This window comes from Variovorax restrictus, assembly GCF_051216715.1.
In the GTDB taxonomy this organism is placed as follows: domain Bacteria; phylum Pseudomonadota; class Gammaproteobacteria; order Burkholderiales; family Burkholderiaceae_C; genus Variovorax.
In genome coordinates, this window is record NZ_JBPJZH010000008.1 from 1 (window position 1) to 102,906 (window position 102,906).

The following is a 102,906-nucleotide window of genomic DNA, read 5'->3' on the forward strand; positions in this document are numbered from 1 at the left end:
GTGCAGCGGCCTCGGTTGTCAACAGGGACGTGTCCTTGAGGTACTGCCGGTAGGCCCATGCCATGCCGGCGGCAACCATTGCTCTGTTGACGTCCTGACCGCTGGCCAGGACAGTGCTCAAGTGCCGCCCGTAGCGGTCCTCTCCTTGCTCACGGACAACCACTTCACGGCCGAACGTGAGGTCGGCCAGCTCCTGTCGGGACTTGGTCCCGAATGGTTGAGTTTTCTCAGGCGCATCAATCTGCGCCGGGCGCACCCGCACGGGCTTGCGGTCGACCAGGACTTCGAGCGTGTCGCCGTCGAGTATGCGGATCACCTTGCCCGTGAAGTCGGCATGAGCGGCTATCGCCGACATCGTGAGCGCCGCGCCGATCGCGGCGCGCATGAGCGGTGCCAGGCGCACCGCGAGCTTGCATTGCTTCATCCATCACTCCCTGAAGGGCGCGGACGGTAGCACATCGTCTTGCGCAGCTGAAGTCCGCGGGCGCATCGCGTCCCGCCGCGCGGCTGAGCCGTCGCCTCCCTGAGAAATCGGGCAGCCAACCCAGACATCCAACAGCCCTGATTTGTCGCGTCCTGCGGCGCGAGGTGGCGCTCGCCGCGCGGCGGTTCCGTCTGCCATCGGCCCGCTGTCCCGAATACAGCCATTTCCCTCGTCCTTCGCTCTATTCCGGTGAATTTGCGCCCCTGCTGCCGGCGGCCGGCTTCGCCTGCAAGAGGGTGTTCATAACGCTTAGGCGCGTTACGAATGCTTCCCCCTTGCTCCCCCGTCCTCATGGGCGCCGCATCTCACCGGGCGAAGAACTCAGGAAAACGGCGGCCAGCTACGGGTAGGAGGCCGATGCCAACAAAACCCTCTTTTGAAGGGCTCTGAATCTAGGAACCCGGCGTGTAAGTGAAGTCAGTCAATCAACTTTATTCAAGGAACAGTAATGCAAGCATTTGAAGTTTTCTCGGCGATGGGTGGTGTTGAAGCTGTGGCGGATGAGGCCCGCGAACTGGACGTGCGCGGCGGGAATGCGATCCTGGTCCCGGTATCGATGTTGTTCGTGTCGGATGCCAACGTGCGCAAGACCCGCAACCTCCAAAGCATCCCCGAACTCGCTTCGCTCATCGAAGCCGAAGGCCTGCTGAACCCGCTGTGTGTGGTGGCCGAGGAAGGCAAGAAGGGCAGGGCGTCTGGCCGCTATGGTGTCATCGCTGGCGGTCGCCGCCTGATGGCGCTGCAATTCCTGGTGGAGAACAAGCGGGTGCCGGCGAACTGGGCGGTTCCTTGCAAGGAATTCGACTCTGCGCGCGCTGTGGGCGTGAGCTTGACCGAGAATGTGACGCAGGAAGCCATGCACCCGGCCGACGAAGCCGAAGCCTTCCGCGCCCTGGTGAACGAAGGCAAGACCATTGCCCAGATCGCAGGCCGCTTCGGCTGCTCCGAACTGACCGTGGAGCGTCGCCTCAAGATCGCCAACCTCGCGCCGATGTTCCTGGCGCTCTACCGTCAAGGTGACATCGAGCCGAAGCAACTGCATGCGCTCGCGCTGACCTCCGACCATGCCAAGCAGATCGAAGTCTGGGAGTCCCTGCCGTCCTACTCGCGCAGCGAATACCACATCAAGCAAAAGCTGACCGCAAGCGAAGTCCTGCTGTCTGATGACCGGCTCGCCGGATTCGTCGGGCTCAAGGCTTACCAAGAGGCTGGGGGTGCGATCCGCCGCGATATGTTCGGTGACGAAGATGACGTCTACCTTCAAGACGCGGCGCTGCTCCAATCGCTCGCATCGATCCGGCTGGAGAGCTTCGGCCATGAAGTCCGCGAGGCTGGTTGGAAGTGGGTCGAGGTCATGCAAGAGCCCATCGGCTACGAGATTCGCGCTCGCTATGCGCGCGTCTACGCCCAGGACGCCAAGCTGTCCGACGACGAGCGCCAAGGCATCGACGCTATCGAGGAAATGCTGAGCCAACTGCGCGAGGCTCACGACAAGATCACGGCCACCGTCGACGACCGTGACGATCTGTCTGCGACTGAGACGGCTGAAATCGTGGCGCTGTCTGAACAGCTCGAAAGCCTCTATGACTTGCAACGCTCAATGCGTGAAGCGTGCAAGGTTTGGACGAAGAAGCAACTGGCCCAGGCCGGCGCTATCGTGAGCGTCAGCCATCACGGCAAACTTGAAGTGCTGGAGGGGCTTGTGCGTCCCGAGGACAAGAAGGAAGCCGCAGGCGCTGGCGTGCGCCCCGAGGGTGGCCGCAACGTCCAAGAGAAGGCCAAGCCCGCGTTCTCCGAGCGCCTGCTGCACAGCCTCACCGCGCATCGCACGGCGGCTGTCGCTGCGGCCCTCACCGATAACGCCCATGTGGCAATGGTTGCCCTGCTGCATCGCCTGATCCTGGCCGAAGGTCACAGCCACATCGAGTCGCCGGTTCGCATCAACCTGACCGATGCCGGCCATCGGGTCGGAAGCCTCGCCATCGACTACGCCGAGAGCCAAGCAGAGGCCACGCTTGAAGCTGCCCGCGAGCGCTGGGGCGCGAAGCTGCCCGCCGACCCTGCGGCTCTGTTTCGCTACCTGCTGGCCCAGGACGCCGGCACGCTGGGTGAACTGCTCGCGCTGCATGTGGCGCGCTCCTTCGACGTGATCCAAAGCCGTGAGGCCACGCTACGCGGTTTCAACGTGGCCGATGCCATCGTCGACGCGCTCGACCTGGACATGGCCGATTGGTGGACGGCAACGCCTGCGCAGTACCTGGAGAGCGTGCCCAAGGCCAAGATGATCGAAGCCGTGACGGAAGCCTGCGGCGAAGCCGAGGCCCGCGATCTGGCGAAGATGAAGAAGGGCGAGGCCGTGGCCGCTGCTGCCGCCAAGCTCGACGGCAAGCGCTGGTTGCCTGCTCCCCTGCGCCGTGGCGCTTCGGTGGCCCAGGCAGACGACCAAGACGACACCGCTGCTGACGACGAGGAATCCACCGAGGAATGAAATGACTGGCGGCGCCTTTGCACGGCGCCATCCTTGACCGGGCTTAGGCCCGGTTTTTTTGAGCGGAAATTTGAGCCGCTTACGCGGCTTTAAGTTGGAAGCGTCACGCTTCTAGCAAGACCCGTCACTTGAAGATTGCAAAGGCAACCGCAACGCCTACAACCGCTAACATCCATAGCAGAGTGCGATTCACATCTGCTAATTGGCTTTGCAGCTTAGCTAGTTGGGCGCTCAGCTGAGCTTCAAACTTCTCGGCGCGGGCCTTTGTCGCGTCTGTGTGAGCCGTAAAGTCTGCGCGGTCGGGTAGCGAAGCCAGCGCCGACAACATCGCGGCAGGTGCGTCCGCCAGCGTGAGCGTGAATATGCTCAACGCTCCCTGAGCGTTCGCGATGCGACCATCCGCGCCAGGCCGCAAGACATAGATAGTTGGAAACGGTGGATCTCTCTCCTGCAGGTAGAGCCCCTCCAGCCGAAGAACGAGACGCGCGGACGCGATCTGCGCTGTTGACGCCAAACGGAAGGTCTCCTCAAACTGCTCATTGGGCAGATACAGGCTTAAGAAATGAGGCATGTACTGGGTGGGGTCGCCCACCTGAGAAAAGCGCGAGGCGATTTCCTCGCTCGCACCCAGGATGGCTTGTTGTTCCGGCAGCTTGTTTATCCCAGACCCATCGCTGATCGTGACATCAAGTTCCGTACAGAGCCCCATGCCGCCTTCAAATTCAGCCGGCACAAAGCCGGCTGCAACTGATTGCCTCAGCCGTGCACGGGCATAGACGTAGCGCAATGGGTTTCCGAGCTTCCAACGCGACATATCCGACCCGAACTCAGGGACGGAGGTCGCGTGCAGTTCCGCTCTAAATCTCGTTAGCTCTAGGACAAGCTCATCAGTGGGCCTAAAGGTCCGCAGCGGACCGTTGACCGGGGTGATCGTGAACGTCGTCTCTCCCGCTGCTTGCATCTCATTCATCTCCGAGCCCACGGGGCTTGTGGCCCTGGATTCTGTGGCAACTGCACGTTCCGCTGACAACATAAATGTGTTTACGCTATCGACAACCTAAGCGACAATTTAATGTGTGACGCAACCATGTCGGATTGCGCACGTTTTAGGGAGTCTCCATGTCTGCATCTCTCAACGAGGTCAAGCTGATCGGCAACCTCGGCGCCGACGTCGAATTGCGCAAGGTCGGCCAGGAAGGCAACAGCGTTGCCACCATCAGCCTCGCCACCACCTACCGGCGCGGCGAAGTCGAGAAAACCGAGTGGCATCGCGTTGTGCTGTGGAACGAGCTGGCCGAGCGCGCTGCGAAGTACCTCGCTAAGGGCTCGTCGATCTACGTGAGCGGCTACCTCCGCAACCGCAAGTGGACCGACGAAGCGGGCGTCGATCACTACGCAACCGAGGTGATCGCCGACAGCATGCAGATGCTCGGAAGCCGTCGCACTGGGGCCGCGGGCAGCGACGCAGGAACCCCATCGGCGCCGGCATCCAAGGTGCCAGCGATGGCTGAGGGCGACGTCCCTTTTTGAGCGGCGCAGCGGCCCAGGAAACCAGCGGCTTGCTCCAGGAACTTGAGTTCGTGGACGCCGCTGTTTCTCAATCGATTGGCCTCATCACTGGCATCCAGTGGCTGCTGCGCGAAGGCCGAAAGGATCCATCACAGCCGACGTTCACGGCTGCAGATGTCGCAGGGATGCTGGACCTGGTGAAAGACCAGCTCGCCGATGCGATCAACACGAATGCCGAGCCCGCATGAAAGACGCTGTCACACCCGCACAGTTCGCCGCCGCCTCGATGCTGGCGAACCTCTCTCCCGAGCGCCTAGCCGTGGCCCGCGCTGTCCTCATCGAGGGCAAGAGCTACGGCGAAGCTGTCGCCCCCTACGGGTGGACGCGACAGACCGCCTACGGGCCGATCAAGGCCATCCGCGAGCACCTTGCTCGCTACCAAGCTGCTTGCCAAGCCGAAGCAGCTGCAACACACGCTCCGGACACGCCACCAGCGGCACCGGAAGCACCTTAGACCAATCCACAGGGGATTTACGTTGGAACCCATTCACCGCAGGGAGTTTGCACAGCCCGACCGCGCGGCCGTCCAAGACGAAGTGATCCGCGCTGTCGAGGCCGATCCTGAGCCGTTCATCGCGGCATACAGGGCCGACCCTGACAACTTCGGCGGGCGCTACATCTGCGCTGACAACTTCAAGGACACGTTCGAGCAGTTTCGCGCCTCGCCCGACGCGCGCAACCGCTACAACACGCCGGTGCATAACGCCGCGGCCGTGCTGTCGTCGGAGCTGTTCAGCCGCGTCATCCGCGACGACTCGGAGCCGTCGCGCGACCAGGCGATTTTTCTCACCGGCATTCCAGGTGCCGGGAAGACATCGGCGGTTCAATCCGCCGGAATGTCACCACGCACGCGCGTGATCTTCGAGGGCCAGCTCAACCGGCCTGAGCCTTCGATGGAGAAGATCCAGGCCGCGCTGGACCGTGGCGTCCAGCCCGTGATCTACGCGGTGCATGTGACGCCTGAAGTTGCGCTGCGCCGCACGTTCCAACGCTTCGAGGAGTACGGGAGAGGGGCAAGCATCGCCGTCATGGCCGACATTCAGGGCGGCCTGCCCGATGGCCTGCAGCGCATTCGTGATCGCTTCGGCGGCGCGGTCGGGCTGGTCATTCTTGACAAACGCATCGACGGCCAGCATAAGGAACTGCATGGCTGGGACCATCTCAAACAATTAGCCCAAGAAGGAAATCATGCTCGCATCTCCCAACGCCTCCGCGACGAACTCGAACGACACAAAGCTCAAGGTCGAATCTCCGACGACTGCTACCGGCAAGCCAACGGAGACGCCCCTCTCCCAAGACGTTCTGGATTGGGGGAAGAAGGTCGTCGAGACGAGCAATCGCATGTCGACGGACGAGAGCTACCGCAAGGAAATCGCCAAGCGGATCAAGTAGGCCCAAAGCGCCCGGCTCGCGCCGTGGCGTTCGAGCAGCTCACGCAGGCTGAGGGCTTGGCCAAGCATCCCGAGCTGATGGGTGCGTATCGCGAGCTGGCCGCAAAGCGTGCTGCTGGAGCGCAGCAATTTCCCAACGACGAAGCGGACAAGGCAGCACACCTTGACGCTGCGCGAAGCGACATTCAGCGTCGCCTCGACGAAGGTCGAATTCCGCCGCTGCCCCCCATTGCCCCGGTGACGCGGCCACCTGAGCGCGACCGCTGATCTGCTGGTTCGGTGCTCGCCGCCGTGACCCGCGTCCCCTCACCCCACGGGTGAGGTGTCTTCATCTTCCCCCGTCAACCGCGGCCCGAACTTGGCGCTGCCTAGCCTTTCCAGTACGGCCAGGCCGGCGCGTAGCGCCGCTGAATAGGAGTCGTACCTCTGTTCGGACGCCTGCAGCTCCGCCCAGATTGCAGCGTCTTCGGTCGATTCCATCAGAAGCCAGTAGAAGCAACCCGGATCGGGTTCATCGACGCTGAGGGAAATACGGCGGAGGTGATCGGTCATGGGTGCATTCTGCGATTGAGGGGTCCGGTGTCTGCCGGCAGCGACCTACAAGGCATCACAGCAAACTCGCCTCTGGGCCCAGCGCGGCCGGCGGCGCCGTCAGCGATGAAAAGCGATCGGCCGGCAGTTGCATGAGCAGATCCTTGCTGCGTTCGGGTGCGGCGTCCAGCCACGCGTCGTACAGCGATTCAGGGAGCACGACCACTTGGCGCTTTTCCTTGGACTTGTGATAGTGCTTGAAAACCCCATGCGTGCTCGCGTCGATGGTGAGCATCGTGTAGCTGAGCCGTCGTACGCCGGCGGCGTCGGTCCATTGGTCCCACAGGCCCGCGATCCCCATCGGCTCGCCATCGGCGCGCCAGATCCGGGCCGGGCGCGACTTCTTTCCATCGCCGATCCGGTAATCGGGCTCGTAGATCGCCTCTGCAGGGACGATGCAATGCTGGCCTCTGCGCCAGGCATTGCTGAACGTGAACGACTTAGCCACGCGGTCATCGCGCGCGTTGAAGGTGGACAGCTTCAGCGCTTTGTCAAGCCCTGCGCCCTTGGTCAGAGCGGACACCAGGCCCCAGCGTCCAACAACTGCCTCGCGCGCGGGCACAGCCTCATCACCCGACTCGATCTCTGGCGGCCGTCGAATGAACAGGCCTTCGTAGTTCGGCCACATGTCGGGCTTCGGCTCCTGCGCGGGCCAGGTCGCATCGAAGATCTCGCGAAACTTCTCACGCGTTCTGCGAACGGTTTCGTAGTGGGCGCACATTGCTTACTCCTCGACGACCCGCCCCGCGCGGGTCGCCTACTGATCGACTATTGGAACCTGCGAACCGATTGCGGCGGCGACGACGCTCTGGTGCAATCGGTTAGAACCGGGCTCCACGAGAGGCGCCTTCGTCAGGCGGCTCAGTGCTCCGATTCCCGTTTCGAACACGCAAAGGCAATCATGTCTCGGGTGCTGCGCGGACGCGTACAACACACCGTCGACGTCTTGCAGCCGGCAGTTGCGCGCGAAGGCCTGCGACGAGCCATACCTTTGCGATTGCAGAACAGGATAGCGCTCCTCCAATCCGCGGAGGTCGACCAGGCGAAGCCGGCGAGTGGCGCTGAATGCAACCAGGTCGCGCTGCTTCAGTTCGTCAAGCGAGCGGATGATGCTCTCGCGACGAAATAGCGACTCATAGAGCGCGGTGACGGGACTGTCCGCGAGGTAGCCGACGGGTTCGTCCTGCAAATCGAATCGACCTGCCATCGTGCCGACAGGCGGGAGGATCAGGCCGCGCGCGCGAACACTGCCGGTGCGAGCCCTGGTGCGCTGGATGCGGTGCCAGATCTTGTGTGTTGGTAGCTCTACTATGGGTGGGTTGAGGTCGTTGAAGTTCATTGGGCGAGGTCAATGAGCCTCAGCCGTCGCCAGCGCAAGAATGCGCTCCACTGAAATTCCTTGCTCCAGCGCAACGCGCGGTGTCTTCCCGTCCAGCGCTCTTGAGGGCGATTCGAGGAACGACAACATCTGCCAGCCATCATTGGTGCCAAGGCTCTTTGCCAAGGGTTGAAGCACCGGCCAGATCGCTGGCTCGAACTGCCATCGAGGCAGCTTGAATCCGCGGCGAAGATGTGCAACCCCGATGCAGCGACCGGCTTTGATCCAGGCGTTGATCGTGACCCGGCTTGTTCCTGCCAAGTCTGCAGCTTCATCAGTGGTGATCATGTCGGCGGCTTCCATCCGATCGCGCCTGAACTCAGCGCCAGTCCGCAGCAGCGCGGCGGATTGGGCGGCAGAGGCGTATGGGTCAGAAGCGACGTTCCGTTGATCATTGGATTTTTCGGTGGCGAACGGTGAGGTGAGGGAAAGGGTGTTCATGCGCTTACATACGAAAGACATGCACTCAGGGTGCGTTGCGCAGGTTCGGCTTCGCGGCCGAAAAGAAACCCACTCCGACACCACCGCCCAACTGCGATGGCGGGCCAGCGAAACGACGGACTCGATTAACCTGGGATACGAAGGTCCGCTTCAACCACCGTAGTAGGAACCAGCTCGTGGCGACTCGCTCCACGACCCCGTGAGTGCCGATCAGATTGCTCCAAGATGGCGTCCGGTAGACCGCAAGGAGCGCCTTCACCATGGCTTCCGACATGGCACTGGGTTCGAACGGGATCACACCTGCTTGGCGGCAAACGATCTGAAAGTAGCGCTGGAGCGAAGTGCCCCGCGTGACTTCGATACACCAAGCGCCGTAATCGTCGGAGCCAGAAAGCAAGGTGGGGATGTCGCCCGCGTCATCCGGTTCGTTCAGCAGATACCGCTCTCGGTCAAGATAGATCAAAAGAATCTCCTTGGGTCGTCGGCATGCCGCGTGGCATGCATCGATCAGGCTGATCTTACCTCTGGTTCGGTCATTTGGGAAATTTCGTTAAGTTCGACAGGATCCCCCGAGCTTCGCGCTTGAATCGTTCACTTGAAGTCTCGGCTCGAGATGCGCAGGCGGCCGAGTAGCTCGCTGTGGTCGACCAGCTTCTGTGCGACCAGTGAGTTGACGCCTTTCTCACTCTGCCATGTTCCCTGCACCGACAGCAGCTGGGAGCCGCGCAGCGCGGCGCGCTGCGATTCGGCGACCGAGGCCCATACGATGATGTTCACCGTGCCCGTCTCGTCTTCGAGCGTGGCGAAGATCGTGCCGTTGGCCGTGCTGGGTTGCTGCCGGTGCGTGACGATGCCGCTGGCCCGCACGCGCTGGCCGTTGCGGGCATTCACGCGCAGATCCTCTGCCGTGCGAATCCTGTGCCGTGCGAGCTTCGGACGCAGCAAGCTCAGCGGGTGGCGTCCGAGCGTCATGCCTTGCGACGCGTAGTCATCGACGATGTCATCGCCTTCGGTGGGCTCCTCGAATTCGACAGAATCCTCCACCGTGCGCGCCTCGCGCAGCATTTCCGGCGGTCGCGTGTCGACGCCGAGCGCCTCCCACACAGCATCAGGACGTCGACCGGCGAGCTGGCGCAGCGCGTCGGCGCCGGCCAGGCAGCGCAGGTCATGGGCATCCAGCTCGGCCCGGCGCGTCAGGTCTTCGACGCTGGCAAAGGGGCCGGCACGCCGGGCATCAACGATCCGCTGCGCGGCCGCCTGGCGCATGCCCTTCAGGCGCGAGAAACCAAGCCGGACAGCCCGCAAGGGCGTGGCCACCGCCGAGTCCCAGCGAGGAGACGCTTGATCGCCCTGCGCCTCTTCCTCCAGCGTGGTCGACCAGTCGCTCACGGTCACGTCGACCGGGCGCAGCAAAACGCCGTGCTCGCGTGCGTCGCGCGCGAGTTGCGCTGGCCCGTAGAAGCCCATCGGCTGGCTGTTGAGCAAAGCGGCGAGGAACGCGTCGGGGTGATGGCGCTTGAGCCAGCAGCTCACATAGACGAGGAGGGCGAAGCTGGCTGCATGGGATTCCGGGAAGCCGTAGGAGCCGAAACCCTCGATTTGTTTGGCGATGCGTTCCGCAAATTCCTCGGTGTAGCCCTTGCGGCGCATGCGCTCGATCAGCTTGCGCTGATGGGGCTCGAGGCCGCCACGCTTGCGCCAAGCGCCCATGGCGCGACGCAGCTGGTCGGCCTCGCCGGCCGTGAAGTCGGCGGCGAGCATCGCGATCTGCATTACCTGTTCCTGGAACAGGGGAACGCCCAGCGTGCGTTCGGTCGCGGTCTTGATGTCTTCGCTCGGGTACTCGACGGCTTCCTCGCCGGCGCGCCGGCGCAGGTACGGATGCACCATGCCACCCTGAATCGGGCCCGGCCGCACGATCGCGACCTGGACCACCAGGTCATAGAACTCGGTTGGCTGCAGCCGCGGCAGCATGGTCATCTGCGCGCGGCTCTCGATCTGAAAGACGCCGACGGTGTCGGCTTTGCGGATCATGGCGTAGGTCGCCGGATCCTCGGCCGGGATGTCCTGCATGCGAAATTCCCGGCCCGTCTTTACCTGTAGCAGATCCAGCGTCCGGTGGATGGCCGTGAGCATGCCCAGGGCCAACAGGTCGACCTTCAGCAGGCCCAGCGCGTCCAGGTCGTCCTTGTCCCACTGAATGACGCTGCGATCCTCCATGGACGCGTTTTCCACGGGCACAAGCCGGCTTAGCTTGTCGCGCGCGATTACGAACCCGCCGGTGTGCTGGCTTAAGTGCCGCGGGAAGCCGCGCACAGTGCCGGCGATCTCCAGCCAGAGTTTGACCATACGGTCGCCGCTGTCCAAGCCGTTCTCCTGCAGGCAGGCCTCGCTGACCCACTCAAGCTCGGTTCCGTAGGCGTTTTTCGCGAACCGCTCGACCTCGTCGACGGGAAAGCCGAGCGCTTTCCCCACGTCTCGAATGGCGGACTTCGTCCGGTACGTCGTCACCACGCCCGTGATCGCGGCGCGATCGCGGCCGTAGCGCCTGTAGACGTACTGCATCACCTCCTCACGGCGCTGATGCTCGAAGTCGATGTCGATGTCGGGCGGTTCCTTGCGCTCCACGCTGATGAACCGCTCGAACAGCACGTTCATGCGCGCCGGGTCCACTTCGGTGACCCCCAGGCAGTAGCAGACGGCGGAGTTGGCGGCCGAGCCGCGGCCCTGACAAAGGATGCCCTGTGCCCGGGCCCAGTGCACGATGTCTGCCACTGTGAGGAAGTACGCCTCGTACTGCAACTCCGCGATGATCTTCAGCTCGTGCTCGATCTGCAGGCGCACTTTCTCGGCTAGGCCGCCGGGAAAGCGCGTGGTCACGCCGGCATACGCCAGCTTGCGCAGTTGCGAGGTCGGTGTCTCGCCTGCCGGGCAGATCTCCTCCGGGTACTCATAGCGCAGCTCCTCGAGCGAGAACGTGCAGCGGCGCGCGACGTCGACCGTTTCCTCAAGCCATTCGCGCGGAAACTGTTCTGCCAGCTGCGCGCGACCGCGCAGGTACTGCTGCGCATTAGGGAACAGGCTGAAGCCGCATTCCTGCACCGGACGGCCCAGGCGGACCGCGGTGAGCACGTCCTGCACCGGCTTTCTCGCCCGCGTATGCATCAGCGGCGCAGCGCTGGCCACGATGCGCAGATCCGTCTTTTCCGCGACTTGGTCGACGATCCAGCAGCGCAGGTCGTCGTCTTGTTCCATGGGGCGTGGCGCGACAAGCCAGGCGCGATCGGGAAACCAGGTCTTGAGCCACATTGCTTGCGCGAAGAGGCTTTCGACGGTCGCGTGGCGATCGGGCAGGAGGAGGGCGAGGCACCCCGGCATGCCGGCCAGGTGGGGCGCCTTGGCGGCCTTCCCCTCGACGTCCGCGACGAGCGACAGGTAAGTGCCTTTCGGGGCGCGCCGGCGCGCCAGGGTAATCAGCTCGCACAGGTTGCCGTAGCCGCGTCGGTCTTGGGCCAGCAGAACTAGGCGGGCATGAGGATTTCCCCCGGCTGTCGTCAGCAGGATCTCGCTGCCGACAATGAAGTGAATGCCGCATTCCCGCGCCTCGAGGTGTCCACGGACGACGCCGGCGACCGAGCATTCGTCGGTCAAGGCCAGGGCGGTGTACAGCTTGGCCGCCGCGCGCTTCGCCAGTTCCTCAGGCTGCGAGGCGCCCACGAGGAAGGTGAAGTTGGAACGGCAGTGCAGTTCCGCGAAGGGTGGGACGTCGTCCATACTGTATATTTATACAGCCATGAGCCACTCCGGCAGCGACCGCTCAGAAGGTCCACCACCACAATTTCTCGATGAATCGGCCCGCGAATCATTGAAGCCTTTGCACGTCCGGCGCCTACGAGCGGTCCATCGATCGGCGGGCTGGCCGTGCTGCGATCCGGTCGAGGTCGACCTCTTGGCAGCCGGGCTGCTTGAACGGCGCCGATCAGCGCTGGGGCATGAGACGGTGCACGTGACGGCAAAGGGCCTGGTCGTGGTTGCGGCTCCGCCGGCCGAGGCTTACTCGCCCCTGTCGGCCCACGGCACGCTAGTGCACCAAGTCGCGCGGGAGATGACCCGCAATGGCCGGATTGCCTGGTGTGGACTGCGCTTGCGCGTCGAGTTGGCGCAAGAAGAGGGCAGGGCCCGTTGGGGTGTTGCGAAGCCGGATGTCTTTTCCATCCGAAGCACCAGCGTCGAAGGCTACGCGCAGCCGTTGGTGCATCAGGTGATCGTCGATCGCGCTGACTTGGTAACGTGCCTGGCAGAGCCCGACGCCCATACGGTTTACCGCGAGCTAGGCGGCGAGTGTTGGTATGTACTGGGACAAGATGAGCTGGGCAATCTCATCGCCGATCCAGATGAAGTTCCGGACGAGTACGGTGTCCTGGTGTGCGCGGGGGCCCGGTTGATGACGGTTCGCTCCGCGACGCATCGGATGCAGGCTCGAATGCCCTTTGCTGTGTGGATGGCGTTAGCAAAGTCGCAACCCCTTCGCGGCCTGGATGAAGGCGTGCAGGGCGTGCTCGCCGACGCGCTTTGATGCGGCTTCGACCACCATCTGGCTAGGAATCCGGCCTACGTCGTAGGGCGTGGCGGGGGTGCAAGGTACTCGCGAAAGGAGATCCACCATGTCCGACGATCCGAAGAAAACAAGCCTCGACAGGAAGCTCATCTCGCTCGATGAAGAGCACGAGGTGCGCTCGTGGACCCAGTCCCTGGGCTGCACGCCCGAGCAGCTGCGCGAGGCGGTGAAGGCTGTTGGCAACTCAGCCGAGGCCGTGCGCAAGCACCTGGCTTCGAAGCGCTAAGGAGGTCAACGTGCCTAAACGCCGTGGCCCAAGTTCGCCGGGTAGCCCAGCCGACACCAAAATGCCCAAGCCGGGCACGAATCCGGATGGGCAGACGCCAGCCGAACTACCGACTAACACGCGGAAACAAACGCCGGAAAAACGTCCAGTGCCCAAGGCCTAGTTCGGCAGCGTGCGCTACGGCGTGGATTCCGACGTTTGTGACCCCTTGTTGATGGTCGGCGTCTCTGCAGTCTCCTGAAGGGCAGGAAAATTGAGCGCCCATCACTGTCGACTACTGGCATGCAAACTTGGCTTGGAAATCGTGGCGATGCCTATGAAACCGGGAAAGGTCGGCGGCGGCATGAGGGCGCCGTGTTGCTTTGCACCGCGCTCCTTGCCGTAGCTTTTGCATGGTGCTTCGCGGGCGGATAGATTCCAGGTATGGTCGCAGGCGACGGCCATCATTCGACCGGTCCAGTGTCTTCAAAAAAAGCTTCAAGTGTCGAGCAGCGACGGTTCCTTGGCAATCGGGCCAGTACCAATGGAAAGGTGCCTGCACAGAGTTACGGTGCGGTTCTTGCGAGGAGGGACTCACCATGCTTTCGACCAGTCAAAAGGCTCAGATCCTGTCCAAGGCTGGCATCGCCGTCCCGCCTTTTCCTTCCCGACGTCTCCCCGTTCAAGATCGGTATCTCGAACGCGGCGCACAGGTACCGCGGGAGGAGGTGCAAGCAAACGAAGAGCAACGCGCTGCTGCAGTTGCATGGGCTGCGGATATCAATATTCGCTACACAGCGTACGTCACTGAGCGTGCGTTGCGAAGCTTGCAGAGCGCAGACGACGGCGACCCACATGCACCTTTGCCTCGGGCGAAGAGTGATGGGGCAGAGCACTCACGTCCCTAGCCACCCAAGCCTCCACGTGTGCGCTGCCAGGGGCAAAGAAGAACGCCTACGGCTTGAATCCGAGAACTTTCATTGCTGGCCCCAGCGACTGCTTCATCTTCCAATATTCAGCCCATGGGTCCACTGTCTGAAACGACAGGTGCTCCCGTGCGGTTGTGATGGTCCAATGCGCGCCGCTCTTGATCGTTGACAGCTCTTCCCAATGAATAGGGATCGACACGCCAAGCCCAGGCCTGGCACGAGCTGAAAACGCTGCAGCCGTCGTGGCGCCGTGACCGTTGCGCAGGTAGTCGATGAAGAGTTTTCCGATGCGGTTCGACGGCCCGCTCTTGGCGACGAAGCGCGACGGGATCGTGCGCGCCATGTGCTGCACGACGGCCTGCGAGAAGGCCTTGACGGTGTCGTAGTCCAGGCGGGGCGTCAGCGGCACGACCACATGCAGTCCCTTGCCACCGCTGGTCTTGAGCCAGCTCTCGAGCCCGAGTTCAGTCAGGAGCGTGCGGGTAAGGGTTGCCGCCTCCTGAATCTGCTGCCAGGTGGTACCTTCGCCCGGGTCCAGGTCGAAAATCATCCGGTCCGGCTTGTCGATGTTGGTCGCCTTGGAGTTCCAAGTGTGGAGCTCGATCACGTTCATCTGGGCAGAGCCGACCAGCGCCTCCGCGGTGGCCACCTCCAGAAGCGCCGTATGCCCGGGCCACAGGGCGGGATCCAGTTCTTTGATGCCAGGGATGCCGATCTTCTCGCCGTGCTTCTGGAAGAAGAGCTGCTTGTCGACGCCCTGCGGACCGCGAACCAGGGAGCAGGGGCGCCCTTTGAGATGCGGGAGGATCCAGTCCACCACCGACTCGTAGTAGCGCACCAGGTCGAGCTTGGTCAGGCCCGTGCTGGGGTCGATGATGCGATCGGCGTTGCTGACCTTGATGGAGCTGGCCCGCTTCTTGGCAGCGGGCTTCTCCGCTTCGAGGTCCTTCGGTTGCTCACGAACGATGGCCGATGCAGGCTTGTCCGTGCGCAAGCTCACATAGGACGCATGCCGGACCTGGCCGTCGGGCGTCCACTCGGCGAATTCAACCTCTGCCACGAGCTTCGGTTCAACCCAACGCTCACTGGAGGCTGATCGTTTGGACCAGCGGCCGGGTTTCGCCGCGCCGGCAGCAAACGGTGACTTCGGGATCGACAGCTTTTCCAGCTGACGCTTCAGGTCCGAGGCCTCGGTCGTGTCCCAGCCGGTACCGACACTGCCGGCGGAAACCAGCTCGCCGCCGGGCCCGTAGACGCCCAGAAGGAGGCTTCCAACCTGTGCAGCGTTGTCGCTGCGCTCGGTGTAACCGGCGACGACGAATTCCTGCCTTTGCTTGCACTTGAGCTTGAGCCACGCCTCGCTGCGGGCAGAGGTGTAAAGCGCGTCCGCTCGCTTGGCGATCACTCCTTCGAGCTGCATGCGGCAGGCCGAACTCAGGATTGACGCCGGGTCGGCGTCGAAGTCGGCGCTATACCGCACGTGCTCCGTGCCCTTCTCGTCGAAGAGTGCCTTGAGCAGTTGCCGGCGGTGGCGCAGCTCGACGCCGCGCAGGTCATAACCGCCAAAGAACGGAGCGTCGAAGACGAAGTAGACGATGTTGGCGTTGGGTGCGCGCCGGTCGAACGATTTCTGCAGGGCGTTGAAGTCGGGGGCGCCGTTGGCACCGAGCACGACGATCTCGCCATCCAGCCAGCCCGTATCGATGCCCAGCGATTCGACTTCCTTGACCAGGCCGGGCATCTTGGCGGACCAGTCGTGCCCCCCACGCGTGATCAATGTGGCCTTGCCTTTGTCCAGCTTGGCCATGATCCGGTAGCCGTCGAACTTGATTTCGTAGATCCACTCGCCAGCGCCCGGAGTTCCCTTGGCAAGGGTCGCGAGCTGGGGCGACAGCTTGGCAGGGAGGGGGGCCTTTTCTGCCCCGGGAATGGGCGATTCCTTGCTGGCTGCTTTCTTGCGGGCCGCAGCCGGCGCGGTCGTCTTTGCCTTCGAGGCGACTCGGATCGGTTTTGCGATGACGCTGTCGGGGAGGGCAGTGACGACGTCGTATTCCGCCTTCGACCGCGCGAACTCGTCACGCTTCTTGAACAGGATCCAGGGCTCCTGCTTTTCTCCGCCCTTGGCGATCTTCACCAGCTCCCACAGCCCGGATAGCTTCTGCCCATCGAGGCGGAACAGCAGCTTGCCCATGGTCAGGCCTTCGCGCGGGTCACCGACCGGCTCCCAGGTGCCGTTGTCCCAGACGATGACGGTGCCGGCGCCGTATTGCTTGGGCGGGATGATCCCCTCGAAGGTACCGTAGGAGATCGGGTGATCCTCGACGTGGATCGCCATGCGTTTGTCCATCGGGTCGAAGCTGGGGCCCTTCGGCACCGCCCAGGACAGGAGGACACCGTCCAGTTCGAGTCGGAAGTCGTAGTGCAGGCGCGAGGCGGCGTGCTTCTGAACCACGAAGCTCAGGGCCTTGCCGGGCTGGGCGCGCTCACCCCGGGGTTCGGACGTGATGGAGAAATCCCGCTTGGCCCAATAGCGGGCGAGCGGGTCAGCTTCGATATCTTTGGCGGCCATGGCGACAAAATGCGTCGTTGAGATGCTTGGCGCTGACGGCGGGCCGCCCGAAATTTCGTCAGATCGGAGTCTTAGGCCCGCTGTTAGCCACGTCGCCGCGCAGCGCCTACCATAGATCGGAACAAGCGCAGGGGGCATCACTTTCGGTCGTCTCTGACGCGCATGTTGCGCTCCACGCAGCGTAGGTCTAGCCTGCCTCGGCCGCCCTTGTCTGCTGACGCCCTTGCCATTCTCCAACGATCAAGATTAGAAATTGCCTATTCCATCTTTTTTCTCATTGAAGACGATCCCAAACTCCAGCTAACCCTAAAAGACGACATCAGTACGTTTTGCGAGGCGGAAGTAATCGATCGATGCGGCTACACATCACTGTGGGCGAGGCCTGTGGGTGCGATGGCAGCCAAGGCTCACTGAACTACACCATCGAACACTATTTCTTCACGGCCGCCATCTCGCGTGCATGCCCCAGATGGGCCTGCACGACCGGCAGCATCCTGTCCGCCAGCGCCTTGACATCGGCGTCCTTGGCCTCTGCCTGTGTCTTCTGCAGCAGCTTCTCGGTAGCCTCATGGTCGCCCACACCGGCCTGCTTGACGTATCGGCTGTCGAAGGTGTCACCGCGGAGCGCCTTGAACTCCAGCGCTGCGGCTTTATGCATGGCATCGGGCGACTTGGGCAGGTCGACGCCCTTCGCCGCTGCCACAGTCTTGACTTCGTTTAAGCCCTTCGTGTGGTCGGTCACCATCATCTGAGCGAATTTCTTGACGGCGGGACTCTTCGCCTTTTGGGAGGCCAGCTTGCCGCTCTCGATCTCAGCGATGTTGGCGCGTGCGATGTCCTGCAGCAAATCGGCGTCCGCCTTGTCGATCTTCGCGGTCTGTGCGAAGGCCGTGCCAGTGAGGAGCAGACCGCCGAGAGCAAGAGCTGTGAGGGGTCTGAGGGAGCGGTTGAGTTTGATCATGTTTTCTCCTTGAGAGTTTTGATAAATGGGCATCGGCAGCCAGCTCACAACCGACGGCGGAGTGGATAGGTCAGGAAATAGAGCCCCGCCACGCCAACCAGCACGTATACGAGGCGAGTGACTGCAGACATAGAGCCAAAGATCGCAGCAACCAAGTCAAAGCTGAAGATGCCGACTAAGCCCCAGTTGATCGCTCCAACGATCACGAGTACCCACGCGACCCAATCTACGGTGGTGAAGACCGAAGTGGGCGCGGTCGAAGTCGTACTACCGATTTGCATGTTTGCTCCAAAAGAAAGTGTTGAGATCTGGAATCTGGGACTACGCAGAGGAATGCAGCGTCATTGTTTCGCCGTCCTTGTGTAGGGTGCGGCGCATGTGGGAGCGAATGCTCAGCTCTTTCGCCGTACGGCTCAGGAGCCGGACGGCTTCTCGGACGCCGGCGCCGGTGAGCTGGCGGCAGGTTTGTTGTCAACGTTGGCAGGCGGGCGCTTGTACCAAAACACGTTGAAGACGATGGCGCCCACGACCAAGGCACCGATAACAACCGCCAGCCACACACCGACGCGTTTCGCGTCCCGCTCGTTCTCGTCAGTTTTCATCGTGATCTCCTGTGACTGGAAGCTATGAAGGAAGGGGTACCCGCCGCGCGAGCGGTGTCTTCAGTTTGAAGACTTCAGCGAAATGCTTCACCGCCGAGGCGTTGCGTTCGTCTGTCTGTGATGCGACACAGTCACGTGGAACGACGACGTCGATGTTGCGCATCCGCGCATCGGCAACGCTGGACAAGATGCATTGGTCACTCGCCACACCGGTGACGAGTAGCTGATGGACCTTCAAGTCATCCAACAGCAGGCGCAACGGGGTCGCGTAGAACGCCGAATGCTTGGGCTTCAGAACGAAATAGTCGATATCGGACGGCCGAAGGGCACTCGTAACCGCGGCAGCGTTCCCACCACAGTCGAGCGACCTCGCGACAAGCCTCGCGAAGTCGGACCGCCAGCGACCCAGGTTGTCGTTTGCATAAATGACAGGAACGCGCGATCGCCTGCACCGGGCCTTCAGTGCAGCGATGTTCGGCGCGATGGCAACGGCTCCGGGCAGTAGCTTCTCACCGTCCGGAAACGACCAGCAGCTGATCATGTCGACGATCAATAGGGCGACGCCACCAGCTGCGGAATGTTCGCCCAGGCCATTGTCTGCCTTAGCCAAGGAAGTGCCTCCATCGAGCTTTGGGCGTGGACGCTTGTTCGGCGGGCCTCCGTCGCAGCGGTGGCGGGCCAGGCAAGATCGACGCCAACATATCCACGATCCAGTCGATAACTAGACCCACGCGAGGCGCCAGTCTCTGCGGCACGAGTGTGCGCATTAACGTTTGTTCTCATCTTTGCTGGATGCCGGCGTCAAGTCTTCGTGAAGACCGAACGCCGCCGACTCATCGTGCTTGGTGCCCTCAGCGTCGGATTTCTTGTCCTGCATCCGCTCCTGCTGCGCTGGTCCGGAGACGTCATCACCGACCGCATTCTTATGCCCGGTAAATTTCTCACCGGCGCCGATGTTGTCCGCGCCGCCGTCTGTAGTCGGGCGGGTTCCATCGCCGCTGCTCTTCATATTGCTCATGGTGTCTCCAGTGTTTGCGGGACTCGCGGCATGACCATCGGCTCCCGATGCGGTTAGGCTGCTTCCGTCGCGGGACGCCGTATGTCGACTTCCAGACGTTCTCGGTGACCCTTCTCGGTGATGGCAATCACTTGTGCATACGGGATCTCACCGTAGCCATCGCGATCAGCAAAGCGCGCGATGATCAGACCCGCCCTGCTGAGCTCTCGGATGGCTCGTATTTCTGCCGGGCGGTAGGACATCTTGGGGAGCCGTTCAGCGGCAACATCCTTCAAGAAGTGCGAGGTCATGTTTCCCCTGCAGCCTCCATGTTTAAGTGTCCGTACCGAATGGGGCCTGAGGGCTTTAGCCATCGGGCCTCGTAGACAGAGCCACGAGATCAATCGCTGCAGCGGGGCCGACGTAAGTTAATTCTTGTTCAGCTGATCGTTGACGCTGGCGAGCACGGCTTCTTCAGACATGCCCAACTCGGCACCCGTCTGCGGGTCGCTCGTCGGGTCTGACGCCGTACGGACAGCCATGGCTTCGACCACTGCAGCATCGGCCTCGGGCATCCGGACCGTTGCAAGCCCATCGCCCCCGTCGACAGCGACCTGCTCGTCCAGTTCGCTGCGCACCTCCCACGCCGGCCCGCTGTTCCAGGGACCTTCCACGTCATCGCCCTTGGACATGTTGAAGTAGACGCTGGTGAACTCCGGCTTGCCAGGCAGCTTGCCCGGCGGGAAGTTCGGCGTGATCGAATAGAGGGCCTTCTCGAAGGACTTCTGGTGAGCAATCTCCCGAGTCATCAGGAAGCCGAGAGCATCCTTGACGCCCGGGTCGTCGGTCAGGTTGATGAGGCGCTCATAAACGATCTTGGCGCGTGCCTCGGCCGCGATGTTTGAGCGTAGGTCTGCCGTTGGCTCGCCGATGCTGTCGACATACGCCGCCGTCCAGGGCACACCGGCTGAATTGACGAGGGCAGGCCCGCCACCATAGAGGACCTGAGTCAGGTGGCTGTCATTGCCTGCGCCGGTGATGGTGCGGTACATGTCGGCCTCGTTGTCCACGCCCTCGGCAAGGCGTCCCTTGGCACCCTTGTTCAGCATCGCAACCATCGTCCCGATCACTTCCAGGTGGCTCAGCTCTTCGGTGGCGATGTCGAACAGCATGTCCTTGCGGCCTGGATCGTCTTCGCCAATGGCCTGGGTGAAGTAGCGACATGCAGCGGCAAGCTCGCCCTGGGCGCCGCCAAATTGCTCGAGCATGAGGTTGGCGAGGCCGGGATTGGTCTCGCTGACGCGCAGCGTGTATTGCAGGCGCTTATTGTGAGAAAACATTGTGGGTCCTTTTGATTGAGGGCCAATGGGGCCCCTTTCAAATAAGGATGACCGCACCTTTTGCCTTGCTTGTCAGCCAATTGCTATTTCATCTGCGGTCGTTAGTACGACATGAAGATATTCGTTCGGGATATCTCTAAATCTCTGCATGCCAGCTAATTTTTTTGATCGCATTAACTTGGGTTAAAGTGCACCGTAAGCAAATGAAATGATTCTGTCTGCCTAAGACACGCGTGAGATTTGGTGCTCTGAAGGAACCGTTCAAAAGGTCCCCAAGTTGCGTTTTGGACGCTATGACTTCTCCGGCCCCGCAGAAGCGAGGTTGGGGTATGCCACACTGCTGCGCCTTCAAGGCTGGCACAGGCGTAGGCGGATCGCTATGCGAGGTTTCCGCGCACGGACGGCCAGTCTCCAAGGCGCGCTTCGAACGACCTTGCATAGCGCTTCTGTTCGTCGGTCAAAGGTTCGTGAGCGCAGATCGACGCAGCGATGTTGAGTAGACGCAAATCCGACACGCCGTAACAGCCGATCTTCTGGAGCAGCTCTTCCCGCCACTGCGGAGTGTCTTCATCGGTCACTTGTTGCTCCTCGCCTGCGTAAGCGCAAGCTCCGCGGCTGCTTGAAGACTTTTCGCCGTCAGGGCGGCCGCCTCCGGCGTCATCGTGACTGCAACCCCATCGGGCCCGTCCAGAATCACCAAACCGTCTTCTGCCGACGCATGGCCTGCATCAGCACGTGGCTTGCCTCTTTGGGTCTCGCTCATGTCATGACTCCGTTCCTGCGGTCGCACGCGCCGCTGTTTGATCGTTGAGAAAGAGAAACGCTGGGTCGAACAACGAACGCGCTACCAAGTTGTGAAGGTCGAGGATCTCAACCCTGGATCCACGCACGTTGCATAGTTCTGCTTCGCGGAGCTGGCGTAGCACCCGGCTGACGTGAACATTGGTTAACCCGCATACCTCGCCCAAATCGCCCTGGGTCATGGGAAGCGTGAAGGTCGCGCCATCCGAAGCGCCGATCGCCAGGAGGCGAGCGTTCATCTCACATAGAAAATGCCCAACCCTCTGGAGAGCATTGAGACTGGCCAGGCGGTAGATCCACTGACGGTGCCTGGCCGCGTCCAAGAGAGTCAGGAACCACAACCTTCTGGTGAGCCCTGGAGCTCTGGTTTGGATTGCCTCCAGTGCGGTGTGCGGAAAAACTGCAACCTCGACCTCGGTAAGAGCTCCAACGGCATGGTCGAGTTTTTTGAGCGCATAGGCATGCAAGTCGACAAAGTCCCCAGGTACATGCAGTCCCACGATATGGCGGCGTCCGTCCGGAGCGTCGATGTGGCGCGCCATCAGGCCTTTGACGAGCAGCAAAGACACGTCGACATCAGCCCCTTGCCGGACTGCCACATAGCCTGCGGAATACACCTGTGTGCGCATGATCGCCTGCTCGAGCACGTCTCGCTCCGATGAGGAGATTTCGAAAGCGTTATTGCGAAGTACGTTTTGAGTTAGCACACATAGCTCCTTTGTCACCATCCACCAAGATGGCTCTTGTTGCATTAACGCAGGTTAATCCTAATCGTAAATATTGCTTGCGTTACATTTTTGTAGCAAAACTTTTTTTGGATCACGGTCTTTGCCTATGGCAATGCGCCAAAACATCGGCAAGATTTTCACATTGGAGGTTGCGTCGAAAGTAGTTAATGAAAATCGTCTAACCGGGGGCATCCATGCCGAAGATAAATCTCGCTCTACAGGGTGGTGGCGCCCACGGTGCATTCACATGGGGTGCACTCGACCGGCTATTGGATGAGCCAGACATAGAAATCGAGCGCATCAGCGGTACGAGCGCCGGGGCCCTCAACGGAGCGGCACTCGTCTCGGGTTTTGCTGAGGGCGGCAGGGCCGGGGCCAAGCACCGTCTGGCTGCGCTCTGGCGCCAACTGGCACTCGTAGGAATTCCTTTCACCATGCTCTTGCTTCCACTGCGCAAGCCAAGCTTTGGGATGTGGGACGATGGCATTCCGTTGGTCTCACCTTATGCGGTCAACCCGCTCGGGATGGCCCCGTTGCGCATGGTCCTGGGCAGTCTCATCAACGAGAGCGCCCTGGGAAATCCGGCGGCGCCGACACTTTTCGTGAACGCAGTCAGCGCGCAAACGGGCTTGAATCGCGTGTTCAAGCCAGGCGAAGTCACGATCGATGCGCTGCTTGCCTCTGCTTGCGCGCCGCTGGTGTTCCAGGCGATCCCGATCGACGGGGAGTCCTATTGGGACGGCAGCTATGGCGCGAACCCGTCGTTGTGGCCGCTGTTCCAAGGGCGAAAAGACGTTGACGTCTTCTTGATAGAACTCACCCCTTTGCATCGCCCAGAGACGCCGATGAGCGCCAAAAATATCTTGAATCGCATCAATGAGATCGCGTCGATCAACGCCCTGAAGGCGGAGCTGCGCGCGGTGATCGACATCAACGTCCAGAAAGAGCTCGTTCGGATGCACGTGTTGAGCCTGCCGATCGAAGGTTACGAAATGGCTATGGAACCCTCCATCAAGCGCAGTGTGGGCATCGAACTGTTCGAATCCTTAAGGCAGACGGGGTACGCAGCCTGTGATCGATGGCTGCAGTCGAATCAAAAGGATCTTGGCGTGAGCGGCACGATGGACATGACCCCGTATCTGTCCGAGCGGCGATCGATCGACACACTCATGGAGAACCTGAGCGCCGGCATAGCTGCGCGGGGCTCCAAATAGTCAACCAGGAGAGCGACATGATCAAACAGGCCGGTGATAAAGCGTGGCCATTTCCAACTAATGCAAGCCATCCGCCAGTGGACCTATTCAGTGTCGCGCGGGTCGAGGAGCCCACCGAAGATGCGTTGGACCATGGGATCGAGGAATCATTCCCGGCCAGTGATCCTGTTTCGGTGAGCGTCAGCACGATTTCGCCGGCCCTAGCCAGCCCAACACCAGAAGTAGGCGACTCGGTCGTCGGCGAGGAGGACCCTGGAGCATCCCTTGATCTGCCCGATGCTCAACCCGGTGACGAGGCCCCCCCGGGGACAAAGGGCACAGGGGAGGGTGTCTGCCGCCAGTGTGGTGGTAAAGGGCGCACCGAAACTGATAAGCCGTGTCCTGCGTGCAGCGGCACAGGGAAGGTGACGGTGGGAATAGGCGGCGCCTGATGTCCGCCTCTGCAATTGCACTCCCTATCGCCGCTGGGCTGGACCAACGGCCGACGCTCGGCCGCGTCAAGGTCGCGATCGTCGACGATCACGCCGTGCTTCGAACAGCGGTACGGTCGGTGTTATCCTTGGAACCAGATCTGGAAGTGGTAGCCGAGGCTGACGACGGCGCGAAGGTTCTAACCCTTTTGCGTCAGACCCCAGTTGACGTCATCATGTTGGATCTGTCGATGCCAGGGTGGAGTGGTCTTGAAGCGCTGCACGCCGTGCGGGCCAGACGCCTCGCCATTCGAATACTCATATTCACGGCACATCCCGCGAGGGCCTACGCTGAAGTACTCCAAAAGCACGGAGCGGCCGGGTTTCTGAACAAGTCCTGCGAACCTACCGAGATCGCCCATGCTGTGCGGGCCGTCGGATCTGGCAGACGATATTTCCAAGATGCAGCGGTGTATGAGGAGGACGCCGACCCGGACGTAACGCCGCTGCATATTGGCCTGAGCCCAAGGCAGCTACAGCTGCTGACAAGGTTCGCCCAAGGCCAGTCCACCGGCGCGATTGGCCGTTCTTTGGGTATCAGCATCAAGTCCATAACCAAGCACCGGTATGCGCTCTTGCGACAGCTTCGCCTGCGGACGGACGCGCAACTCACTCGCTACGCGCTGCGGCACGAGCTGATGGACTGAACTCCACGATGCTGCGCGCCATGTGGGACAGCTGGTCGTCTTCTTTCTTTCTCCATCGAAGGTGGCTGCCTGGCCCTTGATTGGGCCAAGCCGGTATGAAGCTCGAACGATATGAGGTCGGGCTTGGGCGCGCATTCGCCTTATTCGTCAGCAAACCGGATACTGCCGCATCCAAGCCGTTCGGCTGAGCGGATCCGGACTGGTCGACATGGGGGCTAGCGGCCTACGTTGTTTACGCCTGGCGACGGACGAATGGCACATGTCGCTCGACTCGACGATCTGTTTCCACTCAGAAGGGTCGAACCATGCTTGCCTTGAATTACCGCGGCCCCTACCGCGTCCGTGCGTCCCAGAAACCGGACCCGATGATCGAGCATCCCAACGATGCCATTGTTCAAGTTCTGCGCTCCTGTATTTGCGGATCGGATTTGCATCTGTATCACGGTCTGGTACCAGACACGCGCGTTGGCACCACTTTCGGACACGAGTTCGTCGGCACCGTTGTTGACATCGGCGCGTCCGTGCGGAACCTCAAGCGCGGCGATCGCGTACTGGTTCCCTTCAACGTCTTTTGCGGAAGCTGCTACTTCTGCAAACGCGAGTTGTATGGCAACTGCCACAACACCAATCCGCAGGCCACGGCCGTCGGGGGCATCTATGGGTACTCGCATACCGCTGGTGGATTCGATGGAGGTCAAGCGCAGTTCGTGCGCGTGCCTTTCGCCGATGTCGGACCCACCAAAATCCCGGACGAGCTGCTGCTCGAAGACGCGGTGATGCTGACTGACGCGTTTCCGACAGGCTACCAAGCTGCAGAGATGGGCGGTATCAAAGAGGGCGACACCGTTGTTATCTTTGGTGCGGGCCCGGTCGGCATCTTCGCGGCGAAGTCCGCCTGGTTGCTCGGCGCGGGCCGCGTGATCGTGGTGGATCACTTGGAGTACCGCCTCGAATTTGTCCGAAACTTCGCGCAGTGTGAGACCGTCGACTTCAAGTCGGTCGACGACATGGCCATTCATATCAAGAAGATGACTGACTGGCTGGGTGCAGACGTCTGCATCGACTGCGTCGGCTGCGAAGCCGCCGGCAGCGCATTGCAGCGCCTCACTGGGGTCAAGCTCAAGATGCAAGCCGGTTCCGCGACGGTCCTGCACTGGGCCATCAACTCAGTCCGCAAGGGTGGTACGGTTTCCATCGTTGGGGTTTACGGGCCCACCTTCAACGCCGTGCCGATCGGCAATGCCGTAAATAAGGGCCTGACGCTTCGGATGAACCAGGCCAGCGTCAAGCGCCATCTGCCGCGCCTCATAGAACACATCAGGGCGGGGCACATCGAGCCTCACAAGCTCATCACCCATCGCATACCGCTGGAGGAGGTATCGGACGCTTACCACCTCTTCTCGAGCAAGCTTGATGGCTGCATCAAACCAGTGCTGATTCCGCCCGGCGTCACCGTCTGAACAGGAGCCAATATGAACACGCCCACTAAGTTTGCGCATATTAAGGGTTGGGGGGCCGACCTGGACCATGCCAACCGCCCCGCATATCCTAAAGAGCGCATGCCTCCACGGCTCGATCCCCCTGTGCGTTGGGATGAGCCAGAACCACAGCTCAGGCATGTGGAAGTGCTTCGATCCACCGAGCGGCCGGCCATGACGCCGGTTTTCGGTAGCGGCCAGCCGCCACGCGGGCTCAGTGGTGGGATACGGCGATTCGCCTTCAGCTACAGCGAGAACGATTTGCGTCATTGGTTGCTGCTCCTGTTTGCTGATCGGGTGGACGTTGGCGAAGGGTTGGTGGAGGACTTAACCCGCGGTCACCTGCCGCGCTTCTATTCAGAAATGGGCGGCCGCGCAGAGCTCAAGCACAACCCCGTCGGTGCCGCAAAAAAGGGGCTTGTTTTGGCGGCGGTGATTGGCGCCGCCTACTTGATGACCCGGCGGTCCCCGCGCCGTCGATCCATGCGGTCCATGCGGACGTAGCAGCCGCTCCAGCCTACGACATGAAGTCAACCCGTACGCCGACATAAAGCGACACGAGGCCAGAGCCATATGTTGTGCCTGCCCGCGGTAGCTACATACTTATTTGGTGAGAGGTGGTTATGAACGCGAACAGCCCTGTTTCCAGTGTAATGAAGCAAACGGCGAGGACCGATGCTGAACGTGGCGAGGCTACGAGTCCCAGCGAAAATTCATCCCCTACGGCTGAAAAAGCAGTGCGCGAAGGTGATAAACCAGTGGGCGAATCGAAGTCGGGCGGAAGCTCGCCGTATGAGGAACCTCATCACTTAGCGAAGGCTCAACGATCTAACTGACGTTGGACAGGCCTCGGTTGAAGACTGCGCATACCGGAGCATGAACTCGGCGGCACAGGTTCAGGCGCGCCCCGCTGCGAACGTCATCCTTTTTTGCGGCGGGCTGCGTTGTCGTCTGCCATTGAACGGCCCTGTGCCGTTCACGCTTGCTCCATGGACAAGAGTCGAGAAGAATCGCGATCGTCTTAGCGCATGTTGATCCATTGGTTTGCGGAACGCCGTAGCGCAACGGCGTTGCGCTTGAGCGTTTGAGACGCAACACAATCACGAGGGAAAACGACATCAATATCGCGCATCCGTGCCTCTGCCACGCTAGCCATGACGCATTGGTCGCTGGACACCCCACAGACAATGAGGCGTTGGACATGCAGGTCCTGAAGGAGAAGCGCCAGCGGGGTGGCAAAGAACGCCGAATGCTTGGGCTTCAGGACGAAATAGTCTCGCTCTGACGGCCGGAGGGCAGCCGTTACTGCAGCGGCGTTGCCGCCGCAATCGAGCGACATTGCAACGAGGCTGGCAAAGTCTGATCGCCAACGTCCCATGTTGTCGTTCGCGTAGATCGCGGGAGCGCGCGCACAGCGCGCCTTGAGCACGGCAATTTGCGGGGCAATTGCGACCGCGCCGGGAAGCAACTTCTCTGCGTCGGGAACGGACCAGCAACTGATCATGTCGATGATCAACAGGGCCACGCCGCCGGGGGCGCGTTTTGCGCCCAGGCCCTTCTCACTAGATGCGAGGGCCTAGCGCGCTGGCGCAGCGGGTGGGGGCGATACGACCGAGCTGCCAGGAGATTGAGGAGGAGTTGCAGCCAGGCGCTGCGGCGTCCCCAACTTGGCGGCATAGGCCAAGCCCTTCTAGCGCTTGTTTTCATCCTTGCTTGAAGCCGGAGTCAGGTCCTCGTTGAGATTGAACGCAGCCGAGTCATCGTGCTTCGTCCGACGTGTTGGGCGTCGATGTCCGATTCCATGCGAAAGGCTGTCGGAAAAGTCGTCGGCGCCCGACCCAACGCACGGCGCGCTGCGGCATTTCCTGCATCGGGTCGTGTCCGATCATGCAAATCCTGGCCTCAGGAACTCGTGCCGTTTTGCTCACTTTTGCAAAGCAGGCCTTCCTACGCCTTCTCTACCACGAATAGCAGATGCTGGTGTCCCCACATACTAAGAATGGATCTACCATGGCAACGACCCGCACCCCCGCTGATGCCTGCAGCCTCCTCGATGCAGACCATCGCAAGGTCAAGAAGCTCTTCAAGGACTTCGAACCGCTTGCCGAGTCGAAGGCGAAGACCGCACTCCGGAAGCGCCGCGACTTGGCCGACCAGATCTGCCTGGAATTGACAGTGCATGCTCAGATCGAAGAGGAGATCTTCTACCCTGCACTTCGCGCTGCCATCAAGGCTGAGGACCTGCTTGACGAAGCGGAGGTCGAGCACGCGAGCGCCAAGGAACTCATCGCCCAAATCAGGGAGGGTGATGAAGGTGATTCCAAGTGGTGCGCCAAGGTGATCGTGCTGGGTGAGTACATCGATCACCATGTCAAGGAAGAGCGCAATGAGATCTTTGTCAAGGCCCGCGCCGCAAAGAAGCTCGATCTGATTGGCATGCGCGATCAGTTGCAGGCGCGCAAGGAAGAGTTGATGGCTGAGTTGACTATGGCGGCTTGAGTTCAGCCCGTCCGGCGTGGTCGCTTACCTTAGAAGGTGAGCGGACCGCTCGGCTAAGTTCGATGCGGATGTCGCGGGCCGATACCTGGGCTTCAGGCTGCACATCGAGTGCGATGAAGTCGGGCATCGGCAAGTCTGCGGCATACCTGGTGGCGTAAAACAATCAGAGGCGCCGAAACGTGGGCTTCTGGATCTTCTTACTGAGCAATGTTCTCTGTGTCGTCTGGGGCATACGCACTGACAGCTCCGACAGCGGAAGCGACACCGTCGGCCAGCGGGCTGACCTGGCTCAACAGATGACAGCCTTGGGGGCGCTTGAGCCTCTCGAAGGATGGCGTAGACGGTGCCGACGAAGACCTAGTCTGACTAAATCAAATGGATCGGGACGAGGCAAGCTTGTACTGAATGGCCGGGCGTGCGCAGTCGGGAACGGGCGCTGGCCGTCCGCTGGTCACCATTCCTCGAATCTCCCGCTGGGCACAGCTCCTTATTTCGATTCCTCAAGCAAACAGAGGTCTCCTCGTTAGGCAGCCTTTTTTCCATGATTGACGGACGGCTTGACGTGCGGCTGCTCCACCTTCGGCGCATGCCTCTCGTGCCACTGCTTCAGTGAGTAGTCAGGAAAAGTGGCATAGCGCTCATCGCCTTCTCTGCCCTCCACCTGCACCCACGACGCCTTGGAATCTAGTGAGGCATGCACATTGGCCGGGGGCGCGGGCAATGGGGTGTCGACCGCGCCCGCGTGTGGATGGACAAGCTCGGGCCATGTTGGATCCCACATCCATAGCGCGCTCCCGCAGACGCCGCAGAAGTACCGCTGTCCGGTGCTCTGCCGCCTCTTGCCACCGTCATCGATCATTGCGCGGTAGATTCGCAGATTCCGTTTGCCCTTGATCTTCAGCGTCCTGTTGTCCGCGCCGATGTTGATGGCATAGCCTGCGGTGCCGGCCGTCTTGCGACAAATTGAGCAATAGCAGCGCATGAACGGCAGGAATTCGTTTGATTCGACAGAGAACTTGACGATGCCGCAGTGGCAGGAACCTTCAATATGCATGTGGTGTCTCTAAGTGCGGACGATGAGCACGAGTTTCGATCGAGCGTCTGCAGGCCGCTGTTGTGACGTGTTTCAGCCGGCAGCACGTCGTCCCTTGGCGGATCTGTGTGCCGCGTCGAAGGCGCCGATCACTTTGCCTTTTCGGCGTTGCGCCGACGGGTGGCCGCGGCCTTCTTAGCTGACGCAGACCGTTCAGCGGCGGTGCGGTGCGCGGACGCGGCACCACCCGCATGCCCACCCTTACGCGACGGGGCGTGGTTCGTAGCCTGACCGCGGCCGGACCCGTTTTTCTTGCCCCCGCCACTCTCGGCGTTGACGGTTGCATAGGCGCGTCGTTCAGCCTCGGGCTTGGACACGCCCCGCTGTTCGTAACCTTCCTCAATGTGCTCAGCTTGGCGTCTCTGCTTGTCCGTGTAGGATGATTTATCCCCTCTTGGCATAGTGGGCTCCTTTGACGTTGCTGCGACCACAACCGGCGCTGCTTGTGCTTTCTGGGGGCGATGAGCGGCTCGCCGTGTAGGTACACACTGAAGCCGCTCGCCCGACGGGGTTGACATCCCTCGAAGCCGTCGGCTGGCAGGCGCGGGCAAACCGTTTCCCTTGTGTAGGCGCTACCGCGTGTTCCATCCCCGCGGTCAGACGACGCGGGGCCGAGCCGTTTGACGCCGAGTGGCGCGTGAGCTGTGGGGGCGGGTCAGCGTGACGGTGGCACCGGCCGCGCACGAATCGAGCCCGTATCGGAGGGGTTTTCTGCATTACCAGCTGTCGCGCCTTGACGTTTCGACGACAACCCACCCTCGGTGCCACTGCTCGGCGGCCTACCGCTTTGCATGCGTGCCCGCGTCTGCGCCTCGTTGCCGACGAGCTTTCCGCCATCGGCGCCGCTCATGTCCGCCTGCTTGGGCCGCGGCGCCACCCCCGCCTTCGGCGCCGAGGTTTCGGGGGGGGTGACCGTGCCCTTGGAATTGCCTGTGGGCTGCGCGCGCGCGATGGCGGTCACCGCAAGACTGGCCAGTAGCGCGACGGCGGCGGACGCTGTGCGCCAGCGCATGAAGAGATGGGTCATGGTGCTCCTTTCGATGAACGAGGCCGACGCTGCGCATCAGGCGCAACCGACCGACACATGACCCTATTCGGCGCGCTGGCCTGTGCTAGCGGCATGCGCGTGACAGCCTGCCTAAGGTAGGACAGGACCGCGCGCACGCTGCATGAAGTCTTACGGCCATAGCGGCGGTCACTTCCTAGCATCAGGGAGTGCTTACGTCCTGGCCCCAATCCCTCTGGCTCATTCGGCACGGCCAAAGCGCCGGCAACGTGGCGCGAGACGCGGCAGAGGCGAGCGGTCTCGAAGTGATCGATCTGTCTTGGCGTGACATCGACGTGCCACTGTCCGACCTTGGCGTCGACCAGTCCATTGCTATCGGCGAGTGGTTCGCGCAACATCCGTCAGCTGAGCGACCTGACGTTGTCCTGTGTTCGCCCTACGTGCGTGCCCGCGAGACGGCGAGACTGCTGTCCGACACTGCGGGTTTCGAATCGACCGTCGTGTTGCGCGTGGATGAGCGCCTGCGCGAGAAAGAATTTGGCATCCTCGACAGGCTGACCCGGCTCGGCATTCAGCAGAAGTACCCCGAGCTCGACGAGCAGCGCGCCCATGTCGGAAAGTTCTACTTTCGTCCGCCCGGCGGCGAGAGTTGGTGCGACGTCATCCTTCGGCTGCGCAGCCTGCTGGAGATGATCACGCGCGAGTATGGCGACCGGCGGGTGCTGGTGGTCGCCCACCAAGTGATCGTCAACTGCATGCGCTACCTCATCGAGCAGATGGATGAGCACCAGATCCTTGGCATCGATCGCGAGGGCGACGTTCCGAATTGCGCGGTGACCTCCTACCGCGCGACGCACGGCCACAACGGAGAGATCGCATTGGCTCTTGACTTGGTGAATTTCGTCGCGCCGTTACGCGAGGCCGCAACCCCGGTAACCACCGCGCCCGACCGCCCTCGTGCACCGAAACCCTGAAATGCCCACCAGCACCGAGGCCAAAGCCCGTCCCCTCACGCGCGCGGCCCTTTCGCGCTGGCGTCTGCCCGATGTCGGCGCCGCTGCGGACAAGGAGACGCGCGGCCATGTGCTGGTCGTGGCGGGAAGCCACGAAATGCCCGGTGCAGCGCTGCTCGCTGCTGTAGCAGCGCTGCGTGCCGGTGCCGGGAAGCTGACCATTGCCGCGCCGGCGTGCGTAGCAACGGGGCTGGCGCTTGCGATCCCGGAATCACGCGTGATCGGCATGGCGGAGTCGCGCAGTGGAGGTTTCGCACCTGGTGGTGTGAAGTCGCTGGAAGGCATCGCGGCCGGAATTGCGGCTGTGGTACTTGGACCTGGCATGTTGGACGAAGCTCGCAGCACGCGCTTCGTTCGCAGTGTGCTGCCCCTATTCAAGCATGGTGTGGTTTTGCTTGACGCGCTTGCCATGTCGGCCGCGGGGCCGCGCGCGTTCGATCAGACTGTCGTGATGACGCCTCACGCGGGGGAGATGGCGCATCTCAGCGGCATGGCGAAAGATGCGGTTGCTGCTGCGCCTTTGAAAGTTGCGCGCGACGCCGCTGCACGGTGGAACGCCTATGTCGCGCTCAAGGGTGCGGTCACCTATTTGGCGCAGCCCGATGGAGGAGCCTGGCGTTTCGCTGATGGCACGCCGGGTCTTGCCACATCTGGATCGGGAGATACGCTGGCCGGGTTGATCGGCGGACTTGCGGCGCGGGGCGCGTCGCCTATGCAAGCCGCAGCATGGGGCGTGAGCCTGCACGCCGGTGCAGGCCAGGTACTCAGGGCTCGCCAGGGGGAACTCGGCTACATAGCGCGTGAGCTAGCGGGAGAGGTCCCCGCCCTTATCCAGGGATTGCATGGTTAGGTCATCAGCGATGCGCTTGGCGATGGCGGGGGCTGCAGGGGTCTCCTCGGAGGTCAGCGATGAGAACCTCTCCACCGACAACCCGACAGGTTGACCGCGGAACCCGATGGCGAGAGGCTGCAAGCAGGAAAAGTTGCAATGCCAGGCAGCGTTGTGACGCTGTAGTCGGCTGCGCTGGCATTGAAGACGTTGTTGAAGGCGTCGGTACATCCACCCCGGTGGCCGCATCCGTGCCGGTATTAATGATCTCGATTTCCCAAACGACTGGGCCTCCAGCGACTTGACGGTTGCCGGTTTCGATCTCGGCGATGTTGGCGCGTGCGATATCCTGCAACAGATCGGCGTCGCCCTTGTCGATCTTCGCCGTCTGCGCGAAGGCCGTGCCGGCCAGGAGTAAACCGCCCGGCATGGCTCAATTGAACCGCCCAAATGCATGGGCGTCGCCGGTTGAAAGCGGTTGCCTAGTGGCGAGCCATTTTCCGGGGCTGCCGGACGGACCGGTCAGCCACGCGGGTTCATTTCAGCGGTTTTGCCTGCTGCTGGAACGTTCCCATCAGCGTGCCTTTTGCCAGCACGTGGCCGCTCATGGCAGCCAGTAACTGATCCCGGTCCGCTCCCAAAGGAACCTGCAGGAACGTATCCAATGCAAATACTTGAAAGTGATAGTGGTGAGGCGGGTCCATCACGGGCGGTCTCGGACCGTAATACCCGGGCGATCCTCGCGTAGTGAGACCCTGGAGGACGCCGTTTGGCTCGGTCAGACGCATCTGCTCCTGCAAGCCCTCTGGGAGGCTTGTCACGCTCGCGGGGATGTTCCAGGCCAGCCAGTGCACGAATGGCGTCACCGGTTTCGCATCTGGATCTTCCATGACAATGACGTATGACTTCGCACCCGCGGCGGCGCTCCAGGCGAGCTGCGGCGAAACCCCGTCCGCGTACTCGCTATGCTTGATAGGAATGGCCCCCTCCGAGTTGATGGTTGCTGAAGTGACCGAAAGGGTGGCGCCAGCGCGCGTTTCCTCTCGATCCTTGGCTAGGGGAACCCCACTTCCTCTCATGGCCTGCTGCTGCATGACGCCGGCCGGTGTGGATGCTTCTGCAGCAGCGCCAGTCGCGCCGCGATAGGCGACGCGGTAGATGACGCCATTCGCGTCATCGGACATCAAGAGCGCACCGTCCTTCGCGATCGCGAGGCCGACCGGGCGGGCAATATGGGTTGTCCCGCCGTCGGTAAGGAATCCGGTTACGAACGGTTCGAACTTCTGAGGCTGGCCATCAGCGAACCGCACTCGGACGATCTCATAGCCAGAGGCTGGATTTCGGTTCCAAGATCCGCGCATAGCAACGAACGCATCGCCGGTATATTGCTCGGGGAAGGAGCCGCCGGGATAGAACACCATTTGCATGGGGGCGGCATGCGCGGTATACCCCATGGCCATCGGGGTACTGAGGGCCTTCCATTGCTCTTTGGTGATCTCGCCCACGGGGGTACTCTGCGGATTGACGCCATTGGTTCCCCAGATATGAGGCCACCCGTATTCTTTGCCGCGCTCTATCTTGTTGAGCTCTTCGGGCTGGACGTCATCGCCTAGAAAATCGATCCCGTGGTCCATGCCCCAGAGCTCGCCTGTCCTCGGCTGCCAGGCAAAGCCGATCGTGTTTCGAAGACCGCTCGCGAAGATCGAACGCGTCTTTCCGTCAGGTGATGCGCGCAGCAACGTCGCGTTCTCCGGATTGGACTCATTGCACGCGTTGCAAGTGGATCCAATGCTGATGTAGAGCATGCCATCGGGGCCGAAAACGATGGTTCGATTCGGATGCTGCCCAGCATCCGGAAGATCGCCCATGAGCATTTCCAGGCTACCCAGCGTACCGTCCGGTTGGATAGGCGCCTTGAACACTTCCTTGACAGTCGCGATATAGAGATAGCCGTCCTTGATCGCAAGACCATGCGCGCCGGGGCGGTTCGCCACGATGAGTCCGCCACCGTCGGCTTTGCCATCTCGGTTCTGGTCGCGCAACATGACGATGTCGCCCTGATCGCGCCGGCTCACGTAAACAGTGCCATCCGGAGCGACGGCCAGGATGCGCGCATTTTTCAAGCCGTCTGCGAATACCGAGACACTAAAGCCATCTGGCGCCTTGATCGCCGAGATCCGCGACGCGGTGACCTCCACCTTCGCCGGTTTGAAAACGTTCGTACGGATCGGCACATCAGTGCCATCCCCCTGTTGGGCGGCGGCCGAAAGGGGAAGCACGGCGGCTGCAAAAAAGCATGCCGTACGTACGAATACGACTGGATTGAGCAAACGCGAAGCCATACCTTCAGTCCTTGAGTTCAGCAGGCACCTTACCGCCGTTAGCCGCAATCTTGTTCATAACTTGGCGGTGAAGCCAGATGTTCATCGTGGCCGAATCGTTCATGTCGCCGGTGTAGTGCAGCTCTTGCGCCAGCTCCTTGCGCGAAGCCATGGAGCTGTCGAGATCGAGAAGCTTCATGAGGTCGACGATCGACGTCTTCCAGTTCAGCTTCTGACTGGACTTTGCAGCGAGGCCGTCCAGCATTTGCTCGACATCGACGTCCTTCATTGGGCTAACCGCGGATGGTGCGGGAGCGCCCGGGGCCGATGGCGTTGCCGTCGGTGCGGGAGCAGCTCCTGCACTCGGCGCCGCGCCAGGTGTCGGGCCCGCGTTTGCCGCATGTGCGGTAGGGAAGATCTTGCTGAAAATGTTTCCGAGAATGCCCATGGTGTCTCCTGAGATGGTTCACCAAGAACATCGCCGTGCCTTCATGCAAAGCAGGTCGGACGGCGCGCCGCGGGCTTGCCAGTGCCCCGGAACAACGCCTTCTCGTGCTCGGTGTCACCCACAGGGTTCGTTCTCACCTTCGCCCTGGCGCGTGGACGTAGCGCTTGTCAGACATGTGCCTCAATCTGATGCTCGCATGAGCCGAGGCTCGGTCCATGCTGAATAGGCTAGGACTTAGTCTTGCCCCAAAATCCTTCCATGGCGCGCAGCCGTGCGTCCCGCTCGCCTGTCAAGTAGCCCGATGTCGTCGCGATCGACGAGTGACCCATGTTGTTTCGAACGACCTCGAGGGGCACTGGTTCGTGCCCCTCGCGGCCGTTCAGCGCATGCGATGCATGCGAATGCCTCAGCCAGTGCGTGCTGGCCTTGAGCACCTGCCGCGCATCGCTGTCGCTTAGCTGCAGCGCGCATGCCTTCATGAAGGCGCGAATGGACTTGTACAAGCCCGAAGACGACCAGGCCTGCGGCGCCGCGGCGCCCGGCTTGTCGAACTTGGCCAGGATCGGGACGTGCGCGTTTTCAGTGGCCAGCGGGTCGCGATCGCGGGCGGCGCGCACAAGCTCCTCGCTTAGCTCGTCGACCAGCGCGGCGGGGATAGGAACCTTTCGCTCCTTCTCACCCTTGCCGATGACGGCCAGTAGCCAGCCCGTCACTTTTTTCCCTTCGCCGTTCGTGTAGCGCAGGCGCTCAAGCCCCCCGCACTCTGCCGAGCTGATTTCAGCCAGGCGCAGGCCTGTCGCGTAGAGCCAGCGGATCGCGCGAGCGCGGCGCCGCTGCAGCTCTGTCTGCTCACCGGCAACGACGAGCTGTGCGCTGATGAAGTCCCACTGCTCGAAGGTCAGCGCACGATTCGACCCGAGCTGACGGCTTGAGGCACGTGGCAACGTCACGCCCACGAAGGGGTTGCCGACCACGTGGTTCTGCGACATCAGGAAGGCGAACATGCTGCGCAGGATGACGAGCGCCTGCCGCATCGCTGGGCGGCTCAGCGGCCCCTCCAGCGGCCTCCATTGGGGCGACCAACGGCCGCGGTACCGTGGGCCGCACCAACGCAGCGGGGGCGCCGCCAGGAAGTCCCGAAAGGCGTTCGCGTCTTCCAGGGTGAGAGAGGAAATTGCTTTTCCCCGCTCCAGGATTGACCACAGCACAAGCCGCTCTGCCTCTTTGCGATAGGCGCGCTTTGTGGCGGCGCCCTGCGGGCCTTCACCGCCTCGTTTCGAGTCGAGCCAGGCGCTGATCGCCTCATAGTCGTTCGTCGCGGCCAAGGTGCTCCTTTCGCCGCGGAACGCGCCTGCACTGCCGTCCAGCTCGGCGGGCACAAGGAATTTCTCCAGCGGGACCAAGCCGGTTGCCTGAGGCACAACCGCCTCAAGTTCCGACGGCTGCAGCTGCGAGCTGGGCAGCAAGGCGTGCCGCCCGATAGACATGCCGATCGATGCTTCGTGCAGTGTGAGCCAGTCGACGACGCGTGCAGCTTTGCCGGCACCGATGCCAGGCACGCCACGCCACCACCGTGCGCCGGACGTGTTGATGCGCTCGATGAGCGCGAAGAGAGTAGGGCACCCAGCCGCCTCGATGCGGCTTGCCAGGGCCGGCGCCAACCAGGCGGCGACACCGTCCCCAGGCTTTGGGCTCTGCGCGACCAGATCCTCCAACCAGCGCAGCGCGGCAAGCTGGCGGTTGACGAGCTGGCCGCGGCGCGAGGTGCGCCGCGTCGCAGATCCGTATTCGGCCGCATACGCCTCTAGCTGCTCCTCTTGGGAAAAGTCCTCCATGCCTCGCTCAAGCGCGAATTCCTCAAGCGTTGGCTTTTGCTTCGTCTCGCCGATCGTCGCAGCGTCCATTAGGACCAAGCGCGCCGTGCCGGGCTTCGACTCTCGGCGCGCAGCAGCAGCAAACTCGGCGCGCATCCAAGCGATCGCGCTTTTCACCTTGCGAGCGTCTGTGTTCTCGCTTTCCAGCCGGAGGTATTGCTCCCAGGCCTTAGTTGAGTCGACGCCTTGCACGATAGCTCGCATGAAAGCGAAGTGGCCGCTGTGAAGCTTGCGACCGCGATCGACCGCTTTTTTCATAGCACTTATTGGCTAAAAAGGAATGTCAAAGTCACTCCCACCGGGTAAATGTTGTTCTAAGCCATGCTTCTGCAATAACTCATCGAACTCGGCGTCCGGGACGGCCCTGCCGCGCAGTTTTTCCAGCAAAGTGGAGAATCCAAAGCTTGACGTAATTTCCGCGTTTTGAGAGGCCTCAGCAAGTATTCTCTTGATGTGATGCGCCTTCATTTCGTAAGCCATTTCAGCAAGCAGCTTGGCTCCCGCATTAGCGCTTTCGAATGAATTTGATTCAACATAAAGTTCGATGGCTCTATCGATTACCTGTGGTGGAGAGATGAAGAATTGCGCTGCAGCAATGTCTTTCCTGCTGGCGTATTTAACCCTATGCAGGGCAAATGCAGAGAGGGGAGGGTACTCCAGCAAAAAATCTAAATCGATGAAGCTGTCGACGGGGAGCCTTTGAACAAACAGAGTTAGTCGCTCACGTACGTCGGTCTCTAGCATTTGCCATGTATCGGGCAACGCCTCCAAAATCTTCACAAAGCGATCCAATTGCTCGTCGTCAACGTCCCGAACTAACCTGGACAAACGCTCATTAAGCAGCTTGTTGACTGCTATTGGGTGCAATGTTCGCACTGCGGAAAGTGCTCTAGAAGCCGTATATATCGGGATGACCTCTTCGGCCGACCGCACAAGGACGTTCTTGAGCAGTACAAGGGAAAAATTCCTCACCAACGATTCGCGTGGCTTTCTTAACGGTCCAACTGAAAAGACCTTAACCATCTTTTCCTGTTCTATGGGAAAAAGCGACGATTGAATATCTTTTTTTAGCCGATCCAGTGCATACTTTCCTTGTGCCGGCGGGTGCTGCAATAAATGAATGATGGCCGCGTGTATGTGCGCTCGCACGAGTTCGGCACTAGGGCTATAGACTTGATCTTCCGAAATTAGTGAGGGATGCGCGCACCGATTTCGATCTGCTTGGAGACGTTCTAAGTCGATGTGTTCGAGATGCGAAATCAATTCAAACTTATCGCGGGCCAGAACAAGGAGTTCCTTTTCGAACTTTAGCGCATTAGTGACATCTCCAGAAGCTCGAATTCTCTCTAATGCTGCGATCTGCTGCTCTGCCTCTTTGTCACCGGAAAATGAAAGCTCTCTCAGTTTGTCGATGATGTCAAAGCAAACTGCTATCCAAGTACCCACTATTGCCGCTCGGTAGGCGCCAACGCGGTAGCTGGCGACTGCTTCGGCAACGTAGGATTTGGCTTTCTCATCCCGACACTTCAGAACAAGTTCGTCTAGATCAGCAAGGGGAGCAGAAATCATTGGGTGGACTGCGCGAAGCCTGTTTGGGCCATGATTCTAGCGGGCCCTCTTCATGATTATCTACATAATCATCCGTGTTAGTTTTGCCGGCTAAGTGGCGTAGGGCTGCCGAATCGGTGGGGTTTGTTGTCGCCAGCCTCAGCTGCAGTTCCATGGTGCGGCTCGCTCGATCCCTCACGACCTATTCGGACAACTACCGGGTCAGTCGGACGCTACCCGACGTTGTCCGACTGTTCACGATCCAGCAGCCTATTCGGACAGATACCGGGTCAGTCGGACATTGTCCGACGATGTCCGCGCCGCAGCGCTCATCGGTCCTATTCCGGATGGATCCTTCTACGCCGTGATGTCCGAATGCAATCGGTCGAGCAGCGACAGTGTCTCCCTCTTTATTCCGTAAGTCATTGAATTTGTTAACATTTTTGAGCGTGAAGGGGCGGCGCAGCTCTTAGAAACCTATTCGGACAAGTACCGGGTCAGTCGGACATCAGCGCTTGGTGTCCGAATGGATTGCAGCTTCGGGTGTGATCTATTCGGACAGATACCGGGTCAGTCGGACGCCAGTTTTTGTTGTCCGACTGTTTTCTGCACTCACGTGGTGCAAAAAGCCCGAGCGAGCGAGCAAAAGTCCCCCATGACGCTGTAATTTGTAGGACAAAACCTTGCAGGTTGTGGATAACACCCGGTAGATGTCCGAATAGCTCGACCGCTCTCGCATCAGTCGAGCGAATCGATTTCGTCGTCCTCTCCCGAGCTTGCATCTGCAATCCCGGGCTCGCCCATGTCGAGGCGACCTTGCGGATCAGGACCAAAGGTGAACAGCAAGGCCGAGACGCGCCGGCCCCCCTTGCGGATCGGCTTCCAGTCGACCCAGATTCCAGCCTTGGCACGGATCGACTCAAGCGCTGGTTCGATAACACGCACCCGAAGGCCCTTGAAGTCCTTCCGGATGCTCGCAGGGGCTTCCATGGCCTCCCAGAAAGCCTCGATCGAGGTTTCGAAGCGGCCGGTGCTCTGCCATGACTTGAGAAGCTCAAACAGGCGCCAGGAGTAGACGCTGTCGAAGTTGGCTGCTTGCGTCAGCTTGTACGACGTGAACTGCCGGCGCAGGCCAAGCAAATGAGGCGCGATTTCAGGGCTGAAGTTGAGTTCTACAAAGCCCTCGCCCGGCATGTACGAAGCCCCCGACACCCAGCGAAACTTTTTCTCGATCGTGGTGCCCTTGGCGCCGCGGACCTCATAGCGGACGTATCGCTCAAACAGCTTTTCTGCTGCGGCCCTGAGTTGCTCGTATGCAGTCGTCGTGTCCACGGAAAACGTCTCTGCGTATTCCATCGCAGAGATCCGCATCTTCCAACCCGAGTTGGCACCAAGCGCAAGGTTCTTGGCCGGAACAGAATCAGTCTCCGAGAGGCCCAGGGCGACCAGACGCTTCTCTGCAAGGTTGAGCCCCTGTGCGGCCCTCGCCAGGCGATTGCTCATCGAGACATAGCGATCAGCTGGAACATCAGCGCGGAGCAACAGGTCAGTGGTAGTGGACATGATCTATTCGGACAGATACCGGGTTAGTCGGACGCCATGGTGATGATGTCCGAATGTTAGGTTGTCACTTGAGTTGGCGTCAAGCGATTTTGGCACCATTCGGACGTGATCCGGCAGTGTCCGAACGCCACGGCGCTGGATCGACGGATTCCTAGCTCCCTCAGGCTGTGGATAACACCCGGTGGATGTCCGAATAGGCCGAAATGTGGATAACACCCGGTGGATGTCCGAATAGAGCAATGCGCGCTGTGGATAGCACCCGGTAAATGTCCGACTGACCCGGTGGATGTCCGATATAACCCGGCGGATGTCCGAATAGGGCAAAAGTTGTGCACACACAGAATGCAGCACTGGCGCGGCCTACGGTCCGATTTTCGGAATTTCCAGCAGCCCTAAGAAACAGAAGAAACATTAAAGAAACCGCGTGCGCGCGAAAACGACGGCTGTAGGAATCAACTAGACCCCCCTTCGGGGGGAAATGAAAAGGCGCAGTGGCTTCGCCCTGCGACGCCCCCCAGGGCTGCGCCCAAAACATCAAAAGCCCCCCAAAGGGGGGCAAACAGTCCCCCAGTCCGCGGGGGCGTGCCGCCCCCCTGCCCGGCCCTTCGGGCCGCGGACGCGACCCCCCTGTGGAAACCTACGGTTTCCCCCGCTCCGGCTCGCCGGGCGGCTCCCCCTTCCCTTCGGGCTTAGCAATGAGGGGGGGTGGGCGGCGAGGGGTTCAGTCGAGCGACATGCAGGCCGATATTCGGCCCGTCGCGGCCCGAATGGGTGCAGGGCAAGGGTCATGGTGCCTTGCCCCGTGGATCGGGGTTGGTGTGGCTGGCGTTTTGGTGCTGTCGACGCGCGCGATCCTGTCGCCGGCGCTACGATCCAGCATGCATGGACAACTCAACTGACAACATAAATGTGTTGTCAGCAACGGCGATTTAGCATAAAATGAAACCTAACGGACAACCTAAAACAGATCGCAAAGGGAGCGAAATGCAAGCCATCATCACTTTTCCGCCCGTCGTGGAAGCGGTTCATGGTCACTCTGGCCCTCCCGCCGTAGTGAAGCCATCGCAGGCCGTCAACCTTGGGCATTTCATCAAGCTTGCCTGCTACGCAGCCGCTTGGACTGGCCTGTTCGTAGCGCTGCCGTGGAATCTTCATTGGGCTGTCCTGGTCGTTCCCCTTGCTCTGCTGGCCTTCCGAGCTGCTTACTCCTGGCTCGACTTTGCATGCCTCTCCTACCGATTCGAAGGTGGGGAGCGCATCATCTGGTCCTTTGGCGTGTTGTCCCGCAATAGCGGTTCACTGGAAGTGTTCAGGGTGCAAAACGTGAGCCTGCAACAGACGTTCTTGGAGCGCCTGGCCGGCGTCGGCACGATCACGCTCGAAACTCGCGACGCTACGAACCCGATGCTGCGTCTGGTGGGCATGCGTGAGCCCGAGAAGCTGCGCGCTTCGCTGACCGAATACGTGCAACGCGCTCGACGAGTACGAGGCGTTCAAGAAGCTGCAGTCAACTGACCTACATGATGAATTCAGCAATTGCAAAAGCAGCCGTTCTAGCCATTCTGACGGGGGCATCTTTCCTTTCAGCCGCCCAGCCGCGCCAAGCATTCCGCTCCGTTGATGCGCAAACACTCGACGTTGCGGGGGTCAAAACCGGCATGGATTTCGAGGAGGCAATGGCCGCAGCGATGAAGCACTTTCAAGTGCCACGCAACCAAATGAAGCCCGAGACGAGCCCGGGAGAAGGGCTTGTGACGCATGCAAGATTGCCGCGCTATTTCACCTATGAAAAGAGGGGCGTCAAATTGATCGTCCATTTTGAAGATCGAGTCCCCGTCGACAAAGCCCGACCAATGGCCGCGTCGCTGGTGATCTATGAACTTCCATGGTCCCAAGAGAACGCAAAGGCCATGGCGGAAGCGGCGCTGACGAAGTACGGTCCGAATTCGAATGCCCCCTATGACTTGCCCATGGAATGGTGCGCTCAACCGAACAAAGCACAGATGGGCGCATGCAGGGGGGGGCGCTATCCCTCAAGCATTCCTGCAGCTTTCACAGGTGAAGCTGGAGTTATCTGATCCTGCGTGGCAACAAGCACGGATTGATTTTGTAAGAAGCACGCAAGCTCGAAAGCCGAGCTTCTGAGCGCTGCAAGAACAAAAAAGCCGGGTTGCCCCGGCTTTTTTTTCGCCCTCCGTCACGTCTCGTCGACGTCGGGCTCGAGGCCGGTTGCACCGGCCCCCTGGTTGTCAGCCACAGGATCGCGCTGGTCGACCAGCTCGAAGGCGCGAAGCAGCGGCAGGCCGAGCAAGGTCCACAACGCCGCCGGCGGCAGCAAGCCGAGGCCCATAGCGATGGCCAGGACCAACGCCGGGCACAGCAACCAAGAAAAAAGCCGGGACGCCCCGGCTTTTTCTCGTCTCGACGAGCTGCTGTTCATCGGTCGCGCTGCGGAGCGCGAGCAGGCGCGCGCTGGGGTTCGCGCGCACGTTCGCGAGCTGGCGGCTGCGCGATGTGCTTCGTGGCGTTGTCCAGGTGCTTGAGGAACGTGTCACGTCCCTTCGCATTGGTGATGGCCTTCTCTGCCCACGCGGTCATCTCGGCCTTGATTTCATCAGCGCGCTTCTGATTGAAGGGGATGGCCGTGCCGTTGCCTCGCTCATCACCGTACTGGAACTTCATGTGCGTGCCGCGCTTGATCTGGCCACCGTCCATCTGACCGGCCAGCTCGCGGCCGTTCTGCAGAGCGTCCAGGTCATGCGCGATCGCCGTCGACTTGCCGACGCGCTGCACGATGTGCGTGTCCGTCATCAGCAGCACCTGGCCGCCGTACTCGGCGCCGGCCTTCGGGATGTAGATCGCGGCGCGCTCGTTCGGCGCGTGGGTTTTCAGCAGATCGATCGCCAGTTGCCAATCTGGCTTCGCCATGTTGGCACCGATTCGACGAACTTCGGCCTTGGGGGTTTGTGCAGCAGCTTCCATGGTGTTCTCCAATTCAGATTGATGGGGTTCGTTAAATGCTTTGTGCGCCTTGATGCCCAGGCTCACCAGGCGCTCCTTGTCAGCGACGGACGCGTCGTGGTTCTCGACCCAGTCGTTGATCGCGGCAAGATCTGCTAGAGCAACAACGGCCCCGTCTTGCTGCACTTCGACAAATCCGTTGCGGCCGTTGGAACGCATCTCAGCGTCGCCGACTGATGACATGCGCTCCCAGGAGCTGATTCCGGGCGAATCGGAACGACGGGCGTCAACGTCCCGGACCACCTCGTCGATCAGATCGACAAACGGGACTTCGGTGGCATAACGCTCGGGTTGAGACAGTGCCTCAGAGCGTGCGTGCACAAAAGAACCGAGATTGAGGTAGGCGCCGTCGACCGTAGTGGCAGGATCGGCCGCCTGGTACGTTCCAGTGACTGGCTCGTAATCGCCCAGCTTGTGAACGGCTGGAAACCGGTACAGGCCATCTAAGCCTTTGGTCGGTTTGTAGGGTTCTTTGGCGCTGTCGAAACTCTCAGCGAAAGCATGGCCGAGGTCGAGGAGGTACGCTGCGTGCGAAGCTCCCTCGGGGAGTTGATCTAGCGCCTTTCGAGTTTCCTTTGCGCTGATGTTGGCTTGCTCGATGGCGGTCGCTGCTTCCACTGCTGCCAACAGCGACGGGTCGCGTCGAGCAAGTTCGGCGCGGTACAGAGGCACAGCCTCCGCAATCTCGCCGATCACTTCGGCCGCACGATCGCCGGCGGCGTTGCTCTGGATCTGCTTGAACAGCGCGATGTCGTGGCGCACCAGGTCAGCAGCAGCAGCAGGCGACAAGCCGGCACCGCCATGCACAAGAGCCTCCGCACGCGAATCCAGCGTGCGAAGGATCTGCAGATCGCTTTCACTCTCTCCAGGGGTGCGCAGCTCGGACAACGGCGGCGCGGTAGATGACTTAGCCATGAAGCTCCCTTCGTATAGACACCCCCGTTGGGGGCAGAGTGCCGGCCCATTGCGGGCCGACGAAGGAGAATATACCTTAAAGACAACCTAAGCGACAACCTTTAAAAGGCCGCTTGTTCGCGAAAGCGCTCCTCAAACTCTTGAATCTTGCGGCGGCTCAAGGTGCTGCAGAGCGCATCGAGCTGGGCTTCGTTCATGCTTTGAGCGCTGGCGTTGATTCTGTCCAGGAGCGAACTTTCCTCAAGCTCCTCCAGGTCGGGAGACAGGTCGCTGAAATCGTCCTGCAGGTAGTAGTCGGACATCTCCAGCGCCTGGTGGAACACGCGCCAATTCTTCCCTGGAAGCTTCTTCGGCACCGGCACCGATCGCTTCTCACCGTTGATGGTCACTTCCTGCATTGGGACCGCACGGAAGCGCTCCAGGAAGAACGAATCTTCGTAGTAGACGATTTTCTCGGCGTTGATGATGGGTATCCCAGAGCGAACGATCAGCTCGCGCGTCTTGGCCATGGCCAGCACTTCCTGCGGAAGCATTAGTGCGCGTCCTTGGATCGACTCTGTCTCACTGTTGGACGTGTTCAGCGTGAACGGCCCGATGTTCGAGCGCTGCAGTGACGTCGACTGGACCGTGTCCGTGCCGATGAGCGCCGAATACTCCTTGGCATCGGCGATGTCGCTTGGCGTGTAGACGATTTTCGCGCCCATGTTTGACAGGATGTTCTTCGCATCCGGCTTGCCGTAGACTGACTCGAGCTGGGTCCGGTCCTGGATGACGATCGCCAGGCGCAGGTTGTAGCCAGCCATATAGCCGACACCCTTCGCGAGGATCTCGATTTTTCCCGCGGCCGTGCATTCGTCCATGAGCATGAGTACTTGATGCTTCAGCTCCGGGTTGTGCTCGGGCAGCTCGCGCGTGTTCTCGTTGATGAGCTGCGAGAAGAACAGATTCAGGATGAATCCGGCCTGGACGATTTCATTCGCAGGAATGTGGACGTAGACCGTCATCTTTCGCTTGCGGATGTCGCGCAGGTCAAAGTCATCGGCCGACGTTGCCTTGTCGATCACCGCATTTCCCCACATCGACAACGGCGCGACGAAGCTCGCAAGAATGTTTTTGAGCGTGTTCTCAGGGTTGTTCAGGAACCGATTGAGCGCGTCGATGCAACGCGATGACAAGGGCGTCCCGCTGGCAGCGCGCACGCTCATGGCGTGCTTCAGGTAGTCGGAAATCAGCTGCCCCTTGCCGGATCCTTGTCGCAGCACTTCACCGATCGTCTTCGGCAGCGTCGGCGTCTCCAGGACCAACAGCGACAGGCCCACAAACAGGTTGCGGGCCGAGTCGGGCCAAAAAGGATCCTTCGGATTGGTCGGGTAGATGATGACCGCCAGTGCCATCAGGTCGTTGACCATGAAGTTCGGATCCTTCGAGATGTACGACAGCGGGTTCCACCGGCACGTTGTCTCGGAGAAGGGGTTGAAATAGAAGACCTCGTTCGCCAGGTATTGCGCCCGAAACTGGCTCGTGAGGTTGTAGTTCTCGCCTTTGATGTCGAGCACTACGGCGGAGCCCTCGAAGGTCAGCAGGTTGGGCACGCAGAACGACACGCCCTTTCCCGTGCGCGTCGGGGCCGCCAGGAGCGTGAACTCGTAGCCAGGCAGCCGCAGGAGGCCACCGTCCGCCTGCTTGCCCAGAATGATCCCTGAGGGACTGTCGAGCTTCTCCTTGGCAATGTCCTTCGCGTCAGCAAACCGTGCTTTGCCGTGCAGCGCCGAGCTGCGCCCGCGCAGCATGTCCTGCAGCAAGAACGCCGGCACGCCGAAACAGACCAGTAGCGCGACGGCCGCGCTGGACTTCACCTTCATCGCTGCATAGGGAGAGCTGGCCGTCGACCAGGCGTAGTGCAGCGTGGAAAACTCAGCCTTGAGCGGGTTTTCCTTGTACGACAGGAACAGCAGCACGCCGGCGATGTAGTTCGCCGCGGCCAGGCATCCGGCAATGCCAACGAGGCCGAGAAGGATGATGCCGATCAGCTTGCCCTTGCTCATTTGATCGCCTCCAGCTTTTTTTCGGGCGCGTAGTAGATCTCGCTGATGAACCGCTTTCCTGCAACGTTCTGGAACTGGATGACGATGTCGATCGTCAGCGTCAGGAGCCGCTTGATGACGTCGAATGTCAGGTTGGCACCGCCGGGCGAGTCTTGAATCATGATGGCCATCTGTTCGAAGGCAAGAGCTGGTGAACCGGCATGACAGCTGGTCATGCTGCCGGGGTGACCTGAGGCGGCGTTACGCACGAAGTAGAGGCATTCGTCGCCTCTGACTTCCGCAAGGAGGATGCGGTCGGGCTTCATGCGCAGGCAGCTCTCCAGCAGATCCTTCGCCGAGGTCTTGGCCGACGACTGCCCGCCCTTGCTGTACAGCAGATGGACAGCGTTCTCATGCGGCAAGAACAGCTCTCGAACGTCCTCGATCGTGATCAGCCGCTCCTCGCTCGGTATCTCGCGCACCAGGCCTTTCATGAACGTGGTCTTGCCGGATCCAGTAGCGCCGGCCACGACGATGTTCATGCGCGTCTCAACCGCCTTGCGGAGAAACTCCTCGTAGCTGCCGGCAACTAATAGATCCTTGAGGGCCTGCTCATGTGGCAGCAGGCCCGCTTGCATCGGGCGAACTTCCTTGAACAGGCCTGCGGCCGAGAAGTCATCCAGCGAACGCGTCACCTTAATCGGTTTGCGCATCGTGAAGGAAGTGCTGCCAGTCTCCACGGCCGGCGGCATCACGAACTGGACGCGCGCGCCGTTTGGCAGTGCGGCGCTGAGCAGTGGAAATTCCTTCGACCACTTTTGACCAGAAAAGGTCGCAACCGCGTTCCCCAGGTGGAGGATGTTTTCATTGGTCACCTCGATGGGCTTGCTGCCCCATGACGAATCTTTTTCGAACCAGACCCGACCGGGTTTGTTGACGGCGATTTCAGTGACCGCGTCGTCTTCGATCAGATCCTTGAACGGAGCAAGGAAGTTGTTGATGGTCGTGTCGGCGCCGACGACGAGCCGGGGCATTTCAAGGACTGCGCTCATGGTGCTTTCACCAGTTGGTAAGTGCTGTCAAACCACAGGTCGCGGTTGACGAAAATCATGATCCGATCGCCTCGGTTCTTGTAGAGCGTCGGGGCGATGTTGATCGTCGAGTCGAGGATCTTCTCGGACAGCTTTCGCGTGGAACCGATGGAGTTCGTCGGGATGTAGACATTCGTCCCCTGCGAGTTCTGCGAGGACGAGTTCTTGTTTTGCGCATCGGCAATCCCATACGCGAGCGCATCGTCGACAAGCGACAGGAGCACGGCCGCACCGATGCGGTCTATCCAGTGGTTGTCGACGTAGCCGCCTGCGCCGGCCGTGCCGACACCGTCGGTTGCGGGCGAGTCGACATCGATGACGATGCCGCGTGTGGTCTTGATTCGGGACCATTGGACGGCGATACGCTGATCGCCGGTCTTCAGGCTGTTCCCATAGGCACCCTGCGCGCGCGACCCTTTTTCAACCAGGAGTGCTTTCCCGTCGTCAGAGTACACGTTTTCCGGGACGACGCAGCTTGTGTTACCCGCCACGGAAGAGTTCAGCTGCGTCTCCAGGACGCAAGGAATCCAGCTCCCGCGAGCAAGCACGAACGAACGATCGCCGAGCTGGGCGGCTGAAGCTTGATCGGTCGACGTAGGGGGCTTGCCGCTCCCCTTGGACTTCGCCATCGCCTGCACAGTGCGATCTGCAGCGGCCGGCGCACGGGCCGCGATCAAGGCCTCAGCCTGAGCTGCCGCTGAGGCCTCATCCATTTGCCCGCCCATCATCATTGAGGGCGCGGCTTCCGCCTTTGGCGTTGGCGTCCCAGGTGGCATCCCCTGCGGCTGGCTGAAGCCAGCTGGAAGCTGCGCAGGACTACCAGCCAGGTTCATGTTGCTCGGCAATGGCCCACCCGGCGCGGGCGTCGACGGCGCGCTGAAGCTCGCAGGAAGGGCAGGCGCGGCTGCTGGCTGCTCAGGGGCTGGCGCGCTCGTGCCCTCCTCCGCGCCAAAATCACGCGCCTTCCGAACCACCGGGGCATTGGCCTGAGTGGCTTTCTCCTTGGCGGCGCGCTTTTGCGCGAACTCGGCCTTGTACTGTTTGAACATGAAGGCAGCCAAGGCCATGATGGCGATGAGGCCCAGGGCCAAGAACAAGGCGCCGAGGAGCTGACGCGTCGGGCGCCGTCGCTTGACCTCAGCCTGAAATGGCTGCGTCGCCTGCACCGGGCTCTGTTCGACCGGCTGGGCCTCATAGGCCTGCGGCTCTTGCGGATCGTAGGGCGTGCTCATTTCCGCAACTCCTGCTTGAGTCCGCTGATCGTCGTGCCGTGATGGGGCGCAATCCCCGCCGCATCGAAGGCGTCATTGAAGACGCCGACCAACGAGCCGGAAAGGCGAAGGTTCCACGAGGCACCGACGCCATGGACGACGACGTAGTCGTTGTCCCTGTGGCTGTTGACCAGCCATTCGTCGTTGGAGCCGGGCGTGCTCTTGAAGATGGCCGGGACTGGCAGGTTGTCGGGGAACTTGAAGTAGGTGAAGCGACCGTCGTCGAAGACTTCACGCGGCCGGATGTCGACCGTCTCGCTGACAACCTCCATCGAATACTGTTCGTTTCGTGCGGACTTGAGCGCTTCAGACAGCGGCGTCGCTGCCTCTTTCGCTTCCTTCGCTTCCGCGACCGGGTCCGGTATCTTCACTACCGGGTAGGTGACGACGATCTTCGACACGAAATCCGTCGGTGCGCCCTTGGCGCTACCTGGCACGAGGTCGAGCACGTAGGAGCGTGTCTTTGTGACGATCAAGACCGTCGCATCTCGCGCGCCTTCCAGGGGTCGCGCAAAGAAGCGCGAACCGAGCTTCGAAATTTCCCACTTGGCGATCTTGCCGCCTGCCGCGTCGGCGATCGGCTCTGCGGGATCCAGTTCGAGCAGGATGGGATGGTCGGCGTAGCCCACCGCCCGAAGGACCAGGTTGTCCTTGTATTCGACCCGCCGAACGCGCGACGTGTCGTCGTAGCTTGCGCTGTAAGCCTGCGCGAAAGCGCTGGAGGCACCCAGCGCCGCGCAGATAGTGACGGCCTGAAGGAGCTTCATCGACGATCACCCTTGGAGTCGCCGCCCATCTCGGCGTCGGTTTGGTACGCGGTCACGGTGAACCCGAGAGGATTGGCGATGGCCTCTTTTTCCAGCGTCAAATTCTTGACGGCGTACTCGTAGCGAAGGGTTGCAATCCGGCGGGTCACGGCCGCCGGCGCTGTCACACGGTAATCACGGGTTCGCAGCTCGTAACGCACCGTGGCCGTGCCGTTCCCATTGAGCGTGATGCTCAGCACGGTCGGGAGAATTTCAACGTCTTCCTTGTACCGCTTGTCGAGGGCGTCCGAGCCCTCGAACTGCGACGCGTAGTTGCCCCACGGCAGGTTCCCGGCCAGTCGTCGGACAGTGTCGTAGTCCTGCTGGATGAACTTGTAGACGTAGCGCTCGCGCGCGATCATGAAATTGTTGATCCAGTGCTTGTCGGAGAGCGTGCTGTTCGCGACGTACTCTTGAGCGGAAGGAACGACCTGAGCTTCCCCTGTGAGCTTGTCGACCATGACGACCGTGGGCACAACGCTGTGGAGCGGCACAAGCATTGCGAGCGCAACGGCTTCAGCCAGGCACACGACGCCTGCTGTCGCTGCGACGCGCCAAGCCACCATCCGTGACTTTCTCTCGTTGAGGACGATGCTGGCTTCCCAGCTGAGGTCCGACAGGATCCTGTCGTCCTTGCGTTGTGCGGTGTCCTCGTTCGGACTCTTGGACTTGCGGAACATTGAGCACTCCCATGCTGGCTAGCAGGGTCTACCTGCCAGGCGCACCACGCGCCCGGTCGTTAAGGTTGCCAGTTAGGATGATTATAAGGTTGTCGCTAAAATTGATGTCGCCGGTTTCGCATGCGAAACGACAACCTAATGGACAACCTATGAATCGTGAGATATTGCCGAGGACCGTTGCACGGGCCACGGCCGCTGTATGCGCCTGCCTTGCCTTCGTATGGAGCGGAAATGCAGGCGCAGCTGGAGCCGCGCCCAAGGCGCCAAGGAACCCGAATGCGCCGATCCAGGTGCCGTGCGTTGAAGAGGCTGCGGCATTCCACGGCGTCAGCTCGATGTTGCTGCGCGCCATCATCTATCACGAGTCGAGGGGCAACCCTGCAGCCGTAGCCAAGAACACCAACGGGTCTATCGACGTTGGGTTGGGGCAGATGAACTCCATCCACTTTCCCGAGCTTGCCCGCTACGGCATAGCGCCCGGTCATTTGCTCGATGGCTGCGTGAACACCTATGTTGCTGCTTGGCATCTCGGCAAGCAGGTCCGCCAGTACGGGAACACCTGGACGGCCGTCGGCACCTACCATTCAAAGACACCGATGTACCGTGATCGCTATGCCGGACAGATCTACGCCGTACTGCAGCGCTGGCGAGTTGTTCCATAAAGAGGCGATGCACGCGACCCCTGTTCGCGGGGCCGTGCCGCCCCCTGCCCGCCCTGCTGGCGCGAACGCGACCCCCTTGGGGAACGCTGCGTGTTCCCCCGATGCGCTCCGCTTTCGGCGCCCCCTTTTGCTTCCTGTTTGGCATGAGGTGGGGGTGGAGAAATATGGGCATTAAAAGCTGTTGCGCGACAACACAAAACTGTTGTCACGAGCCCTGAAATCAATTAAAATTAGTACCTAATCGACAACCATCTAGGGAGTAATAAAAATGAGGTTTCAAAGTCTTTTTGCGATCGCTGCGTTTGCGGCTGTCAGCTTGATTAGCGGTTGTGCTGCTACTGCTGGACTTCCTTCGGATTCAACAACTTCAGGCCAAGTCGCGACGGGATCGTGGGCTTGGAAATACATCGCATACGACACGATGACTGGTTCGAACAATGGACCGGGCCGGTTTGAGCTTTCAGGGTCGCCGGGCTCTTATCGCGCGCGATTGGTTCTCCCAGGACCGGGAACCTGCGCCGTAGCCTCAAGTTCTGCGGTTGTCGACAGCACGGCTGATGCGCTTGTAGTCACCACGACACCGACAATCAAGGATTGCGGCGTCCGGAGGTACACGATTCGCAAAGACGGTTCGGGCGGTTATTTTGAAGTTCAATCTGTCACGAAGGCTGGGACTTTTTGGGTTCGCGACGAGTTCGATCGAGGGCTGACCCCGCTCTGAAAAAAAAGGCCCCAAGGGGCCTTTTCTTTTAGCGGGCTACCTTAATTAGCCCGATCCGCCGCCGCCGCCTCCGCCGCTGTCACCACCGTTGCCGCCGGGGCTGTCTACACCATCGTCACCGTTCGTGAAGACCAATACGGCGCTGCCGGGCGGGCATGTGAAATCTCGCACCCAGCCTTCCATGCCATTCCCTGGTGGCACTTCCCCAGGGTTGTACTGTCTTCTCACAGTCGTAGGACCCGATGCGTTGTATACGCACGCCACGTCTTGCCATGTGGGACTGTTCACGGTGTTGCCAGGTCGAATTCTGAAGATGCCTGTCGCAAATCCGCCTCCGGCGCTCGCTGCCTCTTCTGCACGCCGACGTGCGTCCTGGGCGATTTGATTGGTTACCTGATCGTTGTAATACGCAGCGTTGGCGGTGTTCTGGGCATTGTTCGCATAGTTCCATGCGTTGTTAGCCGAGTTCTGAGCGTTATTGATATTGTTGTAGATCGTCCCCTGGTTGACGGCGATCACCGCTCGCCGTCCGGAGTCTGCAGAACTGGCCGGGATCTGCTGCCCGAAGGCGTGCAACGTCCCTAATGCCAGGAGCGCGCCCGCGCCGATGGCGCGAAACACCGCGCTCTTGCGCTTCATGAGTTTCATGGTTCCTCTCTCTTCTTAAAAATCGCCTGGTGCGCAGGCGTCGCTTGATGCGTCAGGGGTAGTAACAGAAGACTTGCAGCACGCTGCTGGCGGCAGGAGAGGCCGATAGAGCAGCCCCAGCGCCATTCGTGAGCTGCACTGTCCAGCTACCCCCGTTGTCGACAACGAAGCGAGAAAACCCGCTGTCGTCGCTCGATTCCACTTTCGGGATCAGCTGGGGAATGGGAGTGACCGTCTGCCCAGGTGCCGCGCCGCAAAGTGGCTTCGCGACCACCATGCCGTGCGTCACTTCATAAGCCGTGACGAAGACCAGGTGCGTTGTGATGTCCTGGATACGGAACCAGCGATTCACACCGCCCGACGGGTTCGATTTGCACACCAGGGCGGAGGCGCCACCGCCGACGACCGGGACCGTGTAGCCGATCGCGCCTGGAACGCCGCATGTGCCGCCAGCCACGGCTGGCGGCAGGAAGTCGGTCATATAGGTCCAGGTGCCGTTGAAGCAGTACAGCTGTCGCCCTTGCGCATCCACGGCGCCCTGCCCTTCGACTGGGCAGGCTGAGCCCGCCGTCGCGACCGTGCTCAATGGGCTCCATACAACCCCAGTGCAGACGACAAGGACGCCGCCCGAAGCGGATGCGGTCGACCTGGCCACGGCGCCCGCGTCGGTGCATGCCGAACCCGGCGCATAGGCGCCGGTGGGAATCAGCCGATCGCCGGCAACCTTCCCCGAGGTCTTGACCATGGCCTCCACGCCGGCTGCACCGGGCGACAGCAGCGCGAAATTCGTGTTGCTGCCGTTGAACGAGGCAGGCGAATCGGACGCAAGAACGCTGCCGCTCGCGACCATGTCGACCGCGCGCACCCCGCCCGTGAAGCCGGCCGGCAGATCGTTGGGGTCCAGGCAGTTGAAGCCACCACGCCCATCCGCCTGCAGGCGAACGCAGTTGTTCACGCTGACGTCGCCGGCCAGCGTCGTCGTCCCTCCTATCGACACATTGCCGGCGATGGACACAGGCCCTTGAAAGTGCGGGTCGCGAGGATCGTTGAGAACAAGGAAGCGGCCGAAGCCGCTTGCACCGAAACCCACCCGAGCGCCGACGACGCCATCCGGCGTTCCAGCGACCGGGTTAGGTACGGAAGCTCCGTTGATTCCAACGAGGATGCTGGGATTCGTGTTCATCGAAACGACCACGTCACCGCCGACAGCATCCATGAGCGACCCCACCTGAATGCCAGCCATGTTCGTTGTCCCTGGCTGGCGGATGGGTTGATCGATGTAGACGACCCCAGTGATGTTGCAGGCCACGCCAACGCATCCAGCCGGGATTTTTTCAAGCCTGACGCGGTAGATGCCGGCGTTGAGTTGTGACGTGTTGCTCGTGTTCGCCGGCAGGTAGCCCATAGCGATCAGGTTCGCGACCGTGGGTGAGAAGGACTGCCCAGCGCCTGTGCCGTTTGCCAGCGTGGCCGATTCTTTCGTCACGGGCTGATCCAGCTGCAGCGCCGAGTAGCTTTCCATCGTGTAGTTGTTGGCAGCATCCTTCATCAGCTTCAGCACGTCGCCTTGCAGTCGGCCAGCCGACACCTTCGCCTGCAGCTGCTGCGCCTGGATCTGGCCTGCAGCGATCACCGCAGTGACCACCAGGGCTAAGAGCAAATGAAGAATGGAAAAGCCGCCCTGGCGGGGGCGGCTTGCCAAGACGTGCGAGCGATGCATGTCTTTTCTCTGGGGGCTGCGGGTTACTGCCCGCGGCCGAAGGTGAAGTTGATGTCACTTACCGCCGAGGCATCGCAGGCAGAGGACATCGCAGCCACGTCGACGGCAACGTCGGCGGCCTTCACTACTGTGGCGCCGACTGCCATTCGGCGCGTCAGGCTCTCGAGCCCCAGAACCAGGTCTTGGCAATCCGACTGACGGACATTCCCATAGCTCAGCACGAGCGAATCGTTCGGTGACGTGATCGTCGCAGGGGAAAAGTCGATCGCGCCGTTGTATTCGTTCTGTGCCGTGTTCGTCCCAACGATCCGGCGGCGTGCAGGGACGACGCCCGACTGCACAGCAATGGCCGTGGTGACAGCGCCGTACTGGTTGGCGCCGCCGTAGAGCTTCTGCGCGCCGGAAATCATCCCGACAATTTCTGATTTGGCGGCTTCGATCCGAGCATTGCGGGTGGAATCGCTGTACTGGTTGTAGCCCACCAGGGTGACGGCAGCGGCGACGACCAGGCCGAGCAACACGAACATGATGCTCACGCCACGTTGGGCGGAGCGACGGGCGGACTGACGGCGAAGGTGGAGGGTGGAGTGCATGTTTTTCCCTGGGGATTGGTGGGCGGTTCTGCCCTGAAAGCAAATAAGGATTTAAACGACAACCTAAACGACAACCCGACTTTAACGGATTGCTGTCTGGATGTCAGGGGGCCTGCTGTGCCCGATGGAGCATTCGTGTCGTCGGATCGGAGGCTTTGGCAAGCGCGCTGGCGATCGTCATCGTCCCGATCGACAAGACAACGGCGATGACCAGGGAGGCCAAGGTCAGCGACCACTTGAGCGCGCCGGCGGACAAGCGCACACGACGCTCCAGGCTGGACATCTCGCTCGTGCCGAGCTGGATCAAGGCTTCGTCGAATTTCTTCGAGTCCATCAAGCTCGCGAGCCGTGCCCGAACAGCTGGAGGCATCAATCCGCGGCCGAAGGCGGCCATGTAGTCCGTCGGGTTGTCTTCCAGCGCTGTGACGATGCGGAGCAAATGCCAGCGCAGCCAGGGCTGCGAGGAGACGCTGAGCGACTGCAGAGCCTCGCGCAAAGTTTTACCAGCCTGAATGAGCATCGCCAGTGAGCTCAACACCACGGCCGAGTTGTAGTCACGGAACAGCGAGACGACCGGAAGGCCTTCTGCCTTCAGTCGCATCGGCCCTGTCCACCGTGGCAAGGCATACACCGTGACTGCAACCAAGGCGACGATCGCGATCGCGATCACCACGGCGTACTCGGTCACAGCTGCAGCAAGCCAGCGCACCAGGCCGTTGAAGCCGCTCCAGACTTCCGCAGGGGCTCCGCCATCGGCGATGCCATTGACGATCTGCGAGGTGATGAAGGTCAGGGCACCCACGATGGGGATTGCCAGGACAGGCACGACCAGCTCGAAGGCGACGGCGCGCATCGAGCGCTGCTGGAACTCGACGGCGTCAGCGGCCATCATCAAGGCCTTCGATTGATCGTTCACAGCATCGTCAACGGCGCGCATCAAGAGCTGATCGGACTTTGGGGCGATGTTTGCGACCAGCTCCGAGAACGTGGCGCCCCGGCCGGCGGCCAGGCGCGCAGACATTGCCCGGTAGACCCGCACCGACGTGCTGTCGTCCAGGATCCGCGCATTGCTGGCGGCGCGCTCCAGGAAGTCACGCAAGATGACCTTGCGCGTCAGCGCGTCAGCCAGGTCGCGGTAGAAGTTGGCGCGCGAGAACGACCAGATGAAGCAGAAGACCTTGAAAAGCAGGCGATCCATGGTCTTTCCTCAGCGGCCGAGGCCGCGTTTCTTCTGGTACGCAATGAACCGCGGCCACGTGTCGAACCGGGAGCACTGCCGGGCGTCGACCGTGCCCGTCAGGGCCTTGTAGAGCGTGTGTTCAACCACCGTCTTGCCCGTCATGTCTGGGTCGTCGAGGCGCAGATTCGATGCACTGCGGTACACCTCAACGGCGGCCGTGTCGTGGCCTGCACGGATGTGCTTGAGCCAGTCCTCATCCGGCATCAGCATCTCGGCAACCACCGTTTGATCGATCGTCCCGCGCTTGCTGCAATGCTCGCAGCCACCGACGTGCTTCCAGCGCAGTCGGCTTGTTTCCAGGCCCAGGCCTGCCAGGTCACTCGCGATCGTGGCGACGCGGGGGTCGGACTTCGCCGCCTGTTCCGTCGGCTCAGCGCACACCGGGCAGAGTTTTGCGACCAGCGCCTGGTACGCGAACAACGTCGCCATGTTGGGCGCCGTCAGGATGTCGCGGCTCATCCCGATCTCGGGATTGACCAGCCGGGGCACGATCCCGGATAGCAAATGCGCGTGGACCGTTCCCAGGGCCATGTGGCCTGTCTCCGCTAGCTGCTGCGCTGCATTGCTGCTGAAACGATCACGGATTTCCCCAAGCATCACGACATCGGGATCCGCGCGCATCAAGGCTGCAACCGTTTCCGCGTAGCGCTTTGCCGACTCCTCCGGATTCGACAAATCACGCTGCATATGGATCTGGTGCGCGCCGCGGATCGGGTATTCGACAGGATCCTCGATCGTCCAAACCGCGCTGCGCGGCGTGTTCGGGTTCAGCTCGATGAACGACTTTTGCGAGGTCGACTTGCCCGAGCCCGTCACGCCCGCGATCAGGACCATGCCGGACGGCGTGTGCATGGCTTGTTCCCACAAGTCCACATGCGAGGCGGCGTAGCCTAGTTCGTCAAATGTTCGCGTGGGAAGGTCCTGGTCGACGTGCAGCAGCCGAAGGACAGTCTTCGGGCCGTCATTGCCCTTGAGGGACTGAAAACGCAGCTTGAGGCTGCGCGCGCGGCCCTGGAAGGGCACCATGCAATACAGGAACTTGTCGGCCTCGAAAAGCGAGGCGGAACCGGACTTGGACTGCTGATCGTTGTTGAACAACGAGCCCATGCAACTCTTGACGAACTCGGCGCCGTAAACGCCGCCGTGGCTGGTATTCATCGGTTCGATTTCGCCGTCGACCCGAAAGCGCACCAGGCCCTGGTTTCCCCGCGTTTCAATGTGGATGTCAGTAGCGCGATTCGCGATCGCGTACTCGATCCATTCGTTGGTGGCGACTGAATACTCGTTACCGCCGGCAAAGTTGCCGCGCGTGGCCTCCTGCCCTTCTCCGCCGGACTGGATGGAACTGATGACCTGGTCGGCGCCCTTTGCGACGCTGACGTCATAGCCAGCTTCTCTCAGCTTGCCCTTCGCCCATTCGAGCTGCAGCGCCTGTTCGACGCCTGCATAGACGATGAGCACCGATTGCGTTGACAGCTCGACAACCACCAGGGTGCCGCGTGCAGGTTTCTCCATGCCTGCAAGTGGGCCAACGCCGGCCGGCAGCACTCTTTTCCAACGCGGAACTTCAGACAGCGTCTGGTAGTTGGCGACGGCTTGGTCATTTGCAGGCGCGATGCTGCGCAGCGGTGCCGGCGCCAAGGGCGCTGTACTGACGCTGTCCCGACTCGAGAGGAACCTCATACGGCCTCCCCGAGGGCCACGACCCGTTGGCCGCAGCGCGCTTTTTCCCGCACATCGGCTGCCGTGCATGGCTTGCTGATCTGCAGGCCGCGCTGATCGATGCTGGTCACGCGCTGCCCGTTGAGCTGCATGCCGACCATTGCCAGGCTCAGGCGCTGCCCTTCGGCCAGCTCTGCGACCCAGGCGCCATTCTTCGCATAGACCGCATGGACGACGATCCGCGGCTTTGCCGCCTCAGCCGCCTTGCGGGCAAACCGCGCCGCTTCCTCAGCCGACGGGGCCAATGGCGGAGGAGCCTTCAGCGGCACACTCAGTTCGAGATCCGCTTGTGCGGCCTCGCGGCGCATCTTCGCAATCTCCGCTTGTTGTTTCACGCGCTGGGCGTCGGCAAGCTCTCCCAGCGTCTGGGCATTGCTCACGCCACTGAAGGCGAAGAGGACGAAGCTCACGGCGGCAGCTGCGGCCACGCGGCCAAAGTCAATCGTTTTTGACATAGAAGGTTCCAGTGAGACGCGCCTTTGCGCGAGAAAGGGGTTCTTGCTTGGCGTCGCCGATGTCGACGCTCCAGCCGGTCCAAGCGACATTGCTTGGCGCCGTGGCCAGCGCTTCGACAACCTGCGGGAGGGCGACCGACGACACTTCGAACTTGCCGGCTGCAAGCGCCTGCGGGTGCTTGAACGACTGCGGTACGCCCGGCACCTGCGGCCACAGCTGCGGAGGCGTCAGCTGGACGCTGGGTCCAGCCACAAGCCACATCTGCAGCTTCGATGCTTCTGCGCTCTGCAGGAACGCCCCCAGGCCCATCAGCTGCTGCGATGGCTCAAGGCGCTGCATGGGCAGCTCTTGCTTCCAGGTCATCCGCGCTTCGTTCAGGTTGATCTGCGACGAAGGGCTCAGCTCAAGGCCGGGCATCGCTGCACGCAGCGAAGCCAGGGTGCCGGTGGTGCGGAAGAACTGCACTTCACATCCAGCGGTCGCGCTGCAGCCGATACGCGTCGCCCGCCACCCATCAGGCGCCACGGGCAGACGTTGGGCAGCTGCGAACCCTGCTTGCAGTGCAGCGCGTTGGAGCCCGGCACCTTCACGCGCTGCAGCCAGCGCATTCAGGTACTTCGGAATGGGATCGGCCGCACGCTGACGGGCCAAGGCTTCCTTGCGTGCTTTTTCAGCCTTCCACTTCGAGTGATAGACGAAGCCGCCGGCGGCACCCAACACGATCAAGCCAATCACCGCGACCCGGGCCGCGTTGATGGGAACCGGACGCAAAGCCGTGCCCTTCGTGGTTGCGCCTGCGATCTGCTGAAGCAGATCCGTCGACATGAGGGAGCGCGGATATTTCTCCGTGTCGTCGGAGAAGACCGAGATGTCGCTGCGCTCCTGCAGGTAAGGCTGCGCCTTGAGAAATGCCGCTGTGCTGTCTTCTTCAACGCGGTCGAGCACCGGAAGCCCGTTGATGACGACGACGACCGCATAGGCGCCGTCAGCCGTCTTCACGTTCAGAAGGGCCGCTGGATGCTGCCGCGCCCACGAGGCGAATGCGCCTGCGAGCGAATGCGAACCCTTCTCCGGCTTGGAGCCGTCGAGCGCGGTGAAGAAGCCGGCCTGAAGACGGATGACTTCCTTCTGCTTTCCCTTGACCGTGCTTTTCTCAGGCGTCAGAGCGCTTGCGACCGTCGCGTGCGTAGCGCCGTTACCGCTTGCGCCTTCGCGCAGGCGGCTGTCGAGAGAACCCTTGGCGGCGAGTAGCCGCCAGTCCAGGCCGCCGATGAGTCGGCGCCCTTCTGCGGTTTGGTAGACCAGGCGTGCCATGCGTGCCTCTTACAGCTGCACCGCACGAACGACGATCATGAAGTCCTCGCGCTTGTAGCCGAGCTTTCGCGAGCCACCTGCGCCGATTGGCAGGCTGTCCGTGAGCGTCCGCGTGTCGCCGGCAGCGACCCTGCGGGAAAGGCCGGTCACAACCATGGCTTGTCCCGGCATCAGACGCACTGTCGTCTGGTCGTCGGTGCCAGAGGTCACTGGCGTTTGAACACGCTGGAAGGTCGCGCCCGAACCTGCAGACACATCGAAGAGGCTGAGAAGCTCTGTGAGCGACACACCGAACTTCAACAGGATCGCGCCGTTGTCCAGAATGGCCGGTTGCACGAGGAACTTGTCACCCGTGACGATCGAACTTGTCTTCAAGCCCACCGAGCCGCCGCCCGTTCCGAGCGAGGAGGCGGTGCCTGGTGTCGTCTCCGAGAGGTAGCCGTCCGTCTTGAGGTTGGTCTTTCGCGCCCACTGGCGGTTGAGGGCGATCATGGAGACGGGCCGATATTGGGCCGTGTCGGAAATCTGGCTCAGCAACGTCAGCATGGCCGACGAGCTACCGAAACGCGCTTGCGTGCCGCGCAGCGGCGCACCGGCTTCCGGTTGCAGGATCGAATAGCCGACGTTTCCGCCGAGCGCGCCTGCCAGGCTGGCCGGCGAGCTGATGACCGCGCCCCAGGTGCGCGACAGGTTTTGATAGACGATGTTCCAGTCGACGCCGCGCTCGTCCGTGTCGTCCTTGGTGACGCTGTAAACGTCGATCTGGATATGGGCCTGCCGCATCATCGCGGCCTCTTCGTGCTTGAGCACTTCGCGCACGCGACCCATCACGTCCTTCGTCGCCGTGACCGTGAAGCGTCCAGAGCCTTCGCTCAGGACGACCGATCCGCCCGTATCGCCAACCATCCGCTCGATGCCCTTGCGGAGCGATTCGAGCGCAGAGATTTTCCCGCTCTCGTTGACGTCCAGAGACGCCGTCGTAGAGCCCGTTTGCCCCGAGCCGCCATTGCTACCACCCGACGACTGACCGCCGTTCGTGCCGCTCAAGCTCATCTTGTAATCCTGCGTGCCGACGAATGCGGCCAGCTCGAAGCTCTCGCTGATGAAGCGCTCGATGACGACGACACCATCACGGTACGCCCAGCTCAGATTGAGCCGGCCTGTCACGTGATCGAGGAACGATGCAAGGGAGCCATCCCAGCGCATCTCGGTCGCGTTCACGTCCGTCACCAGCTCACGGTATGCGGGCTGCTGCGGCGCGACCTCCAGCGTCGCGCCTGAGGGCAGAGGCATAGCGGGAACGACGTTGGTGCCGCCTGCTGTCGGCGAGACAGAGGTCGGCGCCAGGGTCGTGCCTGGTGGCAATGGCGAGTTCCTCCCCTTCGGCGGCAGCACTGCGCCAGGCTGCGGCGCGCCCACCGGCAGGCCAACGCCAGCAACCGTCGTCGTCATGGGCATGGGGCCGGGGAAACCACCGGCAGCGGCCGGGCCGTAGACGTCTTGTTTCACCCGTACAGGAACGTTCGTCATGCGGCTCAAGCGTTCCGCGATCACGGCAATCGACACGCGCCCATTCGTTGCGCGATCGTTGAAGTTGATCTTCACGCTGTCGGTGAAGACCGGGGGCAGTACCTCGTCGCTCTGCACGGCGGTCATGCGCGCACCGATCCAAGCATGCGATGCACGGCGAGCAACCGGAGCGCTGCGCAGGAATGCGGCGCGACTGTCGGCCTGCGCCGGCGAGCCCAAGGTGTCGTCGTCAACCGGCAGAGGTGTCGTGCCACGGTTCACGGTTGAGGTTTGCTGACGCACGTTGGCGCCGTCCTCGGCGATTCGCTTCGTCGTGCCGCAAGCAGCCAGCATGCCGATGCCAACGAGCGCGATGGCGAGACGAGTGAGGCGGGAGCTGTTCGTGTTCATTTGCATTCCTTGTCTTGGTCGCCCTTGCGCGTGACGCGCGCCAGCGGGGGGGTGTTGGGGTAGAAGCAGACTTCCAGCGGATAGCTGCCAAAAGCAATTCCAGGAGATGCGAGCTGGGCTTCGACGGCGTCCTCGAAGGAGCCGGTGACGGTGTCAGGCGCTTCCACCATCACGTTCTTGGCCGCGTCCCAGCGAACACGCCAGCCAGCAGCTGCAGCCCACCGCTGAAAGGTGTTTGCCAACGTCACGTCGCGCACCTCGACAGACCAAGCGCGCGCGGCAGCAGCAGCGGGCTTTGCCGCTTCAGATGCCGTTGGAGTTGTCACGGTGGCCACGGCCACACGCGAAGGAAGCTCTGCCTTCGGCAGGGCTTTCCCGATGACCAGGTCAGGCTGTTCGCCGACCGTGATGTCCTGTGCGCCTGCGGCGGCACCGATGAAGACGAATGCAGCGATTGCGCATGCTCGTGCTGACGTAGCTTTCACTTTTGACTCCCTGAAATGATTCGAGCGGTTCATGGCGTAGGTGCCATGTCGTAGACGCGCAGCGCAGTTCCGTTTTCAAGGAACTTCATGCCCAAGGGCGTCTTGAATTCGCCATACCGACCGGCCAGCTGGCCGATCGCTTCGCGCAGCGTTCCGGTGAAAACTTCTTGGCGCAGGCCTTCAGCTACCGGGTAGTCGCTGGCGCTTTCCCAGGTGAAGCGCACGTTCGCAAGTGCGGTCCACTTGCCGAGCACTTCACGCAGCGACTTCGAGTTGTCGACTGCCCAACTCGTGATTGCTGGCGGAGGCACTGCTGGCTTCTCTGCGGCCGCGACAACGGCCGGCGCGACAGGGGGCGCGACTTCGACCACCGGGGCCGCAACCGGCTCAGGCGGTGGCGGAACGACTTCCCCGTTTTGCACGACCAGGCCTTCCGGCGTGTTCGTGATGAGAAGCGGTTGCCGGACACCGACGAGGGCGTCGCGCATTTGCCCAAGGGCGGACTCCAGATCCTTCGCATCGATCGCGCGCATGCGCGAGGTCACTGGATAGTCCAGGTCGCTTTCCCAGGTGAAATCGATGCGAGCGATGCGTGCCCAACGGCGAAGGACAGCGAGAACAGATTGCTCCGAGCCATTGACCAAGTACGCCTTCAGCTGGAAGGGCTCTGGAGGCGCTTCGCTGACGACCATCGCGGTTTTCCCCTGGCTGGCAACGATCTGGCCTGCCGCGGCAGGGGTACCCGCTGCAGCAGGCGAAACCGTCGCGTAGCTCACTGCAGATGGCTTCGGCGCACTGCCGTTGATGGCGACACGCGTTGCGTTGCCCGTTGGAAATTTGATGGTTGGTGCCGAGGTGCAGGCACACAGAGCCAAAACCGCCGCGTACAGCGGTGCTGTTTTCAACATTGCTACTCCCTGAAAAAACGTTAAGACGACTGCGCGTTGCTGGGGCTGTGCTGGCGCGCGACCGGCCTCGCTCCCGTGACCGTTCCGACGCCGGCAGTGCTTGCCGGCGACGCGCTCGCGCGACCAATGGAATAGGCGTTACCCACGCCCTGCCCCGACACAGCACGGCCGTCGGCATCGGTGCCCCGACCTCTGACGGCATCCGTGAAGCCCTTCGTCGTGGTTGCAGCCGACTGATATGCGCTGGCTACCTTGGTGCCAAGGGCAGAGCCACTGATGGCCGAGCCGACTTGTCCGACAGCGGCCCCAGCTCGCGATTCAGATGCGCGGCCAACTCCATATGCCGCTGCATTTGCGCCACCGCCTGCGGCGCTTTTCACCATCGATGCAGCTGCCGCAATCGGTGCGGCAGCCATGGCAGGCCCCACCGCCGAAATGCCGATCCCGCCGACGATGTCGCCGGCAATCTGCGGGATTCGTGATGTCAGGACAACGAGGATCACAGCGGCGCCAACTGCGCCGAAGGCAGCAGCGACGAAGTCCAGCGCGCCAGCGCTCGACGAAAGCGCATTGGCGTAACGTTGCAGGATGCTGGTTGCCATCCCCACAACGGCCGAGATGACGACGCCGGTGAACGTGTACTTGAGCACGCCGCCGAGCCATGCGTCAGTGAAGCGAGCAGTCGACTGGAACGCGAAGCAAGCAACGAAGATCGGACCGAGCGCGAAGATCAACGCCAAGGCGAAATCGATGACGATCAGGTTGATCGCGCAGATCACAGCCAGGATCAGCATGGCACCTGCCATGAAGAACCAGCACACCACGCCGACAAGGCCCGAGGTGTCGCCGGACCAGAAGTTGATGTGCTCGCTTGCCCAGGCCCAAGTCGGATCCCACGTGCCGAGTGCAGCGCTAACGGACGCGTCGAGGGCGTCGTAACTCGAAGAACTTCCCACAACGAACAGCGATGTCAGACCGTTGCGAAGTTCTTGGAAGAAGGCGACGACAGTCCCCGCGTAGGCGCCGCCTGCCAGAGCAACGCTGACAACGAGGAAGGAGCGCAAGACCTTCGCGAACGTGTCGAGAAAGTGATTGCTCCCGCCTGCCCCACGCACGATGTTGAAACCGTGCCACATGATGAGGATCGTCGTGCCCGTGAGGATGAGAGCCATCACCATGCCGGTCAGCTGCCCGGCGATGCCCGACCAGGCCTTCGTTGCGTCGAGGATCTGCGACGCCAACGGAGCGATGACGCGAAAGTCGGCCATCAGTTCAACGCGAAGGGGTTGGAGGTGCCACTCGCGCCATTCATCAGGCGCTTGCTGCCTTCCTCCTTCGACTTTTGCTGCGTCAGGGCAAGCTGCTGCTGTTGCTGCTGCATGGCCATGTCCATCAGCGTCTTCTCGTTCTGGAGCAAAGCCATTTCGAGGGTCAGCCGGTTGTTCAAGTCCGCCGAAGCTTTGGCGTCGGACGTATCGATCGACGACATCAGCTCTTTGAGCTGCGACTGCCGCTGCTTCGCCGAATTCATTGACGAGTTCAGGAGCGCGAGGTTCTGCGGGACGGCCATCGCCGACGCTTCACAGCTGCGACGCTGAGCTACATCGGTTGGAAATTTCTGGACACAGTCGAACGTCTTGATCGAGTCGTAGATCGCTTTCGCCGCGCCCGAAGCGCCACCGGCGCCCAGGCTGCGCAGCTTGTCGAACGTCGTGACGAAGTCGCTGGGCAGTTCCTGCCGCAGCATGTTCTGCGCGAGCTGGGCCATGCCCTTCCCGCCCGTCAACGATTCCAGCTGCTGCTTCTGCGTCTGGATCTGCTCGATCATTTGCTTGTACTGGCCTGCCCAGGCCTGCACCTGCTGAATCTGCTGCGTGAGTCCAAGCGCATCCGTGACTGGGATCTGCGCATAGGCGCCGTGAGAAGCGACGACGAGCGACGACGTGAACGCCAGGCGCGCGATCAAAGTGCGAACAGATTTCATGATTCCCCCTTGAGAAATGGTTGAAGCCAGGCGCGCGGCTCGTCACCGAGGCGGCCGCGAAGTTTTTCCAGCCGAAGGACGTTGGCTGTCGTGCCGGAGAGCACTTGAAGTGCATCGTTGAAGCCATTGAGGTCCAATGACGCGAGCGAGAACCGGGTGCCTTGCTTGATGGCGAAGAGGCGCGAGCCTTTCGTCAGCTTCGACACCACTTCGAATTCGGAATCCGTCAACTTGAAGCCGTCGACGTATTCGTTGCGATCTGCCGTCGGGTTAGGCAGAAAGATGAAGGTCGCTGTCTGTTCGATCAGCGTGCGTGCGATGGGGCTCGCCAGCGTGTCCGACGGGCTCTGCGTCATATAGACGCCAAACCCGTTCTGCTTCCGAATCGTCTTCTGCTTGTTCTTCGCGAAGTCCTCGAAGTAGCTGACAGACAGTGCCTTCCAGTACTCGTCCATGAAGAAGGCGAAGCGCCGGCCGTCGATGCGTTGCTCGACCCGGTACATGAGGTACATCATGATTGCCGGGCACGTGCGATCGTCGTCGAGCAGCTCCGTGTAATCGAACCCGAAGCAGCCACCGTCGGTGAACTGCAAGAGGTCGTCGTCGGAGTCCAAGGCCCAGCCCAGCGGGCCCGGCGTGTCGGCCGAGGTACGGCACCACTTGCGCAGCCGCGCAGCCAGGCTGTTTTCCTCCGTGTCCTGCAAGTTCTGCAGCACGGCAGCGAAGCTGCGGTGTTCGCGAGGCAGTTGCGCAACTGCCGTCACTGCCTGGCGGATGTCCGCTTCCTCTTTGGCGGTGTGCTCACGACTGCCGATTGCGGTGCAGAACATGATGAGGTCGCCCCAAAAGAGGAGCGTCTCCGGTGTCGGCTCCATCTTGAAAGGCGCAAAGCCCGTCTGCTTGCCACGCTCCAGCGCGAGGTACTTGCCGCCGATTGCACGAACAAGGATTTCCGCGCCGCGGTCCTTGTCGAACACAACGGTTTCTGTCCCGTACTTGCCGAGGTTCATCAGCAGGAACAGCGCAAGCACCGTCTTGCCGCCGCCTGACTGGCCGATGATCTGCGTGTTGCCCAGCTCGGTCTTGCCGAACGAGTTTTCTTCACGCTCCGTCTGGTGGAAGTTGAAGTAGACCGGCTGGCCCGCTGGCGACTTGAGAATCGTGACGGCCTCGCCCCATGGGTTGCCATCCCGCTTGCCGTTGGCGAAGTTGTGAAGGGCGGACAGTCCGGTGAAGTTGCGTGAGCTGAGCGAGGCAACGCGCGGACGCGAGCCCCAGTTACCCGGGAGCTGCGCCGCATAGGCATGGTCGGGGATCAGGTCTAACGGGACACCGAGAAAGCTCGCGGCTTGCAGCGCATCGATGGCCGCAGCGCGTGCGACCTTCACGCCCTCAACCGAGCTGGCCTTCACCTGGATCGTGTAGTGGTACTCACCGAACGAGAAGTTTCCGCTGCTGACTGCGTCGATGGCGTCGTCCATCTCCACCACTTGCGAACGCGCGTTGTCTTCACCGCTCAGTAGCTGATTGCGTTGACGCTTGAGTGCGTCGACCGCATCGCGGGTGTTCATCGGGGAGAACGACTGCGTTTCCACATACTCGCAAGGCAGGCTCAACATGGTGTTGAGCACGCCGGGCGAAGAGAAATCGGCGTAGTCCTTGATGTCGACGAACGCGCTGAAGACCGAGCCGTGTTCGTCACGCGTCTCGACCATCTCGTTGCCGAAGAAGATCCGCGTGCGCGCGAGATAGCCCGCCAGCGGCACCCGCTTCAGGGGGACCGGCTTCCACACGCCATTCACCAGAAACGCGTACAGAGCCAGTTGATCGCTGAAGGTGACCCGGTCCTCCTCGTAGGCGCCGAGGAGCGTAGGGTGGTATTCGGCCAAGGTGCTTGCGACCTGGCGTGCGACGTTGTCGAGCACATCCAATGCGGCTTCGTTTTCCACCTGGAACTCAGCCACATTGCGCGCCACCTTGCCGGCCACGCCGCGTGACTTTTGCGGGAAGGGCCGATAGATCACGGTGAGGTAGATCTGCGTCGCCATCAGGCCGCCACGCTCCATGCGCTCGTAGTAGCGGCTCATCGTGTCGCGACTGAAATCTTCGCTTGGCACTTCCAGGCCATCTGCGATCTGTCGACGGACCCGATGCACCCAGAACGCGTAACGCCCATTCGACAGGCTTCGAACGAGCTGATTCAGGGCGTCCATCTGGCTCAAGGCCTGCGCTTCGCTCAGACCTTCGAAGGGCAACCCTTCGATGAGCCACGAAGACAGGTAGTCGCCCGCATGCGAAACGACGACCGTTTCGGTCAGCGCATACGACATGGGGATCACGCGAGCGGGCGAATCATCGCGCGCGCTCAGCTGCATGGTGTCGAGAACAGCGCTCACTGGCCGCCCCTTTTCTTGTAGACGGTCGGAGACATGCTGTGCGCGCCCCAGAAGACCTTGTTGCGCCGGAACGGCCGACTCTTGAGGTACAGCAGCATCTGGTTGAGCCGCTGGTCATCCTGGCGCGTGATGTAGCGCAGTACGAACACGCACAGTGCGGCCATGACCATGACCGACAGCGCAGGCACAAGGCCGACGGTGACGAAGGTCCAGGCGGCGACAAGAATGAATGCGCCCATCACCAGAATCAATGGCACGATGGGCACGCCCAGCATCATTGCTGGACGCGTCGCACCTTTGAAAATGCGATCGCCCATTTCAGATGATCATGGCGGCGATAGCGGGCGCCGAGCCGATCAGGAGGCCGCCCCAAAACCAGGCAGCACAGTCCTTCCACTGCGCAGCTTGGTAGGCCATCCGGAAGCCCGTCCACATGATTGCAATCGTGATGCACACGGCTGCCAAGCCGAGAAGGCCGACCTGGACCATGTTGAGGCCCTCCTTGCCCTTATCGAATTGGGCAAACGCCGGCGAGCACGCAACGGCAATCATCGCGAGGACGATTGCGTCACGGTTGAAGGAGGGCCGCTTGAGGCCGATGTTCTTGAACTGACGCGCTTTCATACAAACACTCCTGGTCCGTGGACCGCTTTGGATTCACAACACAAGCCGGGACCGTCGACTGACGATCCCAGCGACCTCTTCGCTTTTTCCCTGAGCCTTGATGCTTGGCTGAGCTGCCCACTTGTCGCTCGGAGTCCTTAAACGCAACCGAAGCGACAACCTAAGTTTAAACCTAGATGGAGTTGAGTTCTAGGGTGTGCGTGGAATTTGTGCGCGCGCAGCTGCGCCCTGCGATGCATTGCGCATCGCTTGCGAATCGAATTTCGGGGAGAGGCTTCAGTGCCCGTCGTTCGACCGGGCGCGCTTTAGATGCAGCCGAAACACAGTGCCGCGCCCTACCCTGCTGCTCACGGTCACGCGGCCGCCAAGAAGGTCGGCGAATCGCTTGACCAGAGCCAGGCCAAGGCCAACGCCCGCCTCCTCGAGTCCAGGTGTGCGACGGATCTGATGGAAGGCCTCGAAGATTCGAGATAGCTGAGATTCCTCGATGCCAGGGCCTTGGTCCCATACCTCAAGTACAACCTCATCGCCCCGCGCGCGCGCAGCGACAAGCACGCGCTTGCTGGTGAACTTCAACGCGTTGGACACCAGGTTTTCCAGCATCCGCTGGAGCATGCTTGGGTCGCTCACCACTTGGAGGCGGGATGTGCGAAACGTCAGGTCGACGCCGCGCATGAGCGCGACGTTCTCGAAATGAAGATCCACTTTCTGCATGAGTTTCTGCAGAGCAATCGTTTCGAGCTTCGGCTCGATATCCATGGCCTCCACTCGTGCGAATTCAAGAACCTTCTTGAAGTAGTCCTCCATGTCTTCGACTTCGGCGGACATCCTTCGCAGCGCCCACTGCGCATCGTCGTTCTCTGGCAAGGAAGAAAGGGTCGAGTACGCCATCAGCTTCATCGCATGGAGGCGCTGCTTGAAGTCGTGGCTAGCGCCAGCGAAGAAGACCGACCGCTCTTTCAATGTGGCTGAGGCTTCTGATCGCAGCGCTTCAAGGCTTGCGTTAGACGACCTCAGCTCGCGGACGATCTGCGATTCTTGTTGGCTACGTGTGATGAGCGGCCTAAGGCGAATTGCCCAGTAGATTGCGATGCCCATCGTCAACGCGACGCAAGCATCGATCGCAGCCATCGACGCCGCTGGCAACAGGTCAACAGAGACGGACTGCCATGACAAGCACGCCCACAAGCCAACGACGTAGAGAGCGACAGGCACGGGCGAGTGCAACCAGGCGATTGCCATCGCGATGCTCATCATGATGAACGCGATGAAGATCACCGCTGCTGTAGTCGTGAACGCCTCGGAGTTCAGAAACAATTGCGCGGTCCAGGCCCAGTGCATGAATGCCATGCCCGAAATGACGTAGGGAACGATACGCCCGATGGGTCCACCGTCGGCGTCCATCGTCCGCACGTAGAGCATGCCCCTAACTACCCATCCCAGGACAGCGACAACAAGCCAGTGCTGCAGCTGGTTCGTCGAAATGGTGCGTTCACCGGCCTCGGCTAGGAACACGCCCACGGTTGCCAGGATGAACGCCAGCTGGTTGATGAGCCAGGCCTTGAAGATGCTGAGCCTCTCCGTGGCTTCATGGCCCCAGGCGGCATGGATGCCACCCAGAGGCTGACTGGCGAAGGGGCTTGGCACGGTGTCAGTGCCAGGCACTGACTGCATCCGCGTTCATGTTGAGCATGCCCAACTCGATTGCGCGGGCGACTGCATGGCTGCGGCTGTTGACGTCAAGCGCGGCCATTACTGCGTTGATGTGATTGTTGACGGTGCCCATCGACAGGTGAAGCCGGCGAGCAATTTCCTTGGAATTGCAGCCTTGCCTCACAAGATCGAGCACTTCGCGTTGGCGCAACGTGATGCGCGGTGCATCCAGCCTAGCCTGCGGATCAACTTCATTCGTCGGGAATGCCCTGCTCCCAACGAAGATCATCGAGAGTGCATCTGCGAATTCGCTCACTTCGATGCCCTTGCCCACGTAGCCGAGGAATCCCATTGACTTGATCTGCGCGACGTAGTCGCTGCGCGTGTTCCCGGTGACGACGCATGTGATGCTGGCCAGGCCTTGCCGCTGAATCTCAGCGGCCACAGAGAGGCCGTGGGCGCCAGGGATGTCGAGGTCAAGAAGGATTCGATGCCAAGCCCGGTCAGGGTCCGCAAATGCTTTGCAGGCATCTTCGGCGTTCGTGAGGATGACCGACTTCAGGAGCGGGTAGCTTGCTCCCAGAAGCCGCTGGGTGGCATCGGCGACAAATGGATGGTCTTCGACGATCAGAACTTCATTCATGACTTTGTCCCAGGAGGGTCCAGCCGCTTCGTTCTTGCATACCGAGTTCCTCGCACTGTCAATTTCGCATGCGAAATTGGCTTGTTCTCTATCCTCGTGCAAATTTCGCATGCGAAATTCAGCGGCTTGACGCCGTCATCACCAGCAACGCTACCAAGAGCACGGTGTTCACGCCGACAAGGGCAATCAACAGCCAGAAATACTTCGTGAACTGGCCCAGGGCGCCTTTCGTCGTGTTCGCTGCCTGGTCATTGGCCTTGAGCGAAGCCGTGCGCTGCGCGCTGACTTCCTTCGTCATGACATTCATCAAGGCATGACCCATGGCCTGGAAATCGTCGAGGGTCGTTTTCGCGGCTGCCTTCACGGCTTCCGCACTCCCCTTGATATCGGCGGTTATCTCTGGGAGCTTCAACTCCAGGGCGTGAACTTCTCCCGCCAAATGCTGAACATCTGCGAGCAGTTCAGCAACCGATGCCGCCATGAACGTTTGTGGTGCGCCCATGTTGCTCAGGCCGGCGAAAACAGCGTTTGGAACGCGGCATCGAGTTCTTTTTCAATGCCCTTCGCCAAGCGGGAAAACACTTGCATGGTAGCCAGATCCCGCTTCGCCTCCTTAGTGCCCGCGGCCGCAATCTCCTTGCGAAAGTCTCGATCTATGGCAGCGACCTCCTGCACAGTGCGCGTGCCGAGATAGGCATAGCCTTCGTTTTCATGGACGACAGCAAACGCGATGCCAGCGACCCGAGCCGCAGACAAAACAGTTTGGAAAACGCTCTCCACCTCATCAGCGTCTTCGACCTGATTTAGAACTAGTTTGATCCGCTCTGGATCGACGCCGAGGGCGATAAGGTCCGCAAGAATCTTGGTCGTGTTGGCTTGCTGCTTCGGCTTGTCGACGGTCGGGACGACAAGGTAATCAAACTCGTCGAAGACGTTGCCCATCGTGCGGGCTTTGGAGAACACCTGTTCGATGTTGCTGCTGCCGATGTCGACGATGACGCTATCGCTAGCCTGGACTTCGATCAAGACGGCGTTGAAGTTCTTGCCTTTGATGTTCGTCGCTTCGTCGCCATCGTTGATCGACTCGACGGACATGATGGGACAGTTGCCCATGCGGGGTTGCAGTAGATGCCGGGCCAACGTTGTCTTGCCGACGTTGCCCGAGTAATTCAGAACCGCAACCTTAAAAGACGCCGTAGCGCTCATAACTCACTCCCATCAGGTAGATGACTGCCCTACCCGTCCCGACCTCCGTTTTCCATGTCACGTTGGTTGAGCCGAGCAAGGGCTCGATCGGCGGTGGCGCCCATGTCATTCCGCTCCAGGTCGCTTGTCTGCTGTCTCAGGAACTCAACAAGTTGGCGACGTTTCTCGTCGCTCATCGGCGCCTTACCTTGGGTTGATTTTACAGATGTCTGTTGAGTTGTCGATAAGGTTGAATTCGACTGATCTGGTGGACGCGGGCTCGCAACGTTCGGCTTGCTCGCTACGGTCGTGAGCGCGTTTTCCTGCTGAGCGGTTTCCGCGGGCGTCGCCCGCACCTGAGCGTCTGTCGGCCCATCGTTGGGCTTCATCCCAACTCCGCCCAATTTCGCATGCGAAATTGACTCTGACATCGAATCTGCATCGGCTGTGGTGCTGACGCTCGCCTCTGCTCCGGAATGCGCAGGCGCACTTGATCCGGCGGGCACATCCGCAGATGCCTCTAATTTCGCATGCGAAATTGGTGGGTTGCTAGCCCCTGCAGGAGCTGCGTCATACCTAGCGGGCGTCGCCCGCGCTTGGCCTAGCCGTTCCTCGCCGGGCGGTTCGGCAGCTTCGCCCCGCTCACTCGACCTATCCAACGCTTCGCTGCCGTCGGCGGCCTTCTGGTCTTGAAGATAGGCCTGCGCCTCAGCTTCCAAGTTCATGTTGTTCGCGATCCAGCGGAAGAACGTCCGCTGGGAACAGCTCACGAGCCCCGCTGATTGCAGGAAACGGAAGGTCAGAAGCTTCGATTGACCCTGCAGATAGAACCGAATGATCGTAGGCCGGACAGCGTCGAGCCCTCCCGTGGGGGAGTGCTCCGCGATGAAGGCTTGCTCCAACGCGATGAGTGGCGACTCGTCTTTTCTTGCCATTTCATTGCCAGCAAAGGATTTCGGTGCATTGTCATTGATTTGCCAGAGTTTGCCAATGCTTGCCACATAGGACCCAATCACCCGCCATCCTTTGCCAGATGCGTGCCAAGTTACGCCCTTTTCGCATGAAAAGTAGCGGTTTATCGAGCGCAAGCTCGATAGGCACGTTGGGTATGTTTACAGACGGCTACGCCTTTGTAAAATACCCGTGCCTAAGGCGCTGCCTTAGAAACCGTTTTGGGGCCGGCTACGCCTCCTCAATTTCGCATGCGAAATTGGCTCAGGGACATGGAACAAACAAACGCACCCGATGCGTCCGCAGACGCAGCACTCGCCGCCGACCTCCCAATTTCGCATGCGAAATTCCCGGCCAAGGCTCGAAAGACCGAAGTCGTCTCGTTCCGGCTGAGCCCGGAAGCGCACGCGAAGCTGATGTCGCGCGCTGCCGAATCCGGCCTCTCCTCTCGAGCATGGATGGAACAAGCCATCCTCGAAAACCGCAGCGAAATCGTCGCCGTCGCCAAGCCGCATTCCGAGCTAAAGCCGCTGGTCTTCCAGGCGAACAAGGCGGGCAACAACCTCAACCAGCTGGCCCATCACTTCAATGCGCTCAACATGCGGGGCAAGCTGTCGGCGTCTCATTGCGAGGAAGCGCTCTACCTCCTGGCCTTGATTCAGGCATCGTTCCGGGAGGCAGTTGCCAATGCTCGTCCGAGTTAACTCCGCCGCCAGCGGCATCAAGGAATACCTGGAGACGGGTCGGAAGAAAGGCCGTGAGTACGACCGTGAGCTGATCGACGAGCGTCTGCCCTTGGCCGGCGACATCGAGCTGATGGACGACGTCATCCAGTCGATCCAGACGCAGCAGGAAGGCGACTCGCGCTACCTGCACATCACGTTGGGATTTTCCGAGCAGTTCACGACAGCCGCTGAGTGCGGCCCCGGACAGATCAATGCGGCACGGCTTCATGAGGTCGTGGACGCCTATCGGCAAGCGTTGATGGCGGCCTACGATCCCAGCGAGTACCTGTTTTACGCGGAAGCTCACATCCCCAAGGTCACTCACGAACTCAACGCCAGCACTGGCGACTATGAGAGTCGTCTGCCCCACGTCCACATCGTCATACCGATGCGCAACCTGGAGTCAGACCGCTATCTAAACCCGCTCGGCCATGGCGAGCAGACGATATGGGCGGCCCAGGCGATTCAAGAGGACATCAATCGACGCTTCGGCCTGAAGAGTCCGCTTGCATCGCGTCGCGACCCGTCGGCACCTCGGCACCCCCTTGGCCGGCATGTGGCCAGCTTTGAAGGACAAAGCCCCAAGCAGATCCGCGCTTACCTGTCCGACCTGATTTCTCAGGGTCAGGTCAATAGCTTCGAGGAGCTGATCGACGCCGCGGGTGCCATCGGGGTCACCACCATTCGGCAGGGCAAAGACGGCGCCTATCTCAACGTCAAGCCGGCCTGGGCCGATCGTGGCATCAACCTCAAGGATCTGGGGCGGGAAGATTTCCAAGCCACTGCCGAGCGCCTGCGTCAGACCCCTGAGGCACCTGAGTTTGAAAAGCTCGCGGCTCAGTGGCAGGAACAGGGTGCGTTTGAGGTCCGATATGCGCATGGTTCGCCGCGCATGCGCGCGGCCTACAAGGCGATGTCGCCAGAGGAACGCGCTGCGTTCCTCAGACAAGCCCATGAGGCCACGCAGGCACGCCTTGCAGCCTACGACGTTCCCGTCGAGCGGCAGCGCGTCGACGCGGCCGGTGAAGCCATCCAGCGGGCCATGAAGCAGATCGAGGAGCAGGGCGTTCCGATCCCGCGCCCAGTCGGCCTGGCCGACCGAATCAAGTCACTTATCAAGGAACTCAAAAATGGAAGACCTGAAAGAGTTTTCAGCGTTGATGGAAACGCTGACCGAGCAAAATCTCCAGATGGCACTGGTGTTCGAGAAGATCCTCGCCGAGATGGAAGCGCCGTCCGACGACGGCCTGGTCAAGACGCTGGAGAAGCTCCTCGCCCCCTTGCTCGACAGCTCGCAGCAGATCAAGGGGCATCTCGGAATCTGAGCGACGCTGAGCTGAAGGGCGCTACCGACCCTCAGTTGGTTCTCGATGCAGCGCGCGAGCGCTTTGGCATCGACCCTGCGGACTACGTCATCGCCGGCGGCAAGGACGGCAAGCCGCGGCTGATCCACGACGGCCGGCAGTACAACCTCGGCGATTTTTTCACCAAGCACCTGCAGAAGCCGTGGGCCGAAGCCCGCGAAATCCTGGTCGACTGCCATGCACGCACGGTCGCCGCCCACACCTCGGACCTCCATGAAGCCACCAACCCCGGAAGAGATCGCCCAGGCGATCGCTCAAGCCAAAGCCTACTCAGCCGCTCAGCAGCGGCTATCGCGCGCGGCCAACAGATTGCTGACGATGCTCAAAAAGTCGCAAGGTACTTCGAGCGCCGAAATCTTGGCGCAGCTCTTGAAGCCACTCTCCGAGGACTTCGCGAAGATCGCCCGGCGAACGAAGCACCTGTGACACCGGCTGAGCGCGTCGACCGTGCGCGCGAGGCCATTGCCCGCGCGACAGCGCGTGAAATCGACCCGGAGACGGTCAAGGCCGTCCTGAGCCGCCGCACGCTGGGCCAGGCGCTGTCGATCGCACTGCACAGCCTGACGCTCGCCAAACCAGAGCGCCGCAAGTCGATCACGGTCATCGAAGCTATCGCTGCATCGCGCAAGCCGGTGCAGCTGGACCCGGATCGCCTGAAGACCGACACCAATCCGGCCATCGTGTTGACCGCCGCCCAGAAGCTGTACGGCATCAACCCGGCCGAATACACCATCGGCACCGGCGCCGACGGGTCGCCGCGCATCGTCCACAAGGACAAGCAGTACAACCTTGGCGATTTCTTCACCAGGCACCTGCAGAGGCCATGGGCCGAGGCCCAGACCGTTCTGCGGGACTGCTATCACGCCAGCATTTCGGATGCGCTGCCGCCACCCGACAAAGCGCTGTGGCGCCAGTTTTCCAAATGGCGCGATGGGCAGTTCGAAAGCGTCGCCGCGCGTCGGTCGGAGGACGGCGCTGCCTTCCGTTCGCGCATCCTCAAAGTCCGCGAGGAATACCAGCTGCGCAAAGCGGAGGCGCAGCCGCTGCCTGGTCGGCAGCGGGCCGCAGCCGTTGCCCGCGCTCGAGCCGATCAGTTCATCGCGCAACAGGTCATCGCGGCCGAGAGGGCGAAGGCGTCTGCCGCAGCCCGCATCCCGCGCCGCAACGCGCACTACCGTGAGTACCTGGTCGGGCTGGCCACCGCCGGCGACACTGCCGCGCTCGCCGAGCTGCGCCGTATGGCGCCGCACCAGCCTGAGCCCGAGGCCAAGATTTCAGGCGGGCATAGCCAGCCGGTTTTTCCTCTGCCGAGCTACAGCGTCGACGCAAAGGGCGCCGTCACGTACAGGGCAGGGGAGAGCGCGATCGTTCGCGACTCAAGCCAGGGCGTCACGGTCCTCAAGGCCGAGAACAGGGCGTATGACGCGGCCATCCGGGTTGCCATCGCCCGCTACGGCCGCACGCTCACACTGAATGGGGATGCTCCCTTCGTCGCCAGCATGTCGGAAGCTGCGCGACGGACTGGCTTGGAGCTGACTCTGCGCGATGCTTCGCGACCGATGGCCTCGCCCATGCGCGTAAATTCCCGGGACCGCTGAGCGCGAGCCGTTTCGCATGCAAAGTTTGCCGTGCGACACCAGCAATCCAGACTTTTTACCAGGCCCGCACCGTCGGCCTTAGCCTGGAACAAGCGTAAACCCCTTCGTATCTGCATCGCACTTTTTGTCAACGGAGTCGGCATACCAGCGATCTGTTCCAGAGGACCAACTCGGCGTGAATCTGATTGCGGTACCTATGATCTTGACGAAGTAGCCGCTGACGTCTCCTCTGCACTCACCGCTAAGGTAGCTCACACTGATTTCACAAGCGCTCGACCTTGAAGGGCCATCCTCATCATCGTCAGCCCTGTAAAGGCGTTTGTCTTGGAGCTCGTAGCTCATGACGACTGTTCTTCCGTATGCGGGGCGATGGGTGTAATCGCCTCTACGTGATGATGTTTTGATAAAAATGTCAGAGCCTTTCGCCTCTGGGTCTCTCCAGGCACGCTCATTCAAAAACGTCTGAACTCTGCTGCAGCTTGGTCCGTCGTTCATGCCCAAGGCGGCGCCTGCGTTAAAAGCAAGGAGGCAACAAATTGCAAGGCGAAGCCTTGCGTTTCGGCACCCAGCCGCGCCATATAGGCCAAGACCTTGCGAGGCGTTACTTGCACGTTTCTGCATAGCACTTCGCGTGATTTTTCTGGATGTTGAGAGTGCACGTGCCTTGTGCCGTTGGTGGGTATCCCCCGCAGATCGAGTAACTTCCTCGGAAACTGGTGTCGCAGGTTCTCATGCACTGGTTGCGCCTTTGCTGGGCTGCCTCTTGCCGCTTCACGCGCTCGCGGTCGGCTTTGTTGAAGTCGGCTCCCCCACCAGCTGCTTGAGCGTGAACCGTAGGCCCGCTAAGTAAGAAAGCCACCACTACTGCAACGGTCCTGACGACACTTGGCATGGGGTTCTCCAACGCGGTGATCGCGCTGGAAAACTTTAATACCAAACTCCTCACCCCGATAGAGCACGCTCCCCAATTTCGCATGCGAAATTAACTACAGGCCTCGTTACATCACCCATGCGCCTCATCCTGCAGCACTAATTCAGTAGCCGTTTCGCATGCGAAACTGCGGCTGATCGGCCTCGATGGTTTAAAGTTAGGTTGTCGTCTAAGTTGTCTACAACCTTGTCCACCATCGTAAGGAGTGCTCTGTGCGCCGCCTCTTCATCGCCGAGAAGCCATCCGTGGCTACCGAGCTTGCCCAGCTGCTGGGCGTTACCCGCCGCGAACGCGGCTTTTTCATCTGTGGCGACGATGTCGTCAGCTCTTGCTTCGGCCACCTCTATGAGATGCCCAAGCCCGAGTATTACGACAAGGCGCTGTCCGAATGGGCCTTCGCCAACATGCCGATCGTTCCCTCGGCATGGGTCGTCCTGCCGAAGGACGATGCTCGTGACCGCATCAAGCTGTTGACGCAGTTCATGCGTGAGGTCGATGTGGTCGTGAATGCCGGCGACCCTGACAACGAAGGGCAGCTCCTTGTCGACGAGGTCATCGAGAAGGCGAAGTTTCGCGGGCAGGTGCTGCGCTTCTGGGCCAGCGCCCAAGACCCGGCCAGTCTCCAAGCCGCCATGGAGAACCTTCGCGACAACCGCGACTTCGCCGGCATGCGCGACTCGGCCCGAGGCCGCGGCCGTGCAGATTGGCTCATTGGCATGAACGCAAGCCGTGCGTTCACGCTGCGCGCTCAGGCGAAGGGCAATCGCGGCGTCGTCCCCGTCGGCCGCGTGATGACACCGACACTCGCGATGGTCGCCGCAGCCGACGAGAAGTTCGCCAACTTCAAGCCGGTGCCGTACCACTTCGTCACTGTCCTGGTCCGCCACGCAGACGGCGAATTCCGCATGCGCTGGCAACCGCGCGAAGACCAGGTCGGGCTGGACGAGGAGGGCCGACTTGTCGACACCGCCGTTGCTGACGAGCTGGTCGCGCGCATCGCAGAGCAGCCGGGCGCGATCACCGAATACAAGTCGGTCCCGAAGACCGAGCGCCAACCCAAAGGGCTGTCGCTCGCCGGCATCGGTTTGCTCGCGTCGGAGATGTTCGGCTACAGCGCAGCCGAAACACTCCAGATCTGCCAGGCTCTGTACGAGACGCACAAGCTCACCAGCTACCCGCGAACCGACTGCGAGTACCTGCCGGAGAACCAGCACGGTGCCGCGCCGGCCATCCTCGACGCGCTGCGCGACAACTTGCCGGCGATCGCACCCTGGATCGACGGCGCTGACGCGTCGATCAAGTCCAAGACCTGGGATGACGCGAAGATCACCGCGCACCACGGGATCATTCCCACGTCCATGCGCGCCGACACGTCGCGCCTGGCCGAGTGGGAGATGAACCTCTATCAGCTCATCGTGCGCCAGTACATCGCCCAGTTCTACCCGGTTCATGCCTACGACGAGAACACGGTTCACGCGAGCGCGATCGGCGAAGCCTTCGCCGCGCGCGGACGGCTCGTCACCGAGCACGGCTGGAAGCAGCTGTTTCAAGCCCCGCTCGATCCAGAAGACGACACGCAGGATCTGCCTGTGATGCAGGGCGATGACCCCGTGCAATTCGGCGAAGCCGTTCGACACGACAAGCGCACCACGGCGCCGAAGCGCTTTACCGAAGGCACCTTGCCCCCGGCCATGGAGAACGTCTTTCGCTACATGGAGGATCCTGAGGACCGCAAGACATTGAAGGATGGCGACGGCATCGGCACGCCGGCCACGCGCGGCGCGATCATCGAAGAACTCAAGCGTCGCGGTTTCCTCACCAACAGCGGGAAATGGCTTGTCAGCACCGAGGCCGGCCGTGCCGTCCTCGCGATGCTGCCGCCCGAGGTCAAGAGCCCTTCGCTCACTGCCCATTTCCAACGCCAGCTGCGCGAGATAGAGCAGGGCGCGCGGAGCATCGAGCAATTCGTCAGTGACCAGGTCGCCTTCGTCTCTGGCCTTGTTGGCCAAGCGCAGGCTGATCTGCCTGTGGTCGAGCGAATTGGTTGCCCCGACCCGGATTGCGCAGGCCAGTTGCGTCGCGTTGCCCGACGCGACAACTCAGGCCATTTCTGGAGCTGCTCGGCCTGGCGTGCCACGGGCTGCAAGGCGAGCGCGAACGACGTCGACGGCCAGCCTGACCTGAGCCAATTTCGCATGCGAAATGCTCAGGCCGCTGCGGGGTGAATGCTAATGGTCTCCTTTAGTCCACCGTTCTGTTTCCATATGTACAAATCTGCACATTCCTACGTAGGACGGGACCGCCTACAGTGCATTCAAGAAACGCGAACTACCTTTTCAACGGCTCAGCCAGCAACCATCTTCGAGTCTTAAATGAACGCCCTCCGTGCTCCCCAACCCTCGAAATCCTTCACTCGCATCCAGGTGCTTGATGCTCTGGAGGCTTGCGGCAACGACGAGCGAGCTTCTGATTCGGACATACGCCGCCTCACCGACCTGCTGATCCACATGAGCACCCATGACATCGTCACTGTCGACGACGAGACATGCGGCGACTCGACGACCCTTCAGCTGCTGGACTACCTGGTGCCCACGCCTCAGTGACAATCGACAGGCCGGAACTGCCGGCCGGCTCAGATATAAAGCCGCGTACCCTCCCCGGGCCGCGGCTTTTCTATGCCGACCTAGAACTGCAGTGATGGTGTTAAGTTGTCGTTTAAGTTGTCGATTAAGATAAACTCACGACATCCCAACACCGTGAGGAACCATGAAAACAATCGCAATTGCCAACCAGAAGGGCGGCGTCGGCAAGACGACGCTCTCATCGCATCTCGCGTTCGCCGCTGCCGCCGCGAACATGCGCGTGCTGCTTGTGGACTTGGACCCTCAGGCGAGCCTGTCGCTGGGATGCAATGTGGCTGTGCCGGATCCGGCATACCTCACGACGCTGGACCTGTTCTCGGAGAGCCCGGTCAACAAGCCGCTGCAGCCTGTGGATGACCACATGAGCATCATCCCGGCGGGCAACGAAGAACTCTACGAGTACATCGGCGCGACGACGGACGTGCTGTTGCGGGCGCGTGCCGCGATCCGCGCGCGTGCATCGAAGTTCGACCTGTGCGTCATCGACACACCGCCTGAACGCAATGCACTGCTCATCGGCGCGCTGTCGATCGCCGATTTCGTCATCGTGCCGATGACGCTTGGCCTGTACGAAATGGGCGGCGTCGGCCGGCTTTTCGACACGATCCAAGGTGTCCAGTCGGGCCTCAACCCCGGGCTTCGCAACCTGGGCATCCTGCTCATGAAGACCAACGGCCGTAGCGCCAAGGAACGCGCGATGGTCAAAGCCATGCGCGATGAGCACGGGGATCATGTCTTTCCCGCAGAGCTGCCCGAACGTGCCGCCGTGCGCCAGGCCGTCAACGCCCGTCAGCCTGTCTGGGCAAGTCCACGAGGCTCCAGCCACGAGAAGGCCGCCAAGGAATGGTCGGATGCATGCGCAATGATCCTGAAGGAAACGTCCAAATGACTGACGCTGTGAAAAACCCCCTCGGTCAGAGCATGACCGAGATGTTCAAGAGCGTGAAGCAGGCTCAGCCGACTGAAATTCTGCTGTCGCTGATCGATGTCACCGACCAGGTCCGCGAGGAATTCGAGGACGACGAGAACCCGCTCGCGGAGATGGCCGACACGATCAAGGTGCATGGCGTCATCCAGCCGATCCTGCTGCGTGTGCGCCCTGGTGGTCGCTACGAGCTGGTCGCCGGCGAGCGCCGCCTGCGCGCCGCGAAGATGGCTGGCCTCGAAAAGATCCCGTGCCTCATCCGCACGCTGTCGGATGAAGAAGCGGTCGACGCGCAATTCATCGAGAACATCCATCGCAAGAACCTCACGCAGATGGAAGAGGCGCGTCAGCTCAAGAAGATGCTCGACGCGCTCAAGGGCGACCGCGAAGCGCTCGCCTTGAAGCTCAAGAAGAAACAGCCGTGGATCACGCAGCGGCTGAACCTGCTGGATCTGCCGCCCCAGGCTCAGCGCCTGGTCAACGAGAAGATCACGGCCGACGTCACCGCCATCAACAGCGTTCGCCAACTCGAACGCAGCGACCCGGCCGCGGCAAAGGCGCTGGTCGACCAAGCAACGGCCGCAAAGCCGGGTGTCGGCGGAAAGGATCTGCGCGCCAAGGCCGATGCAGCCAAGAAGGACGCCAAGGCCCACACCAGGGCGGCCACGCCGCCCGCAGCGGGCAAGCCCGGCGCGGCGAAGCCGTCGACAGCCACCCCTCGCGATCGCTCCATGGAGGAGCCTGGCGCACCGTCTGTGAGCGCAGGCGGCTCGATATTTCCAACTGCACCCCAAAAACCATACGAAAAAGCAGTTGCTACTTTAGTTGACTCTTCGCGTAAATCGGGCGCGGATATTGGTACCATCCTGGCCTCCGTTCCCAAGGCCGACATGGACCTCATCGTCAAGCAAGGCGAGAGTTTTTTCGAGCGCGGCCAGAAGACGGATGACCTCGCACCTGCCCTGATCGCCGGAATCGCGCGCAACGAATTCGGCAAAGGATCGGTCGAGGTTTTCAATCTCGTCGCGTTCCTGCAAGGGCAGGGCAAGGCGGAGAAATTCGAGGTCGACAAGGCCTTGGCCAAGATCACTGCAGCGAAGTAAATGAAACAACCCGCCGACAACCAGCTGATGTCTCTCGAAACGTTCGAGGCGGTCATGCCGTTCTTCGCAACTCGAGCCGGCAGCGTCTCGAAAGAGATTGCATTGGCGCACTACGTCATGGGGCTCCCGACCGGGGTCATCATGACGCGTGTCGGCACTTCCAAGCAGAACATCGTCAAGACGATTTCTCGCTTCGCCGAAGCCCATTACCGGCTTCAGCAAGCGGAACGCCACATGAGTCAGACCAAGGCTGCGGCGGCTGCCTCGCCCCAGATCGCAGAGATCCTGGCTCGGTTCGAAGCACCTGCCGAGCCGAGCAAGAAGACTGCGGCAAAGAAGGCCGCTGCCAAGCCTGCCCTGAAGGTCGTTGCCGCAAAGAAGACCGCTGCGAAGACCCCCGCGAAGAAGCCATCGAAATAACCCATAGGCGCCTGCCGTCCGCAGACCCCTATGCCCAGGCTTGGTGCCGACTGCCAACGCCGATCTGTCCTGGCCTACATGCCGCCGACCACCGCGGCCCATAGTGGGTTCATGCGCAAGCCTAAACAGACCTCCCTTGAGATTTCCATGCCGACTGCACCCGGCGCCCTTCGCCGTGGGCGCCGATCGCGCATGCGGGTCCAGTCGCTGCGAAAACCGATGCTCCTGGACTTCCAGAGCTGGATGCAATTGACCCAGGGCGCCGCCGACGCCGTCGACGCGGCCAGCAAGCAAGTCCGCTTGAACTTCGGCTAGGTTCCAACGATCTAGGGATAGCCGCGGCGGCTGATTCGCCGGCGGCCTGGCTCGCTGGCGACCACCGCCAGCGGGCTTTTTTTCTCTGTCCATACGAGGAGTTCAGCGAGCGATGAAACTACTACACACGATGCTGCAATGATCCATTTCAGTGGAGAGGTGCACTGCGAGCTCACCGACGGGGATTACTTTCGAATTTCCTTGCGTCGACGAGGCGGCGCCTCCTTAGCATTGACCAGGTCTACGGCTTCGCGGTATTGAGTGCTGGCAGCTGCTCCGCCGCACGCTCGGGGCCCCAGTGGCCCGGGAAAAGTCTAACGAAAGGTTGATTCGCGTCCAATTGCAGAGTAGCCGCAGCGCCTACGGCTAGAAGAGTTCAAGACGTACCCTCAGGCGCCGGATCAGAGGTTTTCCTTCTGGTTCCAACACATGAGGAGCAGACATGAACACCTACGCATCATCCAACGATGCCTTCGGCAAGCAAGGCACAACCGAGCAGCACGGATTTCGATCCGATGACTACGCAGCCGCCGGAAGTGGCGTTTCATGGGGAGCCATCCTTGCGGGGGCCACAGCCGCGGCGGCGCTGACCTTGATCATGGTGCTCCTAGGGGCTGGAATGGGCCTTGGCTTGGCCTCTCCCTGGGAAGGCCAGGGCGCGGAGGCGAAGACGATCGGCATCGCCGGTGTCTTCTGGATCACTTTCACCCAGGTTGTGGCTTCTGGCTTAGGCGGTTACATCGCAGGGCGGCTGCGTGCGAAGTGGAGCAGCCTTCGCACTGAGGAGGTTGGCTTTCGCGATACCGCTCACGGATTTCTGGCCTGGGCGGCTGCGACCTTGGTGACGGCTGCGCTGCTCATGTCCGCTGCCGGCGCCACGCTGAGCGCTGGCGCTCGCGCAGGGGCAAGCCTGGCCAGCGGAGCCGCGAGCACCGCAGCTGCTGGTGCGCTCGGCGCCAGCCGCATGGGCGAAGACTCAGGCTCAGGTCCGCTCGCCTACTGGACAGACAGCCTCCTGCGCAAAGCTGCGGCTCCTGCTCCAACTGGCGCTGCAGCCCCAGCGAGTTCAACTCCCGGTCAGACGGACAGTGCAAGCGCGCCAAATGCACCGGCACCGGCCGCAGTTGCCCAGTCCGAAGGACCCGCACCAACGGCGGAACTCGGCCGTATCTTCGCCAATAGCCTGCGCACTGGCGCGATGACGCCAGAGGACACGCGCTATGTTGCGCAAGTGGTCGCGCAGCGCACGGGTATCAGTCAAGCCGATGCCGAAAAGCGGGTCAATGACACCTTCGCGCGCGCGAAGGCGACTACTGACGAGGCCATTGCCAAAACGAAAGAAGCTGCTGATACAGCGCGCAAGACGGCTTCCTACGGTTCGCTTTGGTTGTTCATTTCGTTGGTTATAGGTGCGCTCGTCGCGGCTTATTGCGCAACGCTGGGTGGGCGAGCCCGCGATCTGTAGGCGCCATCGTTGAACTATCTACGAGGCAGGGCGTAATCGCCTTGCCTCCGCGATACAGATGCGCCTTGTGAACGGCATTTCGAGAGGCCTCTATATGGCGTCAAGTCTCACAGTCACAGTTGAGCGGTCATAGCACCTCAAACTCATGGCTTTACCGATCTTTCTTGTTGAAGACGATCCCAAGCTTCGCGAAGCCATCCGGGAAGCGATCAACAGCATCTGCGATGCTGAAGTCATTGGCACCGCTGAAACTGAGGCCCAAGCCATTGCATGGCTCAACGATCACCACGGCACCTGGCGACTGGCCGTTCTGGATCTGTTCCTGAAAGCTGGTACTGGGTTTGGGGTGCTGGAGCAGCTCACACCCCAAAATGCCAGGGAGCAGGTCATCGTCCTGACCAACTCGGCGACCCAAGAAAATCGGAATCGCTGTCTGGCGCTAGGAGCCTTGGCTGTCTACGACAAGACGAGCGAGTTTGAGGAGTTCCTGGATCATTGCTTGCGGCATCACCAGCAGCAGCAATCCTGAGCTTTTCCTGTTGTACGGAAATTTTCCACGTCGCCGAATTGGTCAGCGCGGAGCTGCGCCGCACCGTTGTAGCCCTCGACCTGCAGCCCTGATGTTGGACTGGTTTTTTAAGCCGCCAGCTCCGGCCCAACCGAGCGAGAGTAGCCGGGAAGCGGACACCGCGCGCCCTCCTGCCACAATCTGCCGGCTCGCGGAATGGCCGCGGAACGGAGAACCAATGAGCACCAAAGAGCGCAACAACGTGTCCGTCCGCGGTTCGGGCACGGATACCGTCATTTTTGCCCACGGATTCGGGTGCGATCAGAACATGTGGCGCTTGCTCGAACCAGTCTATGCCAAGCGGTATCGCACCGTCCTTTTTGATCATGTAGGCGCCGGAAATTCAGACCTGACCGCCTACGAAGAGAGCAAGTATTCCACTCTCGACGGATACGCCAGCGACCTTGTAGAGATTGCGCGCGAATTCGGTCAGGGTCGCACGATCTTCGTTGGCCATTCGGTGAGCGCGATGATCGGCGTGTTGGCTGACCTGAAGGCACCAGGCCTTTTCACAGCTCACGCCATGATCGGTCCATCCCCCTGCTACGTTAACGACGAAGACTATGTCGGGGGTTTCTCCCGCGAAGACGTCGAAGGCCTTTTGAGAACGCTTGAGGGAAACTACCTCGGGTGGTCAAGCAACATGGCCCCGGCAATCATGGGTGCGCCGGGGCAGCCCGAGCTTGGTGAAGAGCTGGTCAACAGCTTCTGCCGCACCGATCCGGAAATTGCGGCTGACTTTGCGCGTGCAACCTTCCTCTCGGATCATCGTGCCGACCTGCCGCGGTTGGCAACGCCTACGCTCATCATCCAGTGCGACGAAGACATCATCGCTCCTGTGGAGGTTGGTCAATACATGGCTCAGACCCTGCCCGACGCCGAGTTGGTGATTGTGGAGAACGTCGGCCATTGCCCCCATCTGAGCGCTCCTAGCGCGAGCGCGGATGCTATCGACACCTTCTTGGCCAGGCGCGGCTTTTGAGCTCAGGTGTGCCCCAGCGTCCCAGCGCGGCACCGGCGCCGCTGGATGAAGCGCCGTGCGCACTGCTCACCACCGATGCGAAGGGGATGATCCTTTCTGCCAACCAGACGTTCTGCACCTGGCTTGGCATGGAAAAGGAAGACCTGGTCGGGCTTCGACGATTTCAGGATCTGCTTACCATGGGAGGGCGGATCTTTCACCAGACGCACTGGGCTCCCTTGCTTCAGATGCAGGGGTCGGTATCCGAGGTCAAGCTGGAAGTGAAGCACCGCGAAGGCACTGTGCTTCCGATGATTCTGAATGCCGTCCGTCGCGAGCGCGCCGGGGCCATCGTGCACGACTTGGCTATCTTCATTGCTCGCGATCGGGACATTTACGAGCGTGAGCTCCTTGCCTCCCGCGAAGAACTGCAGATTCTGGTTCGCGAGTCGACGCGATTGCATGAAGAGGCCAAGGACCGGGCGCTTTTTGCTGAGCAGATGGTGGGGATCGTCAGCCATGATCTTCGCAACCCCCTTTCCGCCATTCACCTTGGGCTGATCGCGTTGTCACGCGGCGAGCTGACTTCCAATCAGCTTCGAGTGCTTGGTCGTATATCGCGCTCCACGGAGCGTGCTCACCGCCTCATCGCGGACTTGCTGGACTTCACCGCTGCTCGCGTGGGCAAGGGCCTGTCGGTGAAGATCAGCGCCATTGACTTGCATGCTGCCGTCTCCGAGACTTTGGATGAACTCCGGACGGCCTACCCTGACCGGCACATCGAGCATGTACAAGAGGGCGCCGGAACCTGCAGTGCTGACCCGGATCGGATCGCTCAGGCGATGGGTAACCTGGTCTCGAATGCCATGACTTATGGCGACCCAGGGCGGCAGGTGACGGTCAGGTCCCGAACCGGCTCTGACGAATGCGCTATTGAGGTCCAGAATTTCGGCAAGCCGATTCCGGAGGAGGCGTTGCCCACGCTATTTCAGCCGATGGTGCGCGGTGCCCCCGGAGGGGCTGCGCGAAGCGTGGGGCTTGGGCTCTACATCGTTCGCGAGATCGCGCAGGCCCACGGCGGTGAAGTAGCGGTGCGGTCGGGCATGGATGAAGGCACTACGTTCACCATCAGGTTTCCTGGGCTCAAAACTTAGCTGGAATGCAGCAGGCCGCGTGCCTTCATGTGGATTAGCCCCACAGCTGTCGTTGCTGCCCTGCTGCAAGTACCCCGGTCCCGGTCCACTGAGCACAGACCCTATGAGTCGTAGTTCTCAGCCGACCGTCGATGCGTCCTAGGCACTCACCTTCGCCTTGGGCGGATCGTTCTCGCGTTGGTAGTGGCGGTGTAGGCCCATGGCAGCGATAAAGTCGACGATTGCTTCATCAGCATCTGAAGCCGCGGCCAAGATCAAGCCTGTGTCCGCCGACCCGTCGGGGAGCGTCAGAGGAATCTGTGCTTCAGCGAGCAATGCTTCGGAGGCGCCGAAGGCCAGGATCGTCTTGCAGTGCCAGTAGTCGTCGCGCAAGAATTCCAGCGTGTGCGCGTCGGCGTCCAGAGCCTCGACAGCGGCCGCGCCGTCCGGCAGGACGAGGGCGTCGAACAGCAAGCCCGGTGTGTTCTCCATGGTCGCGTCGGCTTCAAACTCTTCGCCGCCGGCGGCCACATACGTCCCCAGGCGTGCAGCCAGAAGGCGGGGCACCGCACCGGCCTCCACCAGCGCGGTTATGAGCTTTCCAAGTGACTTTCCTTCAACCCCGTGGTCGATAAGGATCGCAACCTTCCGCGTGCGGATGCTTCCGTCACCTGGTCTGGCCAAAAGAGAAAGCGCTGGCGACACTTGCACCTCAGGCTCCGCCGGGTTCTCGAGCGCCTTCGGCAGGGCTGACGGCAGCGCCATCCCCAAGTCCTGCGCAAGCCGTGCAGCCAGTTCGGGTGAGGCATTGATCAGTCCGGCAACCATTCGTTCGCGAATAGCCGGCACCGTGACCTTCGAAAGCTCGAAGCGGAACGCATTGCCGATGTGGGCTTTCTCCACCTCGGACTGGCTCTCGAAGAAGAGGCGCGCCTGGGTGTAATGATCGGCGAACTTCTCCGGCTTGATCCGGACCTTGTCCGAGCTCTCCTTGGCGTCAAGACGCTTTGCAATGCTGGTGAAGCCCTGAGCCGCCCCTGCCTGGAACGGGCAACCGCCTGCCAGCGAATTCGGCTCGTAGGCCACCCGACCACGGTTGATGGCCTGGCGGTGCATACCGTCGCGCTGGTTGTTGTGCACTGGCGCGATTGGGGCATTGATAGGCAGCTCGTGGAAATTCGGCCCGCCCAGGCGGCTGATTTGAGTGTCGACGTAGGAATGGATGCGCCCTGCCAGCAACGGGTCGTTGGTGAAGTCCAGGCCGGGCACGATGTGCGCCGTGCAGAACGCCACCTGCTCCGTCTCGGCGAAAAAGTTGTCGGGGTTCCGGTTGAGTACCATGCGACCGACGATCTGTACCGGCACCAGTTCTTCCGGAATCAGCTTTGTGGCATCCAAGATGTCGAAGCTGAACTGTTCGGCCTGCTCTTCGGTGAAGATCTGCAGGCCCAGTTCCCATTCGGGGTACTCGCCGGCCTCGATGGCCTCCCACAAATCGCGGCGGTGGAAGTCCGGGTCAGCGCCCGAGATCTTGACCGCCTCTTCCCACACCAGCGAGTGGGTGCCGAGTTTGGGCTGCCAATGGAACTTCACAAGGAACGACTCGCCGGCGTCGTTGACCAGGCGGAACGTGTGCACCCCGAAGCCCTGCATCATCCGGTAGCTACGCGGAATGGCCCGGTCCGACATCTGCCACATCAGCATGTGAGTCGACTCGGGCATGAGCGAGACGAAATCCCAGAAGGTGTCATGCGCGCTGGCCGCCTGTGGCATCTGATGATGCGGCTCGGGCTTCACAGCATGGACCAGGTCAGGAAACTTGATCGCATCCTGAATGAAAAACACCGGCATGTTGTTGCCCACTAGGTCCCAGTTGCCTTCGTCGGTGTAGAACTTGACGGCAAAGCCGCGCACGTCGCGTGCCGTGTCCTTCGATCCCCGCTCGCCGGCGACCGTCGAGAAGCGCACGAACACCGGCGTGATCTTGCCGGCTTCCTTGAACGGAGCCGCTTTGGTGTATTTCGTCAGCGGTTCATAGGCTTCGAAAAAGCCATGGGCGCCCGAGCCGCGGGCGTGCACGATGCGCTCCGGGATGCGTTCGTGGTCGAAATGCGTGATCTTCTCGCGAAGGATGAAGTCCTCCAACAGCGCCGGCCCACGGGCGCCGGCCTTCAAAGAATTCTGGTTGTCGGCAACAGGCACGCCCTGATTCGTCGTTAGGCGCTGGCCGCTGGAGTCGACACGCACTCGATCGAGCGTGTCGATGGTCGCATTGACGCCTTCGCTGGCGGATGTGCCCACTTTGTCCGAGGTGTTCGCCTCGGAAAGGGTGCTGCCGGTGGGAAGGCGCGAAGGAGGGGTAGCGGTCAGCCCTACTGGGGCGGATGCGGCGTTGGCCTCGCCGTGTTCGAGCGGCTTGTTTTCATTCACCGGCATCGCCGCCGCTAGCGTCTGGGTGTCGATGGCCTTCTGGGCAGGTGGATCCCCGGCCCCAGCCGCTGGCGGAGCCGGGTTGGCGGGCGCACTGTCGGTGTTTCGCGCGGCGGCACGCGCCGCGTTGATTGCAGGCGTTGGGACCGCGGGAGCAGCAGGTTTCTTGGCCATGTCAGTGTCTTGCTAAGAGGGGGCCAAAAATTAATACAGGTCCGCATGGCCATTCGTAGGAATTCGACTCGACGCCTGTCAGGCGGATAAATCGACGTCGGATCGCGCGAAGGTTGGTTCAAAGTCTGAGTAATAAACCCGCCGTGGCTAGCCAACCTACAACGCCCGGATACCTCAACTGACGGGGAGCATCAAAGTGGCTCGCTACGTTGTGCCGCAACCTGGAGCACCCATGATCGGCATCGTCATCCCCGCGCACAACGAACAAGAATTGATCGAGGACTGCGTGGCGCATGCACGAGCATGCATGCACAGCCAGGGCCTGTTCGCCGAGCCGGTCGAAGTGGTCGTCGTTGCCGATGCCTGCACGGATGACACCTCAATCCTTGCAACCAGGGCCGGCGCGCTGTGCCTTCCGGTCCAGGCGCGTAACGTAGGCGTGGCTCGTTCGGCGGGTGCCGAGTTGATGCTCGCGCGCGGGGCGCGCTGGCTTGCTTTTACGGACGCAGACACGCTGGTGTCGCCCGACTGGCTGGCGGATCAGCTTGCGCTCGATGCGGATGCTGTTTGCGGCACCGTCGAAGTCAGCGACTGGTCGCCTCACGCGGAGCACGCCCAGCTCCTGTCGCGCCACTTCGCCGAGACCTACTGCGACGCAGACGACCATCGCCACATACACGGGGCCAATCTGGGCATCTCTGCCGAGGCATATCGGCGCGCTGGTGGCTTTCGACCCCTCGCCTGCAGTGAGGACGTAGAGCTGATCGCCTCCCTTGAGCGCATTGGAGCGAAAATCAGCTGGAGCGCCCGCCCTCGTGTGTGTACGAGTGCTCGCCGCGTGGCGCGCGCGCCGGGTGGCTTCGCCGACGCGCTGATTCAGGCAGTCGCTCAGCGCCTGCAGGGGCTTACTTCCGCCGCCGCCTGAACCATGAACTGGCTCGATCTTATTCAGTGGCCCGCCTTCGCCGCCTCGCTGGCCGCCGCTTATCTCGTGGGCTCTAATGCAAAGGGGCGCCGCAATACGGGTTTCTGGGTTTTTTTGTTGAGCAATGTGCTCTGGGTCGTCTGGGGCATCTACACACAAGCTTGGGCGTTGATCGCCCTGCAGGTGGGCCTAGCTGCGTTGAACGTGCGCGGCCTTTTTAAGACGGAGCAACCCTCTAAGAGGTAGCACACCTGTTCGGGCGCGATTAGCCTCAATGCTTGGTCGAAATTCTTCAAAGAGGACGCGATCAAAGCCTCACACATCAGCGTAATGGAATGGATCGGGGACTACCTTCATAGGCATAGGCGCCAAGAAAGAAGCTCGATTCCACCAGCGCTTGGGAAAAGCAACTGCCACGGGGGTCAGTTGCCAGCTCGAAAGGTGAGAATTGCTGATCTACTCGAGCTGACTGCCGATGAATCTGCACCCTACCATCAATAACCCCGGAGGCCCGCTGGCTCCGGCAGACTGGACGATGACACTGGGCTCAGAACGGGTAGGGGAAGCCGTGCACTACTTTGGCGATGTGCAACGTGACGGAGCGCAGGTTTGCCGCTTGTCAATCATCGGTGCTGAATCTGAACAAGATGCTCACCGTCGCCTGGCGCTTAAAGCACGCCTTTGGATCGAGGACTACCTATCGCGTCCTCATTCTGGCAATACAGGGTTTAGTCCTCTTATGTAACGCGTGCTCTGCGCGACTATTTTGGCTTGCTCGCGCGCTACAGAGCAAATTTTTCAACTCTGCTTCACGCGTTGTCCCGCTTCGGATCCCTTACTGTCTCCAGCGCTTGGCGGAGATGAATCGGGAAGACGCGCGATGCAAGCCGCAGGAGCTCGAAATCTTCGTCGGGTAGCGGCAGCGCCCTCTTGTCGAAATGACAGATAGTGCCCTTGACCCTTCCGTCGACGCTCATGAAAGGCGCTGCGTGGTACGAGTTCATCAGGCCTTGATACGGGTGCCCGTCGAGGCGTTTGTCCTCGATGGAGTTGCTCGTCCGGAAACCATCTTCGTGCTTCATGGCGAACTGGCAGAAGCTCACGTCCCGGTGCACTGAAAGCAGGAAGGACGGACAGGGCTCGCCCTGCTTGTCCACGAACGCGACGATGACCAGGTAGTCGTCTGGTGCCTTGCGATAGACCGCGCTGTAGCGATGCGGTACCCGATCGTTTAGCACCTTCAGCGCGCCTACCAGGTCGTCGCGCTTGAGCGCTTCGGTCATCTTGTCGTAGGTCCAATCCATGATGAGGCTCCATCGGCGTGACGAACGTCATTTCAGGGCATTGTAGGAGTCCTCTTACGTTCGATTTGCGCCTTCAAGCCTCTGATGGCATAGGAATTTTCCCGATGCCATCCAGGCCTGCGATTGCTGAAGGACTGATCACTTTGACATCAACCAGGCCGAAACTCTCTGCGCAGCGTCAGGGGGCGCTGCGATCGCGCTGCGATCGGCGGTTTAAGCCAGCGTCCTGGGGCACACAAGTGAACGAGCTACCGCTCACCAGAAAGAGTGTTTCGATGCATCCCAGTGGCGGCGGACGTAGGTATTGGATTGCGCCGCTGGGAGGTCACAGCTCGCGTCTTCAGGGCAAGTTTGAGCACTCGCGGGGCGCCAAGGATGAGCAACCTAAAGGCCTCGTCAACTTCGAAGGAACGCAAAATGGCAGACAACAATGACAAGCCCGCGGCTACTGGAACGGGTGCCGTCGTGGGCGGTGCAGTAGGGGGCGTTGCCGGTGGAGCCGCTGCAGGTGCCGCAGTCGGAGGAATGACCGGTCCGGTTGGCGCCCTCGTTGGGGCTGCTGTGGGTGCTGTGGCCGGAGCGGTTGCGGGACGGAGCATGAAGACCGATCCAGTCGCTGAAGACAATTACTGGAAGGAAAACTACTCCAGCCGCCCGTATATAACGCCTGGCTCAACCTACGACGACTACGGTCCGGCTTATCGCAACGGGGTAGACGCCTATTCGCGCAACCCAGATCGCTCCTTCGACGATGTCGAACCAGAGTTGAGCCGCGACTGGGGGACGACCCGCGGCAAGTCGAAGCTGGAATGGGAACACGCCAAGCACGCCACTCGGGACGCATGGGAGCGTGCTGGCAACGCAGTGGAGCGTGCCATCCCTGGTGACTCGGACCGAGACGGCCGCTAAGCAGCCCTTGCATCTCCATAGGCCCGCCACCGAAAGGTGGCGGGCCTTTCCTTTTGGCCCGCGGCGCAACCGTGAAGATCATCAGCGCCTGGATAACCAAACGTCCGCGAAGAACTTATCCAGATCCACAAGCTTCGTCGCGTCCAACGAGTCGAATCGATACCAGTTCAGCATTGCTGCTTCTTGGTCCAAAGGGAGTGAGCCTTCAAGACTTTTTAGGCCGTCACGGCGGCCGAAAGTGTTCTATGCGGCAGATGCTTCTCGATCCATTGGAGCGTCGCGTCAGGCCGTGGCGGCTCCCAGAGATCAGGATCGTCCGGCAGCATCAGCTTCATGACGATCCGCATGCCCTCCGACTTCCGGTGTTCGGCCGCGCGGCGGCCATGAATTTCGTCCAGCGCACTTCTCATTGCTTCGGCTGCAGTCAACGTAGGCACGTGACCGCAATGGGTGCCGATCCGCCCGAGCAGCTCATACGCCTCAAGCCCCAGGACGCTGTACTGCGATCGGCGCATGTCGAAGAAGTCGACGAACGCTGGCGTTCCTCTTGCTGGCAAGTTGGAGGCATTGAAATTTGACGCGAGCGCATCCGCAGACGCCTGCACCTTGAACGCCAGTTCCAGCACCGCGCCGAGCAGCTCTGACGACAGCCTCCGGCTGACATCGTGCTCGGCCAGGTCAAGCTGCGGCATGGCAATTCTCGGCAGCGCGATGCGCGAGCTTTTCCGCACGTTGATCGCAACCACCGCGCACTCCTCGATGAAAGCCTCCAGGGCAGGAACCAGGCGTCGCGCGACTTCGTCGCCGTCGCTCTTCTTCGGTCCCCGGCGCAGGAACCACTCGATGAGCGACGAAGCAGCCACACCAAGGGCTACGCCGGCGCAGCCGGCTAGCAGACACAATTCCAGTGTGCTCAGATTCATGTCGGCCTCGCTGGCTCAGTACCGAGTTGACCGATAGAGCTGATCGTTGATGAAGATGTCGACTACGCGTGGCGACAGCGGCGGCGCCATGGTGACGATCTTCTCGAACACGGACAAGGACGTCGAGGACTCGGAACCCTCCAGATTGACAGTCAGCGTTCCGAGCGGCTTGGCCACACAGGTCTTCATCGCCTGACCGTCCAAGAAACCGATCCCTTGGCCTTCTCCAATACCCGTCTGAATCACGATTCCCGGTGGCAGAGTGAGTGGCTGAAAAATCTCCATCCGGTTTCCCTGCGGATTGGCCGTCGTCATGGACTTGTAGACCACGGGGGTCAGCTGGATTGCTGGGATTCCTTGCCCCAGCGCCGAGGTGTCAGCTGGACAAGCATCGAAGCCTCGTAGCCCGAATTTCATCGTGGCCGGCTGTGCTTCCTCGCACGTCGGTTTTTTCTCCGGGGGCTTCTTGGCCTGTTCCCTGAGGAAGCGCTCGATCGGTGGCTTGCATTCGTTCTCGGCAGTGGGTCCGTTGGGGTTGGCCATGCAGAGCAAGACTTTGCAACCGTAGTCGTCGGCGTGAGCGGTTCCAAGAAGGGCAAGAGGGGCGAGGAGGGCGAGGGCGGTAACGGTTATCGGCACGGGAATCTCCTTGAACATGGGTATGTAGAGCCTCTATTATCGTTGTCCTTTAAATTGACCGTTAGGTTGTCTGGCGTCGCCGGCGTAGCCGGCCGGGCTGTCGTGCTGCGCATCGAGCCGCGTAGCGTCTCGACCCCTGCGGGCATCCATCCTTCCCTCACTGCGCTCGGCTGACGCGGGCATCGAGGACCGCAATGTCAGTTCTTTCCTGCAGCGGAATCGGTGCAGCAAGACGAAACAGGTGGCTGGTAATCGGCGGCAATGGACTTGCTCCAGCGGCCTCCGACGTTACCTTCCAACGCTGGAGCCTTGACGCCCGCCAGCTCGCGCTGGCGGGCTTTTCTTCATGGTGGCGACGAGCAGTCGGCCTCACCGTTGGCGGCTATCGGTCCAAGGCGAGCGCATCTAGAAGAGTTTCCCAGTCTCGTACCGCGTCTGACACTACTTGCTCGGCCGTCATCGTTGTGCCATCACCAAGCGCAACAACGCAGAAGGTTGTCGTCCTTCCTTCGCCGACGTGCACCGTCGCCCCCTGAGAGATTATCTTCGCGTCCAAGTTGGAGCGGTTAAGAACAAAGTGCTTCGCCGCGTTCGCCAAGTCCGCCACGATCATCAGCGACCTGCAGCTACGCACGCGTGCTTCGACATCGGACTGAAAGCTGTGGTCCTGGTCAGCTTTGATCCAGTCCTTCAGATGCCAGCAGTCCTGCATGAAGTGGTGCAGATCGTCCATGTAGTCGACCGAGCCGCGATGGTCTGCGTTCAGGCGATCGAGCGAGCGCCGATAGCGCGCGTAATGAGCCTGCCAGCTCGTGAGCGATGGTGAAAACATCAGTGTGCCGCTCAGTCAACTTCGCATTGCGTGAAGCTTGCGCAAAGCAGCTCGCGTCCCGGGTTCTCAGACTTGTTGAACTGGAACTTGTACGTGTCTAGCAGGAGCTGCTCCAAGTACTTCGCAATCCGATTTTTGCAAGGGAAGAACGTCCAGTAGACGAGCATTTGTTCCTCGAAGTCTTTGTCTTCGTAGTGCGCCAAGAAGCGTCGAAGCGGGAAACCTTTCCCAGCGTAGAGGCTACGCATATGAAAACGGTCATGGATGGCGCAGTAGTCGTCCTTCCACCAAAGCAAGTACACCCCACTCCTTTTGCCAAGACCCCAGTTATCCGAGTTCATTGTTGGGTCCTCGAAAGATCGCGCCATAAACCACCCGATTTCGGCATGGACGATCTCCCTCAGCAACGGCGGTTTAGCCATTTCAACCTCTGCGACCTTGTCGAAGGCAGCAAAGCTCGCTTCTCCACAAACACAGCTGCACGTTTCGAAACAGGTCATCAGTCCATCCTAGCCAAGGCATCGAAGACGAGGATGCCATAGCGCACTCGACTCAGCTCCAGAGCACCAAGCTACCACCACGCCGGCATGCGCCGTCGGCGCCTGCCCTCTCCATCACCTAGCACTCGCCTGGTTGATCTGCCCCCCCGAACCGCCTCTCTCCGACGCATAGCGCTGGCCCCGCGCGTGCGCTCCTGCACGTCCTCACCCGGTCCCCTTCGCTTCGCTCCACGGCTGCGGCTTGCGGCGCTCCGTCTCTACCGCACAGCTCCAGCGCTGGCCATGCGTCGAGGCGGCTCCGAAGAGCAGATTTTTTCAACCAACGAAAGGCCAGTCATGAGCGAAGCAACCACAGTCACCAACACACTCTCCATCGCGGCCGTTCCTCCCGCACCCCCCGAGGCTCACCAAAGAGCAGATGGGGAATTCGGGGGCAAAGAGGACAGCGGGGACGACGATCGCAAGGCATACCGGGGGATGTCGGCGACCTACTCGCCGGAAGACAACAAGCTGCGGCTGTCGTCGGTGTCGCGTCTGCCTGCCGAGCTTTACGCACGGGTGAAGGCTGCGGGGTTCAGCTGGGCACCGCGTCAGGAGATTTTTGTGGCTCCGATGTGGACGCCGGGCCGGGAGGATTTGCTCATCGAGCTTTGCGGGGAAATCGGGGACGAAGACACAAGCCTGGTCGAGCGCGCCGAGGAACGCGCCGACCGTTTCGAGAACTACAGCGAGAAGCGCGCGGCCGATGCCAGCGCAGCCCATGCGGCCGTCTCCTCGATCGCTAAGCGCTTCGAGTTTGGCCAGCCGATTCTGGTCGGGCACCACAGCGAACGCGGCGCACGCAAGGACAAGGAACGCATGGACAACGGCATGCGAAAGGCCGTGAAGATGTGGGACACGTCGAAGTATTGGGAGGACCGCGCAGCGGGTGCGCTGGCTCATGCCAAGTACAAGGAACTGCCCGCCGTGCGCGCTCGCCGCATCAAGGGCTTGAAGGCCGATCTGCGCAAGCAGGAACGCGCCATTGCGGAAGGCGAAACCGCGATCCGTCTCTGGTCAACGCCCGACCTCACGCATGAAGTCGCCGTGAAGCTGGCGGACGTCTACGGCGCGCGCATCCTCAACGATGCCGGCGAATACGACTCGCTCTATTCGCTGCTCACCAGCGGCCGTATCACGCCCCAAGACGCAGCCGCGCGGGCCGTGAAGGCATGGGAGAGCGGCCAGGTTCGGCACCGTCGCTGGGAAGCCCACTACAACAACCGGATCGCCTACGAATGCGCGATGCTGGCTGAGGGTGGCGGGTTGAAGGCTGACGGCTTCGACATCAAGCCAGGCGGGCGCGTCCTGGTCCGTGGCGAATGGCTGGTGGTCGTGAAGGTCAACAAGGTCGACGGCCGAATCAACAGCGTTTCTACGAATGCGCGTTTCGTGCGCGTGAAGCCCATCGAAGACATCAAGGACTATCGGGACGCGACGGCCGAAGAACAGGAAGCCGTGAAGAAGGCGACGACGCTCCCGCCGCTGTGCAACTACCCCGGCGTCGGTTTTCACGAGATGACCAAAGCCGAATGGGAAGCCACGCACAAGGACTACAAGGGTTCGCGCCAGCTCGGCCAGGGCTCGCGGCGCATGACCCCCGGCACCGGACGCCCAGACATCAAGGTAGAGGAGGGCGCCCCGGTCGTCGGCTTGCACCGCGTTCGCACCGTCGTGCATCGCAGCAGCCTCGTCCCCGTCTTCGTCACGGATGTGAAGCGCAAGGATCCACCGGCAGCAGCGGCCGAGCCTGCCGCGCCCGTGGTCCTGCCGGTCGAGCGCGAAGTGAGCAAGACGCCGCGCGCCGTCTACCAACCCGCGCCGAAAACCGAATTCGACACGATGCGCGAAGTGCTGCGCACGGGTGGCGTGCAAACCGTCGTCGCGCCGGAGCTTTTCCCCACGCCCGACGAGCTGGCCGACCGCATCGTCATGGAGGCTGGAATTCAGCCGGGGAACCTGGTTCTTGAGCCGAGCGCCGGCACCGGCGCACTGCTGCGCGCTGTCGCCCGTTCCGTTGCCCCCGCATCCGTGCAAGCCGTTGCTGTCGAGGTGAATGCAAAGCTCGTCGTCGGCCTCAATCAGGCGCTGCCCGATGTGACGACGATCTGCGGCGACTTCCTCCGCTGCGATACGCGCGACCTCGGCAAGTTCGACGCGATCGTGATGAACCCGCCATTCGGGCAGGCGATGGACATCGCCCATATCCGGCACGCGTTGAGCTTCTTGCGTAGTGGTGGGCGCCTGGTCGCGATCTGCGCCAACGGCCCCCGCCAGCAGGCGGCACTGAAGCCCCTTGCAGACGCTTCGGGGGGGTTCTACGAGGCACTGCCCGCCGGCAGCTTCAAGGACGCAGGAACCAACGTCAACACGGCTTTGGTCGTGATCGTCGGCGAGTGATCGCCGCGGCCGGGCGCTGCCTTGCGGCGCCCGGTGATTGGAGCGCTTCGCGCTTCGCAGCCCACCAGGAACACACATGAACGCCGCCGCCGCAGCTGGTCGCACAGCCATCCTTTCCGCTTCGCAAAAGTCCGCCCTGTGCGAGGCACTCGCGGGCAAGCCGCTCGCGCTGTGCTTCGGCGCCGGCGTCGACTCGACTGCGATGCTCGTCGCGCTGCATGAGGCCGGCATACGGCCTGATGTCATCACCTTCGCAGACACGCGCGCCGAGAAGCGCGCGACCTATGAACACATCGAGCGCATGAACGAGGTTCTGCGCGCGTGGGGATGGCCCACGGTCGACGTGTGCCGGAAGATCCCCAAGGCCTCCACCGACTACGTCGATCTGTACGGCAACTGCATGGCGAACGAGACATTGCCCTCGCTCGCCTTCGGCATGAAAAGCTGCAGCTTGAAGTGGAAGACTTCGCCTCAGGATCATTTCCTCAAGGGCGCGAAGACCGGACCCGGCGCGAGGCCTCCGCACCCGCTGTGGACCTCCTCGAAGGCCTCAGGCCTGCGGATCACCAAGCTGATCGGCTACGACTGCGGCAAGGCCGACGTGAAGCGCTCCAGCAGCCTCAAGAAGCAAGACGGCGACTTCGATTTCGCCTACCCGCTGCAGATCATCGGATGGGCGCGCGGCGATTGCATCGACGCGATCACCCAGGCGCTGGGCGCCGACCTGGTGCCGATCAAGTCGGCGTGCTTCTTCTGCCCTGCGTCGAAGCACTGGGAGTTGTTCTGGCTCGCTGCCCATCAACCCGAGCTGATGGACGACGCGCTCGTCCTGGAGCGCAACGCGCTCACCGGCCGGCATAGTCGCTTCGATGAGGTCGAACTCGGCGCGTCATGGGAAGACCTGGTGCGCAACGGCGAGAGCTTCCCGAGCAGCAACACGACGGTAGGCCTTGGCCGCAGCTTCGCCTGGAATCAATGGGCGCGCGTCAACGATGTGGTCGACGAAACCTTCAAAGTCCGGCGCTCCGACAAGCGCCGGTTCATCGCGATCGCCGATGCGATGCGCGGCCCAGACAACGCGCTTGACCGCCGTGCGGCAAAAGTCCGGTTGAGGCATGAGCGCGTCGCCCCTTAACACCGACACCAAGGAGAATGCACCAATGCACAGCCAGTACTACCCCGAGGACTTCGAGCCAGCCGGCTTCTTCCAGCGTAACCGCTGGTGCGCCCCTGCGATCACAACCGCATTCGTGGCTGCTGTGGTGATGGGCGTGCAGGCCGTGTTCCCCGCGCTGGCCGCGCTCCTGCCCGATGGCGTCTTGCTCATGCTGTTCTTCTCAGGGAGCTTTCTGACCTGGCGCGCGGCCTTCTGGACCGACACGCGTTCGTCGCGCATCGTGCGCTGGGTGGCGCCGGCGTTGCCGCTCGCGCTCATGGCGGCAGCTGCTTTTTTCAGCTCGTCGTCCGTCGTAGTCTGAGGTAGCAGGTCACATGAGGCCGCTAGAAGAATTGAATCGCTACGGTCGAAAGCTGGCTTCGTGGCTACCTTGGACTCTCCCCTTAAAGCTTGTCTTAGCAGGGGTGCTGGGAGCGCTTGGCGGTGCCGGTCTCTTGGGGTTCATCAGTGAGTACGCGACTTATAGTTATGCCCTCTATTTCGGCTTTCGGCCTCCTCTTGAAGGCATTCCCTACCTGAAGGCTGCTGTCACGCTTCTGAGCTTCATCCTGCTTGTCGGAGCAGCAGGAGCGTTTGTTGTGCCGATTCTGTTCCTGCGGCAGTTCAGGTGGCAGCTGGTGACTCCTCTAGAGTGGGCCGCTAAGAAGTGGCCTTCAAGTACTTCACTCCGCAAATTTGTCGATGCGGATCAACGTCTACGTGGCCAACCTTTAAGTGAAGCTGGCTTTATCGTTGTTCGGTGGAGTCGTCATCGCGGGGGTCATATATGCCGCTAGTAAGAACGATGGGATTTCGCAGCCAGATTTAAGCTGGCTCACGCTTGCGGCCTTTATTTACGGCTTCTTGGTTTTGCTTTGCACCTTTAACCCAGGGGTTATCAGGCCGGTCGGTTGGGTTTGCACATTTGCGTATTTCTGTGTTTGGCTCTATCTGCTTTTCACACCCACAACATATGGGCTCTTCCTTCGAACTGTGGGCTATGGCGGCGGGTTGCCGGTGACGGTTGAAATAAGAGAGCATCCTGAATCGCCCGTTCAACCGTTGTCTGGGTTTCTCATGCTACGCACGACTGAGGCCATGATGATCTTCATGCCGGGGACCACCACACCCGATGTTGTTGAGGTGCCTCGCGACCTGGTCCGCGCTATACGCCATCCAGCTGGCAGTCTTCGAAATCTCAAGTACAGGATGCCGGAATAGTCGTGGCCTAGAGGCGACACCGATGCTTCTGAATACGCGAAGGTCCTGTCGCAGGCGGGTGCACTGTCGGGCGCTGAATGTTCGGCCCAACGGATAAGCATCGCAACGTAGTCACGAGCAGGCGAGCAGCTCACTACAGGGCAGAGGACGCGCTCGCTACTTCATTTGCGCGTCCTCAATCACATGATCTGCAGCAACGACGGACGTTCCTTCTCATAGCGGGGGCTCATCCAGGAAGGGGCTTCGCTCTTTTTGGTTTGCAGAGCTTGTTCCATCAATTGGTGCGAGTTGATCGTGCCTTTCAAGCGATCACGCAAGACAAAGGCGTGGGTGGCTTGCTGTTTTCCTTCAACGTAGCACGTCGTTCTCGCGGTCAAGGCCTGCGAGCGCGCCAAGGCGCGCCCTTGCGTCCTGCGGCCGTCGACGAGCCCTGACAGCTGCGCTGCGCCGTGCAGGTGCCGGTACCGGGCAATCCCGCCCGATTCACGGAGCCGACCATGTCGCAATTTTCCCTCTCGTTCGAAACCGCAGTTGATACCTCTGTCCTCATGGTGCGTGACGCAACCGGACAGTACCGACCAGCCGCCGCATCTGAGGTGCTCCAGGCTGCACAGGATCTCCTCGGCAACCAGCTGCGCGGCGAAATCGTCTTCGACTCGCCAAAGCTCGTTCAGGACTTCCTCAAGGCCAAGCTGAGCACTCTGGAACACGAGGTCTTTTCCGTGCTGATGCTGGACTCGCAGCATCGACTCATTGAATACGTGGAGCTGTTTCGCGGCACGGTGTCGCAGACGTCTGTTTATCCCCGCGAGGTCATCAAGGAATCGCTGGCGCGCAACGCTGCAGCGCTGATCCTTGTTCACAACCACCCTTCGGGCCAAGCGACCCCATCGCGAGCCGATGAGATGCTGACGCAGACGCTCAAGACCGCACTCTCCATGGTCGATGTGCGTGTGCTCGATCACATGATCGTGGCCGGGAATACCGTCCTCTCCATGGCAGAGAAGGGCCTCGTTTAAGCGGGGGGGCGTTGCCCCCCTTTTGCTTCGCCAGGCCGAAGCCTGAACTTACCTGATCTGTCGCGTCCTGCGGCGCGAGAGGGCGCTCGCCGCGCGGCGGTTTCGACGCCATCGGCCGGCTGGTCCGTGCTCCCGTTCCCCTGACTTCTTCGCTGGATCCGGTGAATTTGCTCCCTCGCTCACGGGCGACCGGCTGCGCCTGCAAGGGGGTCTTCATAACGCGGCGCGTTACGAACGCCTTCCCCCATTGCTCTCCCTTCCTCGAGTGCGCTGCATGTCACCGGGCGAAGAACTCAGGAAAACGGCGGCCAGCTCCGGGAAGGAGGCCGATGCGATCGAAACCCTTCATTGAAGGGCTCTGAATCTAGGAGCCCGGCACCTTCTTAAATCCAAGGAACCAACGCAATGACGACCAAGTATCTGACCAACGCTGAAACCTCCAAGCTGGTGCGCCAGTCGCTGAAGGAAGCATTCCCGGACGTGAAATTCAGCGTGCGAGGCAAGACGTACAGCGGGGGGTCTTCGTTGTCTGTGTCGTGGACCGATGGCCCCAACGAGGCCCAGGTGGATGCAGTCGTCGGGAAGTTTCAAAGCGCCTATTTCGATTCGGGCATCGACTACAAAGGGTCGGTGCATCACATGATGGACGGTCAGCCTGTGCGGTTCTGTGCCGACTTCATGCATTTCACCCGGAGCTACTCGGATGCCGCCGTGCAGCGCGGCCTCGACCGCGTGTCCCGTACCTATGCGGGAAACCTCCGCGAGGCTGGCGTGCCTACGCTGACGGTCGAGCAATGGCGGAAAGGGGATCTGTTGTACGTCCAGCTTTTCGGCGGCTCGCACAACTCGATTCAACGGATCGCTGGTGAATTCATCCACAAGCACAGCGACCGCATGAGCGTGAAGCACAGCCCAACGGCGGGCCGCGTGTTCATCACCCATGACGACGGATACGGCCGTGCCTGCGGCACGGGCGCGGGCGCGCTGGACATGACCGAAGCATGAAGGGAACGCTAGCCATGCCGTCATTTCTCAACACGCGCCCAGGCGCTAAGCGGGTTGCACCCGCACCCGACATCACCTACCGCGCCGTCGATGGCTTGTTTACCTGCTTCTATCCCGAAAGCAAGTCCGGCGAGGGCGCATGGCGCGTCATCAACGCGACGGAGGGAGGCGAGGGCGGCAAGGTGCTTTCGCCTCACGCCGCGAGTGTCGTCGACCAACTGCGCGCAGCCGGCTACATCGTGGCCGAGGCTGTGCCGCTGGAAATGTCCGAAGCCGAAGAGGCTGCACTGTTCGCCGAGTTGGCGAACGCTTGAGGAAATCAAACCATGTTCACCATCAGCTACAAGGGTTCATTCATCCACGGCTACTGCGACCGGCCAGCGTGCCGCGTGAGCGGGGCCACGGCCGGCAGCTTCAAGAGCATGCACGCGGCAAAGTGCGCAATCTCCCGTGCCCTTGGGAGCACGCGATGACCGCCGCAACGGCCCAGGCCGTGCCCTTCGTGCGCCCCCGCTTCCGCGTTGAGGGCAAACCCACTGGCCCACAGGTCGATTGCTCCTACGTCGAAGACTTCACACTCCTGCATACCGTGCCCGAGGTCCAGGCGCGCGTGCGCGAGATGCACCGGCGCGGCCTTTGGGTCGAGGTGTTCAGCAAAGTCTCAGAGGAGCTGATTGCAGGCCCCTACGATCCAGACGAAGCACTGCGCGCGGTCGTTCTGATGGCAGCGCGCGCTGGCCGGCAGAGGCATGACCGCCGTTATCTACAACTGCACGACGTGCAAGACCGGCCGGCGCGTGGTCTATCCGCACGGACGCAGAAGCGCGCCGTATCGCATCGCCAACGATGGCGCTCGGATTCTCCCGGGCCAGGCGTTCGGTGGTGATGGCAAGCGCACGGGCGATGCCGTTTGTGGATGCGGCCGCTTCATGTCGTGGGGCGTGCTGGACGCAACCAGGCGCGACGAGGTCCGCTGCGACGCGCGATGCACCAACGCGCGCGGCCACAAATGCGACTGCTCATGCGGCGGGGAAAGCCACGGGGAAGGGTGGCAAGTCGGCGCGCGTGGCCTTTTCACAAACGCCCCTGCATGAGCGAGCGAGGAGCTATTTTTTTCGGCGGACTCGCTCATCGCGCGTCCCGAAGTGCTATGCCGAGGCGTCGGCATAGAGGATTGCTGATTCGCTAGGCAGTGCGTCGGCAGGCCATGCGGATCAACAACTTGGCGGTTTCACAACCGCGATTTCCACATAGTTATCCACCGCAAAGTGGGACAAGTCCCACGCTCTGCCGCAAGGTTAGTTATCACTTCGGATGAAGCGATTTCGCTTGACATCGGAACCGGACTTTCATTCACGTTCGGCCCGCCGGCGAGCCCGCCAAGCCCACGGCGCTTCAGGCGCTGGATCTGCCCATAGACCTCGTCCGCTGCTGCGTGCAGCGGCCTCGGTTGTCAACAGGGACGTGTCCTTGAGGTACTGCCGGTAGGCCCATGCCATGCCGGCGGCAACCATTGCTCTGTTGACGTCCTGACCGCTGGCCAGGACAGTGC

At 61.3% G+C, this 102,906-nt stretch carries 104 protein-coding genes and 1 pseudogene; 41 read left to right on the forward strand and 64 right to left on the reverse strand.

Annotated elements, in window-relative coordinates; all coding sequences use genetic code 11:
* On the reverse strand, window positions 1–424 hold a 424-nt coding region (locus tag ACSFA0_RS24465), incomplete at its 3' end, for a thermonuclease family protein (protein ID WP_435452860.1).
* Window positions 425–932: 508 nt separating this feature from the next.
* On the opposite strand from ACSFA0_RS24465, the gene ACSFA0_RS24470 reads away from it, so the two are divergent.
* Window positions 933–2,972, forward strand: a complete 2,040-nt coding sequence (locus ACSFA0_RS24470) for a ParB/RepB/Spo0J family partition protein (protein ID WP_435452861.1) — start codon at window positions 933–935, stop codon at window positions 2,970–2,972.
* A 124-nt stretch (window positions 2,973–3,096) separates the two neighbouring features.
* Here the strand turns inward: ACSFA0_RS24470 and ACSFA0_RS24475 are convergent, their stop codons facing one another.
* On the reverse strand, window positions 3,097–3,942 hold the full coding sequence (locus ACSFA0_RS24475; RefSeq protein WP_435452862.1) for a hypothetical protein: 846 nt from the start codon (window positions 3,940–3,942) through the stop codon (window positions 3,097–3,099).
* A 149-nt stretch (window positions 3,943–4,091) separates the two neighbouring features.
* Between ACSFA0_RS24475 and ACSFA0_RS24480 the strand changes: the two genes are divergently transcribed.
* The 4 genes from ACSFA0_RS24480 to ACSFA0_RS24495 are packed head-to-tail and all read left to right on the forward strand — an operon-like array spanning window position 4,092 to window position 6,199.
* Complete coding sequence (locus ACSFA0_RS24480; RefSeq protein ID WP_435452863.1) at window positions 4,092–4,502, forward strand: single-stranded DNA-binding protein; 411 nt, start codon at window positions 4,092–4,094, stop codon at window positions 4,500–4,502.
* Between the two features lie 29 nt (window positions 4,503–4,531).
* Entirely contained in the window at window positions 4,532–4,729 is a 198-nt protein-coding gene (locus ACSFA0_RS24485; protein ID WP_435452864.1) for a hypothetical protein, read from the forward strand.
* Window positions 4,726–4,995: a hypothetical protein gene (locus ACSFA0_RS24490; protein ID WP_435452865.1), complete on the forward strand. Its 270-nt coding sequence runs from the start codon at window positions 4,726–4,728 to the stop codon at window positions 4,993–4,995. Before ACSFA0_RS24485 ends, ACSFA0_RS24490 begins: the two co-directional genes overlap by 4 nt.
* Window positions 4,996–5,017: 22 nt before the next feature.
* A complete protein-coding gene (locus tag ACSFA0_RS24495; protein ID WP_435452866.1) occupies window positions 5,018–6,199 on the forward strand; it encodes a zeta toxin family protein in 1,182 nt (393 codons plus the stop codon).
* 39 nt (window positions 6,200–6,238) lie between these two features.
* Here ACSFA0_RS24495 and ACSFA0_RS24500 read toward each other — a convergent pair whose 3' ends face one another.
* From ACSFA0_RS24500 to ACSFA0_RS24525, 6 genes are all read right to left on the reverse strand, one after another.
* A complete protein-coding gene (locus ACSFA0_RS24500; protein WP_435452867.1) occupies window positions 6,239–6,484 on the reverse strand; it encodes a hypothetical protein in 246 nt (81 codons plus the stop codon).
* A 55-nt stretch (window positions 6,485–6,539) separates the two neighbouring features.
* Window positions 6,540–7,244, reverse strand: coding sequence for an SOS response-associated peptidase (locus ACSFA0_RS24505; protein WP_435452868.1), 705 nt, complete (start codon window positions 7,242–7,244; stop codon window positions 6,540–6,542).
* A 36-nt stretch (window positions 7,245–7,280) separates the two neighbouring features.
* Complete coding sequence (locus ACSFA0_RS24510) at window positions 7,281–7,862, reverse strand: RES family NAD+ phosphorylase (RefSeq protein WP_435452869.1); 582 nt, start codon at window positions 7,860–7,862, stop codon at window positions 7,281–7,283.
* Window positions 7,863–7,871: 9 nt separating this feature from the next.
* The gene (locus ACSFA0_RS24515; RefSeq protein ID WP_435452870.1) at window positions 7,872–8,342 is read right to left on the reverse strand and encodes a MerR family transcriptional regulator; all 471 of its coding nucleotides are present in this window, start codon (window positions 8,340–8,342) and stop codon (window positions 7,872–7,874) included.
* Window positions 8,343–8,367: 25 nt separating this feature from the next.
* Window positions 8,368–8,805, reverse strand: a complete 438-nt coding sequence (locus ACSFA0_RS24520) for a hypothetical protein (RefSeq protein WP_435452871.1) — start codon at window positions 8,803–8,805, stop codon at window positions 8,368–8,370.
* Window positions 8,806–8,933: 128 nt separating this feature from the next.
* Window positions 8,934–12,116 carry an error-prone DNA polymerase gene (locus ACSFA0_RS24525; protein ID WP_435452872.1) on the reverse strand — a complete coding sequence of 1,061 codons (3,183 nt, stop codon included), beginning with the start codon at window positions 12,114–12,116 and terminating at the stop codon, window positions 8,934–8,936.
* A gap of 19 nt (window positions 12,117–12,135) precedes the next feature.
* Here ACSFA0_RS24525 and ACSFA0_RS24530 point away from each other — a divergent pair, with 19 nt between their 5' ends.
* Window positions 12,136–12,918, forward strand: a complete 783-nt coding sequence (locus ACSFA0_RS24530; protein WP_435452873.1) for a hypothetical protein — start codon at window positions 12,136–12,138, stop codon at window positions 12,916–12,918.
* A gap of 88 nt (window positions 12,919–13,006) precedes the next feature.
* The gene (locus ACSFA0_RS24535; protein WP_435452874.1) at window positions 13,007–13,186 is read left to right on the forward strand and encodes a DUF3606 domain-containing protein; all 180 of its coding nucleotides are present in this window, start codon (window positions 13,007–13,009) and stop codon (window positions 13,184–13,186) included.
* Window positions 13,187–13,450: 264 nt separating this feature from the next.
* On the opposite strand, the gene ACSFA0_RS24540 is transcribed toward ACSFA0_RS24535, so the two are convergent.
* The 12 genes from ACSFA0_RS24540 to ACSFA0_RS24595 form a co-directional block, all read right to left on the reverse strand.
* Window positions 13,451–13,633, reverse strand: a complete 183-nt coding sequence (locus tag ACSFA0_RS24540) for a hypothetical protein (RefSeq protein ID WP_435452875.1) — start codon at window positions 13,631–13,633, stop codon at window positions 13,451–13,453.
* A gap of 486 nt (window positions 13,634–14,119) precedes the next feature.
* The gene (gene ligD / locus ACSFA0_RS24545; protein ID WP_435452876.1) at window positions 14,120–16,663 is read right to left on the reverse strand and encodes a DNA ligase D; all 2,544 of its coding nucleotides are present in this window, start codon (window positions 16,661–16,663) and stop codon (window positions 14,120–14,122) included.
* A gap of 430 nt (window positions 16,664–17,093) precedes the next feature.
* Window positions 17,094–17,624, reverse strand: a complete 531-nt coding sequence (locus ACSFA0_RS24550) for a DUF4142 domain-containing protein (RefSeq protein WP_435452877.1) — start codon at window positions 17,622–17,624, stop codon at window positions 17,094–17,096.
* A 44-nt stretch (window positions 17,625–17,668) separates the two neighbouring features.
* The gene (locus tag ACSFA0_RS24555; RefSeq protein ID WP_435452878.1) at window positions 17,669–17,905 is read right to left on the reverse strand and encodes a DUF378 domain-containing protein; all 237 of its coding nucleotides are present in this window, start codon (window positions 17,903–17,905) and stop codon (window positions 17,669–17,671) included.
* A gap of 132 nt (window positions 17,906–18,037) precedes the next feature.
* Window positions 18,038–18,226 carry a hypothetical protein gene (locus ACSFA0_RS24560; RefSeq protein WP_435452879.1) on the reverse strand — a complete coding sequence of 63 codons (189 nt, stop codon included), beginning with the start codon at window positions 18,224–18,226 and terminating at the stop codon, window positions 18,038–18,040.
* A gap of 22 nt (window positions 18,227–18,248) precedes the next feature.
* A complete protein-coding gene (locus ACSFA0_RS24565) occupies window positions 18,249–18,836 on the reverse strand; it encodes a cysteine hydrolase family protein (protein ID WP_435452880.1) in 588 nt (195 codons plus the stop codon).
* Window positions 18,837–18,992: 156 nt separating this feature from the next.
* The gene (locus tag ACSFA0_RS24570; protein ID WP_435452881.1) at window positions 18,993–19,244 is read right to left on the reverse strand and encodes a hypothetical protein; all 252 of its coding nucleotides are present in this window, start codon (window positions 19,242–19,244) and stop codon (window positions 18,993–18,995) included.
* A 53-nt stretch (window positions 19,245–19,297) separates the two neighbouring features.
* Complete coding sequence (locus ACSFA0_RS24575) at window positions 19,298–19,534, reverse strand: hypothetical protein (protein WP_435452882.1); 237 nt, start codon at window positions 19,532–19,534, stop codon at window positions 19,298–19,300.
* A gap of 117 nt (window positions 19,535–19,651) precedes the next feature.
* Window positions 19,652–20,563, reverse strand: a complete 912-nt coding sequence (locus ACSFA0_RS24580) for a manganese catalase family protein (RefSeq protein ID WP_435452883.1) — start codon at window positions 20,561–20,563, stop codon at window positions 19,652–19,654.
* A 377-nt stretch (window positions 20,564–20,940) separates the two neighbouring features.
* The gene (locus tag ACSFA0_RS24585) at window positions 20,941–21,141 is read right to left on the reverse strand and encodes a hypothetical protein (RefSeq protein WP_435452884.1); all 201 of its coding nucleotides are present in this window, start codon (window positions 21,139–21,141) and stop codon (window positions 20,941–20,943) included.
* Entirely contained in the window at window positions 21,138–21,326 is a 189-nt protein-coding gene (locus ACSFA0_RS24590) for a hypothetical protein (protein WP_435452885.1), read from the reverse strand. Before ACSFA0_RS24590 ends, ACSFA0_RS24585 begins: the two co-directional genes overlap by 4 nt.
* 1 nt (window position 21,327) lies before the next feature.
* Complete coding sequence (locus ACSFA0_RS24595) at window positions 21,328–22,071, reverse strand: Crp/Fnr family transcriptional regulator (protein ID WP_435452886.1); 744 nt, start codon at window positions 22,069–22,071, stop codon at window positions 21,328–21,330.
* A 215-nt stretch (window positions 22,072–22,286) separates the two neighbouring features.
* Here ACSFA0_RS24595 and ACSFA0_RS24600 point away from each other — a divergent pair, with 215 nt between their 5' ends.
* From ACSFA0_RS24600 to ACSFA0_RS24615, 4 genes are all read left to right on the forward strand, one after another.
* Window positions 22,287–23,306: a patatin-like phospholipase family protein gene (locus ACSFA0_RS24600; RefSeq protein ID WP_435452887.1), complete on the forward strand. Its 1,020-nt coding sequence runs from the start codon at window positions 22,287–22,289 to the stop codon at window positions 23,304–23,306.
* A 430-nt stretch (window positions 23,307–23,736) separates the two neighbouring features.
* Window positions 23,737–24,423, forward strand: a complete 687-nt coding sequence (locus ACSFA0_RS24605) for a response regulator (protein ID WP_435452888.1) — start codon at window positions 23,737–23,739, stop codon at window positions 24,421–24,423.
* Between the two features lie 305 nt (window positions 24,424–24,728).
* Complete coding sequence (locus ACSFA0_RS24610; protein ID WP_435452889.1) at window positions 24,729–25,883, forward strand: zinc-dependent alcohol dehydrogenase; 1,155 nt, start codon at window positions 24,729–24,731, stop codon at window positions 25,881–25,883.
* A gap of 12 nt (window positions 25,884–25,895) precedes the next feature.
* The gene (locus ACSFA0_RS24615) at window positions 25,896–26,405 is read left to right on the forward strand and encodes a hypothetical protein (RefSeq protein ID WP_435452890.1); all 510 of its coding nucleotides are present in this window, start codon (window positions 25,896–25,898) and stop codon (window positions 26,403–26,405) included.
* A 517-nt stretch (window positions 26,406–26,922) separates the two neighbouring features.
* Here ACSFA0_RS24615 and ACSFA0_RS24620 read toward each other — a convergent pair.
* Entirely contained in the window at window positions 26,923–27,426 is a 504-nt protein-coding gene (locus tag ACSFA0_RS24620) for a cysteine hydrolase family protein (RefSeq protein ID WP_435452891.1), read from the reverse strand.
* Window positions 27,427–27,911: 485 nt separating this feature from the next.
* Between ACSFA0_RS24620 and ACSFA0_RS24625 the strand changes: the two genes are divergently transcribed.
* Window positions 27,912–28,400 (forward strand): hemerythrin domain-containing protein, encoded by a 489-nt coding sequence (locus tag ACSFA0_RS24625; protein ID WP_435452892.1) that lies wholly within the window; start codon window positions 27,912–27,914, stop codon window positions 28,398–28,400.
* A 523-nt stretch (window positions 28,401–28,923) separates the two neighbouring features.
* Here the strand turns inward: ACSFA0_RS24625 and ACSFA0_RS24630 are convergent.
* Window positions 28,924–29,454, reverse strand: a complete 531-nt coding sequence (locus ACSFA0_RS24630) for a GFA family protein (RefSeq protein WP_435452893.1) — start codon at window positions 29,452–29,454, stop codon at window positions 28,924–28,926.
* Between the two features lie 694 nt (window positions 29,455–30,148).
* Complete coding sequence (locus tag ACSFA0_RS24635) at window positions 30,149–30,520, reverse strand: hypothetical protein (protein ID WP_435452894.1); 372 nt, start codon at window positions 30,518–30,520, stop codon at window positions 30,149–30,151.
* Between the two features lie 188 nt (window positions 30,521–30,708).
* Here ACSFA0_RS24635 and ACSFA0_RS24640 point away from each other — a divergent pair, with 188 nt between their 5' ends.
* Window positions 30,709–31,473, forward strand: a complete 765-nt coding sequence (locus tag ACSFA0_RS24640; RefSeq protein WP_435452895.1) for a histidine phosphatase family protein — start codon at window positions 30,709–30,711, stop codon at window positions 31,471–31,473.
* Between the two features lies 1 nt (window position 31,474).
* Window positions 31,475–32,362 carry an NAD(P)H-hydrate dehydratase gene (locus tag ACSFA0_RS24645; RefSeq protein WP_435452896.1) on the forward strand — a complete coding sequence of 296 codons (888 nt, stop codon included), beginning with the start codon at window positions 31,475–31,477 and terminating at the stop codon, window positions 32,360–32,362.
* Between the two features lie 4 nt (window positions 32,363–32,366).
* Here ACSFA0_RS24645 and ACSFA0_RS24650 read toward each other — a convergent pair whose 3' ends face one another.
* The 6 genes from ACSFA0_RS24650 to ACSFA0_RS24675 all read right to left on the reverse strand — a co-directional run bounded on the left by ACSFA0_RS24650 (window position 32,367) and on the right by ACSFA0_RS24675 (window position 40,095).
* On the reverse strand, window positions 32,367–32,771 hold the full coding sequence (locus ACSFA0_RS24650) for a hypothetical protein (RefSeq protein ID WP_435452897.1): 405 nt from the start codon (window positions 32,769–32,771) through the stop codon (window positions 32,367–32,369).
* A gap of 106 nt (window positions 32,772–32,877) precedes the next feature.
* Window positions 32,878–34,683, reverse strand: a complete 1,806-nt coding sequence (locus tag ACSFA0_RS24655) for a YbhB/YbcL family Raf kinase inhibitor-like protein (RefSeq protein WP_435452898.1) — start codon at window positions 34,681–34,683, stop codon at window positions 32,878–32,880.
* Window positions 34,684–34,687: 4 nt separating this feature from the next.
* On the reverse strand, window positions 34,688–35,110 hold the full coding sequence (locus tag ACSFA0_RS24660; protein ID WP_435452899.1) for a DUF3597 domain-containing protein: 423 nt from the start codon (window positions 35,108–35,110) through the stop codon (window positions 34,688–34,690).
* Window positions 35,111–35,337: 227 nt separating this feature from the next.
* Window positions 35,338–37,242, reverse strand: coding sequence for a phage integrase family protein (locus ACSFA0_RS24665; protein WP_435452900.1), 1,905 nt, complete (start codon window positions 37,240–37,242; stop codon window positions 35,338–35,340).
* Window positions 37,243–37,254: 12 nt separating this feature from the next.
* On the reverse strand, window positions 37,255–38,553 hold the full coding sequence (locus tag ACSFA0_RS24670) for a hypothetical protein (RefSeq protein ID WP_435452901.1): 1,299 nt from the start codon (window positions 38,551–38,553) through the stop codon (window positions 37,255–37,257).
* A 717-nt stretch (window positions 38,554–39,270) separates the two neighbouring features.
* Complete coding sequence (locus ACSFA0_RS24675) at window positions 39,271–40,095, reverse strand: replication initiation protein (protein ID WP_435452902.1); 825 nt, start codon at window positions 40,093–40,095, stop codon at window positions 39,271–39,273.
* A gap of 984 nt (window positions 40,096–41,079) precedes the next feature.
* Between ACSFA0_RS24675 and ACSFA0_RS24680 the strand changes: the two genes are divergently transcribed.
* Together ACSFA0_RS24680 and ACSFA0_RS24685 are read left to right on the forward strand one after the other, a co-directional pair.
* Window positions 41,080–41,610, forward strand: coding sequence for a PH domain-containing protein (locus tag ACSFA0_RS24680; RefSeq protein WP_435452903.1), 531 nt, complete (start codon window positions 41,080–41,082; stop codon window positions 41,608–41,610).
* Window positions 41,611–41,615: 5 nt separating this feature from the next.
* Window positions 41,616–42,173 (forward strand): hypothetical protein, encoded by a 558-nt coding sequence (locus tag ACSFA0_RS24685; RefSeq protein ID WP_435452904.1) that lies wholly within the window; start codon window positions 41,616–41,618, stop codon window positions 42,171–42,173.
* Window positions 42,174–42,292: 119 nt separating this feature from the next.
* Here ACSFA0_RS24685 and ACSFA0_RS24690 read toward each other — a convergent pair whose 3' ends face one another.
* The 7 genes from ACSFA0_RS24690 to ACSFA0_RS24720 all read right to left on the reverse strand — a co-directional run bounded on the left by ACSFA0_RS24690 (window position 42,293) and on the right by ACSFA0_RS24720 (window position 49,903).
* On the reverse strand, window positions 42,293–42,445 hold the full coding sequence (locus ACSFA0_RS24690) for a hypothetical protein (protein WP_435452905.1): 153 nt from the start codon (window positions 42,443–42,445) through the stop codon (window positions 42,293–42,295).
* An 86-nt stretch (window positions 42,446–42,531) separates the two neighbouring features.
* Window positions 42,532–44,031 (reverse strand): KfrB domain-containing protein, encoded by a 1,500-nt coding sequence (locus tag ACSFA0_RS24695; protein ID WP_435452906.1) that lies wholly within the window; start codon window positions 44,029–44,031, stop codon window positions 42,532–42,534.
* Window positions 44,032–44,132: 101 nt separating this feature from the next.
* On the reverse strand, window positions 44,133–46,076 hold the full coding sequence (locus ACSFA0_RS24700; RefSeq protein WP_435452907.1) for a type IV secretory system conjugative DNA transfer family protein: 1,944 nt from the start codon (window positions 46,074–46,076) through the stop codon (window positions 44,133–44,135).
* Window positions 46,073–47,107, reverse strand: a complete 1,035-nt coding sequence (gene virB11, locus ACSFA0_RS24705) for a P-type DNA transfer ATPase VirB11 (RefSeq protein WP_435452908.1) — start codon at window positions 47,105–47,107, stop codon at window positions 46,073–46,075. Before virB11 ends, ACSFA0_RS24700 begins: the two co-directional genes overlap by 4 nt.
* On the reverse strand, window positions 47,104–48,378 hold the full coding sequence (gene virB10 / locus ACSFA0_RS24710) for a type IV secretion system protein VirB10 (RefSeq protein WP_435452909.1): 1,275 nt from the start codon (window positions 48,376–48,378) through the stop codon (window positions 47,104–47,106). Before virB10 ends, virB11 begins: the two co-directional genes overlap by 4 nt.
* The gene (locus tag ACSFA0_RS24715) at window positions 48,375–49,184 is read right to left on the reverse strand and encodes a TrbG/VirB9 family P-type conjugative transfer protein (protein ID WP_435452910.1); all 810 of its coding nucleotides are present in this window, start codon (window positions 49,182–49,184) and stop codon (window positions 48,375–48,377) included. Before ACSFA0_RS24715 ends, virB10 begins: the two co-directional genes overlap by 4 nt.
* The gene (locus tag ACSFA0_RS24720) at window positions 49,181–49,903 is read right to left on the reverse strand and encodes a VirB8 family type IV secretion system protein (RefSeq protein ID WP_435452911.1); all 723 of its coding nucleotides are present in this window, start codon (window positions 49,901–49,903) and stop codon (window positions 49,181–49,183) included. Before ACSFA0_RS24720 ends, ACSFA0_RS24715 begins: the two co-directional genes overlap by 4 nt.
* Before the next feature lie 149 nt (window positions 49,904–50,052).
* Here ACSFA0_RS24720 and ACSFA0_RS24725 point away from each other — a divergent pair, with 149 nt between their 5' ends.
* Window positions 50,053–50,565: a lytic transglycosylase domain-containing protein gene (locus tag ACSFA0_RS24725; protein WP_435452912.1), complete on the forward strand. Its 513-nt coding sequence runs from the start codon at window positions 50,053–50,055 to the stop codon at window positions 50,563–50,565.
* A 766-nt stretch (window positions 50,566–51,331) separates the two neighbouring features.
* Here ACSFA0_RS24725 and ACSFA0_RS24730 read toward each other — a convergent pair.
* The 20 genes from ACSFA0_RS24730 to ACSFA0_RS24825 all read right to left on the reverse strand — a co-directional run bounded on the left by ACSFA0_RS24730 (window position 51,332) and on the right by ACSFA0_RS24825 (window position 71,793).
* Entirely contained in the window at window positions 51,332–51,934 is a 603-nt protein-coding gene (locus ACSFA0_RS24730; protein WP_435452913.1) for a hypothetical protein, read from the reverse strand.
* Between the two features lie 52 nt (window positions 51,935–51,986).
* Complete coding sequence (locus ACSFA0_RS24735; protein WP_435452914.1) at window positions 51,987–53,654, reverse strand: hypothetical protein; 1,668 nt, start codon at window positions 53,652–53,654, stop codon at window positions 51,987–51,989.
* A 23-nt stretch (window positions 53,655–53,677) separates the two neighbouring features.
* Window positions 53,678–54,181, reverse strand: coding sequence for a type 4 pilus major pilin (locus tag ACSFA0_RS24740; protein WP_435452960.1), 504 nt, complete (start codon window positions 54,179–54,181; stop codon window positions 53,678–53,680).
* 169 nt (window positions 54,182–54,350) lie between these two features.
* A complete protein-coding gene (locus ACSFA0_RS24745) occupies window positions 54,351–55,445 on the reverse strand; it encodes a hypothetical protein (RefSeq protein WP_435452915.1) in 1,095 nt (364 codons plus the stop codon).
* A 9-nt stretch (window positions 55,446–55,454) separates the two neighbouring features.
* Complete coding sequence (locus ACSFA0_RS24750; protein WP_435452916.1) at window positions 55,455–57,128, reverse strand: GspE/PulE family protein; 1,674 nt, start codon at window positions 57,126–57,128, stop codon at window positions 55,455–55,457.
* A 38-nt stretch (window positions 57,129–57,166) separates the two neighbouring features.
* Window positions 57,167–57,664 carry a hypothetical protein gene (locus tag ACSFA0_RS24755; RefSeq protein ID WP_435452917.1) on the reverse strand — a complete coding sequence of 166 codons (498 nt, stop codon included), beginning with the start codon at window positions 57,662–57,664 and terminating at the stop codon, window positions 57,167–57,169.
* Entirely contained in the window at window positions 57,648–58,979 is a 1,332-nt protein-coding gene (locus ACSFA0_RS24760) for a type IV pilus inner membrane component PilO (protein WP_435452918.1), read from the reverse strand. The genes ACSFA0_RS24755 and ACSFA0_RS24760 overlap by 17 nt, the downstream gene beginning before the upstream one ends.
* Window positions 58,980–58,988: 9 nt before the next feature.
* Complete coding sequence (locus ACSFA0_RS24765) at window positions 58,989–60,899, reverse strand: hypothetical protein (protein WP_435452919.1); 1,911 nt, start codon at window positions 60,897–60,899, stop codon at window positions 58,989–58,991.
* Window positions 60,896–61,417: a TcpQ domain-containing protein gene (locus ACSFA0_RS24770; RefSeq protein WP_435452920.1), complete on the reverse strand. Its 522-nt coding sequence runs from the start codon at window positions 61,415–61,417 to the stop codon at window positions 60,896–60,898. Before ACSFA0_RS24770 ends, ACSFA0_RS24765 begins: the two co-directional genes overlap by 4 nt.
* Window positions 61,414–62,292: a TcpQ domain-containing protein gene (locus ACSFA0_RS24775; protein WP_435452921.1), complete on the reverse strand. Its 879-nt coding sequence runs from the start codon at window positions 62,290–62,292 to the stop codon at window positions 61,414–61,416. The genes ACSFA0_RS24770 and ACSFA0_RS24775 overlap by 4 nt, the downstream gene beginning before the upstream one ends.
* A gap of 20 nt (window positions 62,293–62,312) precedes the next feature.
* The gene (locus tag ACSFA0_RS24780; RefSeq protein ID WP_435452922.1) at window positions 62,313–63,560 is read right to left on the reverse strand and encodes a TrbL/VirB6 family protein; all 1,248 of its coding nucleotides are present in this window, start codon (window positions 63,558–63,560) and stop codon (window positions 62,313–62,315) included.
* The gene (locus ACSFA0_RS24785) at window positions 63,560–64,276 is read right to left on the reverse strand and encodes a type IV secretion system protein (RefSeq protein WP_435452923.1); all 717 of its coding nucleotides are present in this window, start codon (window positions 64,274–64,276) and stop codon (window positions 63,560–63,562) included. The genes ACSFA0_RS24780 and ACSFA0_RS24785 overlap by 1 nt, the downstream gene beginning before the upstream one ends.
* A complete protein-coding gene (locus tag ACSFA0_RS24790) occupies window positions 64,273–66,672 on the reverse strand; it encodes a VirB4 family type IV secretion/conjugal transfer ATPase (RefSeq protein WP_435452924.1) in 2,400 nt (799 codons plus the stop codon). Before ACSFA0_RS24790 ends, ACSFA0_RS24785 begins: the two co-directional genes overlap by 4 nt.
* Window positions 66,669–66,989, reverse strand: coding sequence for a VirB3 family type IV secretion system protein (locus ACSFA0_RS24795; RefSeq protein ID WP_435452925.1), 321 nt, complete (start codon window positions 66,987–66,989; stop codon window positions 66,669–66,671). The genes ACSFA0_RS24790 and ACSFA0_RS24795 overlap by 4 nt, the downstream gene beginning before the upstream one ends.
* Before the next feature lies 1 nt (window position 66,990).
* A complete protein-coding gene (locus ACSFA0_RS24800; RefSeq protein ID WP_435452926.1) occupies window positions 66,991–67,296 on the reverse strand; it encodes a TrbC/VirB2 family protein in 306 nt (101 codons plus the stop codon).
* 276 nt (window positions 67,297–67,572) lie between these two features.
* Window positions 67,573–68,943 carry a sensor histidine kinase gene (locus ACSFA0_RS24805; protein ID WP_435452927.1) on the reverse strand — a complete coding sequence of 457 codons (1,371 nt, stop codon included), beginning with the start codon at window positions 68,941–68,943 and terminating at the stop codon, window positions 67,573–67,575.
* 4 nt (window positions 68,944–68,947) lie between these two features.
* Window positions 68,948–69,592, reverse strand: a complete 645-nt coding sequence (locus ACSFA0_RS24810; protein WP_435452928.1) for a response regulator transcription factor — start codon at window positions 69,590–69,592, stop codon at window positions 68,948–68,950.
* A gap of 118 nt (window positions 69,593–69,710) precedes the next feature.
* Window positions 69,711–70,094, reverse strand: coding sequence for a hypothetical protein (locus ACSFA0_RS24815; RefSeq protein ID WP_435452929.1), 384 nt, complete (start codon window positions 70,092–70,094; stop codon window positions 69,711–69,713).
* A gap of 5 nt (window positions 70,095–70,099) precedes the next feature.
* On the reverse strand, window positions 70,100–70,798 hold the full coding sequence (stbB, locus tag ACSFA0_RS24820) for a StbB family protein (protein WP_435452930.1): 699 nt from the start codon (window positions 70,796–70,798) through the stop codon (window positions 70,100–70,102).
* A gap of 29 nt (window positions 70,799–70,827) precedes the next feature.
* On the reverse strand, window positions 70,828–71,793 hold the full coding sequence (locus ACSFA0_RS24825) for a hypothetical protein (protein WP_435452931.1): 966 nt from the start codon (window positions 71,791–71,793) through the stop codon (window positions 70,828–70,830).
* A 207-nt stretch (window positions 71,794–72,000) separates the two neighbouring features.
* Here ACSFA0_RS24825 and ACSFA0_RS24830 point away from each other — a divergent pair, with 207 nt between their 5' ends.
* From ACSFA0_RS24830 to ACSFA0_RS24885, 12 genes are all read left to right on the forward strand, one after another.
* Window positions 72,001–72,432, forward strand: coding sequence for a plasmid mobilization protein (locus ACSFA0_RS24830; RefSeq protein WP_435452932.1), 432 nt, complete (start codon window positions 72,001–72,003; stop codon window positions 72,430–72,432).
* Entirely contained in the window at window positions 72,416–75,415 is a 3,000-nt protein-coding gene (locus ACSFA0_RS24835) for an LPD7 domain-containing protein (protein WP_435452961.1), read from the forward strand. The genes ACSFA0_RS24830 and ACSFA0_RS24835 overlap by 17 nt, the downstream gene beginning before the upstream one ends.
* 1,143 nt (window positions 75,416–76,558) lie before the next feature.
* Window positions 76,559–78,571, forward strand: a complete 2,013-nt coding sequence (locus ACSFA0_RS24840) for a DNA topoisomerase 3 (RefSeq protein WP_435452933.1) — start codon at window positions 76,559–76,561, stop codon at window positions 78,569–78,571.
* A 147-nt stretch (window positions 78,572–78,718) separates the two neighbouring features.
* A complete protein-coding gene (locus tag ACSFA0_RS24845; RefSeq protein WP_435452934.1) occupies window positions 78,719–78,949 on the forward strand; it encodes a UBA domain-containing protein in 231 nt (76 codons plus the stop codon).
* Window positions 78,950–79,112: 163 nt separating this feature from the next.
* Window positions 79,113–79,877 (forward strand): ParA family protein, encoded by a 765-nt coding sequence (locus ACSFA0_RS24850; protein ID WP_435452935.1) that lies wholly within the window; start codon window positions 79,113–79,115, stop codon window positions 79,875–79,877.
* Entirely contained in the window at window positions 79,874–81,016 is a 1,143-nt protein-coding gene (locus ACSFA0_RS24855; RefSeq protein ID WP_435452936.1) for a ParB/RepB/Spo0J family partition protein, read from the forward strand. The genes ACSFA0_RS24850 and ACSFA0_RS24855 overlap by 4 nt, the downstream gene beginning before the upstream one ends.
* Window positions 81,017–81,436, forward strand: coding sequence for a hypothetical protein (locus ACSFA0_RS24860; RefSeq protein ID WP_435452937.1), 420 nt, complete (start codon window positions 81,017–81,019; stop codon window positions 81,434–81,436).
* A gap of 147 nt (window positions 81,437–81,583) precedes the next feature.
* Entirely contained in the window at window positions 81,584–81,751 is a 168-nt protein-coding gene (locus ACSFA0_RS24865) for a hypothetical protein (protein ID WP_435452938.1), read from the forward strand.
* A gap of 442 nt (window positions 81,752–82,193) precedes the next feature.
* Window positions 82,194–83,216, forward strand: a complete 1,023-nt coding sequence (locus ACSFA0_RS24870) for a hypothetical protein (protein WP_435452939.1) — start codon at window positions 82,194–82,196, stop codon at window positions 83,214–83,216.
* 145 nt (window positions 83,217–83,361) lie between these two features.
* The gene (locus ACSFA0_RS24875; protein ID WP_435452940.1) at window positions 83,362–83,745 is read left to right on the forward strand and encodes a response regulator; all 384 of its coding nucleotides are present in this window, start codon (window positions 83,362–83,364) and stop codon (window positions 83,743–83,745) included.
* Window positions 83,746–83,962: 217 nt separating this feature from the next.
* A complete protein-coding gene (locus ACSFA0_RS24880; RefSeq protein WP_435452941.1) occupies window positions 83,963–84,766 on the forward strand; it encodes an alpha/beta fold hydrolase in 804 nt (267 codons plus the stop codon).
* Window positions 84,767–84,774: 8 nt separating this feature from the next.
* Complete coding sequence (locus ACSFA0_RS24885; protein ID WP_435452942.1) at window positions 84,775–85,899, forward strand: PAS domain-containing sensor histidine kinase; 1,125 nt, start codon at window positions 84,775–84,777, stop codon at window positions 85,897–85,899.
* 138 nt (window positions 85,900–86,037) lie between these two features.
* Here ACSFA0_RS24885 and ACSFA0_RS24890 read toward each other — a convergent pair whose 3' ends face one another.
* Window positions 86,038–88,482, reverse strand: a complete 2,445-nt coding sequence (locus ACSFA0_RS24890) for a catalase (protein WP_435452943.1) — start codon at window positions 88,480–88,482, stop codon at window positions 86,038–86,040.
* Between the two features lie 232 nt (window positions 88,483–88,714).
* Between ACSFA0_RS24890 and ACSFA0_RS24895 the strand changes: the two genes are divergently transcribed.
* Both ACSFA0_RS24895 and ACSFA0_RS24900 read left to right on the forward strand, forming a co-directional pair.
* Window positions 88,715–89,407 (forward strand): glycosyltransferase family 2 protein, encoded by a 693-nt coding sequence (locus ACSFA0_RS24895; RefSeq protein ID WP_435452944.1) that lies wholly within the window; start codon window positions 88,715–88,717, stop codon window positions 89,405–89,407.
* 3 nt (window positions 89,408–89,410) lie between these two features.
* On the forward strand, window positions 89,411–89,653 hold the full coding sequence (locus ACSFA0_RS24900) for a hypothetical protein (protein WP_435452945.1): 243 nt from the start codon (window positions 89,411–89,413) through the stop codon (window positions 89,651–89,653).
* Between the two features lie 563 nt (window positions 89,654–90,216).
* On the opposite strand, the gene ACSFA0_RS24905 is transcribed toward ACSFA0_RS24900, so the two are convergent.
* Window positions 90,217–90,711 carry a hypothetical protein gene (locus tag ACSFA0_RS24905; protein ID WP_435452946.1) on the reverse strand — a complete coding sequence of 165 codons (495 nt, stop codon included), beginning with the start codon at window positions 90,709–90,711 and terminating at the stop codon, window positions 90,217–90,219.
* 417 nt (window positions 90,712–91,128) lie between these two features.
* Between ACSFA0_RS24905 and ACSFA0_RS24910 the strand changes: the two are divergent.
* Window positions 91,129–91,305: pseudogene (locus ACSFA0_RS24910) on the forward strand (hypothetical protein); the annotation flags it as partial.
* Window positions 91,306–91,308: 3 nt separating this feature from the next.
* The gene (locus ACSFA0_RS24915; RefSeq protein WP_435452963.1) at window positions 91,309–91,620 is read left to right on the forward strand and encodes a hypothetical protein; all 312 of its coding nucleotides are present in this window, start codon (window positions 91,309–91,311) and stop codon (window positions 91,618–91,620) included.
* 215 nt (window positions 91,621–91,835) lie between these two features.
* Here ACSFA0_RS24915 and ACSFA0_RS24920 read toward each other — a convergent pair whose 3' ends face one another.
* From ACSFA0_RS24920 to ACSFA0_RS24935, 4 genes are all read right to left on the reverse strand, one after another.
* A complete protein-coding gene (locus ACSFA0_RS24920; protein WP_435452947.1) occupies window positions 91,836–92,543 on the reverse strand; it encodes a hypothetical protein in 708 nt (235 codons plus the stop codon).
* Between the two features lie 15 nt (window positions 92,544–92,558).
* A complete protein-coding gene (locus ACSFA0_RS24925; RefSeq protein WP_435452948.1) occupies window positions 92,559–93,200 on the reverse strand; it encodes a hypothetical protein in 642 nt (213 codons plus the stop codon).
* A 364-nt stretch (window positions 93,201–93,564) separates the two neighbouring features.
* On the reverse strand, window positions 93,565–94,014 hold the full coding sequence (locus ACSFA0_RS24930) for a hypothetical protein (RefSeq protein WP_435452949.1): 450 nt from the start codon (window positions 94,012–94,014) through the stop codon (window positions 93,565–93,567).
* Between the two features lie 11 nt (window positions 94,015–94,025).
* A complete protein-coding gene (locus ACSFA0_RS24935) occupies window positions 94,026–94,514 on the reverse strand; it encodes a hypothetical protein (protein ID WP_435452950.1) in 489 nt (162 codons plus the stop codon).
* A 336-nt stretch (window positions 94,515–94,850) separates the two neighbouring features.
* Between ACSFA0_RS24935 and ACSFA0_RS24940 the strand changes: the two genes are divergently transcribed.
* The 4 genes from ACSFA0_RS24940 to ACSFA0_RS24955 all read left to right on the forward strand — a co-directional run bounded on the left by ACSFA0_RS24940 (window position 94,851) and on the right by ACSFA0_RS24955 (window position 99,330).
* Window positions 94,851–96,953 (forward strand): DUF3560 domain-containing protein, encoded by a 2,103-nt coding sequence (locus ACSFA0_RS24940; RefSeq protein ID WP_435452951.1) that lies wholly within the window; start codon window positions 94,851–94,853, stop codon window positions 96,951–96,953.
* A 76-nt stretch (window positions 96,954–97,029) separates the two neighbouring features.
* Window positions 97,030–98,088: an adenine nucleotide alpha hydrolase family protein gene (locus ACSFA0_RS24945; RefSeq protein WP_435452952.1), complete on the forward strand. Its 1,059-nt coding sequence runs from the start codon at window positions 97,030–97,032 to the stop codon at window positions 98,086–98,088.
* 25 nt (window positions 98,089–98,113) lie between these two features.
* A complete protein-coding gene (locus ACSFA0_RS24950) occupies window positions 98,114–98,431 on the forward strand; it encodes a hypothetical protein (protein WP_435452953.1) in 318 nt (105 codons plus the stop codon).
* Window positions 98,432–98,844: 413 nt separating this feature from the next.
* Window positions 98,845–99,330: a hypothetical protein gene (locus tag ACSFA0_RS24955; protein ID WP_435452954.1), complete on the forward strand. Its 486-nt coding sequence runs from the start codon at window positions 98,845–98,847 to the stop codon at window positions 99,328–99,330.
* A gap of 179 nt (window positions 99,331–99,509) precedes the next feature.
* Here ACSFA0_RS24955 and ACSFA0_RS24960 read toward each other — a convergent pair whose 3' ends face one another.
* A complete protein-coding gene (locus tag ACSFA0_RS24960) occupies window positions 99,510–99,725 on the reverse strand; it encodes a hypothetical protein (RefSeq protein ID WP_435452955.1) in 216 nt (71 codons plus the stop codon).
* Window positions 99,726–99,827: 102 nt separating this feature from the next.
* Between ACSFA0_RS24960 and radC the strand changes: the two genes are divergently transcribed.
* The 4 genes from radC to ACSFA0_RS24980 all read left to right on the forward strand — a co-directional run bounded on the left by radC (window position 99,828) and on the right by ACSFA0_RS24980 (window position 102,240).
* Window positions 99,828–100,349: a RadC family protein gene (gene radC / locus ACSFA0_RS24965; protein ID WP_435452956.1), complete on the forward strand. Its 522-nt coding sequence runs from the start codon at window positions 99,828–99,830 to the stop codon at window positions 100,347–100,349.
* Window positions 100,350–100,754: 405 nt separating this feature from the next.
* Entirely contained in the window at window positions 100,755–101,354 is a 600-nt protein-coding gene (locus tag ACSFA0_RS24970) for an LPD29 domain-containing protein (protein ID WP_435452957.1), read from the forward strand.
* Window positions 101,355–101,368: 14 nt separating this feature from the next.
* Window positions 101,369–101,668 carry a hypothetical protein gene (locus tag ACSFA0_RS24975; RefSeq protein WP_435452958.1) on the forward strand — a complete coding sequence of 100 codons (300 nt, stop codon included), beginning with the start codon at window positions 101,369–101,371 and terminating at the stop codon, window positions 101,666–101,668.
* Between the two features lie 155 nt (window positions 101,669–101,823).
* Window positions 101,824–102,240 (forward strand): hypothetical protein, encoded by a 417-nt coding sequence (locus ACSFA0_RS24980; RefSeq protein WP_435452959.1) that lies wholly within the window; start codon window positions 101,824–101,826, stop codon window positions 102,238–102,240.
* Between the two features lie 463 nt (window positions 102,241–102,703).
* Here ACSFA0_RS24980 and ACSFA0_RS24985 read toward each other — a convergent pair whose 3' ends face one another.
* Window positions 102,704–102,898 (reverse strand): thermonuclease family protein, encoded by a 195-nt coding sequence (locus ACSFA0_RS24985; protein ID WP_435452962.1) that lies wholly within the window; start codon window positions 102,896–102,898, stop codon window positions 102,704–102,706.
* Window positions 102,899–102,906: the final 8 nt, after the last annotated feature.

Bases quoted from the DNA above. Each gene is read 5' to 3' on its own strand.
- ACSFA0_RS24470 (WP_435452861.1), top strand. From the start codon at position 933: ATGCAAGCATTTGAAGTTTTCTCGGCGATGGGTGGTGTTGAAGCTGTG.
- ACSFA0_RS24475 (WP_435452862.1), bottom strand. From the start codon at position 3,942: ATGAATGAGATGCAAGCAGCGGGAGAGACGACGTTCACGATCACCCCG.
- ACSFA0_RS24480 (WP_435452863.1), top strand. From the start codon at position 4,092: ATGTCTGCATCTCTCAACGAGGTCAAGCTGATCGGCAACCTCGGCGCC.
- ACSFA0_RS24490 (WP_435452865.1), top strand. From the start codon at position 4,726: ATGAAAGACGCTGTCACACCCGCACAGTTCGCCGCCGCCTCGATGCTG.
- ACSFA0_RS24500 (WP_435452867.1), bottom strand. From the start codon at position 6,484: ATGACCGATCACCTCCGCCGTATTTCCCTCAGCGTCGATGAACCCGAT.
- ACSFA0_RS24505 (WP_435452868.1), bottom strand. From the start codon at position 7,244: ATGTGCGCCCACTACGAAACCGTTCGCAGAACGCGTGAGAAGTTTCGC.
- ACSFA0_RS24510 (WP_435452869.1), bottom strand. From the start codon at position 7,862: ATGAACTTCAACGACCTCAACCCACCCATAGTAGAGCTACCAACACAC.
- ACSFA0_RS24515 (WP_435452870.1), bottom strand. From the start codon at position 8,342: ATGAACACCCTTTCCCTCACCTCACCGTTCGCCACCGAAAAATCCAAT.
- ACSFA0_RS24525 (WP_435452872.1), bottom strand. From the start codon at position 12,116: ATGGACGACGTCCCACCCTTCGCGGAACTGCACTGCCGTTCCAACTTC.
- ACSFA0_RS24530 (WP_435452873.1), top strand. From the start codon at position 12,136: ATGAGCCACTCCGGCAGCGACCGCTCAGAAGGTCCACCACCACAATTT.
- ACSFA0_RS24535 (WP_435452874.1), top strand. From the start codon at position 13,007: ATGTCCGACGATCCGAAGAAAACAAGCCTCGACAGGAAGCTCATCTCG.
- ACSFA0_RS24540 (WP_435452875.1), bottom strand. From the start codon at position 13,633: ATGATGGCCGTCGCCTGCGACCATACCTGGAATCTATCCGCCCGCGAA.
- ligD (WP_435452876.1), bottom strand. From the start codon at position 16,663: ATGGCCGCCAAAGATATCGAAGCTGACCCGCTCGCCCGCTATTGGGCC.
- ACSFA0_RS24550 (WP_435452877.1), bottom strand. From the start codon at position 17,624: ATGATCAAACTCAACCGCTCCCTCAGACCCCTCACAGCTCTTGCTCTC.
- ACSFA0_RS24555 (WP_435452878.1), bottom strand. From the start codon at position 17,905: ATGCAAATCGGTAGTACGACTTCGACCGCGCCCACTTCGGTCTTCACC.
- ACSFA0_RS24560 (WP_435452879.1), bottom strand. From the start codon at position 18,226: ATGAAAACTGACGAGAACGAGCGGGACGCGAAACGCGTCGGTGTGTGG.
- ACSFA0_RS24570 (WP_435452881.1), bottom strand. From the start codon at position 19,244: ATGAGCAATATGAAGAGCAGCGGCGATGGAACCCGCCCGACTACAGAC.
- ACSFA0_RS24575 (WP_435452882.1), bottom strand. From the start codon at position 19,534: ATGACCTCGCACTTCTTGAAGGATGTTGCCGCTGAACGGCTCCCCAAG.
- ACSFA0_RS24580 (WP_435452883.1), bottom strand. From the start codon at position 20,563: ATGTTTTCTCACAATAAGCGCCTGCAATACACGCTGCGCGTCAGCGAG.
- ACSFA0_RS24590 (WP_435452885.1), bottom strand. From the start codon at position 21,326: ATGAGCGAGACCCAAAGAGGCAAGCCACGTGCTGATGCAGGCCATGCG.
- ACSFA0_RS24600 (WP_435452887.1), top strand. From the start codon at position 22,287: ATGCCGAAGATAAATCTCGCTCTACAGGGTGGTGGCGCCCACGGTGCA.
- ACSFA0_RS24605 (WP_435452888.1), top strand. From the start codon at position 23,737: ATGTCCGCCTCTGCAATTGCACTCCCTATCGCCGCTGGGCTGGACCAA.
- ACSFA0_RS24610 (WP_435452889.1), top strand. From the start codon at position 24,729: ATGCTTGCCTTGAATTACCGCGGCCCCTACCGCGTCCGTGCGTCCCAG.
- ACSFA0_RS24615 (WP_435452890.1), top strand. From the start codon at position 25,896: ATGAACACGCCCACTAAGTTTGCGCATATTAAGGGTTGGGGGGCCGAC.
- ACSFA0_RS24625 (WP_435452892.1), top strand. From the start codon at position 27,912: ATGGCAACGACCCGCACCCCCGCTGATGCCTGCAGCCTCCTCGATGCA.
- ACSFA0_RS24630 (WP_435452893.1), bottom strand. From the start codon at position 29,454: ATGCATATTGAAGGTTCCTGCCACTGCGGCATCGTCAAGTTCTCTGTC.
- ACSFA0_RS24635 (WP_435452894.1), bottom strand. From the start codon at position 30,520: ATGACCCATCTCTTCATGCGCTGGCGCACAGCGTCCGCCGCCGTCGCG.
- ACSFA0_RS24645 (WP_435452896.1), top strand. From the start codon at position 31,475: ATGCCCACCAGCACCGAGGCCAAAGCCCGTCCCCTCACGCGCGCGGCC.
- ACSFA0_RS24650 (WP_435452897.1), bottom strand. From the start codon at position 32,771: ATGCCGGGCGGTTTACTCCTGGCCGGCACGGCCTTCGCGCAGACGGCG.
- ACSFA0_RS24655 (WP_435452898.1), bottom strand. From the start codon at position 34,683: ATGGCTTCGCGTTTGCTCAATCCAGTCGTATTCGTACGTACGGCATGC.
- ACSFA0_RS24660 (WP_435452899.1), bottom strand. From the start codon at position 35,110: ATGGGCATTCTCGGAAACATTTTCAGCAAGATCTTCCCTACCGCACAT.
- ACSFA0_RS24665 (WP_435452900.1), bottom strand. From the start codon at position 37,242: ATGAAAAAAGCGGTCGATCGCGGTCGCAAGCTTCACAGCGGCCACTTC.
- ACSFA0_RS24670 (WP_435452901.1), bottom strand. From the start codon at position 38,553: ATGATTTCTGCTCCCCTTGCTGATCTAGACGAACTTGTTCTGAAGTGT.
- ACSFA0_RS24675 (WP_435452902.1), bottom strand. From the start codon at position 40,095: ATGTCCACTACCACTGACCTGTTGCTCCGCGCTGATGTTCCAGCTGAT.
- ACSFA0_RS24680 (WP_435452903.1), top strand. From the start codon at position 41,080: ATGCAAGCCATCATCACTTTTCCGCCCGTCGTGGAAGCGGTTCATGGT.
- ACSFA0_RS24685 (WP_435452904.1), top strand. From the start codon at position 41,616: ATGATGAATTCAGCAATTGCAAAAGCAGCCGTTCTAGCCATTCTGACG.
- ACSFA0_RS24690 (WP_435452905.1), bottom strand. From the start codon at position 42,445: ATGGGCCTCGGCTTGCTGCCGCCGGCGGCGTTGTGGACCTTGCTCGGC.
- ACSFA0_RS24695 (WP_435452906.1), bottom strand. From the start codon at position 44,031: ATGGCTAAGTCATCTACCGCGCCGCCGTTGTCCGAGCTGCGCACCCCT.
- ACSFA0_RS24700 (WP_435452907.1), bottom strand. From the start codon at position 46,076: ATGAGCAAGGGCAAGCTGATCGGCATCATCCTTCTCGGCCTCGTTGGC.
- virB11 (WP_435452908.1), bottom strand. From the start codon at position 47,107: ATGAGCGCAGTCCTTGAAATGCCCCGGCTCGTCGTCGGCGCCGACACG.
- virB10 (WP_435452909.1), bottom strand. From the start codon at position 48,378: ATGAGCACGCCCTACGATCCGCAAGAGCCGCAGGCCTATGAGGCCCAG.
- ACSFA0_RS24715 (WP_435452910.1), bottom strand. From the start codon at position 49,184: ATGAAGCTCCTTCAGGCCGTCACTATCTGCGCGGCGCTGGGTGCCTCC.
- ACSFA0_RS24720 (WP_435452911.1), bottom strand. From the start codon at position 49,903: ATGTTCCGCAAGTCCAAGAGTCCGAACGAGGACACCGCACAACGCAAG.
- ACSFA0_RS24725 (WP_435452912.1), top strand. From the start codon at position 50,053: ATGAATCGTGAGATATTGCCGAGGACCGTTGCACGGGCCACGGCCGCT.
- ACSFA0_RS24730 (WP_435452913.1), bottom strand. From the start codon at position 51,934: ATGAAACTCATGAAGCGCAAGAGCGCGGTGTTTCGCGCCATCGGCGCG.
- ACSFA0_RS24735 (WP_435452914.1), bottom strand. From the start codon at position 53,654: ATGCATCGCTCGCACGTCTTGGCAAGCCGCCCCCGCCAGGGCGGCTTT.
- ACSFA0_RS24740 (WP_435452960.1), bottom strand. From the start codon at position 54,181: ATGTTCGTGTTGCTCGGCCTGGTCGTCGCCGCTGCCGTCACCCTGGTG.
- ACSFA0_RS24745 (WP_435452915.1), bottom strand. From the start codon at position 55,445: ATGGATCGCCTGCTTTTCAAGGTCTTCTGCTTCATCTGGTCGTTCTCG.
- ACSFA0_RS24755 (WP_435452917.1), bottom strand. From the start codon at position 57,664: ATGTCAAAAACGATTGACTTTGGCCGCGTGGCCGCAGCTGCCGCCGTG.
- ACSFA0_RS24760 (WP_435452918.1), bottom strand. From the start codon at position 58,979: ATGGCACGCCTGGTCTACCAAACCGCAGAAGGGCGCCGACTCATCGGC.
- ACSFA0_RS24765 (WP_435452919.1), bottom strand. From the start codon at position 60,899: ATGAACACGAACAGCTCCCGCCTCACTCGTCTCGCCATCGCGCTCGTT.
- ACSFA0_RS24770 (WP_435452920.1), bottom strand. From the start codon at position 61,417: ATGAACCGCTCGAATCATTTCAGGGAGTCAAAAGTGAAAGCTACGTCA.
- ACSFA0_RS24775 (WP_435452921.1), bottom strand. From the start codon at position 62,292: ATGTTGAAAACAGCACCGCTGTACGCGGCGGTTTTGGCTCTGTGTGCC.
- ACSFA0_RS24780 (WP_435452922.1), bottom strand. From the start codon at position 63,560: ATGGCCGACTTTCGCGTCATCGCTCCGTTGGCGTCGCAGATCCTCGAC.
- ACSFA0_RS24785 (WP_435452923.1), bottom strand. From the start codon at position 64,276: ATGAAATCTGTTCGCACTTTGATCGCGCGCCTGGCGTTCACGTCGTCG.
- ACSFA0_RS24795 (WP_435452925.1), bottom strand. From the start codon at position 66,989: ATGGGCGATCGCATTTTCAAAGGTGCGACGCGTCCAGCAATGATGCTG.
- ACSFA0_RS24800 (WP_435452926.1), bottom strand. From the start codon at position 67,296: ATGAAAGCGCGTCAGTTCAAGAACATCGGCCTCAAGCGGCCCTCCTTC.
- ACSFA0_RS24810 (WP_435452928.1), bottom strand. From the start codon at position 69,592: ATGAATGAAGTTCTGATCGTCGAAGACCATCCATTTGTCGCCGATGCC.
- ACSFA0_RS24815 (WP_435452929.1), bottom strand. From the start codon at position 70,094: ATGGGCGCACCACAAACGTTCATGGCGGCATCGGTTGCTGAACTGCTC.
- stbB (WP_435452930.1), bottom strand. From the start codon at position 70,798: ATGAGCGCTACGGCGTCTTTTAAGGTTGCGGTTCTGAATTACTCGGGC.
- ACSFA0_RS24830 (WP_435452932.1), top strand. From the start codon at position 72,001: ATGGAACAAACAAACGCACCCGATGCGTCCGCAGACGCAGCACTCGCC.
- ACSFA0_RS24835 (WP_435452961.1), top strand. From the start codon at position 72,416: ATGCTCGTCCGAGTTAACTCCGCCGCCAGCGGCATCAAGGAATACCTG.
- ACSFA0_RS24845 (WP_435452934.1), top strand. From the start codon at position 78,719: ATGAACGCCCTCCGTGCTCCCCAACCCTCGAAATCCTTCACTCGCATC.
- ACSFA0_RS24850 (WP_435452935.1), top strand. From the start codon at position 79,113: ATGAAAACAATCGCAATTGCCAACCAGAAGGGCGGCGTCGGCAAGACG.
- ACSFA0_RS24855 (WP_435452936.1), top strand. From the start codon at position 79,874: ATGACTGACGCTGTGAAAAACCCCCTCGGTCAGAGCATGACCGAGATG.
- ACSFA0_RS24860 (WP_435452937.1), top strand. From the start codon at position 81,017: ATGAAACAACCCGCCGACAACCAGCTGATGTCTCTCGAAACGTTCGAG.
- ACSFA0_RS24865 (WP_435452938.1), top strand. From the start codon at position 81,584: ATGCCGACTGCACCCGGCGCCCTTCGCCGTGGGCGCCGATCGCGCATG.
- ACSFA0_RS24870 (WP_435452939.1), top strand. From the start codon at position 82,194: ATGAACACCTACGCATCATCCAACGATGCCTTCGGCAAGCAAGGCACA.
- ACSFA0_RS24875 (WP_435452940.1), top strand. From the start codon at position 83,362: ATGGCTTTACCGATCTTTCTTGTTGAAGACGATCCCAAGCTTCGCGAA.
- ACSFA0_RS24880 (WP_435452941.1), top strand. From the start codon at position 83,963: ATGAGCACCAAAGAGCGCAACAACGTGTCCGTCCGCGGTTCGGGCACG.
- ACSFA0_RS24890 (WP_435452943.1), bottom strand. From the start codon at position 88,482: ATGGCCAAGAAACCTGCTGCTCCCGCGGTCCCAACGCCTGCAATCAAC.
- ACSFA0_RS24895 (WP_435452944.1), top strand. From the start codon at position 88,715: ATGATCGGCATCGTCATCCCCGCGCACAACGAACAAGAATTGATCGAG.
- ACSFA0_RS24900 (WP_435452945.1), top strand. From the start codon at position 89,411: ATGAACTGGCTCGATCTTATTCAGTGGCCCGCCTTCGCCGCCTCGCTG.
- ACSFA0_RS24905 (WP_435452946.1), bottom strand. From the start codon at position 90,711: ATGGATTGGACCTACGACAAGATGACCGAAGCGCTCAAGCGCGACGAC.
- ACSFA0_RS24915 (WP_435452963.1), top strand. From the start codon at position 91,309: ATGAAGACCGATCCAGTCGCTGAAGACAATTACTGGAAGGAAAACTAC.
- ACSFA0_RS24920 (WP_435452947.1), bottom strand. From the start codon at position 92,543: ATGAATCTGAGCACACTGGAATTGTGTCTGCTAGCCGGCTGCGCCGGC.
- ACSFA0_RS24925 (WP_435452948.1), bottom strand. From the start codon at position 93,200: ATGTTCAAGGAGATTCCCGTGCCGATAACCGTTACCGCCCTCGCCCTC.
- ACSFA0_RS24930 (WP_435452949.1), bottom strand. From the start codon at position 94,014: ATGTTTTCACCATCGCTCACGAGCTGGCAGGCTCATTACGCGCGCTAT.
- ACSFA0_RS24935 (WP_435452950.1), bottom strand. From the start codon at position 94,514: ATGACCTGTTTCGAAACGTGCAGCTGTGTTTGTGGAGAAGCGAGCTTT.
- ACSFA0_RS24940 (WP_435452951.1), top strand. From the start codon at position 94,851: ATGAGCGAAGCAACCACAGTCACCAACACACTCTCCATCGCGGCCGTT.
- ACSFA0_RS24945 (WP_435452952.1), top strand. From the start codon at position 97,030: ATGAACGCCGCCGCCGCAGCTGGTCGCACAGCCATCCTTTCCGCTTCG.
- ACSFA0_RS24950 (WP_435452953.1), top strand. From the start codon at position 98,114: ATGCACAGCCAGTACTACCCCGAGGACTTCGAGCCAGCCGGCTTCTTC.
- radC (WP_435452956.1), top strand. From the start codon at position 99,828: ATGTCGCAATTTTCCCTCTCGTTCGAAACCGCAGTTGATACCTCTGTC.
- ACSFA0_RS24970 (WP_435452957.1), top strand. From the start codon at position 100,755: ATGACGACCAAGTATCTGACCAACGCTGAAACCTCCAAGCTGGTGCGC.
- ACSFA0_RS24975 (WP_435452958.1), top strand. From the start codon at position 101,369: ATGCCGTCATTTCTCAACACGCGCCCAGGCGCTAAGCGGGTTGCACCC.
- ACSFA0_RS24980 (WP_435452959.1), top strand. From the start codon at position 101,824: ATGACCGCCGCAACGGCCCAGGCCGTGCCCTTCGTGCGCCCCCGCTTC.